This window comes from Rugamonas violacea (assembly GCF_016461825.1).
Classification (GTDB): domain Bacteria; phylum Pseudomonadota; class Gammaproteobacteria; order Burkholderiales; family Burkholderiaceae_D; genus Rugamonas.
The window spans coordinates 90,925-178,309 of sequence record NZ_JAEMNU010000123.1 but is presented as its reverse complement, the minus strand read 5'-3'; the positions used below and the strand labels follow the sequence as shown (position 1 = coordinate 178,309).

At 65.3% G+C, this 87,385-nt stretch carries 75 protein-coding genes, 2 tRNA genes and 1 pseudogene; 44 read left to right on the top strand and 34 right to left on the bottom strand.

Going from position 1 to position 87,385, the window contains the following annotated elements; genetic code table 11:
• Positions 1–121: 121 nt before the first annotated feature.
• The 8 genes from H7U20_RS23030 to H7U20_RS22995 all read right to left on the bottom strand — a co-directional run bounded on the left by H7U20_RS23030 (position 122) and on the right by H7U20_RS22995 (position 8,770).
• Entirely contained in the window at positions 122–1,084 is a 963-nt protein-coding gene (locus tag H7U20_RS23030) for a LysR substrate-binding domain-containing protein (RefSeq protein WP_199761464.1), read from the bottom strand.
• A gap of 37 nt (positions 1,085–1,121) precedes the next feature.
• Complete coding sequence (locus H7U20_RS23025) at positions 1,122–1,478, bottom strand: GIY-YIG nuclease family protein (RefSeq protein ID WP_199761463.1); 357 nt, start codon at positions 1,476–1,478, stop codon at positions 1,122–1,124.
• The gene (locus H7U20_RS23020; protein ID WP_199761462.1) at positions 1,475–2,845 is read right to left on the bottom strand and encodes an MFS transporter; all 1,371 of its coding nucleotides are present in this window, start codon (positions 2,843–2,845) and stop codon (positions 1,475–1,477) included. The genes H7U20_RS23025 and H7U20_RS23020 overlap by 4 nt, the downstream gene beginning before the upstream one ends.
• A gap of 9 nt (positions 2,846–2,854) precedes the next feature.
• Positions 2,855–3,328: a MarR family winged helix-turn-helix transcriptional regulator gene (locus tag H7U20_RS23015; protein WP_199761461.1), complete on the bottom strand. Its 474-nt coding sequence runs from the start codon at positions 3,326–3,328 to the stop codon at positions 2,855–2,857.
• 289 nt (positions 3,329–3,617) lie between these two features.
• Entirely contained in the window at positions 3,618–4,358 is a 741-nt protein-coding gene (locus tag H7U20_RS23010; RefSeq protein WP_199761460.1) for a siderophore-interacting protein, read from the bottom strand.
• Positions 4,355–5,992: a DHA2 family efflux MFS transporter permease subunit gene (locus H7U20_RS23005; protein ID WP_199761459.1), complete on the bottom strand. Its 1,638-nt coding sequence runs from the start codon at positions 5,990–5,992 to the stop codon at positions 4,355–4,357. The genes H7U20_RS23010 and H7U20_RS23005 overlap by 4 nt, the downstream gene beginning before the upstream one ends.
• The gene (locus tag H7U20_RS23000) at positions 5,992–7,230 is read right to left on the bottom strand and encodes an HlyD family efflux transporter periplasmic adaptor subunit (protein ID WP_199761458.1); all 1,239 of its coding nucleotides are present in this window, start codon (positions 7,228–7,230) and stop codon (positions 5,992–5,994) included. The genes H7U20_RS23005 and H7U20_RS23000 overlap by 1 nt, the downstream gene beginning before the upstream one ends.
• Positions 7,231–7,234: 4 nt before the next feature.
• Entirely contained in the window at positions 7,235–8,770 is a 1,536-nt protein-coding gene (locus H7U20_RS22995; protein ID WP_199761457.1) for an efflux transporter outer membrane subunit, read from the bottom strand.
• A gap of 162 nt (positions 8,771–8,932) precedes the next feature.
• On the opposite strand from H7U20_RS22995, the gene H7U20_RS22990 reads away from it, so the two are divergent.
• On the top strand, positions 8,933–9,829 hold the full coding sequence (locus H7U20_RS22990) for a LysR family transcriptional regulator (protein ID WP_199761456.1): 897 nt from the start codon (positions 8,933–8,935) through the stop codon (positions 9,827–9,829).
• A 212-nt stretch (positions 9,830–10,041) separates the two neighbouring features.
• Positions 10,042–10,683, top strand: coding sequence for a uridine kinase (gene udk / locus H7U20_RS22985; protein ID WP_199761455.1), 642 nt, complete (start codon positions 10,042–10,044; stop codon positions 10,681–10,683).
• 177 nt (positions 10,684–10,860) lie between these two features.
• On the opposite strand, the gene H7U20_RS22980 is transcribed toward udk, so the two are convergent.
• Positions 10,861–12,273 carry a DEAD/DEAH box helicase gene (locus H7U20_RS22980; RefSeq protein ID WP_199761454.1) on the bottom strand — a complete coding sequence of 471 codons (1,413 nt, stop codon included), beginning with the start codon at positions 12,271–12,273 and terminating at the stop codon, positions 10,861–10,863.
• A 408-nt stretch (positions 12,274–12,681) separates the two neighbouring features.
• Here H7U20_RS22980 and H7U20_RS22975 point away from each other — a divergent pair, with 408 nt between their 5' ends.
• Positions 12,682–15,687: a VIT domain-containing protein gene (locus H7U20_RS22975; RefSeq protein ID WP_233411001.1), complete on the top strand. Its 3,006-nt coding sequence runs from the start codon at positions 12,682–12,684 to the stop codon at positions 15,685–15,687.
• 80 nt (positions 15,688–15,767) lie between these two features.
• Positions 15,768–16,760, top strand: coding sequence for an AraC family transcriptional regulator (locus H7U20_RS22970; protein WP_199761453.1), 993 nt, complete (start codon positions 15,768–15,770; stop codon positions 16,758–16,760).
• Positions 16,761–16,823: 63 nt separating this feature from the next.
• Here the strand turns inward: H7U20_RS22970 and H7U20_RS22965 are convergent, their stop codons facing one another.
• From H7U20_RS22965 to H7U20_RS22940, 6 genes are all read right to left on the bottom strand, one after another.
• The gene (locus H7U20_RS22965; RefSeq protein ID WP_199761452.1) at positions 16,824–18,674 is read right to left on the bottom strand and encodes a hypothetical protein; all 1,851 of its coding nucleotides are present in this window, start codon (positions 18,672–18,674) and stop codon (positions 16,824–16,826) included.
• Between the two features lie 111 nt (positions 18,675–18,785).
• Positions 18,786–19,793 (bottom strand): hypothetical protein, encoded by a 1,008-nt coding sequence (locus H7U20_RS22960; protein ID WP_199761451.1) that lies wholly within the window; start codon positions 19,791–19,793, stop codon positions 18,786–18,788.
• Positions 19,790–20,413, bottom strand: a complete 624-nt coding sequence (locus tag H7U20_RS22955) for a sigma-70 family RNA polymerase sigma factor (protein ID WP_199761450.1) — start codon at positions 20,411–20,413, stop codon at positions 19,790–19,792. The genes H7U20_RS22960 and H7U20_RS22955 overlap by 4 nt, the downstream gene beginning before the upstream one ends.
• A 661-nt stretch (positions 20,414–21,074) precedes the next feature.
• On the bottom strand, positions 21,075–21,512 hold the full coding sequence (locus H7U20_RS22950) for a hypothetical protein (protein ID WP_199761449.1): 438 nt from the start codon (positions 21,510–21,512) through the stop codon (positions 21,075–21,077).
• 50 nt (positions 21,513–21,562) lie between these two features.
• Complete coding sequence (fabI, locus tag H7U20_RS22945; protein ID WP_199761448.1) at positions 21,563–22,354, bottom strand: enoyl-ACP reductase FabI; 792 nt, start codon at positions 22,352–22,354, stop codon at positions 21,563–21,565.
• An 83-nt stretch (positions 22,355–22,437) separates the two neighbouring features.
• Complete coding sequence (locus H7U20_RS22940; RefSeq protein ID WP_199761447.1) at positions 22,438–23,820, bottom strand: transglycosylase SLT domain-containing protein; 1,383 nt, start codon at positions 23,818–23,820, stop codon at positions 22,438–22,440.
• 346 nt (positions 23,821–24,166) lie between these two features.
• Between H7U20_RS22940 and H7U20_RS22935 the strand changes: the two genes are divergently transcribed.
• Positions 24,167–24,724, top strand: coding sequence for a DUF1415 domain-containing protein (locus H7U20_RS22935; protein WP_199761446.1), 558 nt, complete (start codon positions 24,167–24,169; stop codon positions 24,722–24,724).
• A 1-nt stretch (position 24,725) separates the two neighbouring features.
• Positions 24,726–24,914 (top strand): DUF1289 domain-containing protein, encoded by a 189-nt coding sequence (locus H7U20_RS22930; RefSeq protein ID WP_099417235.1) that lies wholly within the window; start codon positions 24,726–24,728, stop codon positions 24,912–24,914.
• Between the two features lie 149 nt (positions 24,915–25,063).
• Here H7U20_RS22930 and H7U20_RS22925 read toward each other — a convergent pair whose 3' ends face one another.
• Positions 25,064–25,570 carry a DUF1993 domain-containing protein gene (locus H7U20_RS22925; RefSeq protein WP_199761445.1) on the bottom strand — a complete coding sequence of 169 codons (507 nt, stop codon included), beginning with the start codon at positions 25,568–25,570 and terminating at the stop codon, positions 25,064–25,066.
• A gap of 247 nt (positions 25,571–25,817) precedes the next feature.
• Between H7U20_RS22925 and H7U20_RS22920 the strand changes: the two genes are divergently transcribed.
• On the top strand, positions 25,818–28,952 hold the full coding sequence (locus H7U20_RS22920; RefSeq protein ID WP_199761444.1) for an EAL domain-containing protein: 3,135 nt from the start codon (positions 25,818–25,820) through the stop codon (positions 28,950–28,952).
• 22 nt (positions 28,953–28,974) lie between these two features.
• Complete coding sequence (locus H7U20_RS22915) at positions 28,975–31,251, top strand: xanthine dehydrogenase family protein molybdopterin-binding subunit (RefSeq protein ID WP_199761443.1); 2,277 nt, start codon at positions 28,975–28,977, stop codon at positions 31,249–31,251.
• 86 nt (positions 31,252–31,337) lie between these two features.
• Here the strand turns inward: H7U20_RS22915 and H7U20_RS22910 are convergent, their stop codons facing one another.
• Complete coding sequence (locus tag H7U20_RS22910; RefSeq protein WP_199761442.1) at positions 31,338–31,766, bottom strand: thioredoxin family protein; 429 nt, start codon at positions 31,764–31,766, stop codon at positions 31,338–31,340.
• Positions 31,767–32,049: 283 nt separating this feature from the next.
• Here H7U20_RS22910 and tsaB point away from each other — a divergent pair, with 283 nt between their 5' ends.
• The 4 genes from tsaB to H7U20_RS22890 are packed head-to-tail and all read left to right on the top strand — an operon-like array spanning position 32,050 to position 35,351.
• Positions 32,050–32,769, top strand: a complete 720-nt coding sequence (gene tsaB / locus H7U20_RS22905) for a tRNA (adenosine(37)-N6)-threonylcarbamoyltransferase complex dimerization subunit type 1 TsaB (RefSeq protein WP_199761441.1) — start codon at positions 32,050–32,052, stop codon at positions 32,767–32,769.
• Entirely contained in the window at positions 32,766–33,236 is a 471-nt protein-coding gene (gene rimI / locus H7U20_RS22900) for a ribosomal protein S18-alanine N-acetyltransferase (protein ID WP_199761440.1), read from the top strand. Before tsaB ends, rimI begins: the two co-directional genes overlap by 4 nt.
• Positions 33,233–34,399 (top strand): uracil-DNA glycosylase, encoded by a 1,167-nt coding sequence (locus H7U20_RS22895; protein WP_233411000.1) that lies wholly within the window; start codon positions 33,233–33,235, stop codon positions 34,397–34,399. The genes rimI and H7U20_RS22895 overlap by 4 nt, the downstream gene beginning before the upstream one ends.
• The gene (locus H7U20_RS22890) at positions 34,383–35,351 is read left to right on the top strand and encodes a DUF1853 family protein (protein WP_199761439.1); all 969 of its coding nucleotides are present in this window, start codon (positions 34,383–34,385) and stop codon (positions 35,349–35,351) included. Before H7U20_RS22895 ends, H7U20_RS22890 begins: the two co-directional genes overlap by 17 nt.
• Positions 35,352–35,431: 80 nt before the next feature.
• Here H7U20_RS22890 and lplT read toward each other — a convergent pair whose 3' ends face one another.
• Positions 35,432–36,694 (bottom strand): lysophospholipid transporter LplT, encoded by a 1,263-nt coding sequence (gene lplT / locus H7U20_RS22885; RefSeq protein WP_199761438.1) that lies wholly within the window; start codon positions 36,692–36,694, stop codon positions 35,432–35,434.
• An 84-nt stretch (positions 36,695–36,778) separates the two neighbouring features.
• Positions 36,779–37,936, bottom strand: coding sequence for a hypothetical protein (locus H7U20_RS22880; protein ID WP_199761437.1), 1,158 nt, complete (start codon positions 37,934–37,936; stop codon positions 36,779–36,781).
• A gap of 183 nt (positions 37,937–38,119) precedes the next feature.
• Between H7U20_RS22880 and alr the strand changes: the two genes are divergently transcribed.
• From alr to H7U20_RS22855, 5 genes are all read left to right on the top strand, one after another.
• A complete protein-coding gene (gene alr / locus H7U20_RS22875) occupies positions 38,120–39,208 on the top strand; it encodes an alanine racemase (RefSeq protein ID WP_199761436.1) in 1,089 nt (362 codons plus the stop codon).
• Positions 39,209–39,215: 7 nt separating this feature from the next.
• Positions 39,216–40,595 (top strand): DNA repair protein RadA, encoded by a 1,380-nt coding sequence (gene radA / locus H7U20_RS22870; protein ID WP_199761435.1) that lies wholly within the window; start codon positions 39,216–39,218, stop codon positions 40,593–40,595.
• A 184-nt stretch (positions 40,596–40,779) separates the two neighbouring features.
• Positions 40,780–41,094, top strand: a complete 315-nt coding sequence (locus H7U20_RS22865) for a PilZ domain-containing protein (protein ID WP_370593223.1) — start codon at positions 40,780–40,782, stop codon at positions 41,092–41,094.
• A 209-nt stretch (positions 41,095–41,303) separates the two neighbouring features.
• Positions 41,304–42,656, top strand: coding sequence for a flagellar filament capping protein FliD (gene fliD, locus H7U20_RS22860; RefSeq protein ID WP_199761433.1), 1,353 nt, complete (start codon positions 41,304–41,306; stop codon positions 42,654–42,656).
• Between the two features lie 166 nt (positions 42,657–42,822).
• Positions 42,823–43,962 carry a polyamine ABC transporter substrate-binding protein gene (locus tag H7U20_RS22855; protein WP_233410999.1) on the top strand — a complete coding sequence of 380 codons (1,140 nt, stop codon included), beginning with the start codon at positions 42,823–42,825 and terminating at the stop codon, positions 43,960–43,962.
• A 314-nt stretch (positions 43,963–44,276) separates the two neighbouring features.
• Here the strand turns inward: H7U20_RS22855 and sixA are convergent, their stop codons facing one another.
• A complete protein-coding gene (gene sixA / locus H7U20_RS22850; protein ID WP_199761432.1) occupies positions 44,277–44,744 on the bottom strand; it encodes a phosphohistidine phosphatase SixA in 468 nt (155 codons plus the stop codon).
• Between the two features lie 59 nt (positions 44,745–44,803).
• Positions 44,804–46,900, bottom strand: a complete 2,097-nt coding sequence (ppk1, locus tag H7U20_RS22845; protein WP_199761431.1) for a polyphosphate kinase 1 — start codon at positions 46,898–46,900, stop codon at positions 44,804–44,806.
• Between the two features lie 272 nt (positions 46,901–47,172).
• Here ppk1 and pstS point away from each other — a divergent pair, with 272 nt between their 5' ends.
• From pstS to phoR, 7 genes are all read left to right on the top strand, one after another.
• Entirely contained in the window at positions 47,173–48,216 is a 1,044-nt protein-coding gene (gene pstS / locus H7U20_RS22840; RefSeq protein WP_199761430.1) for a phosphate ABC transporter substrate-binding protein PstS, read from the top strand.
• Positions 48,217–48,366: 150 nt separating this feature from the next.
• Positions 48,367–49,335 (top strand): phosphate ABC transporter permease subunit PstC, encoded by a 969-nt coding sequence (gene pstC, locus H7U20_RS22835; protein WP_370593236.1) that lies wholly within the window; start codon positions 48,367–48,369, stop codon positions 49,333–49,335.
• Positions 49,335–50,234 carry a phosphate ABC transporter permease PstA gene (gene pstA, locus H7U20_RS22830; protein WP_199761428.1) on the top strand — a complete coding sequence of 300 codons (900 nt, stop codon included), beginning with the start codon at positions 49,335–49,337 and terminating at the stop codon, positions 50,232–50,234. The genes pstC and pstA overlap by 1 nt, the downstream gene beginning before the upstream one ends.
• Before the next feature lie 34 nt (positions 50,235–50,268).
• Positions 50,269–51,069 (top strand): phosphate ABC transporter ATP-binding protein PstB, encoded by an 801-nt coding sequence (gene pstB, locus H7U20_RS22825; RefSeq protein ID WP_199761427.1) that lies wholly within the window; start codon positions 50,269–50,271, stop codon positions 51,067–51,069.
• Between the two features lie 43 nt (positions 51,070–51,112).
• Positions 51,113–51,817 carry a phosphate signaling complex protein PhoU gene (gene phoU / locus H7U20_RS22820; protein WP_199761426.1) on the top strand — a complete coding sequence of 235 codons (705 nt, stop codon included), beginning with the start codon at positions 51,113–51,115 and terminating at the stop codon, positions 51,815–51,817.
• A gap of 5 nt (positions 51,818–51,822) precedes the next feature.
• Positions 51,823–52,512 carry a response regulator gene (locus H7U20_RS22815; protein ID WP_199761425.1) on the top strand — a complete coding sequence of 230 codons (690 nt, stop codon included), beginning with the start codon at positions 51,823–51,825 and terminating at the stop codon, positions 52,510–52,512.
• A 54-nt stretch (positions 52,513–52,566) separates the two neighbouring features.
• Positions 52,567–53,880: a phosphate regulon sensor histidine kinase PhoR gene (gene phoR, locus H7U20_RS22810; RefSeq protein ID WP_199761424.1), complete on the top strand. Its 1,314-nt coding sequence runs from the start codon at positions 52,567–52,569 to the stop codon at positions 53,878–53,880.
• A gap of 774 nt (positions 53,881–54,654) precedes the next feature.
• On the opposite strand, the gene H7U20_RS30980 is transcribed toward phoR, so the two are convergent.
• From H7U20_RS30980 to H7U20_RS22785, 5 genes are all read right to left on the bottom strand, one after another.
• A complete protein-coding gene (locus H7U20_RS30980) occupies positions 54,655–54,798 on the bottom strand; it encodes an IS4/Tn5 family transposase DNA-binding protein (RefSeq protein WP_199761423.1) in 144 nt (47 codons plus the stop codon).
• Positions 54,799–54,943: 145 nt separating this feature from the next.
• Positions 54,944–55,129: an RHS repeat-associated core domain-containing protein gene (locus H7U20_RS22800; RefSeq protein WP_370593235.1), complete on the bottom strand. Its 186-nt coding sequence runs from the start codon at positions 55,127–55,129 to the stop codon at positions 54,944–54,946.
• Positions 55,130–55,175: 46 nt separating this feature from the next.
• Positions 55,176–55,685, bottom strand: coding sequence for a hypothetical protein (locus tag H7U20_RS22795; RefSeq protein WP_199761608.1), 510 nt, complete (start codon positions 55,683–55,685; stop codon positions 55,176–55,178).
• The gene (locus tag H7U20_RS22790; RefSeq protein WP_199761421.1) at positions 55,682–57,958 is read right to left on the bottom strand and encodes an RHS repeat domain-containing protein; all 2,277 of its coding nucleotides are present in this window, start codon (positions 57,956–57,958) and stop codon (positions 55,682–55,684) included. The genes H7U20_RS22795 and H7U20_RS22790 overlap by 4 nt, the downstream gene beginning before the upstream one ends.
• On the bottom strand, positions 57,955–59,805 hold the full coding sequence (locus H7U20_RS22785) for a DUF6531 domain-containing protein (RefSeq protein WP_199761420.1): 1,851 nt from the start codon (positions 59,803–59,805) through the stop codon (positions 57,955–57,957). Before H7U20_RS22785 ends, H7U20_RS22790 begins: the two co-directional genes overlap by 4 nt.
• A 604-nt stretch (positions 59,806–60,409) precedes the next feature.
• Here H7U20_RS22785 and H7U20_RS22780 point away from each other — a divergent pair.
• From H7U20_RS22780 to H7U20_RS22750, 7 genes and pseudogenes are all read left to right on the top strand, one after another.
• A pseudogene (locus H7U20_RS22780) lies at positions 60,410–60,601 on the top strand (ATP-binding protein); the annotation flags it as partial.
• A 190-nt stretch (positions 60,602–60,791) separates the two neighbouring features.
• Entirely contained in the window at positions 60,792–61,706 is a 915-nt protein-coding gene (locus H7U20_RS22775; protein WP_199761419.1) for a patatin-like phospholipase family protein, read from the top strand.
• Between the two features lie 71 nt (positions 61,707–61,777).
• Complete coding sequence (locus tag H7U20_RS22770) at positions 61,778–62,182, top strand: GlcG/HbpS family heme-binding protein (RefSeq protein ID WP_093388572.1); 405 nt, start codon at positions 61,778–61,780, stop codon at positions 62,180–62,182.
• Positions 62,183–62,456: 274 nt separating this feature from the next.
• The gene (gene carA, locus H7U20_RS22765; RefSeq protein ID WP_199761418.1) at positions 62,457–63,620 is read left to right on the top strand and encodes a glutamine-hydrolyzing carbamoyl-phosphate synthase small subunit; all 1,164 of its coding nucleotides are present in this window, start codon (positions 62,457–62,459) and stop codon (positions 63,618–63,620) included.
• 1 nt (position 63,621) lies between these two features.
• Positions 63,622–66,852, top strand: coding sequence for a carbamoyl-phosphate synthase large subunit (gene carB, locus H7U20_RS22760; RefSeq protein ID WP_199761417.1), 3,231 nt, complete (start codon positions 63,622–63,624; stop codon positions 66,850–66,852).
• 99 nt (positions 66,853–66,951) lie between these two features.
• Complete coding sequence (gene greA / locus H7U20_RS22755) at positions 66,952–67,428, top strand: transcription elongation factor GreA (protein ID WP_199761416.1); 477 nt, start codon at positions 66,952–66,954, stop codon at positions 67,426–67,428.
• Positions 67,428–67,871, top strand: a complete 444-nt coding sequence (locus H7U20_RS22750) for a DUF4149 domain-containing protein (protein ID WP_199761415.1) — start codon at positions 67,428–67,430, stop codon at positions 67,869–67,871. Before greA ends, H7U20_RS22750 begins: the two co-directional genes overlap by 1 nt.
• Positions 67,872–67,974: 103 nt before the next feature.
• Here the strand turns inward: H7U20_RS22750 and H7U20_RS22745 are convergent, their stop codons facing one another.
• Entirely contained in the window at positions 67,975–68,448 is a 474-nt protein-coding gene (locus H7U20_RS22745; protein WP_199761414.1) for a YhbY family RNA-binding protein, read from the bottom strand.
• Between the two features lie 42 nt (positions 68,449–68,490).
• Between H7U20_RS22745 and H7U20_RS22740 the strand changes: the two genes are divergently transcribed.
• The 6 genes from H7U20_RS22740 (at position 68,491) to H7U20_RS22715 (ending at position 73,927) form a co-directional block, all read left to right on the top strand.
• Positions 68,491–69,186: an RlmE family RNA methyltransferase gene (locus H7U20_RS22740; protein ID WP_199761413.1), complete on the top strand. Its 696-nt coding sequence runs from the start codon at positions 68,491–68,493 to the stop codon at positions 69,184–69,186.
• A 214-nt stretch (positions 69,187–69,400) separates the two neighbouring features.
• Positions 69,401–71,281, top strand: coding sequence for an ATP-dependent zinc metalloprotease FtsH (gene ftsH / locus H7U20_RS22735; RefSeq protein ID WP_199761412.1), 1,881 nt, complete (start codon positions 69,401–69,403; stop codon positions 71,279–71,281).
• Between the two features lie 101 nt (positions 71,282–71,382).
• The gene (gene folP, locus H7U20_RS22730; protein ID WP_199761411.1) at positions 71,383–72,222 is read left to right on the top strand and encodes a dihydropteroate synthase; all 840 of its coding nucleotides are present in this window, start codon (positions 71,383–71,385) and stop codon (positions 72,220–72,222) included.
• A 62-nt stretch (positions 72,223–72,284) separates the two neighbouring features.
• Complete coding sequence (gene glmM / locus H7U20_RS22725; RefSeq protein ID WP_199761410.1) at positions 72,285–73,634, top strand: phosphoglucosamine mutase; 1,350 nt, start codon at positions 72,285–72,287, stop codon at positions 73,632–73,634.
• Between the two features lie 63 nt (positions 73,635–73,697).
• Positions 73,698–73,774: transfer RNA gene (locus H7U20_RS22720), tRNA-Pro, on the top strand.
• 76 nt (positions 73,775–73,850) lie between these two features.
• A tRNA-Arg gene (locus H7U20_RS22715) sits at positions 73,851–73,927 on the top strand.
• 77 nt (positions 73,928–74,004) lie between these two features.
• Here H7U20_RS22715 and H7U20_RS30975 read toward each other — a convergent pair.
• Both H7U20_RS30975 and H7U20_RS22705 read right to left on the bottom strand, forming a co-directional pair.
• Positions 74,005–74,109, bottom strand: a complete 105-nt coding sequence (locus H7U20_RS30975; RefSeq protein ID WP_370593234.1) for a PEP-CTERM sorting domain-containing protein — start codon at positions 74,107–74,109, stop codon at positions 74,005–74,007.
• Positions 74,110–74,164: 55 nt separating this feature from the next.
• Complete coding sequence (locus tag H7U20_RS22705) at positions 74,165–74,860, bottom strand: ice-binding family protein (protein WP_199761409.1); 696 nt, start codon at positions 74,858–74,860, stop codon at positions 74,165–74,167.
• Between the two features lie 260 nt (positions 74,861–75,120).
• On the opposite strand from H7U20_RS22705, the gene H7U20_RS22700 reads away from it, so the two are divergent.
• Positions 75,121–75,303 carry a hypothetical protein gene (locus H7U20_RS22700; RefSeq protein ID WP_199761408.1) on the top strand — a complete coding sequence of 61 codons (183 nt, stop codon included), beginning with the start codon at positions 75,121–75,123 and terminating at the stop codon, positions 75,301–75,303.
• A 272-nt stretch (positions 75,304–75,575) separates the two neighbouring features.
• Here the strand turns inward: H7U20_RS22700 and H7U20_RS22695 are convergent, their stop codons facing one another.
• The 5 genes from H7U20_RS22695 to H7U20_RS22675 form a co-directional block, all read right to left on the bottom strand.
• Entirely contained in the window at positions 75,576–75,965 is a 390-nt protein-coding gene (locus H7U20_RS22695) for a DUF2946 domain-containing protein (protein ID WP_199761407.1), read from the bottom strand.
• 63 nt (positions 75,966–76,028) lie between these two features.
• The gene (locus H7U20_RS22690) at positions 76,029–79,184 is read right to left on the bottom strand and encodes an efflux RND transporter permease subunit (RefSeq protein ID WP_199761406.1); all 3,156 of its coding nucleotides are present in this window, start codon (positions 79,182–79,184) and stop codon (positions 76,029–76,031) included.
• Entirely contained in the window at positions 79,181–80,467 is a 1,287-nt protein-coding gene (locus tag H7U20_RS22685) for an efflux RND transporter periplasmic adaptor subunit (protein ID WP_199761405.1), read from the bottom strand. The genes H7U20_RS22690 and H7U20_RS22685 overlap by 4 nt, the downstream gene beginning before the upstream one ends.
• Positions 80,464–81,780 (bottom strand): TolC family protein, encoded by a 1,317-nt coding sequence (locus H7U20_RS22680; RefSeq protein WP_199761404.1) that lies wholly within the window; start codon positions 81,778–81,780, stop codon positions 80,464–80,466. The genes H7U20_RS22685 and H7U20_RS22680 overlap by 4 nt, the downstream gene beginning before the upstream one ends.
• Before the next feature lie 70 nt (positions 81,781–81,850).
• Positions 81,851–82,231 carry a hypothetical protein gene (locus tag H7U20_RS22675; RefSeq protein WP_199761403.1) on the bottom strand — a complete coding sequence of 127 codons (381 nt, stop codon included), beginning with the start codon at positions 82,229–82,231 and terminating at the stop codon, positions 81,851–81,853.
• 520 nt (positions 82,232–82,751) lie between these two features.
• Here H7U20_RS22675 and H7U20_RS22670 point away from each other — a divergent pair.
• The 6 genes from H7U20_RS22670 to copC all read left to right on the top strand — a co-directional run bounded on the left by H7U20_RS22670 (position 82,752) and on the right by copC (position 87,217).
• Positions 82,752–83,183, top strand: coding sequence for a hypothetical protein (locus tag H7U20_RS22670; protein ID WP_199761402.1), 432 nt, complete (start codon positions 82,752–82,754; stop codon positions 83,181–83,183).
• Between the two features lie 79 nt (positions 83,184–83,262).
• Positions 83,263–83,688, top strand: coding sequence for a hypothetical protein (locus tag H7U20_RS22665; RefSeq protein WP_199761401.1), 426 nt, complete (start codon positions 83,263–83,265; stop codon positions 83,686–83,688).
• A gap of 1 nt (position 83,689) precedes the next feature.
• Positions 83,690–85,090: a TolC family protein gene (locus tag H7U20_RS22660; RefSeq protein ID WP_233410995.1), complete on the top strand. Its 1,401-nt coding sequence runs from the start codon at positions 83,690–83,692 to the stop codon at positions 85,088–85,090.
• Positions 85,087–86,478 (top strand): multicopper oxidase family protein, encoded by a 1,392-nt coding sequence (locus H7U20_RS22655; RefSeq protein WP_199761400.1) that lies wholly within the window; start codon positions 85,087–85,089, stop codon positions 86,476–86,478. The genes H7U20_RS22660 and H7U20_RS22655 overlap by 4 nt, the downstream gene beginning before the upstream one ends.
• 30 nt (positions 86,479–86,508) lie before the next feature.
• The gene (locus H7U20_RS22650; RefSeq protein WP_199761399.1) at positions 86,509–86,829 is read left to right on the top strand and encodes a copper-binding protein; all 321 of its coding nucleotides are present in this window, start codon (positions 86,509–86,511) and stop codon (positions 86,827–86,829) included.
• A gap of 22 nt (positions 86,830–86,851) precedes the next feature.
• Positions 86,852–87,217: a copper homeostasis periplasmic binding protein CopC gene (copC, locus tag H7U20_RS22645; RefSeq protein WP_199761398.1), complete on the top strand. Its 366-nt coding sequence runs from the start codon at positions 86,852–86,854 to the stop codon at positions 87,215–87,217.
• Positions 87,218–87,385 lie beyond the last annotated feature (168 nt).

Genomic DNA, 87,385 nt, shown 5'->3' with positions numbered 1-87,385 from the left:
GGCGGGGCGGATATTGGTGTCGTGAAGTTTTGGGGCTGGCGGCTACAAACCACCCAAAGGCGGAGAGCCGGGGTCGGACCCGCCGGGTCCGACCCCAGATGTCGCCTGTGGGTTTCATCAATCAGCGCTCGGAGACGGCCACGCGGCGCTTGCGGTTGGCGTTTTTCTGCTCGTGTTCGAGGAACTCCCACAAGCGTTCGACGATGGCCTTGCCGCGCCGCTGCGGCGACGGGCGCTCGCGGTAGAGGCGGATGTCCATCTCGATCTCCCAGTCCGGCACACCGCCGTCGGCGCGCGCCAGTTGTTTTTGTTTCAGCTCGCGGGTCACCGCCGACTCGGGCAGGAAGGCGATGCCGCGTCCTTCCAGCGCCATCATCTTCAAACCCTCGGCCATGTCGGTTTCGTATTGCGGGTCGAGGTGCAGCTGCTGTTTGGTGTCGGCCAAAATCAGGTCGACCATGCGGCCCAGGTAGGCGTTATTCGTGTACGACAAAAACGGCAGCGGGTCCTTGGCGCTGCCCGGCAGGGTGAACTCGGGCACCTTGTTCTTGTCGCAGCGGGCGTAGGCGCGCAGCGACTCGCGGCCCATCACCAGCATGTCGTAGCGGCCCGGGTCGAGCTGCACCGGCTGGCGCGGGTGGTGGTAGCACAGCAGCAGGTCGCAACCGCCTTCGACCAGTTGCAGCACGGCGTCGTGCACGTTGAGCGCCATCAGGCGGCTGCTGATGGGGGCGAAGTCGTGCTCCAGCGCGGTGAGCCATTTCGGCACGAAGGTCAGCGACAGCGTGTGCGGCACCGCCAGGTCGATGCTGGTCTGCGCCGCCGCGCGCTTGGAGCGCAGCATGTCGCGCGCGCCGTTGATCTGCGCCAGCATCTCCAGCGCCTGTTCGTAGAACACCACGCCGGCCGGGGTCAGGCGGGTCGGGTAGGAGGTGCGGTCGATCAGGTCGGTGCCGAGCCAGTTCTCCAGCGACTGGATGCGGCGCGAAAAGGCCGGCTGCGTGACGTGGCGCAGCGCCGCCGAGCGGCTAAAGTTGTTGGTCTCGACCAGCGAGATGAAGTCTTCCAGCCATTTCGTTTCCATCGCTTGCAGTGTCCCGAGTGTGTGTGCGGCCTAGATTTTACAGGTAGGAGTTGGCCGCGCCACGCGCGCAGCCTTGCAGATGGCGCGCCAGCAGCGCCGCCAGCTCGGCGTCGGCGTCGACGGCCGGGTCGGACGAGGGCTCCAGCGTCGCCACCACGGCGCAGTCGAAGGCGGCCGCGCCGTCGCGCCGCCAGTCGGCTTGCAGGGCGGCGTAGCGGTGCTGGCCAAAACCGAGTTGAAAGCGATGGCGGTTCAACAGGCCTGCCGGATTGCGGCTGGCCTCGATCAAGGCCCTGCCGCTGGCGATGTGGCGGATGACCACGATGCCGGCTGGTGGCGGGCTGAGTTTGTAGGCGGTTTTCAGTTCCGCCTTGCGCGCATTAGCTTGCTTCATGTTGGCTCCGTGCTGTTAGTGTAAGCGATGCGGCGCATCGGCGTGGCGATTGCCGCCGTCAAGGCGAACAGCAGCAACAGGGCGCCGCCGCCGGCGAACAACTGGGTCAGGCTGATCGACTGCAGCAGCCAGCCGGTGGCCGCCGCCGACAAGGGCGCCAGTCCCATGAAGATGAACATGAAGATGCTCATGGCGCGGCCCATCATCTCTCGCGGCACGCGGCGCTGGATCCAGCTGAACACGGCGATCTGCATGAAGCCGGACAGCACGCCGATCAGCAGCAACAGCAAGGCGCCTTGCCAAGTGGCTTGGATGGCGCCGAGCGGTATCAGCAGGGCGCCGGCGAGCGCGTCGACCAGCAGGATGGTGGCGCCGAAACTGGCCAGGCGCAGGCGCGCGCCGCCCACCGCCGCGATGGCCATGCCGATCAACATGCCGCTGCCGTTGGCGCCCATCAGCAGGCCGAAGGCGCTGGCGCCGTGCAGTTCTTGGTCGGCCAGCACCGGCAGCGCCACTTGCAGCGAGCCGCCGATGAACAAGGCCACCACGCCCCAGTAGGTGAAGCAGGTGCGCAGCGCGTGGTCGCGCCAGACCATCAACAGGCCGGCGCCGACGGCGCGCAGCACCGCCGGCTGGTTTGCCGCCGGCGCCGCTGGCGGCATGCGCACCTGCGACAGGGTCCAGGCCGACAGCAGGAAGCTGAGGCAGTCGATGCCGAAGGCCAGCGCGATGCCGTGGGCGTTGGCGATCATGCCGTTGCTGTTGGTGCCGTTGCTTCCGGTGCCGCCGTCGCCGCCCAGCGCGATCAGGGCGGCGGCCAGCAGCGGGCCGGCCAGCATGGAGATCTGGCGCAGTCCCATCATGATGCCGTTGGCCATATCCAGATGTTCGGGGGCGATGGCACGCGGCAGGATGGAGGTGCCGGCCGGGATGCTGAAGGCTTGCGCCAGACCGATCGCCAGGGCCAGCGCATACAGCACCGACAGCGTCATCTGCGGGCCGACCAGCAGCGTGAACGACAGCGTGTCGCTGAGCGCGATGGTGTGCGGCGTTTGCGGGGTGAGCACCAGCGCCGTCAGCAAGGCGAGCAGCACGGCGTTGGCGTACTTGCTGAGCATGAGCACGCGCTTGGGCGAGTGGCGGTCGACCAGGGCGCCGCCGATGAGGATGAAGATCGCGCGCGGCACGCTCATCATCGCCACCACCAGGCCCAGCGCCAGCGGGTCGCCGGTCAGCTTGAGCACCAGCCAGGGCAGGGCGATCAGGGTTAGTTGGTCGCCGAGCAGGGAGACGACGCTGCCGCGCATCAGCCAGCGGAAGTTGGGGTTGCGCGTCAGGGCGGCGCGCTGGGCTTTGGTGTCCGTCATGGCGGTCCCTTACGTGGTGGTGAAGTGCACGCCGGCCACCTGGCCGAGCGCGGCGCCGAGCGCGTCCAACTGGTTGGCCGGACAGTTGCGCAGCAGTTCGGCGCAGGTCTGCTGCGCCGTCAGCAGCGCGTTGTTGAGCATGGTCTGGCCGGTCGGCGTGATGGCGGCGAAGCCGACGCGGGCGTCGCGCGGGTCGGTCTCGCGGCTGATCAGCCCGATCTTCTCCAGCGGCAGCAGGGTGCGCGTGACGCCGGAAGCGGTCAGGCCCTGGCGTTCGGCCAGGTCGACGCGGCGCAGCCGGCCGCCGGGCGCGCGGTTCAGGTAGAGCAGCAGCATGAAGTCGCTGAAGCTGATGCCGTGGTGGCCGCCCAGCGTGGCGTCGAGCCGGCGCAGCATGACGGCTTGGGCGCGCGCCAGGCGCAGGGTGAAGTCGAGCGCCGCGCCGATGGCGGGCAGGTCGGTGTTGGTGTTGTGGTCGCTCATGGTGGGTTCCTTCTAGCGGTGTGACGATGACATTACTTGAGTTTTATTTGAGTAATGCTTGAGTGCTCAAGTATATCGCAACTAAAGATCCGCGCAAGCGGTTTTTTGCCAGGCACGGAATGGCTGGGTGGGGCCGGCGGCAAAAGGCGGCTAGGGCCGGCGGCAAAAAGCCGGCTAGACCCAGCGGCAAAAGCCAGGGTCAGACCCGCTGGGTCTGACCCTAGGTTCTGCCTTTGGGGGCAAGCGAGTCGCCAGCAAACGTGCGTGTTGATGGCGGCTCGCCATGGCCTCATTCCTCGTCGCGCTCGCGGTGGTCGGCGTCGCCGAGCTTCCAGTAGCCGGCGCTGGTGAGGAAGGCGCGCGGCAAACCGCGCTCGATCAGCAGGTGCTGGCGCACTGCGCGCACCATCGCCGACTCGCCGGCCAGCCAGACGCGCACGCTGTCGGCGTCGATCCGGCTGGCGCGCACGGCCGCCAGCAGCTGGCCGCTGGTGCCGGCCGGCGCGGCACCGGAATACAGCCAGGTGCCGCGGTGCCGGGCCGCGCCGTGCAGCTCCTGCCGTTCGCGCGGACCGGCCACTTCCAGCAGCACGTCGGCGCTGGCCTGCGGCGGCAGCGCCTGCACGATGCTGGCGATGGCGGGTAGGGCGGTGGCGTCGCCGATCAACAGGTGGTTGCCGGCATGCGGGTCGATGACGTAGCCGGCGCGCGGCCCGGCCAGGCTCAGCACATCGCCGAGGCGGGCGTTGAGCACCCAGTGGCCGGCCGGACCTTCGTCGCCATGCATCACGAAGTCGAGGTCGAGCTGGCCGGCGGCCTGGTCGAAGGCGCGCACGGTGTAGGCGCGGCCGATTGGGCGAACGCCGTCCGGCGCGGGAAAGAAGGTCTTCATCCACTGGCCGGGCAGCTCAATGCGCAGCGCGCGCAAGGCGTGGCTGGCAACGGAGATGCGGCGCATGGCGGGACTCAGGTCGCGGATCTGCACCACCTCGGCCAGATAGGTGGTGCGGGGCGGTTTTGTGGTGTTCATGGTTTGGCTCCGGTGGTGACGGGGACGCTGACGGTGACGGGGGCGGGCGCCTTGGCCGGCGCGCGGGCGAGCCAGACGATGAGCAAGGCGACGGCGAAGGCGAGGGCGGACAGGACGAAGAAATCGTTCAGCGACAGCATGCGGGCCTGGATCTCGCGCTGGCGCGAGACCACGGCCCAGGCCTGCTCGGGCGAGAAGCCGGCGCCGGTCAAGCGGCCGACCACGGCGACGCTCTGCTGGCCCCAGCCGCTGAGCGTGTCGGCCAGATGGCTTTGGTGGAAGCGCGCGCGGTGCTCCCAGAAGGTGCCGGCCAGCGACGCCACCAGACTGCCGGACATCATGCGGATCGCCGTTTGCAGGCCGGAGGCGGCGGCGATCTTCTCCGGCGCCAGGCCGGCCAGCGACAGGCTGACCAGCGGCGTGAGGAAGAAACCGATGCCGATGCCCTGCGCCAGGCAGCTGAGGGCGATGATGTCGGCGCCGACCGCCGTGGTCATCGTCGAGCGCCACAGCGCCACGGCGATCCAGGCGAGGAAGGCGACGCTGGCGAAGCGGCGCGCGTCGGTCTTGCGCACCCACTGGCCGAGGAAGGGCGCCAGCGCGATGCCGAACAGACCCATCGGCGAGGTGACCAGGCCGGCCCAGGTGGAGCTGTAGCCCATGTCGGTCTGCAGCCATAGCGGCGTGAGCACCAGCGCGGCGAAGTAGAAGCCGAAGCCCAGCGCGACGGCGGCCGTGCCGACGGCGAAATTGCGCTGCTTGAACAGGCGCAGGTCGATGATCGGGTGGGGCGTGCGCAGCTCCCACGCGATCAGCGCGACGAAGCCGAGCAGCGCCACCGCCGCCGAAGCGCAGATGACGTTGGAGGCGAACCAGTCCAGCGTGCGGCCTCGGTCCAGCGTCAACTGCAGGCTGCCGATGGCCAGCGCGAGTAGCGTCAATCCGGGCAGGTCGATGGGCAGCTTGAGCGTCGGCGTGTCGCGGCCGCGCAGCAGCGTGGAGGTGCTCAGCACGACGAACAGGCCGACCGGCGCGTTGACCAAAAAAATCCACGGCCAAGTAAACGTGTCGGTGAGCCAGCCGCCCAGCAGCGGCCCGGCCACCGGTCCGGCCATGTTGGTCATGGCCCACATGGCGACGGCCAGCGCCTGCTTCTCCTTGGGGAAGACGGCGACCAGCAGCGCTTGGCTGAGCGGCACGATGGGGCCGGCCACGGCGCCTTGCAGGATGCGGCAGGCGAGCAGCGATTCGAACGAGGTGGCCAACCCGCACAGCACCGAGGCGATGGTGAAGGCGGTGATCGCGGCGAGGAACAGGCGCACCTGGCCGAAGCGGCGCGACAGCCAGCCGGTGAGCGGGATGCAGATCGCGTTGGCGATGGCGAAGGAGGTGATGATCCATTCGCCCTCGTCAGAGCTGATGCCCAGGTTGCCGGCGATGGTGGGCACGGAGACGTTGGCGATGGTGATGTCGACCACCGCCATGAACGAGGCCAGGCCGAGCGACAGCGTGGCCAGCGTGCGGGTGCCGCCTTCGAGCGGCAGGATGGGCTGCTTGGCTGGCGCCGTGGCGGCACTGGCCGGCTTCGTTGCGCCAGGCCCGCCGCCAGTCGCGGTGCTATTCGTCGCGCTCATTATTGTGCTCCGCCGCCGGCGCCGGCCGCGCCGCGAGTGCCGTTGCGGACTGTGGCTGCGGCCGCAGCGATGCTGCTGGAGTTGGCGACGCTGCCGTCGATCAGCTGGCGCACGTGGACGTCGGCGGCCGCGCTTTGTGCCGCGTACAACGCGCTGGCATCGTCCACCTTGGCGGCGCGCGCGGTGGCGCCAACGGCGGGGCAGTTGCTGGTGTCGATGCTGACGCGGGTCGACATGCCGATGCGCAGTGGATGGCTGAGCAGTTCGGCGCGCTCCAGGCGGATGCGCACCGGCACCCGCTGCACCACCTTGATCCAGTTGCCGGTGGCGTTCTGCGCCGGCAGCAGGGCGAAGGCGGCGCCAGTGCCGGCCTCGATGTCCTCGACGTGGCCGTGGTAGACCACCGATTTGCCGTAGACGTCGGCGGTGACGGTGGCCGCCTGCTGCGGGCAGACGCCCTTTAACTGCACCTCCTTGAAGTTGGCATCGACCCACAGGCGGTCGAGCGGCACGATGGACATCAACCGTTCGCCCGGCTGCACGCGGCGGCCCAGCTGCACGCTGCGCTGCGCCACCATACCGGCCACCGGCGCCTGCACGCTGCCGCGCAGCAGGGCCAGCTGGGCCGCGCGCACGCGCTGCGCCGCCGCGTCGACGGCCGGATGGGCGCTGACGCTGGCGCCGCTGATCTGGGTCAGCGCCTGTGCCGCCATCTGCCGGGCCGCTTGCAGCGCGGCCTTGGCGCTGCGCACGGCGTCGGCGGCGTGGCGCACTTCCTCGGCGGTGACGGCGCCGGAGGCGGCGATGGTCTTGCGCGTGGCGAGGTCGGCCTGGGCGCGGTCCAGCTCGGCCTGGCGCGCTTCGATGTCGGCGCGGTAGCGCTGCGCGCCGGCGTTGAAGCCGCGCACGCTGCGCAGCGCTTGTGCCAGTTGGGCTTCGGCCGCCGCCAGTTCGATGCGGGCGTCGGCCGGGTCGATCTCGACCAGCGGCGCGCCGGCGGCGACACGGTCGCTATTGTCGGCCAGGACGCGGCTGACCATGCCGTGCACCTGCGCGGTCAGTTGCACCACCTGGCCGCCGACATAGGCGTCGTCGGTGCTGCGGATTGGGTCGTCGGAGAATATCCACCAGGCGCCGACGGCGAGTACCGCGACACAAGCGGTGGCGCCAAGCCCTGTGACGATGTGGCGTGGCCGCTTGGTGGCGGGGATGTTTGGATTGTTTTCGGTGTTGTTCATGGTGTTAGCGATGTGAGGTGGGGATGGACGGGACGACGGCGGCAACGGCGGCAACGGCGGCGGCTGTGGTGGCAATGGCGGTGGCGGGGCGCCAAGTGCCGCCGAGGGCGCGGATCAGGTCGAGCTGGGCCAGTGCGGTGCGCGTCGCCGCTTCCAGTGCGCGGCGCTCGGCGCCGAGCAGCGCCAGTTGGGCGGCATTGACGTCGAGCGCGCCGGCCATGCCGCCGTGTGCGCGTTGCTGTTGCAGGGTGGCGGCCTGGCGCCAGTCCTGCGTGGTTTGCCGTGTCAGCTCATCGCGCAGGCGTGCGCCGCGTAGTGCGACGACGCCGTCGGCCACCTGCTGTAGTGCCGTCATGACGGTCTGGTGATAGCTGGCGACGGCGGCATCGTAGTCGGCGCTGCGTTGCTTGAGCTGGCCGCGTCGCGCGCCGCCGTCGAACAGTGGCAGGCTCAATGCCGGGCCGACACCGGCGGCCACGCTGCCGGGGCGCATCAGCTGTCCAAGGTCGAAGGCGCGCAGGCCGGCGAAGGCCGCGATGTCGATGTCGGGATAGAAGGCGGCGCGGGCCACGACAATGTCCTGCTGCGCCGCCTCGACGATGGCGCGCTGGAACTGCACGTCCTGGCGCCGCGCCAGCAGCGAGGCGGGCAGGGTGGAGGGCGGCAGCGGATCGGCCAGTTGCAGCAGGGCCGGCGCCGTCAGCGTGTCGCCGAAGGCCGGACTTTGGCCCAGCAGCGCGGCAATCTGGTGGCGCCGGCGCGGTAGTTCGGTGTCGATGGCGACCAGCTCGCTGCGGGTTTGCGTCAGCGCGTCGCGTGCCGCCACCACGTCAAGCTCGGTGGCCAGGCCGGCGCGTACGCGGCTCGCCAGCAAGGCGATGGTTTGCCGGCGCCGGTTCAGCGCCGCCTCGGCCAGGGCGCGCAGCTTGTGGCTGTTGTCGAGATGAAGGTAGGCCCCGACGATGGCGGTTTGTAGCAGCAAGCTGGCGTCGGACGCCTGGGCCAGCGCCGCTTGCTGGCGCGCCTGTGCCGACGCGGTTGCCGCCTTGCGCTTGCCCCAAAAGTCGAAGCGGTAGCGCGCGTCGGCCAATAGCGCGCCCTCGCTGCCGCTCTTGCCGGCGTACCGGGACGAATAGCTGTAGTGGTCGGGGAAGTGTTCCAGCGCCGCGCTGGCGTTGGCATTGATCTGCACCGCGTCGGCGGCGCCGATGGTATCCACGGCGGCCTGGGCGCGGCGGATGCGCGCCTCGGCCAGGGCGATGTCGGGCGCCTGTTCGGCCAGCGCGCCGAGCAGGCGCTCCAGCTGCGGATCGCCATAGCTGCGCCACCAGTCGGCGGCGGCGAGGGCGGCAGGGGCGGGATGGCCGGCCGCTGTAGTGTTGGCCTGAGTGGTGATGCTCTGGCCGGCCTGGATGGTGTCGAGTTGGAGCGGCGTGGCCTGCGGATGGATGTCTTTGCCGGTCTGGCAGCCGGCCACCGCCAACAAACAGCAGCCGGCCAGCAGGCCGGCGGGGAGACGGGATCGTCTGTGTTGCAACATGGCGCTTCCTTATCAAGATGGAAGTCGCCAGCTTAGGTGGCTCGATGATGTTTGAAAATGATCGTCGTGGTAACAATGACTTTCATCTGGTGAAACTGACTTCCGTGTTAAGGTGGGCCGAAATTTGACTCGGCGGCTTCCTCAAGGGGCCGCATCCCGACCATGCAAACACTGGATTTGAACCTGTTGATCGCCCTCGACGCGCTGCTCACCGAGGGCAGCGTGACCGGCGCCGCCGAACGCATGAACCAGAGCGTGCCGACCATGAGCCGCACGCTGGCGCGCATCCGTCTGGTGGTGGGCGATCCGATCTTCGTGCGCGCCGGCCGGGTGATGGCGCCGACCGCGCGCGCCGAACAGCTGCGCGACGGCACCCGCACGCTGGTGGCGCAGGCGCAGGCGCTGTTGCAGCAGGGCGGAGAGTTTGATTTTCATACGCTGGAGCGCAGCTTCACCATCCGCGCCGACGACGGTTTTGTCAGTAGCTTCGGCCCGGTGCTGTTGCGCGCCTTGATGAAGGCCGCGCCGCGCGTGCAGATCCGTTTCCGCTCGCAGGGTTTGCAGGACGTGGAGGCGCTGCGCGCCGGGTTGATCGATCTGGACATCGGCGTCATCAACGACATCGGCCCGGAGATCGTCCGGCAGACCTTGTTCAAGGACCGCTTCATCGCCGCGTTCCGCCTTGGCCACGCGCTGGAGCAGGCGCCGGAGATGACGCCGCAGCTGTTCGCCGACTGCGGCCATGTCACGGTGTCGCGCCGTGGCCGCACCAGCGGGCCGCTCGACGAGGCACTGGCGGAGCTGGGTCTGAGCCGGCGCGTGGCGGCGGTGGCGCCGACCTTTGCCGAGGCGCTGGCCATCGCGCGCGAGACCGATCTGGTGGCCACCGTGGCCGAGCGCCTGACGCAGACCGCGCGCCACGGCATGCGCAGCCGTGATCTACCCGTGGAGACGCCATTGGTCACCATCTCGCAGGCCTGGCATCCGCGCTACAACGCCGACCCCGGCCACCGCGCCTTGCGCGCGCTGCTCAAGCAGTCCTGCGAGCAGGCCTATTGAGGCGCGCCACGGTGAACTGAATATGAGCAGTCGAGAAGACTGTCCCACCCAGTTCGTTGACGAGGCCGGGGTTCGGGTCGATTTCTTTCGGGAAGCAGAATACGTGACAGCGAGCGTTGGCGGCGTTACTGCATCCTGCCGGCATGGCGAACTCGCCCTGATCGGATCAGCCGGTTCCTGTCGGTTCGGTCGCGGTTCCGGTATCATTCGGCATGAATAAGATTTCTTTCCAACCGTTTGTCATTGGTGTCGCTGGCGGAAGCGGCAGTGGCAAGTCCACGGTGTCCCAGCAAGTGCTAGCGTCGTTTGGCGCTGATATGGTCTCGGTGGTGATGCAGGACGACTACTACTGCGACCAATCCCATCTCACCCCTGAAGTCCGCCGCAAGCAGAATTACGATCATCCGCAGGCTTTCGACTGGCCATTGCTGGTGCGGCACGTCCAGGCCTTGCGCAATGGCGAGGCGATCGAGATGCCCGAATACGACTTCACGCTCGACAACCGCTCCAACCGGACCATTGCGGTCAAGCCGGCCCCGGTTATCGTGATCGAAGGCTTGTTTGCCTTGTATGACGCGGACCTGCGCAAAATGATGTCGCTGAAGATCTTTGTCGACACCGCCTCCGACGTTCGCTTCATCCGCCGTATGCAAAGAGATATTACCGAGCGCGGCCGTTCGGTGGAAAGCGTCGTCGGCCAGTATCTGGAAACAGTACGCCCGATGCACCAGCAATTCATCGAGCCGACCAAGCGCAACGCCGATGTCATTATTCCGCATGGCGCAAATGGCCCGGCCGTCGATGTGATCACCACCAAGATTGCGAGCGTTATCGGCCAGTTGAAGCGGCCCTGACTTCATCGCCTGGAACTCCCCCGGCATCGGCCGCGGTTGCGCCAAGCGCCCATGCCCGGACCAGGTTCGCGGCAGTCACCAAACAACAAATCCAAGCGCAATAAAAAAAGCCACTTCCGAATTCGGAAGTGGCTTTTTTGCTGGCCAGGTACTACTGGATGCTAGTCGCCGTGGCGATTAACGATCGCCGTAGCTGCTGCGACGGGCGCCGCCGTCGGCTGGACGGGCGCTGCTGCCCTTGTAGCCGCCGGTGCTGCCGCCGTCTTTGCGCGGTGCGCCCGGCTTGCTGAAGGTGCGCTGGCCTGGCTTGGCCGCAGGGCTGCGGTTGTCGCCTGGTTTCCAGCCGCCCGGACGCGAGGTCGAGCGGGTGGCCGAGGCGGTCTTCTTAGGCTCGAAGCCCTCGACGACGTTGACCGGGATCAGCTGTTTGGTGAAGCGCTCGATGCGCTTGACGTTCATGCCTTCGGCGTGGTTCACCAGCGAGATCGCCAGACCGTTGCGGCCAGCGCGGCCGGTACGGCCGATGCGGTGGACGTAGTCTTCCGGGAACTTCGGCAGGTCGTAGTTGAACACGTGGGTGATGGTTGGAACGTCGATACCGCGGGCGGCAACGTCGGTGGCAACCAGTACCTTCACCTGGCCGCGGCGCATGCCGTCCAGGGTGCGGTTGCGCGCGCCCTGGTGCATGTCGCCGTGCAGCGCGGCGGCCGAGAAACCGGCGATGTTCAGACGGTCGGCGATGGTGTCGGCGTCACGCTTGGTGGCGGTGAAGACCACGGCCTGGTCCAGCGTTTCGTCGCGCAGCAGATGGTCCAGCAGGCGATTCTTGTGCGACAGGTCGTCGACGAAGTGGACGCGCTGCGAGATGTTCTCGTGCTTGTTGGCGGCGCTGACCACTTGGATCACTTGCGGGTTCTTGGTGATGCGACGGGCCATGTTGCCGACCACGCCATCCAGGGTCGCCGAGAACAGCATGGTCTGGCGGTTGTCCGGGGTCGCAGCGACGATTTTTTCGATGTCGTCGATGAAGCCCATGTCGAGCATGCGGTCGGCTTCGTCGAGCACCAGGATTTCCAGTTGCGAGAAATCGATCTTGCCCGACTCCATATGGTCGATCAGACGGCCGGGGGTCGCCACCAGAATCTCAGGATTCTTGGCCAGCAGTTGCATCTGTTTAGGGTAAGGCATGCCGCCCAGGATCGAGACGGCCTTCAGGCGACGCAGGTTGACGGCGTACTTGTCGGTGTTCGAGGTGACTTGCAGGGCCAGTTCGCGGGTCGGGGTCAACACCAGCATTTTTGGCTGGGCGGCTTTGAAACGTGGACGCTCGCCGCGCGCACGGGCGGCTTGCATTTCTTGGTTCGCGGTTTTGCCGGCGGCGCTTTGTTCGCCTTCCAGCGACAAGCGGTGCAACGACGGCAGCATGAACGCGGCGGTCTTGCCGGAGCCGGTTTGCGAGGATACCAACAAGTCCTTGCCTTCGATGGCGGCAGGAATCGCTTGCTCTTGAACCGGGGTAGGCGCGGTGTAGCCGGCGTCGGTCAGGGCTTTGATAATGGACGTGTTGAGACCTAATGCTTCAAATGTCATTCTTTTCTTTCGTAAAAATCAGCGTTCGTGCAAAAGCAGAACGCAAAATAGCAACGCCAACCAAAACGAAATGACTCAATCAAAATCGAAAGAAATTTCGGCACAAAAGCTTTGCGCCGGGACGGTGTCAGGTGCGACACACAAGGCGGGAGGGCTTTAGAAGCGTCATCCGAGGGATGCGCTAGGGCTTGCGAAGCTGCTAATTATTATGGGTGGCTGCAAGTGTTGCAGCGCACAAACGACACTATACCGTATTTCTACTGTTTTTGCACGCATTAATGAGTTTGCGCATATGAGCGCGCCCTATGAAACAGCAAGTTGTATCTATTTGTAAGTTTGCGACCCCGTGTCGTCGTGTCGTCCGTTTCACACCCCATGCCGGGATGTTCCGGGAACACGGAGGGGACTATGTTGCAGCAAATGTTGAGACGAGTGATGGGGGCCGTGCTGGCGCTGTGCTGCGCGGTTGGCGGCGGCGCTGTCGCCGCCGCGCCGAACGGCGTGCCGCCGCTCATGGCGACGCTGGGCGGCGAGCGGGCGTTGCGGCTGCAAAGCCTGGACATCGACGGCAGTGTCAGCGGCGGCATGGCGCTGACCAGGGTGCGTATGGTGTTCTTCAATCCGAACCAGCGCGCGTTGGAGGGGCGGCTGCAGTTCCCGCTGCTGCCGGGCCAGCAGATCACCGCCTTCGCGCTCGACGTCGAGGGGCAGTTGCGGCCGGCCGTGCCGGTGGAGAAGGCCAAGGGGCGGCAGATCGTCGAGCAGCTGGAGCGGCGCCGCGTCGATCCGGCGCTGCTGGAGCAAACCCAGGGCAACAACTTCCAGCTGCGCGTGTATCCGATCGCCGCGCAGGGCACCCGCACGGTCGAATTGACGTATGCCGAGCCGCTGGAACGCGAGGGCGCCAACTGGGCCTATCGCCTGCCGCTGGCGTATGGCGAGGTGGCGCGCGGCTTGAATTTGCGGCTGCAGTTGAACGGCGTCGACGCCGCGCCGCAGGCCAGCGGCACCTTGGCCGAGCTGGCCTTCACGCGCCGCGCCGGCGGTTACGAGGCGCAGATCGTCAAGGAGCACGTCAGCCTGGACGGCACGCTCAAGCTGCTGCTGCCGGCCAGCGCCGAGCCGCGCAGTTTCGTCCAGCAGTTCGACGGCGCCACCTACTTCATGGCCGAGGTGCCGCTGCCGGCGGCGGCGTCGCGCGCCGCGCGCGTGCTGCCGAAGGTGGTCGGCCTGCTGTGGGACAGCTCCGGCTCCGGCGCCAACCGCGCGCATGCCGCCGAACTGGTCGAGCTGGAGCCTTACTTCAAGGCGCTTGGCAATGGCGAGGTGCGGCTGACCCGTCTGCGCGATCGCGCCGAGGCGGGCGTCAGCTACAAGGTCGTCAACGGCAACTGGGACGCGCTGCGCAAGGCGTTGCAGGACACCGTGTACGACGGCGCCAGCGCACTGGCCGACTGGCGCGCGCAGGCCGACGTTGGCGAATACCTCTTGGTCAGCGACGGGCTGCTGAACTACGGCGGCCAGCGCTTTCCCGAGCTGAAGGCGGGGCAGCGTTTGTATGCGCTCAACTCCGCGCTGAGCGCCGACAGCGGGCGTTTGGCCGCATTGGCCGAACGCACCGGCGGGCGCCTGGTGCAGATCCGTGCCGACCTGCCCGGCGCCGCGGCGCAAGCCTTGCTGAGCGAGGGCGTGCAACTGCGGGCGATCCGTGCCAGCGGTGCCGCTGAGGTGTTGAGCGCGCCGGTCGACGCGGTGGACGGCCAGCCGGCTCTGCTGCGCCTGGCCGGCAAGCTGACCAGTCCGACGGCGCAGCTGCAACTGACGCTACTACAGCAGGGGCGGCCGGTCGAGCTGAGCGTCGATCTGTCCGCCGCCGCGCCACAGCATGCGCTGGCGGCGCAGCTGTGGGCCGGCTACAAGCTGCACCAGCTGGAGGCCGACTACGAGCTGCACCGCGCGGCGATCCGCCGCCTGGGCACGCAGTTCGGCATGCCGACGCGCGAGACCTCGCTGCTGGTGCTCGACACGCTGGACGATTACGTGCGCTACGACGTCACGCCGCCGGCGCAGTATCTGGCCGCGTTCGAATCGCTCAAGGGTCTGCGGCGCGGCGATCTGGCGCAGCGCCGCGGCAAGCAGTTGGACCGGGTGGTGCGCGCCTTCGAGCAGAAGGCCGCCTGGTGGGACAAGTCCTATTCGAAGGATTTTCTCTACCGCCTGCCAGCGAAAGGCGGCGTGGTTGACGAGCAGGCCGAGGACAGGCCGCCTCCGCCGGTCCGTCCGTCGCCGGTCCGTCCGCTGCCGGCACCGGCACCGACGCTGGTGCCGTCGTGGGAGCGCGAGAAGGTCTTGGTGAGCGGCAGCCGCAGCACGCCAGCCAATGCGGCATATGGCGCTCCGGCTCCGGCCCCGGCTCCGCCGGAGGCGGTGGTGGCGACGGCGACCAACTTCCTGCGCCGCACAGAGTCGGAACCGGCCAAGCCGGGCGCCACCGAGATCGGCGTGTCGCTGCAAAAATGGCGCGCCGACGCGCCCTACATCGCCCGCCTGCAAGCGGCCAGCAGCGACCGCCTGTACGCCATCTACCTCGACGAGCGGCCTTCCTACACCAACAGCAGCGCCTTCTTCCTCGACGTGGCCGACCTGCTGTTCGAGCGCGGCCAGCGCGAGCTGGCGCTGCGTGTGCTGTCCAATCTGGCCGAGATGGACCTGGAGAACCGTCACGTCTTGCGCATCCTCGGCTATCGCCTGATGCAGGCCGGCGCGGCGGAGTTGGCGATCGGCGTGTTCGAGAAGGTGCGCGAACTGGCCGAGGAGGAGCCGCAGTCCTTCCGCGACCTGGGCCTGGCCCACGCCGCCGCCGGCCACGCCCAGCAGGCCGTCGACCAGCTGTACGAGGTGGTGCTGCGGCCGTGGGACCAGCGCTTCGCCGAGATCGAGCTGATCGCGCTGGCCGAGATGAACGCCATCATCGCCAACGCGCCGCGCAAGGCGGCGCTCGACACCAGCCGCATCGATCCGCGCCTGTTGAAGAACATGCCCTTGGACCTGCGCGCGGTGCTGAGCTGGGACGCCGACAACAGCGACATGGACCTGTGGGTGACCGACCCGAACGGCGAGCGCTGTTTCTACGGCAACCGCTTCAGCTACCAGGGCGGTCGCATGTCGCTCGACTTCACCGGTGGCTACGGACCGGAGGAGTTTTCGCTGCGCCACGCCAAGCCGGGCAAGTACAGAATCGAAGCGAATTTCTTCGGCAGCCGGCAGCAGCTGGTGGCCGCCGCCACCACCTTGCAGCTGCGCCTGAGCAGCGGCTTTGGTAGCGCCGCCGTGCAGGACAAGCTGATCACCTTGCGCCTGAAGGGGCGCGGCGAGACCGTGTTGGTGGGCGAATTCGAGGTCAAGCCGAAGTAGGCGGGGACGGTGCGGCGCGGGCGCGGAGTGACGATATCGGCACAATCGCTACCACGCCGCCCGTGGCATAATCGGCAACCATGACATCGAACCAACCACCATTCCACGGCGACGCGCCGTTGCAGCGGGTCGCCCGCGCCGAATATGCGCTGCGCATGAACCGGGTGCTCGACTACATCGACACCCATCTCGACACGCCGCTGGAGCTGAGCCAGCTGGCCGACGTCGCCAACTTCTCGCGCTTCCATTTCCACCGCATCTTCGCCGGCTGGATGGGCGAGACGCTGGGCGACTACGCGCGCCGGCGCCGCCTGGAGGTGGCGGCGCAGCGGCTCTCCTGCGGCAGCGGCGCATCGGTGCTGGCGACGGCGCTGGCCTGCGGCTTCGGTTCCGGCGAAGCCTTCGCGCGTGCTTTCAAACTCAAGTTCGGCTGCACGCCGACGGCCTGGCGCGCCGGCACGCCCGAGCGCCAAACGATGCAGTTGGCAGCGCTGCGCGCGCGGCAGAGCAATCTGGATCAGGCCGACAGCAAGCACGATCAGGCGGGCCAGGGCGCGCCCGGCGACTATGGAGTCTCTTCCCAACCCCATAGAAAGAACGACATGCAAGTACGTGTAATCGATTTGCCGCAAGTGCGGATTGCCTTCCACCGCCACATCGGTCCCTACGGCGCGCCGGCGAGCGAATTTTGGCGCGACAAGATGGCGCCTTGGATCCAATCGAACGGTTTGGAAGGGCGCTTGTGCTTCGGCGTCGGCCACGACGATCCCAGCGTCACGAGTGCGGACAAGTGCCGCTACGACGCCTGCGTCGCCGTGCCGGATGATTTTCGCGGCAATGGCATGGTCAGCGTCGGCACCCTGCCGGGCGGGCGCTACGCGGTGGCGCAATTCAAGGGCCGCCCGGCCAGCATTGGCGAGGCGTGGATGACGCTGATGCGCGAGTGGTTGCCGTCGAGTGGACTGCAGTGCGACGAGCGGCCTTGCTTTGAGCAGTTCGCGCCGGCCAGCGCGCTCGATCCGCTGACCGGTGAGTTCAGCTGCGAGCTGTGCATTCCGGTGCGCGCGCTCTAAACTTTAGCCAGCTTGAGTCAATTATGCCGCCCCCGCCGAGATTGGTTCGGCGGGGGCTATTCGCTATTGCGTGATCGCTTGCAGCTGGCCGCCGCCATTGATGATTTGGCGTAGCGCGTCGGCTTCGCGTGCGTATGCCGCCGCCTTCTGTTCCAGCTCGGCGGTTTTTTGCGTGAGCAGCGCGGCGTGCCGCTCCAGCGCCTTCAGACGCAACGTCTCCAGGTCCAATCCCAACTGGCGCACGCCGGTGCGCAGCAATGCGATTTCGTCGGGACGGTATTGTTGGCCGCCGGCCTTGGCGCCGCTGAGCACCAGGCCGGTCAGCTCGCCGCGCACCATCATCGGCAGGGCCAGTTCGCCCGGCACGGCGTGGCGGCGCTCGCTCAGGTCCACCGAGGCGGCGCCGTGGCGCATGTCGATCACCACGTCGTCATCCTGGTCCAGCGTGGCGGGCGCGCCGGGCAGCGTCGAATGGGCCAGCGTAAAACTCTGGCGCGCGTCGAGCAGGTAGACGGCGGCGCCGTCGGCGCCGGCGAACTGCTCGACCGCCCGCACGAACTTGTTTTGCAGCGCGGCCGCGTCGGCGATGTGCGCCGCCTTGTCGAGGAAGTGGCGCAGCTTCTCGGCCGCCTCATACCAGTGATGGAAGAAGGTGTGGTCGACCTTGTGGCGCACCCAATGCTGGATGCGGTGGAAGGACAGGATGATGGCCAGCGCCACGCCGGCGTCGAAGATGACGTTCTTCTCGCGGCCCTCGAAATGCAGCAGCTTGTCGACCGCCCATTCGGTGAAGCTGAAGACGATCAGCAGCATGGTGCTGATGATGGTGAACACCAGCGCGCGGTTGACGGCGAAGCCGAAGTCGAACAGGCGGTGGCGCAGCAGCGCGTAGGCCAGGCCGCAGTAGGCCAGCATGATGGCGACGATCTGGCAGGCCAGATACAGCTCGCCGCTGAGCGGGTCGCCCAGCGTGCCATTGAGGTTGGCGATGAAGTGGACGGCGTAGACCACGCCCATGCAGACGCCGATCCAGGCCAGGCGCTGGCGGGTGGCGCCCTGGCTGGCGCGCCAGGAGAACCACAAGGCGGTCAGCGAAAACACCACCGACAGGTTGACCATGGTTTCGCCCCACAGGTCGACCCGGGTGTGCTCGCGCAGCGACCAGGGCAGCAGGTGCAGCGCCTGCGCCGTCACGTAGCTGGAGAACAGCAGGAAGGCGGCGGCCTGGATGTAGAACAGGCGCCGCACCCAGGCCAGGCGGAAGTGCGGCCGCTCGGTCGGAAATGTCAGCGTGAAGTAGATGAAGGCGATGTTGGCGACCAGGTAGCCGGCCGGTTTGACCAGCATGTTCAGCCAGGTCTGGATGGCGCCGCCGGGCAGTTGGCCGTAGACCGACTCGAAGCTGTTGGCCAGCAGTGCCAGCGCGAAGGCGCGCATGGCGCCGTCGTCGGCGCGGCGCCAGCCGGTCAGCACGGCGATCAGCAGCGACAGGTAGATGATCGCCCAGTTCGACAGCATGATGGTCTTCACCATCAGCGGCGAGCCGCCGCCCGCCGGGTTGGCGATGGGGCGCACCTCGATGTGCCGGCTGCCTTGCGCCGAGTACAGGGTCATGGCGATGGTCTCGTCCGTGCCCAACTGGCGCGAGCGGTCGCCGGCATGCTCGAAGACCAGGCGGTCGCCGACCTTGGCGCCGGCCTGGGCCAACGGCGAGGCGGCCTGCAACTTGATGATGGGATTGCGGTAGTCGCGGTCGGACGGCCCCAGCTCGGCCAGCAGATCGCCCGCCATTGCCGGCGACATGGCGCGCTCCCAATACAGACCGGCCCAAATCTCGAGCGTGAAGCAGCTCAACGCCAACAGCACCAGCAAGGTTTTCCACTGGACGATGGAGAGAAAATTTTTGTTCTTCATAGGGCGCGCAGGGCTGAAAATTCGACCCTGCATGTTGCCACGTTGGCATTGTCAGGGCAATATTATTTCCCTGTGCTAACTATGTTTTCCCTGTTTTTTGGCGCCGGCGCGTTATTCCTGCAACACTTTGATCCGGGCATGCAGCGTTTCGGGCACCGGATAGTCCGGGTAGGCCAGGCGGAATTTCGTCCACTCGGTCAACGCGTCCTGACGCAGGCCGGCCTTCAGCATCTCGTCGATGACGTTGAGCCAGGCCTGTGCCCGCGCCGCGTCGGCCGGTTTGGCGTCGACTGCCGGGCCGGTTGGCGCCGACATGATGCGTGAGCCGGTGACAGTCACGTTGACGGCGTTGGTGCCGGCAGGCGCCCCGTAACCGGCGACGGGCGCGGCGGGCGGCGCTGGCGCTGGTGCTGGCGCCGGTGCGCGCAGATAGCCGGACGGCGCGCTGGTGGCGCGGGCGTAGACGGATTGTTCGACCATGGCGGGGTTTTTCATTGCCCCGGCCGGTGTCGTTGCCGACGGCATGCTGTCGCGCGCCAAGGGCGGCGGTGGCTCGGCTGGCGCGGCCTGGGGTGCAGCGTGAATGCTCGCTGCGCCGTCGCCAGGCGATTTGGCGCTGCCGGCTGCTGCATTGGCAACCGGGATCGCGGGGCGCGAGACGGCAGCGCGAGGGGCCGGCGCAGGGGCTGGAGCTGGAGCTGGAGCTGGAGCTGGAACCGTGGTGGTAACGGCGGCGGCAGGAGCGGGCGCCGGCGCGGCCATTATGGCGCTCGATTCGGCCGTGGCCGTGGCCGCTGCCGTGGTGCTTGGTCGCGGCGGCGCGATACGTTCGAACTCGGGTTGCTGCTGCCATTGCAGCATCAGCGAGATGGCGCCGATCGCGCTGGCGGCGGTGGCCAGCGGCATGCGCCAGCGCGCCAGCCGGCTCACGCCCGGTAGCGGACGCAATTCGGGGGGCGCCAAGTCAGCCCGCACGGCGGCCAGGATGGCGGCGTCCAGCGCGGCCGGCGCCTGCGGCTGGGGCAGGGCGGACAGCTGCCGCGCCAGCGCGCCGCCGCCGTGCAGGAAGGCCTCGAACTCGTCGTCGTCGTCGATGTGGTCTTTGCCCTTGCTTGTCATGCCTGCTCCCCTTGTGCGGCCAGTTCGGTCGACAATTGTTCACGTAATTTTCGCATGGCGTAGCGCAGCCGGCTCTTCACCGTCTCCAGTGGTGCGTCGACCAGCGCGGCGATCTCCTCCAGGCTCATGCCGCTGAACTGCTGCAGCACCAGCGCCTCCTTCTGCTCGACCGGCAGGGTGTCGATGGCGGCGTGCAGGCCGGCCTCGCGTTGGCGCGCCTCGACGGCCCGCTCCTGGCTGCTGTGGCGCGCGTCGGCGTGGCAGGCTGCGGCGTGGGCGTGATCGGCAAGCTGGTCGAACAGCGGCGCGCCATCGTGGCCGGCACCCAGCTCGCTGGCCAGCAGGGCCTGCGGCTGGCGCTGCAGGTCGATCAGGCGGTTGCGGGCGATTTGGTACAGATAGGTGCGGAAGCTGGCCTGCGGCTGGTAGCGGGCGCGCGCCTGATGCAGGCTGATCCAGCTGTCCTGGGCGATCTCGTCGACCCAGTCGCGGCGCGGCGAGCGCCACGCCAGGAAGCGATACAGGCCGCCGCAGTGGCGTCGGTACAGCTCCTGGAAGGCGGCCAGGTCGCCGTCGCGGTAGCGCAGCATCAGGGTCTCGTCGGTCGGCTCGGTCAACATGCCGGCAAGTGTAGTGGCAATGGCGGGGCGGCGCAATGCGTTGCCTTCGACGGCATCAAACCGGCGGGCCGACGTTGAACCGGGCCTCCAATTCAGCCCTGGTATGTCTTTTATTTTTTCGGTGACGTCGGCGTCTTTTTTCTTGTCGACGCTATCGCCCGATTGGGCTGACTGGGTAATCACATTCGAGCCGCATTGCACTGATAGCTGCTCCTCCCTGATTTCGGTCGGAATGTTCTTGTCGGAGGCGCGCGCGCCCCGTTGATCGATATTGGTGGCGCTCGAGTGGTAGTTGCGGTCGCCACCCTTGCGATTGTCCGTATGGTGGGTGATGCTGTCGCCGCCGGTGGCGTTGATCGATAAGCCCGTTGCGTTGCTCGTGTTGGACGTGCTCGTCACGGTGGTGGGCTGGTTGATCTCGATGCCCGGCGCGGCCGGCCCGGTGCAGTCCGCCGGTAGCTTGTCGGTGGCGGCATGGACGTATGTGGCGGAATACAGGCTAAGGACAATACCGGGCAGGGCGGTTTTACGAAACTTACCCTTGTGACTTCATTTGCGAGCAGGGCGCGTCGAGCCGACGCGTAGGACATAGCCGCTCGTGACGGCGTGGGGACCGGCGTTCATCTAGGCCGACGGGCAATAGCCGCCTGGCGGTCGTCCTTTATGGCTTGGCTGGTGGCGCCACCGGCGGCGTGGCGACCGGTGCCGGCTGGGCATAGATCACGATGGGCGCCTGCGGTGCCGATGGAGCGACAGGCGCCGCCTTTGGCACTGCATTGTTGAGGACGAAGGTCATGATGGTGATGCCTGCAACGCCGAGGCCCGAGACCGTGCCGACTATCCATTTGATCATTGTCGAGGTCTGCTCGTGCAGGTCGGTTCGAACCTCCGCAATGTCCGCCTTGGTGGCTGTTTGATCCAGGCGCACCTCTATCTTTGCCAGGCGCTCCCTGGCGTCCGAGGCGAACTCTTCGAGTTTTGATAGCCTGGCTTCCATACTCCCATCATAGGGCGGCTTCCCGCCGGGCGCAATGCCGCCTCCGCCAGAGTGGCTCGGTTCAATTTGCGCGGGCGCCGACTTCTTTGGATCAATTGTCATATTTCGACCATTGGTAAAGGAATGCCAGCAAGCCGGCGCCGCCTCCGGACTCAGGAGTAGTCTTCCGCGTTCAGTCCCATGACATGGGAGAAGCCGCCGTCGACGTAGGTGATCTCGCCGGTGATGCCGGAGGCCAGGTCGGACAGCATGAAGGCGGCGGTGTTGCCGACCTCCTCGATGGTGACGTTGCGGCGCAGCGGCGCGTGCGCGGCGGCGAAGCCGAGCAGTTTGCCGAAGTCCTTGATGCCGGAGGCGGCCAGGGTCTTGATCGGGCCGGCCGAAATGCCGTTGGCGCGCACGCCAAGCTTGCCCAGGTTCTCGGCCAGGTAGCGCACCGAGGCTTCCAGCGAGGCCTTGGCCAGGCCCATGGTGTTGTAGTAGGGGATGGCGCGCACCGCGCCCAGGTAGGACAGGGTCAGCAGCGACGAGCCTTCCTTGAGCAGCGGCAGCGCCGCCTTGGCCATGGCCGGGAAGCTGTAGGCCGAGATGTCGTGGGCGATGCGGAAGTTTTCGCGGGTCAGGCCGTCGAGGAACTCGCCGGCGATCGCTTCGCGCGGGGCGAAGCCGATGGCGTGCACCAGGCCGTCGAGCCGATCCCAGTGGCCGGCCAGGTCGCTGAACAGGGCTGCGATCTGCTCGTCGCTGGCGACGTCGCAGTCGAACACCAGCTCGCTGCCGAACTCCTTGGCGAACTCGGTGATGCGTTCCTTGAAGCGCTCGCCGACATAGGTGAAGGCCAGTTCGGCGCCCTCGCGGCGGCAGGCGGTGGCGATGCCGTAGGCGATCGAACGGTTCGACAGCAGGCCGGTGATGAGGATTTTTTTGCCTTGTAGGAAAGCCATGATGCCTCCGGTGGTTGCCGCCGCCAAGCGCGGCGCGCCCTGGCACGACCTGGTCGCCCGGCGTGTTGCCCCGGGCGGCCGGATCAGTCGTCGTTGCGGTGGCCCTTGCGGCCGGCGGTATGGCGCGGCACGCGCGCCTTGACCAGCTTGACCGGGGCCTCGTCGGCCGCCTTGCCGCCCTTGGCGGCCTTGTAGCCGCTGGCGCGCTTGCCGCCACGGTCGGCCACGTAGTTGACGGTGGCGTTGTCGGCCACTTCGGACGTGATGTCGACGTTGAGCGATGACGAGATCTTCGGCACCAGGATGGTCGAGCCGGCCACCAGCATGGACTTCTGCGGGATGTTGTTGGCTTGGCGGATCACCTCCGGCGTGGTGTGGAACTTCGAGGCCAGGGTCTCGATGCGTTCGCGCGCGCCGGTGATCTTGTGGGTGGTCCAGGTCGACAGGGCGCGGCCCCACTGGGCCAGGTTCAGGTGGAATTTCTCGGCGTTCTCCTGCGGCAGCAGGATCTTGGTCTTTTCGCCGCCGGTGATGACGGGGCGGTTGAACTGCGGATTGAGCGCCTTGAATTCGTCGACCGACAGCTCGGCCAGCTGGGCGGCGATGGTCAGGTCGATGTCGCTGGTCTTGTCGACGGCGGTGAAGTAGGGCTGGTTGTCGATCAGCGGCAGCGACAGGCCGAACTGGCCCGGGTTGGCGATGATGTTCTTCACCGCCTGCAGCTTGGGCACGTAGTTGCGCGTCTCGGCCGGCATCAGCTCGGCCAGGCTTTCGAAGTCGGTCGGCTTGCCCAGCGCCTGGTTGCGCTTGATGGCGCGCTGCACCGAGCCTTCGCCCCAGTTGTAGGCGGCCAGGGCCAGCTGCCAGTCGCCGAACATGTCGTACAGGCGCTGCAGATAGGTCAGCGCGGCGTCGGTCGAGGCGACGATGCCGCGCCGCTCGTCCTTGAAGACGTTCTGTTTCAGGTTGAAGTCGCGTCCCGTGCCGGGCACGAACTGCCACATGCCGGCCGCGTTGGCGCTCGACAGGGCTTGCGGGTTGAAGGCCGATTCGATGAAGGGCAGCAGCGCCAGTTCGGTCGGCATGCCGCGTTTTTCCAGCTCGTTGACGACGTGGAACAGGTAGCGCGAGGCGCGCGCGGTGGTGCGGGCGATGTAGTCGGGCCGGGTGCTGTACCAGGTGACGTGCTTGGCGACCAGGGAGTTGTCCAGGTCGGGGATGGCGTAGCCGGTGCGGATGCGGCCCCAGACGTCGGTCTCGCGCGGCGCTTCTTCGCTCAGCGCGGGGCGGGCGGCGCGCTCGGCGCGGGCGGCGGCGGAATCGGCGGTGTTGAGGAGGTTGCCGCTGCGCGCCGGGAGCGACAGCAGCGCGCCGCTCGTGACGGCGTCTGCGGCGTGGCCGGCGACGGGCGCCAGGGCGATCAGCAGGGCGGCCAGGGCGGCGGAAGTGTTAGAGCTTGATTGCATAGTTTTCCATTGTTGTCGACTGAATCACATCGAGCGGACCATGAATAAACGTGGAGTGTACGAAGGTCGACTAGTTGAGTCAAGGAATATGTCAGTTCGATGACCGGGCCGCGGATTAATTCTTTTTGGCAATAGTTTCGAGAAAATACAGTGAAGTTGCCGGCAGAATAGCTGAACATGCTGCGATTGCCCGGCGCGCGGCGCGGCGCCCCGGCATGTCCGCAGCTTGGTCCGCCTGCCGCCGTGCGGCAAGCGGCGCGGCCATAAAGTATGAGATGGCGCAAAGAGTGCGTACAATTTGGCCTGTCGAGCGCAACATCGCTTCAAATCTACAAGGAACATCAATATGAGTACCCCCGTTGCGGACCACGCCGCCATCATCGCCGCGACCGCCAGCTGGCTGGAGAAGGCCGTCATCGGCCTGAACCTGTGCCCCTTCGCCAAGGCCGTCCACGTCAAGAAGCAGATCCGCTATGTCGTCAGCGATGCCAGCACCCCGGAGGCGCTGCTCAGCACCCTGATGGACGAGCTGCAGCGCCTGTCCGACACCTCGCCCGAGGCGGTCGACACGACACTCCTGATCCACCCCCACGTGCTGGCCGACTTCGAGGACTACAACGAGTTCCTCGACGTCGCCGACGCCGCGCTGGAGGACATGGACCTGGTCGGCGAGCTGCAGGTGGCCAGCTTCCATCCGCAGTACCAGTTCGCCGAGACGCACGTCAACGACATCGAGAACTACACCAACCGCTCGCCCTACCCGACGCTGCACCTGCTGCGCGAGGAGAGCGTCGAGCGCGCGGTCGAGGCCTTCCCCGAGGCGGGCGACATCTTCGAGAAGAACATCGCGACGCTGCGCAAGCTGGGTCACGACGGTTGGGACAAGTTGATGGCGGAGCAGTGAGATGACGGCATTACCACCACGGCCGGACACGCCCTGCGTGGCCGTCTGCTCGACCACCTTCGACGAGATCTGCCGGGGCTGCGGCCGCAGCGTGATCGAGGTGGCGCACTGGGTGTCGATGACGGCCGAGGCGAAGGAACTGGTGTGGCAGCGCATCCTGGCGCAGGGCTACCCGCGCCGCAATAGCTGAGGCTTGGCGGTCGAGGCGCCGGCGGCGTTCAAACCACCCAAAGGCAAGGAGCCGGGGTCGGACTCCCCGCCTTGACGCGCCGGGTCCGACCCCGGTTTCGCGCCGGGGGTGAAACAACTCGCCGCCGGCGCGCGTCGATCAATAGTCGATCAATACGTGCCGATGAAGTTTTTCTTGCCGATGTCCAGGCCGTTGTGGCGCAGGATGTCGTAGGCGGTGGTGGCGTGGAAGAAGAAGTGCGGCAGGGCGTAGTGGAACAGATAGGTCTGGCCGGTGAAGTGCTTGGTCTTCTCGCCGCTGCCGGTGGTGATGGCGCGCGTTTCGCTGCCCTCGATCTGCGCCTGCGGCAGCGCTTCGATGAAGGCCAGCGTCTTGACGATGCGCGCCTTCAGTTCGGCGAAGCTCTGTTCGCTGTCGTCGTAGGCCGGCACTTCGGCGCCGGCCAGGCGGGCGGCGCAGCCCTTGGCGAAGTCGCAGGCGATCTGGATCTGGCGGGTGAAGGGCAGCATGTCGGGGAACAGGCGGAACTGCAGCAGCGCGTTCGGCTCGATCTTCTTCTCGGTGGCGTGGGCTTCGGCCTTGTCGAGGATGACCAGCAGACTGTTCAGGATTTGTTTGAAGACCGGGATGGAGGCGGAGTAAATGGATAGGGTCATGGCGGGTTCCTCGTGTAAAGAGAGGCGATGATAGCAAGCTTGCGCGCTTTTTGCTTGGCGCGTGGCGGCGCGGGCCGCTAGTTGGTGACTTTTGCCCCTTTTTCCGTGCATAATTCCACCCAGGGAAAAGTTTGCCAGGCCAGCCAGCCGTGCCGCGCCGCCGGCGCGCCGGCCGTGCCAGTGTAATCACTTAACGAAGCTCGATGATGCAAACTTACAAACAGGCTGCCGCAGTGCTGCTGGGCGCATGACCGGCGCGTCCATCTACCAACGTCTACGCTCCAGGCTGGGCGCGCTGTACGGCCTATCGATCTACGGCGCCCTGCTGCTGGTGGTGTTCGGCGGCCTGGTGATCCCCGCCATCATCGGCAGCTATTTACTGATCGGCGTGCACGAGCAGCAGTCGGCCAAGACGGCGCTCAACGAGTCCTTGCAGCGCAACGCCGACATCCTGGCGCTGGGCATGCAGGAGTCGCTGTGGAACATGAACGCCGAGTCGGCCCATTCGCTGGTCGAGTCGGTGATGCGCGACCGCTCGGTGGTGCAGGTGCAGGTGGTCGGCCAGGCCGACACCCAGTTCATGCACGTGCACTCGCCGCAGCGGCCGATCGGCAACGTCTACCGCGCCGAGCGCGAGATCCTGGTGCGCGGCGAACGCATCGGCCGCATCATGGTCGAGATGGACGACGCCCGCAGCCAACAGGAGCTGCGCGAGAAGCAGCTGTCCTACGTCTTCGTGCTGGCGGCCCAGCTGACCGTGTCGCTGCTGCTGATCGTGCTGTTCCTGAACACCCGCCTGCTCAAGCCGTTGCGCAAGCTGATGCGCTTCTCCGACCGCCTGTCGCACGGCGACTTCGAGACCCGCCTCGACCTGGCCGGCAGCGACGAGCTGGGCCGCCTGGCCGGCCAGCTCGAGCAGATGCGCGTCGCCATCAAGCACCTGTTCGAGGACATCGGCCAGCGCGAGGAGCGCTTCCGCACCATCGTCACCCAAGTGCCGGGCGCGGTGTTCCGCTTCCGCCCGGACGGCCCGATCGATTTCATCAGCGACGCCATCGAGCACATCGCCGGCTTTTCGGCGGCCCAGTTCATGCGCGGCACCTCGCACTCCTGGGCCAAGCTGATCTGCCCGGAGGACCGCAAGCGCCAGCGCCACTGCGTCAGCCAGGCGGTGCGCGACGGCCAGCCCTACGCCATCGAATACCGCATCGTCGACGCCAGCGGCACCGAACGCTGGGTGTCGGAGAACGGCCAGCCGCAGCCGCACGAGGCGGGCGGGCCGGCGCCTTGGATCGACGGCATCATCGCCGACATCAGCGAGCGCAAACACAACGAGATGCGCATCGCCGCCCTGCTGGCCGAGCAGAGCGCCATTCTCGACAACGTGATGTTCGGCGTGATGTTCGTGCGCAAGCGCCACATCGTTTCGGTCAACCGGCGCTGCGAGGAGCTGTTCGGCTACCCGCCGGGCAGCATGGTCGGCGCCTCGACGGCGATCGTCTTCCCCAACACCTTCGACTACGAGGCGGCCGGCGCGCGGCAGTACCCGACGCTGGCCTCGGGCGAGTACTTCAGCGAAGAGCGCCACTACCGGCGCCAGGACGGCACGCTGTTCTGGTGCCTGGTGAGCGGCTGCGCCATCGACCAGAGCCGCGCCGACGAGGGCAGCATCTGGGTCTACGCCGACGTCACGGCGCGCAAGGAGGCCGAGGAGAAGCTGCTGCTGTCGGCCACCGTCATCGAGCACATCGCCGACGGCGTGGTGGTGCTCGACGCGGCCGGCACCATCGTCGCGGTCAACCCGGCGTTCAGCCAGATCACCGGCTACGCCGAGCAGGAGGCGATCGGCAAGGACCGCACGCTGACCCGCTCGGGCCGCCACGACGAGGCCTTCTACGAGCAGATGTGGAACGAGCAGATGACCAGCGGTTTCTGGCGCGGCGAGATCTGGAACCAGCGCAAGAACGGCGAGCTGTACCTGGAGTGGCTGACCGTTTCGGCGGTGCGCGACCATCGCGGCATCGCCACCCACTACGTCGGCGTGTTCAGCGACATCACCAAGGCCAAGGAGTCGCAGGAGAAGCTCGACCACCTGGCCCACCACGACCCGCTGACGGCGCTGCCCAACCGCCTGCTGTTCCACGACCGCCTGCAGCACGCGCTGCAGCGCGCCGTGCGCGACGACGAGCAGCTGGCGCTGCTGTTCATCGACCTGGACCGCTTCAAGAACGTCAACGACACGCTGGGCCACCACATCGGCGACGAGCTGCTGCAGCAGGTCGCCAAGGCGCTGTCGGGCAAGCTGCGCGAGGGCGACACCCTGGCCCGGCTGGGCGGCGACGAGTTCATCGTGTTGCTGGAGGACGTGGGGGGGCAGTACAAGGCCAGCCTGGTGGCCGAGAAGCTGGTGGCGATGTTCGAGCAGCCCTTCATGGTGGCCGGCCACGAGCTGTTCGTCACCTGCAGCGTGGGCATCAGCCTGTTCCCGGACGACGCCGTCGACTTGAATATGTTGATCCGCAACGCCGACGTGGCGATGTACCAGGCCAAGGCGCGCGGCCGCAACGGCTACAGCTTCTACGCGCCGTCGATGACGGGCGAGGGCGTCGAGCGGCTGCGCCTGGAGACCTTCCTGCGCCGCTCGATCGAGAAGGACGAGGTGTTCCTCAACTACCAGCCGCAGGTGGAGATCGACACCGGCCGCTTGATCGGCGTCGAGGCGCTGGTGCGCTGGAACCACCCGGAACTGGGGCCGGTGCCGCCGGTGCGCTTCATCCCGCTGGCCGAGGACACCGGCTTCATCAACCAGCTCGGCAAGTGGGTGCTGTTCGAGGCCTGCCGCCAGATGGTGCGCTGGCAGGCCGACGGCCTGTACGTGCCGAAGATCGCCGTCAACCTGTCGGCCAAGCAGTTCGAGCGCGGCAGCATCGTCAACATGGTCTCGGCGATCCTGCGCGAGACCGGGCTGGAGCCGGAGCGGTTGCAGCTGGAGGTGACCGAGTCGGTCATCATGAACACCGGCGACGCGCTGGTCTTCATCAACGACCTGCACTCGATCGGTGTCGGCCTGGCGATCGACGACTTCGGCACCGGCTACTCCTCGCTGGCCTACCTGAAGCAGCTGCCGGTGCAGACGCTGAAGATCGACCGCTCCTTCATCAAGGACATCTCGACCGACCCCAACGACGAGGCCATCGCCATCGCCATCATCCAGCTCGGCAAGAGCATGAACCTGTCGGTGATCGCCGAGGGGGTCGAGACCGAGGAGCAGGCCGCCTTCCTGCTGCGCCACGGCTGCTACCTGGCGCAGGGCTACTTCTATAGCCGTCCGGTGCTGGCGCAAGACCTGCTGACGCGCTGGCGCCCGAAACCCTCCATCTAACACCACCGCCACGAAAGCCACCATGCTCAAACCGACCAGACTGTCGCGCCGCCGTTTCATCTTCAGCGGCGTCGCCGCCGCCGGCGCGCTGGTGGTGGGCTGGGGCCTGCTGCCGCCGCGCCAGCGGGTGCGCGCCACGCAGCCGCTGCCGCTGACCGACGGCGCGGTGGCGCTGAACGGCTGGGTCGCCATCGGTGTCGACGGCAGCGTCATGGTGGCCATGCCGCGCAGCGAGATGGGGCAGGGCGTGCACACGGCGCTGCCGATGCTGGTGGCCGAGGAGCTCGACGTGCCGCTGTCGGCGGTGCGCCTGTTGCAGGCGCCGCTCGACAGCATCTACGGCAACGTCGCCATGCTGCGCGACGGCCTGCCCTTCCACCCGGACGAGCAGGGCAATCTGAAAGCGGTGGCGCAATGGACCGTCGGCAAGGTGGCGCGCGAGCTGGGCCTGCAGATCACCGGCGGCTCGTCCAGCGTGAAGGACGCCTGGGGACCGATGCGCGAGGCCGGCGCCACGGCGCGCGCCTTGCTGCTGGCCGCCGCCGCGCACGAGTGGAAAGTGGCGGCGACGGAGTGCCGCACCGAGGCCGGCTTCGTGCTGCACGCCAGCGGCAAGCGCCTGGCCTACGGCGCGCTGGCGGCCCGCGCCGCCTTGAGCGAGCCGGGCGAGGTGCGCCTGAAGCAGCCGCGCGATTTCAAGTTGATCGGCACGCCGGCGCCACGGCGCGACAGCGCCGCCAAGGTCGACGGCAGCGCCGGCTTCGGCATCGACGCCCGTCCGCCCGGCTTGCTGTACGCCGCCGTGCGCATGGCGCCGGTGCTCGGCGCCAGCGTCGCCGGCATCGACGCGCAGGCGGTCAAGGGCATGGCCGGCGTGTCGCGGGTGGTCGATTTTTCGGCCGCGCTGTCGCCGCTGGGCGGCGCGCGGGCCGGCGCCGCCGTGGTGGCGGCCAGTTACTGGCAGGCCAAACAGGCCGCGCTGGCGCTGCCCATCAGCTGGAACGAGGGCGCCCACGCCAAGCTGTCGAGCGAGCAGATATTCCGCGAGTTCGCCGCCAAGCTCGATAGCGAGGCCGGCTACGCCTACCACCAGGCCGGCGAGGTCGGCGCCATCGCGGCGGGCGTGGGCGGCGTGGCCAAGGTGGTCAGCGCCGAGTACCGCGCGCCCTATCTGGCGCACGCGGCGATGGAGCCGGTCAACTGCACGGCGCAGGTCAAGGACGGCAAGGTGTGGCTGTGGGCGGCGACGCAGTCGCCCAGCCTGGCGGTCAAGGCGGCGGCCAAGGTGGCCGGCGTGGCGGCGGCCGACGTGGTGCTGGAAGTGACCTTGCTGGGCGGCGGTTTCGGCCGCCGGCTCGACGTCGACATGGTGGCGCAGGCGGTGGCGGTGGCCATGCAGTGCGGCGGCGCGCCGGTGCAAGTGATCTGGAGCCGCGAGGACGACATCGGCCACGACGTCTACCGGCCGGCCGCGCTGGCGCGCTTCACGGCGGGGCTGGACGCCGGCGGCAAGGTGCTGGCCTATGACAACCACTCGGCCAGCGGATCGGTGTCGCATCAGTTCTTCAAGCGTAACCTGGGCCTGCCGCCGGGCGGGCCGGACAAGACCACCGCCGAGGGCGAGTTCGACATGCAGTACGAGTTCGCCAACCAGCGCATCCGCCATGTGATCGTCGACAGCCCGGTGCCGCTGGGTTACTGGCGTTCGGTCGGCCATTCGCACAACGCCTTCTTCAAGGAGAGCTTTGTCGACGAGCTGGCCCACGCCGCCGGGCAGGACGGCGTGGCCTTCCGCCGCGCGCTGCTGGCGCGCCATCCGCGCCACTTGGCCGTGCTGGACGCGGCGGTGGCGCGCGCCGGCGCGGCGCCGGCCGGCCGCGCCCACGGCGTGGCGCTGCACCAGTCGTTCGGCACCATCGTCGCGCAGGTGGCCGAGGTGTCGGTCGAAGGGAAGGAGATCCGCGTGCACCGGGTGGTCTGCGCGCTCGACTGCGGCATCGCCGTCAATCCCAACATCATCGCCCAGCAGGCCGAGTCGGCCGTGGTGTTCGGTTTGTCGGCGGCGCTGTTCGGCGCGGTGACGATCAAGGACGGCAAGGTCGAGCAGAGCAATTTCCACGATTACCCGGTGCTGCGCATGGGGCAGGCGCCGGAGGTGGAGACCATCATCATGGCCAGCGCCGAGCCGCCAGAGGGGATGGGCGAGCCGGCCACGCCGCCGATCGCGCCGGCGGTGGCCAACGCCGTTTTCAAGCTGACCGGGCAGCGTTTGCGCAGCCTGCCGTTGACGCTGGGCTGAGTCGGCGGCCCGTCATCGCAAACCACCCAAAGGCGAAGGGCCGGGGTCGGACCCGCCGGGTCCGACCCCAGGTTCACGCCCATGGGTCACTCCAACGCCGCGCCGAGCAGTGCGCGCAGATTGCAGTCGCGCTGCCAGTTGCGCCGCTCCTCGCTGCCGGCGGCCAGCGCCGCCAGCTCTTCATCGCTTTGCTCGGCCTGGGCCTGCACCAGGCGGTGCGCCAGGTGCGGGTCGGGCAGCATGGTGCCGAAGAAGGCGACCACGTCGTGGCGCTGGATCAGCAGGGTGGGGAAGTTGTCGACGTCGAGATCGCCGACCACGTCGGCGTGGTCCTCGATGTCTATCCACAGGAAGAACTTGTCGGGGTGGCGCGCCGCCACCTCCTCGAACTGGGCGCGATAGCTGGCGCAGGTGCCGCACCAGGCGGCGCACAGGCAGGCGACGATCCAGCGCTCGCCGGCCAGGGCCGCCGCCACGTCGTCGCGGTTGTCGTTGTTCAGGGTCACACTATGCATGGTAAGTCAAAGCCTAACGGGCGCCGGGCGCCGATCGCGCAATTCTACACGCCGGGGCCGCTCGCCAAAATATTGATGCGCCACGAGTTGCCGGGATGCCTGTAAAACCCAACGGCGCGACCTGGGGTCGGACCCCGAGGGGTCCGACCCCGGCTTTCGCCCGTGGGTTTTGCAAGCGTCCCCGGCGCGTGCGAGCCGAAATCTACGCCGCCGCGCCGGCTCCGCCGCCAAATCGCCGGCGTCCGGACCTGCCCCGGCCCGGCGCGCCGGGTTAAAATACGGGATGCCTATTATTCTCGCCATTGAAACCTCCTCCGAACTCGCCTCCTGCGCCCTGCTGCGGGACGACGTCGTCCACTCCCGCGAGTCGTCGGGCGTGCGCACCCATTCGCAAGCCATCCTGCCGATGATCCAGGAACTGCTGGCCGAGGCCGGCATCGCCCTGGCCGACTGTGCCGCCATCGCCTACGGCTCCGGCCCCGGCTCGTTCACCGGCGTGCGCACCGCCTGCGGCATCGCCCAGGGCCTGGCCTTCGGCGCCAATTTGCCGGTGGTGCCGGTGGTGACCCTGGACGCGATGGCACTGGCTTGTCATCAGCAATTCGCCGCCACGGAAATTCTGACCGTGCTCGACGCCCGCATGGGCGAGGTCTACTGGGCGCAGTACCGCTATGCCGACGGCCTGCACGCGGTGCTGGCGCCGGCCTTGTCGGCGCCCGAGGCCGTGGCGCCGCAGGGCTGCCCTAAGGCCTGCGGCAACGGCCTGTCGGCCTACGCCGAAGCCTTCGCCGGCAAGGACTTCGCCGCCGCCGCGCAGCCGCAGGTGATGCCGCACGCCGTGCAGATCGCCCAGCTGGCGCGCATCGCGCTGGCCGCCGGCGCCACGCTGACGGCGGCCGAGGCGCAGCCGCTCTACCTGCGCAACAAGATCGCCTACACCAGCGCCGAGCGGCGCGACATCAATGCGGAGAAGGCTGCAAAGGCGGCCGGGGCGCAGGCATGATGCAGCAGTGGGATCTGGCCCGGCTCCAATACGAGCCCATGGGCGAGGCCGACATCGACCAGGTGCTGGCGCTGGAGGAGTCGGTTTATCCGCATCCCTGGAGCCGCGCCAACTTCATCGACTCGCTGGCCAGCGGCTACCAGGCTTGGTTGCTGCGCGACCCGGCCGGCGAACTGTTGGGCTATTTCCTGGTGATGGCCATCGTCGACGAGGCGCATCTGCTCAACGTGGCCGTGGCGGCGAACCGCCAGGGCCAGGGCCTGGGCCGCCTGCTGCTGAACCAGGCCTGCGCCTGCGCGCGCGGGCTGGGCATGGAGTCGATGCTGCTGGAGGTCAGGCCGACCAACACGCGCGCGCTGGCGATCTACCAGCGTTACGGATTTATTCAGATCGGCCGGCGCAAGGCGTACTACCCGGCCGCCAATCAGCAACGCGAGGACGCGATCGTTATGCGGTTCGTATTATGAGTCAGATCACAGGCCGCAGCGCGGTGTTCCTGCAAGAGATGGGCATCGGCCAGCAATGGTCGCGCCGCCATGTGGCGCCGGTCGAGGCGATGCCTGAGCCGGCCGACGGGCCGGCCGCGCCGGTGCTTGAAGACGAGGCGCCGGCGATGCAGTCGGCCGCCTCGTTCGCGGCCGCCGTCATGGCCGCCGTGGCCGATGACGACGTGCCCGCCGCCACTGCCGCCGCCATCGCGGCCGCGTCGGCGCCGCCACTCGCCCAGCGGCGCGCGCCTATCGCCGCCGCGGTATCGACAGCGGCCGAGTCGCCGGCCGTCGCGCCTGTGCTGGCCTCTGAGGTAGCCGAGCTGCACGACGATGCGGCGGAACCTGCCGCCGCAGCCGCAGCCGCAGCCGTAGCCGTAGCCGCAGCCGTAGCCACACCCGCGTCTGCATCCGCATCGGCACCCACGCCCGCACCCGTAGCCGTGCCGTCACCCCTTGCCGAGAGTGATCTGGACGCCGCCGCAGCGACCATCCCGGCGGCCACCGACGACGTCGACTCGACCGCCTGGTTCGACGACGCGCCCACGCCGGCCCGTGCCACGCCGATCGCCGACGAGGCCATCGCCGCGCTGGACTGGGCCGGCTTGAAGCAGGCCATCGCCGGCTGCACGCGCTGCGACCTGTGCGCCACCCGCCGCGGCACGGTGCCGGGCCGGGGCGAGGGCAGCGTCGGCTGGATCGCCATCGGCGCCGCGCCGAGTCGCCTGGACGAAAAGGAAAACCGCGCCATCACCGGCGACGGCGGCCAGCTGCTGGCCAACATGCTGAAGGCGATCGCGCTGGCGCCGGACAGCGACGTCCACGTGACCAATCTGGTCAAGTGCCGCCCGTCCGCCGCCGACGGCGCCGACCGCATGCCGACGCCGGACGAAGTGGCGGCTTGTCGTCCCTTCCTCGAACGCGAGTTGGTCCTGAGCGGCGCCACTATGCTGCTGACCCTGGGCCAGGCCGCCGCCAGGGGCCTGTTGGGCGCCGCCGCGCGCGGCAAGGTGCTGCGCCACGGCGCGCTGCCGGTGGTGGCGACCTATCACCCGGAAGACCTGCTGCGCCGGCCGGAAGACAAGGCCAAGGCCTGGGCCGACCTGTGTCTGGCCAAGGCCGCCCATGCCGGCGCGGACTGAGGGCGACGCCAGCTTCCAGGCGCTGTTCGAGCGCCGCTGGAGCCGGCTGACCCGGCCGCACGTGCGGGCGCTGGCCTGGCTGCTCGACGCGCCCGACCTGCTCGACGCCGCCGCGCCGCCGTGGCAGGGCCGCATCGCCAGCCTCGGCCCGCTGGCCGCCGCCAGCATCGACTGGCTGCACGCGCTAGAACGCGATCCGGCGCCGTTGGACGAGGCGCTCGGCACGCGCTTCTATTCCCGCCTCGGCCTGTACGCCGAAAAGCTGATGGCCTTCTACTTCGCCCAGCACGGCAGCTTGGTGGCGCACGGCTTGCAGGTGCGCGCCAGCCGCAACGACACCGTCGGCGAGTTCGACTTCCTGCTGCGCGACGGCGCACGGCTGCTGCACTGGGAGTTCGCCACCAAATTCTATCTGCTCGACGAGCAGCCCGACAACGCGGGCTTCAACTGCCTGATCGGCCCCAACCTGGCCGACACGCTGGGCGCCAAGATGCGCAAGATCCTCGACAAGCAGTTGGCGCTGGCGCGGCATCCGGCGGCGCAGCCGCTGCTGCCGCAGCCGGTCGATCTGGCGCAGGCACTGGTCAAGGGCTGGTTGTTTTATCCGCCGGGACGCACGCCGGCGCTGGCCGGCATCGGCGCGCCGCACTGCCACGGTTTCTGGAGCGCGCTGGCGCGCTTCGAGGCGGCCGACGACGAGCGCTTCATCGTCCTGCCGCGTCTGCAATGGCTGGCGCCGTGGAAGGGCGCGGGCGACACGCCCGTGCTCAATCCGTGGCAATTGCGCCAGGCCTTGACGCTGCAGATGGAGACGCTGGCCGCGCCGGTGATGGTGGCGGCGGTGGTGGAGCGGGGCGGCTGGCTGGTCGAGCGGCGCCGTGGCTTCGTGGTGCCGGACGACTGGCAGGCGCAGGCCGCCGCGCGGCGCACGGCCGGCTTGCTGCCGGCCTGATTCAGGTCCGGGTCCAGTTTAAATTCAAGTTTGATTCAAACCACCGCCGGCGCGCGGCCGCCGGCTGGCCATTCCAAAACCTAGTGTTTCAGTTCGCCGATCAGGGCCAGGGAATCGTGTTCCTTCTGGTTGGCGGCGTGCTTGCGCATGATGAAGAACATGGTGCCGGCGACGAACAGGCCGAACAGGATGATGATGACGTCCAGGTCCAGATGCAGGCGCAGCATCAGCGAGTAGGCCGCCAGCATGGTCAGGATCGACAGGTTCTCGTTGAAGTTCTGCACGGCGATCGAGTGGCCGGCGCTCATCAGCACGTGGCCGCGGTGCTGTAGCAGCGCGTTCATCGGCACGACGAAGAAGCCCGACAGCACGCCGACCAGGATCAACAGCGGATAGGCCAGGTAGATCGAATGCACCATGGTCATGCTCATGACGATGATGCCCATGCCGATGCCCAGCGGGATCACGGTCAGCGACTTGCGCAGCGTGATGAAGCAGGCCGACAGCACGGCGCCCAGCGCCACGCCGATCGCCACCACGCCGACCAGGCTGGTCGCCTTGTCGTAGGGCAGGTGCAGCGAGCGCTTGGCCCATTCCAGCACGATCAGTTGCAAGGTGGCGGCGGCGCCCCAGAACAGCGTGGTGACGGCCAGCGAGATTTGGCCCAGCTTGTCCTTCCACAGCAGCGAGTAGCAATTGGCGAAGTCGGTGATCAGCTTGATCGGGTTGCGTTCCTGGTGGGCGTAGACGCAGCCGGTTTCCGGGATGCGCAGGTTGAAGACGGCGGCCAGCACGTAGATGCCGACCACCACGCACAGGGCCGCCTCGGTCGGCGTGTTGATGCCGGTGTCGAGCATGGGCACGTCGATGCCGAGCAGGAAGGCCGAGGTGCGGCCGCTGACCAGCAGGCCGCCCATCACGGTGCCGAAGATGATCGAAGTGACGGTCAGTCCCTCGACCCAGCCGTTGGCGGCGACCAGTTTCTCACCCGGCAGCAGTTCGGTCAGGATGCCGTACTTGGCCGGCGAGTAGACCGCCGCGCCGAAGCCGACGACGGCGTAGGCGGCCAGCGGATGGACCTGGAAGAAGATCAGCGCGCAACCGAAAATTTTGATCAGGTTGGCAATGAACATGACCCGGCCCTTGGGCAGGGCGTCGGCGAAGGCGCCGACAAAAGCGGCCAACAGCACGTAAAAGAGGACAAAGGAGAGTTTCAGCAGCGGCGTGATCCAGCCCGGCGACTTCATGTTGATCAATAGGTCGATCGCGACAAAAAGCAGCGCGTTATCCGCCAATGACGAAAAGAACTGCGCTGCCATGATGGTATAGAAACCACGATTCATACTGGGATGCCTGAAAACATATCTGGCTTGCTTTATACCATAAATGCAGAGGGACACGAAATCGCCCCGATGGCCGAAGCCGGCCTAATCAGTCCACGGGTAGAGATCGCCGATCTGCGCTTCTGTCAATTGCCGGGTGCAGTCGGCGCAGGCCGGCTTGGCGCCGTCTTTCTTGCTGTAGGCGAGAGAAAAGCAGGGCCTGAGTCCGCTGGATTTGACCTTCATGTCGTCGATCATTTTCATCAGGGCATCCGGCTCCGCGCAGGCAATACCGCCGTATCCGGTTGCCTGACTCTTGATCTTGGACATGCTGGTGCTCAGCGCGTCGCGCGCCTCCCGCTTCCTGCCCGCCTTGGCAATTCCCTGGTTGGTGCCGGAATACTTGACGTTGCCGTTGGAATCTAATAACACGCAATTGGTTTCCGCGCCGATGGTCGCCGCCTCCAAAATTTGCAATGCTTTGGCAGCATAGGCGAACAGTTTTACATCACGTTTGGACTGCCGCTCATTACTGCTGAGCAAGGGTTTGTCCTCGACGGTTTGCCAGCCGGAGCCATCGTCTTCTACATGGTGGAGGCGCAAGTCAGGGGTGTTGTCGCTGTGTGCTCCCAGGTAATAAGCAGTCTCGACTGCCTCCCGGTAACCTGCCGGAAAGGTGCCGCCCAGTTTGCGCTTGACGTCACTAAGATATTGATTGCGCTGAGACATGCCGCGCTGTTTTCCGGCCGCTTGCGCCGCCGCCTCCAATTGCTGCAGCCGGGCGTCGGTCGCAACGATCGTGATCGACGGCGGGCGTGTCGGCTTCTTCTTTACTGCCGAGGTTGGATGGGTGTTGCGCTGCTGCTGCTGCTGCTGTTTCTTGCCCTGTGGTGTGGCAGTCGTGCTGCCCGGGTTGCCGGTCGTGCCGGCGAAGCGGCTCCACAAAAAATAGCCGGCCGTCAGGACGGTCGCGCCGACGGCGGCGACGCCGAGCATTTCCAGGCTTCGCTGGATGGTCTGGCGGGCCGGCCCCGGCAACGCCGCCCTGGGCAGCAAAGCCGGCGTCGGCGCCGGCGGCCCCGCCGGCCTGTTGCCTGGCGGCGTAGCCAGGCGTGCCTGCAAGGGCGCCGGCAAGCCGGCGGGCGGCCCCGTTCTGGCGCCGGCCTTGCTGGCTGTCAACGGTGTGAATGGCGCAGGCACGGCGGGCTGGCGCGGCGTGGCAGGGGTGAAGCGAGCTGGTGCGACTGGCTTGGACTGCTTCATGGATCAGCCTCGATATTTATCTTATTGACAAGCTATGCTAGTCCAATTGCCGAAGCATGTAAATTGCCATGCCCGGCCAGATCGCCGCGCCGCCGGTGGTCCCGTCGGCGCGCGCAAATTGGACCGTGCGGATCAGCCCGCGTCCGGTAAAATACGGCCTTCCTCCATCCGCTCCAACTTCCTATGCCACGGCCGATAGTCGCAACGATCCATCTCGAATCCATGAAACACAATCTGGCCCGCGCCAAGGCGTGCGCGCCGCAGGCCAAGGCCTGGGGCGTGCTCAAGGCCAACGGTTACGGCCACGGGCTGGAACGCGCCATGCGCGGCTTGGCCGCCGCCGACGGCCTGGCGCTGATCGAGTTCGACAACGCGGTGCGCCTGCGCGAACTGGGTTGGAGCAAGCCCATCCTGCTGCTCGAAGGTTGCTTCGACGCCGACGACGTGCGCACCATGGCGCAGTACGACTTCAACTGCACCGTCCACTGCGACGAGCAGATCGCCTGGCTGGAAGCGGCGGAGATCAAAAACACCATCCATCTGCACTTGAAGATGAACACCGGCATGAACCGCCTCGGCTTCAAGCCGCAGGCCTTCGCCGCCGCCCACGCCCGCCTGCGCGCGCTGCCCTGGGTCGGCGAGATCACCTTGATGACCCATTTCGCCAACGCCGACGACGCCGGCCACCCGGTGCTGACGTTGAACGAGCAGATCCGCCGTTTCAAGCTCGGCGCGGCCGGCCTGCCCGGTCCGTTCAGCCTGCCCAACTCGGCCGGCACGCTGCATCTGGTCGAATTGTCCGACCTGCTGGCCAGCGACTGGATTCGTCCCGGCATCATGCTGTACGGCGGCACGCCGGGCGGCAAGAGCGCGGCCGAGTTCGGCCTGCGCCCGACCATGACGCTGAGCAGCGAGATCATCGGCGTGCAGGACATCGTCGCCGGCGAGGCGGTCGGCTACGGCAGCCGCTTCCTGGCCGACCGGCCGATGCGCATCGGCGTCGTCGCCTGCGGCTATGCCGACGGCTATCCGCGCCACGCCCCGCTGGGCACGCCGGTGCTGGTCGACGGCGTGCGCACCCGCCTGGTCGGCCGCGTCTCGATGGACATGCTGACCGTCGACCTGAGCGAGCTGCCCGACGCGCGCGTCGGCAGCAGGGTGGTGTTGTGGGGCGAGGGCATGCCGATCGACGAGGTGGCCGAGGCCGCCGGCACCATCGGCTACGAGCTGATGTGCGCGCTGGCGCCGCGCGTGCCGGTGGTCGAGGGCTGAGGCGGCGATGGCGACCAAGGCGAAAACCAATTACACCTGCAGCGACTGCGGCGCCACCAGCAACAAGTGGACCGGCCAGTGCGCCGCCTGCCAGCAGTGGAACACCATGCTGGAGACGGTGGTCGAGAGCGCGGGGCAGAACCGCTATTCGAATCCGCAGCACATGGCGCTGGCGCAGACCGCGCCGGTGCTGTCGCTGGCCGACATCGACGCGGTCGACGTGCCGCGCTTCGGCACCGGCATCGAGGAGTTCGACCGGGTGCTCGGCGGCGGCCTGGTGGCCGGCGGCGTGGTGCTGATCGGCGGCGACCCCGGCATCGGCAAGTCGACCCTGCTGCTGCAGGCGCTGGCCAACCTCTCGCATCACAAGAGCGTGCTGTATGTCAGCGGCGAGGAGTCCGGCGCGCAGATCGCGCTGCGCGCCAAGCGCCTGCTGATCGACGCCAAGGACTTGAAGTTGCAGGCGGAGATACAACTGGAGAAGATCCTCGGCACCTTGGCCGAGCTGAAACCGCAGGTGGCGGTGATCGACTCGATCCAGACCGTGTATTCGGACGCGCTCAGTTCGGCGCCCGGCTCGGTGGCCCAGGTGCGCGAGTGCGCCGCCCAGCTGACCCGGGTGGCCAAGCAGACCGGCATCACCATCATCCTGGTCGGCCACGTCACCAAGGAGGGCGCGCTGGCCGGCCCGCGCGTGCTGGAGCACATCGTCGACACCGTGCTGTATTTCGAGGGCGACAGCCATTCCAGCTTCCGCCTGGTGCGCGCCATCAAGAACCGTTTCGGCGCCGTCAACGAGCTGGGCGTGTTCGCCATGACCGAGAAGGGCTTGAAGGGGGTGTCCAATCCGTCGGCGCTGTTCCTCTCGCAGCACGACAGCCAGGTGCCCGGCTCCTGCGTGATGGTGACCCAGGAGGGCACCCGGCCGCTGCTGGTGGAGATCCAGGCGCTGGTCGACACCAGCCACCTGCCCAACGCGCGCCGCCTGTCGGTCGGCCTGGAGCAGAACCGCCTGGCCATGCTGCTGGCGGTGCTGCACCGCCACGCCGGCATCGCCGCCTTCGACCAGGATGTCTTCATCAACGCCGTCGGCGGCGTCAAGATCACCGAGCCGGCGGCCGATTTGGCCGTGCTGCTGGCGATCAACTCGTCGATGCGCAACAAGGCTTTGCCGAGCGGCTTCGTGGTGTTCGGCGAGGTCGGCCTGGCCGGCGAGATCCGTCCGGCGCCGCGCGGCCAGGAGCGCCTGCGCGAGGCGGCCAAGCTGGGCTTCAAGCTGGCCATGATCCCCAAGGCCAACGCGCCGAAGACGCCGATCGAGGGCATGACCATCATCGCCGTCGAGCGCATCGACGATGCCTTCAATAAGCTGCGCGAACACCAGTGATGCGGTGATAGAATCTGCGGCGATGTTTTGGCGATGCGCATCAAGGCGCATTGCGCGGTAAAATCGTAGAGTAACCGGGCAGCTGCGATACGCCGCGTCCGGACGGTTTGGTGTGCGCTGTGTTGTATCCCAATAGAGCGCAGGATTCTTTCATTTTGCTACCGTATCGGATTGAAAATTGTTAGTGGATCACAGATCAGCGGCGCGTAAGATCATGCGCTCCAAGGCCGTCGTGGTGATGGACGGCGCGCCGCCGGCGCAGGGGCGCACGCTCGACATCGGCGCCAGCGGCATGTCGATCACCTTCGACAGCAAGCTGGCGGTCGGCCAGATGGGCCAGGTGATGTTCGAGCTTTTCCTCGACGGCAAGGCGCAGATCATGACTTGTCGCTCGAAAGTGAGTTATTGCATCTTCAGCGGCGACCATTTCAAGATCGGCTACCAGTTCTCGAACCTGGACCAGCCGACCCTGGCGTCGATCACCAAGTTCCTCCGCTGACTGCGCCGCCCGCCCCGTCGAGCTGCCGGCGGCGCGGGGCAGGGCGGTAAAAGACCCTTTGTTCGGCGTTTTAAAATTTCGGCAATCGTGGATAATAGGCAACTTGAAGAGCCGAGGCCGGCGTCCGCGCCGACTCCCTGTCACGCCCGGCTCGTGACAATACCGCGCCGCCGCGATCCGGCCGCGCCACCGAATTGGACGCGCACATCATGGTTACTTCTTCCGCCCTCTCCGCCGGCAACTACGCCGGCACCGCCGCCACCGCCGATGTCTACGCCCGGGTCGAGCGGACCATGGCTACGCAGAACAGCGGCGTCGCCAAACTCAACACCACTTTGACGCGCGACCAGGCCAAGCTGTCCGGTCTGGGCCAGTTGCAGAGCGCGCTGGCGAGCTTCAAGAACGTCGCCGCCGGCCTGGCCGGCAACGGCCTGAACACCAGCGCCACCAGCAGCACCAAGGGCGTGTTGACGGCCAGCGTGAGCGGCGGCGCCAAGGCCGGCACTTATGCCGTCGACGTCAAGCAGCTGGCGCAGGGCCAACTGCTGACCAGCGACATGCTGGTCAACAGCGCGGGCAAGATCGGCACCGGCGCGCCGGCCACCGTCAAAATCGAGTTCGGCAACGCCGACGAGAAGAGTTTCACCCCGGTGGGCGCCGGCAAGAGCATCACCATCGACAGCAAGAACAACACCCTCGACGGCATCGCCGCCGCCTTCCGCGAGGCCGGCGTCGACGCCAAGGTGGTCAAGAGCGGCAACGGCTACGCGCTGTCGATCGCCGGCCAGAGCGGCGCCGAGCACAGCATGCGCATCAGCGTCAGCGGCGACGCCGCCGTCAAGGACCTGCTGGCCTACAACCCGGCCGGCACGAAAAACATGAAGGAGGGCGCAGTCGCCCAGGACGCCTTGCTGAGCGTGAACGGCAAGGAGATCAAGAGCGCCAGCAACACGCTGGACAAGGCCATCGAGGGCGCCACGCTGACCCTGGGCGCGAAGGGCAAGACCGACGTGCTGATCGCCCAGGACCCGGCGCAGATCGGCAAGAACGTGCGCGCCTTCGTCGCCGCCTACAACGAACTGAACGACAAGCTGCAGGCGCTGCAGAAGGGCGACTTGAAGTCCGACCGGGCCTTGGGCCAGGCCAGCGGCCAGCTGTCGCAGCTGCTCAAGACGGGCGGTAACGGCGTTTCGGTGGCGGCCTTGAACAATGCCGGCGTCACGCTGGAGGCCAACGGCAGCCTGAAGCTGGACGAGAAGAAACTCACCAGCGCGCTGGCGGCCGACGCCGGCACGGTGGGCAAGTTGTTCAGCAACGACGGCAAGGGCATCGCCGACCAGCTGGCCAGCAAGATCACTGCGCTGACCGGCAACGACAGCACCATCCGCAAAGAGGCGCTGTCGATCGGCAAGGAGATCACCAGCCTGAACAGCAAGAAGGCGCAGATGACCAAGGCGCTGACGGCGCAGGCCAACGCCCTGGTGGCGATGTATACCCAGCAGGCGCAAACCGGCGCGGCCGGCGGCGGCGCGCCCACCTCCTTGTTCGACATGCTGGCCTGAGTCGCCGCGCCCGGCAGCGGCCGGCGCGCCGGGCCGGTTCGGCGCGGCGCGGGCCGGGCCTTGCACCGGCCGCGCCAGTCCGCCTGCGCTCGGCGCTTGCCAAGCTGGCTACAATGTCCGATCATCACGCCTTGTGTAGAATTTCCATTCTTCGGGAGGCGGGACCATGGCGGACAAGCGTATCAACAAGCGGGTGGCGGCACATCTGGCGGCGGCTGCCGCGCTGGCCGTTGCGGCGGCCCTGACGGCCGGCACGGCAGTGGCCCAGGCGCAGGAGGAGAAGGTCCTCAACATCTACAACTGGTCGGACTACATCGCCGACGACACGGTCAAGAATTTCGAAAAAGAGACCGGCATCAAGGTCCGTTATGATCTGTTCGACAACAACGAGATCCTCAACTCCAAGCTGGTCGCCGGCAAGTCGGGCTACGACGTCGTCGTGCCGACGGCGCCATGGGCGCGTTTGCAGATCGACGCCAAGCTGCTGCGCAAGCTGGACAAGTCGAAACTGAGCAACCTGGCCAACCTCGACCCGTCGATCCAGGCCAAGCTGGCCAAGATCGATCCGAACAACGACTACCTGGTCGACTGGCTGTGGGGTTACACCACGGTCGGCATCAACGTCGCCAAGGTCAAGGCCGCGCTGGGCGATTTGCCGATGCCGGACAACGCCTGGGACCTGATCTTCAATCCGAAATATGCCGCCAAGCTGAAGTCCTGCGGCGTCTCCTTCCTCGATTCGCCGTCCGAGGTGCTGCCGGCCGCGCTGATGTACCTGGGCAAGCCGGCCTACTCGAAAAGCGCCGCCGACTACACCGAGGCGGGCAAGCTGCTGCAGACCGTGCGTCCGTACATTACCTTGTTCAGCTCGTCCGGCTACATCAACGACATGGCCAACGGCGCCGTCTGCGTGGCGATGGGTTGGTCGGGCGACATCAACATCGCCCGCCAGCGCGCCATCGACGCCAAGAACGGCAACGTGATCGAGGTGCTGCTGCCGAAGACGGCCGCCGCGCTGATGTTCGACACCATGGCCATCCCGGCCGACGCGCCGCACCCGAACAACGCCCACCTGTGGATCAACTACATCCTGCGGCCGCAGGTGCACGCCAGCTTGAGCAACAAGGTGTTCTACGCCAACCCCAACACGGCCAGCGTCAAGTTCGTGCGCAAGGATATCGCCGAGAACAAGAAGGTCTTCCTGTCCGACGCCGACAAGCAGCGCATGGCCGCGCCGGAGGCGGTGCCGGCCGACATCCGCCGTTCGATCACCCGCATCTACACCAAGTTCAAGACGGGCGTGTAGGCCGCTTGCGCTTGCCATAAAAACCAAAAAGGCGGCGGTGCCGACATCCCGCGGGATGCCGCCACTGCCGCCTTGGCTTCCAGGCGAAGCCGATGGCTATTCGTGATAGCGGTCGATTAGTTTGGTATTACTCCCACGCAGCTCTTCGACGAGCTCATAAATAACCAGCGCGATCATGCCGCCGAAAATGCCGATGGTGAGCAGGGTGAACATAATGATATCAGTCGCCTTGCGACGGCCGCTCCCTAGAGTTGGTACAGTTTCACTCTAGCAGATGGTTACCGCTTTGCAAGCTCAACCCAGTTCAGACCGTCCTATTTGACGACCAGGTCGGCGGCCATTACCGCCTTTAGGTACAGGCTGCCCGGGTCGCCCGGGTCGCGCTGGGCGAACCACCAGGCGCTGGCTTTGCGGATGTCCCAGTCGAGCTCCTCGCCGGTCATCAACAGCGCCGCCGCCTGGCCCAGGGTCGGCTGGTGGCCGATCACCAGCACCGATTCCTTGGCGCCCGGCCAGTTGGCGGCGCGCAGGATGTCCTCCGGATCGGCGCCCGGCGCCAGGTCCGGGTGGATCTTGAATTTGCGGCCCAGCGGCTCGGCCGTCTGCAAGGTGCGCAGCGCCGGGCTGACCAGCACCCGGCAGCTGTCGGGCAGTTGCGAGGCCAGCCACTGACCCATGCGGCGCGCCTGCTTCTGGCCTTTGACGGTCAGCGCGCGCTCCAGGTCGGTCTGGCCGGCCGCCGCGTCCTCGGCCTCGGCGTGACGCCACAAGATGAGATCCATGCTTTTCTCCTGTTATCGTATGCGACGCGGCAAAAGATGATCTGCTGGATGGCGCACTCTCAGTCGCCGCTCTCGTTGCTGGGCGTGCCCAGCGCTTGCATCAGGTAGTGCTGGGCGCTGAAGGCGGCCTGCTTGGCGCGCGGCTTGCGCCGCTGGTATTGGCCGTCCGCTTCCAGCTCCCAGGAGTTGTTGTTGTCCTTCAAATAAGGGTTCAGGCCCTCGGCGATGACGCGCCGTTTCAGCGTGCGGTCCAGCACCGGGAAGGCCACCTCGATGCGGCGGAACAGGTTGCGGCTCATCCAGTCGGCGCTGGCCAGCATGACGTCGTGCGCCAAATCGTTGCGGAAATAATAAATCCGGCTGTGTTCGAGGAAGCGGCCGATGATCGAGCGCACCCGGATGTTGTCCGACAGGCCGGGCACGCCGGGGCGCAGGGTGCAGGCGCCGCGCACGATCAGGTCGATCTTGACGCCGTCCTTCGACGCCGCGTACAGCGCGCGGATCACCGACTCGTCGACCAGTGCATTTATTTTAACAATAATCCGTCCGGGCCGGCCGGCGCGGGCGATGCGCGCCTCGTTGCGGATCGCCTTGATGATCTCGTTCTGCAGCGCGAACGGCGCCAGCCACAGGTGTTCCAACTTGTGCGGCTTGGTCAGGCTGGTCAGGTGGATGAACACCTCGTTGACCTCGATCGCCAGGCCGGGGTGGCAGGTCAGCAGGCCGAAGTCGGTGTACAGCTTGGTGGTGGTCGGGTGGTAGTTGCCGGTGCCGAGGTGGGCGTAGAAGCGCAGCTCGCCTTCCTCGCGGCGGATCACCAGGGCCAGCTTGGCGTGGGTCTTCAGGCCGACCACGCCATACACCACCTGGGCGCCGGCCTGTTCCAGCCGGTCGGCCCAGTTGATGTTGGCCTCTTCGTCGAAGCGCGCCTTCAGCTCGACGATGACGGTGACCTCCTTGCCCTGGCGCGCCGCCGTGATCAGCGAGTCCATCAGGTCCGAGTTCATGCCGGTGCGGTAGATGGTCTGCTTGATCGCCACCACCGCCGGGTCGTGCGCGGCGCTGCGGATGAAGTCGATCACCGTCTGGAACGACTGGTAGGGGTGGTGCAGCAAGATATCCTGCTTCTTCAGCGCGCCGAAGATGTCCTGGCCCGGGTTCTTCGGCGCGAAGCCGGGGAAGAAGGGTTCGAAGCGCAGGCTGGGCTGGTTGACATGGTCGATCAGCTCGGTCAGGCGCACCAGGTTGACCGGGCCGTTGACGGCGTACAGCCGGCTCTGGTCGAGGCCGAACTGGTCGAGCAGGAACTGCGACAGCTCCGGCGGGCAGTTCTTGGCCACCTCCAGCCGCACCGAGGTGCCGAACTGGCGGCCCTGCAGCTCGCCTTTGAGGGCCTGGCGCAGGTTTTTGACCTCGTCCTCGTCGACCCACAGGTCGCTGTCGCGGGTGACGCGGAACTGCGAGTAGGCCAGCACCTCGCGGCCGGCGAACAGGTCGGATATATGCGCGTGGATGATCGACGACAGCAGGCAGAACGAGACGCCGCCGCTCTTCGACAAGTGGTCGGGCAGGCGGATCACCCGCGGCAGCACGCGCGGCGCCTTGACGATGGCGATCGCCGTGCCGCGGCCGAAGGCGTCCTTGCCGGACAGGGCGACGATGAAGTTCAGACTCTTGTTGACGACCTGCGGGAAGGGGTGGGCCGGGTCGAGGCCGATCGGCGTCAGCAGCGGGCGCACCTCGCGCTCGAAGTATTCCTTGACCCAGGCGCGCTGGGCGTCGTTGCGTTCGTTGTGGCGCACCAGATGGACGCCCTTGGCCTGCAATTGGGGCAGCACTTCCTGGTTGAGGATTTCGTATTGATGCGCCACCAGGTCGTGGCACTCGTTGCTGATGCGGCTCAGCGTGGCCACCAGGGCCGGGTGCTCGGACAAGGCGCCGTCGACGCTGGCGGCGGCCAACAGGCTGGCCACGCGCACTTCGAAGAATTCGTCGAGGTTGCTGCTGGCGATGCATAGGTAGCGTAGACGTTCGAGCAGGGGCAGGGCTTTGTCCTCGGCCTGCGCGAGCACGCGCCGGTTGAACATTAGTTGGGACAGTTCCCGGTCGAGAAAGATGCTGTTTTTGGTCACGTCCACACGCAGATCAGGCTTCATGGTGTATTTAATCACTTTAACGGATAGCTAATTCTAGCCTGAATACACAAGACATATTGATAGTGTCGTAGTGTAGATGTCAAATATGACAAGTTCGTGACATAGTCTGTCATAAATGCCCGAAACGAGGGGGCAATTATGACAAGCGTAGAATGGGAAACGGGCTAAAACGCTGTTTTCGACAAATCTCGACGATGTCATAAACCTGTCATATTTGGCCGGTAGACTGCGCAGCATCCCAACCCCGGATAATCAAATCAAAAGGACTTGATATGCGTATGAAACAGTTGTTCTCTTCCCTGGTAGTTGGCGCAGCCGCCGTGATGGCATTCTCGTCCGCCACCGCAGCCGACATGACCGGCGCTGGCGCTACCTTCCCATACCCGATCTACGCCAAATGGGCGGAGTCGTATAAAGCCGCAACCGGCAACGGCCTGAACTATCAGTCCGTTGGCTCCGGCGCCGGCATCAAACAAATCAAAGCCAAAACCGTCGACTTCGGCGCCTCCGACATGCCGCTCAAAGCGGAAGAGCTGGACGCCGAGGGCCTGATGCAGTTCCCCGCCATCATGGGCGGCGTGGTCACCGTGGTCAACCTGGACGGCATCACCCCGGGCCAGCTGAAACTGACCGGCCCGGTCATCGCCGACATCTACCTGGGCAAGATCACCCAGTGGAACGCGCCCGAGATCGCCGCGCTGAACGCCGGCGTCAAGCTGCCGGCCGCCGAAATCACCGTGGTGCACCGCGCCGACGGTTCGGGCACCTCCTTCCTGTTCACCGACTACCTGTCGAAAACCAGCCCCGACTTCAAAACCAAGATCGGCGCCGGTTCCGCCGTCAAGTGGGCGGTGGGCGTGGGCGGCAAGGGCAACGAAGGCGTCGCCGCCAACGTGCAGCGCATCAAGGGTTCGATCGGCTACGTCGAGTGGGCCTTCGCCAAGAAAAACAAAATGCAACACACCCAGCTGAAAAACAAGGACGGCAACTTCCTGCAACCTGACGACGACTTCTTCAAGGCCGCCGCCGCCAGCGCCGAGTGGACCAAGACCCCGGGCTTCGGCGTGGTGCTGACCGACCAGGCCGGCAAGAACTCCTGGCCGATCACCGGCGTGTCCTTCATCCTGATGCACAAAGCCCAGGCCGACGCCGCCAAAGGCAAGGAAGTGCTGAAGTTCTTCGACTGGGCCTTCAAAAACGGTGGCGCCTCCGCCGTCGAACTGGACTACGTGCCGCTGCCGGCCACCGTCGTCAAGCTGGTGCAGGACTCCTGGAAAGCCAACCTGAAAGACGCTTCGGGCAAGGCCATCTACTAATCCGGATTTCCCCTTCGGCCGGCCCCGGGCCGGCCGAGGGGGTTAGCCTGCTCTTCTCGTCCGGGAGGAGCAGGCTAGCTGACATCCAAGAGACAACATAATATGAGCGCAGACATCACTTCCCCGCCGTTTTCCCTGTCCGAGTCCACCATGAGCGAAGCCGACCACGCCGTCATGCACAACACCATGCGCAAGCAGCGGATCCAGGACTTCATCTTCCACAAGGTGACGATGAGCTTCGCGCTGTCGGTGCTGCTGGTGCTGATCGGCATCATCGCGCTGCTGGTCAAGGGCGCCTGGCCCGCCTTCCACGAGTTCGGCCCGGCCTTCATCACCACCGTCGAATGGGACCCGGTCAACGACAAGTATGGCGCCCTGATCGCCATCGTCGGCACCCTGGCCACCTCCGGCATCGCCTTGCTGATCGCCTTCCCGGTCAGCTTCGGCATCGCCCTGTTCCTCACCGAGATCTGCCCGACCTGGTTGCGCCGCCCGATGGGCACCGCCGTCGAGCTGCTGGCCGGCGTGCCGTCGATCATCTACGGCATGTGGGGCCTGTTCGTCTTCGCGCCCTTGTTCGCCGACTACGTCCAGCCGCTGCTGAAGAACACCATCGGCCACCTGCCCGTCGTCGGCCAGCTGTTCAACGGCCCGACCATGGGCATCGGCATCCTCACCGCCGGCCTGATCCTGGCGGTGATGATCATCCCCTTCATCTCCTCGGTGATGCGCGACGTGTTCGAGATCGTGCCGGCCGTGCTGAAGGAATCGGCCTACGGCCTCGGTTGCACCAAGTGGGAAGTGGTGCGCAAGATCGTGCTGCCGTACACCAAGACCGGCGTGGTCGGCGGCGTCATGCTGGGCCTCGGCCGCGCGCTGGGCGAGACCATGGCGGTGACCTTCGTCATCGGCAACGCCAACAAGCTGTCGTGGTCGCTGTTCGCCGCCGGCAACAGCATCGCCTCGACCCTGGCCAACGAGTTCGCCGAGGCCGAGTCGACCCTGCACGTCTCCTCGTTGTTCGCGCTGGCGCTGATCCTGTTCATCATCACCTTTATCGTTTTGTCGGCCGCCAAGATCATGCTGGCCGGCATGTCCCGCAAGGAAGGCGTCAAATAATGAGCCAAGCTAACGTCACCCCCATCGACGCATCGGTCCAGTTCAACCCGCAGTTGAACCCGGTCTACCGCAAGCGCCTGTTCGTCCACCGCGTCGGCATCGCGCTGTCGGTGGCCGCCATGTCGCTCGGCCTGATCTTCCTGGTGTGGATCCTGGCCACCTTGTTGTTCAAGGGCTTCGGCGCGCTCAGCGTGGCGATGTTCACGCAGACCACGCCGGCCCCCGGCAGCGAGGGCGGCGGTCTGCTCAACGCCATCGTCGGCAGCCTGATGCTGGTCGGCCTGGCCACCCTGATCAGCACGCCGATCGGCATCCTGTCGGGCATCTACCTGGCCGAGTACGGCGAGGAGAACAAGATCGCCCACCTGACCCGCTTCGTCACCGACATCATGCTGTCGGCGCCGTCGATCGTCATCGGCCTGTTCGTGTATGCCATCTACGTCGCCAACGTCAAGCACTTCTCCGGTTACGCCGGCACCATGGCGCTGGCCCTGATCGCCGTGCCGGTGGTGGTGCGCACCACCGACAACATGCTGCGCCTGGTGCCCAACAGCCTGCTCGAAGCCGCCTTCGCCCTCGGCGCGCCGCGCTGGAAGGTGGCCCTGCTGGTGCGCCTGCGCGCCGTCAAGGCCGGCGTGGTGACCGGCGTGCTGCTGGCGCTGGCGCGCATCTCCGGCGAGACCGCGCCGCTGCTGTTCACCGCCTTGAACAACCAGTTCTTCAGCGCCGACATGAACCGGCCGCTGGCCAACCTGCCGGTGGTGATCTACCAGTACGCCATGAGCCCTTACGACAACTGGCGCGAGCTGGCCTGGGGCGGCGCGCTGTTGGTGACCTTTAGCGTGCTGGCGCTGAACATCCTGTCGCGCACCCTGTTCAGCCAAAAAATCCCGAATTGAACGATACTGAACGACTCTGATAAAGCGATCAATAATGAATACGCAACTGACCCCTGAGAACACCGCCGCCATGACCGCCAAGCGCAAGACCATCGAAATTTCGGGTTTGAACTTCTTCTACGGCAAAACCCAGAGCCTGACCAACGTCAACCTGGACATCCACGAGAAGCAGGTGACGGCCTTCATCGGCCCCTCCGGCTGCGGCAAGTCGACCCTGCTGCGCACCCTCAACCGCATGTACGACCTGTATCCCGGCCAGCGCGCCGAGGGCCAGATCGTGTATCGCGGCCGCAACATCCTCGACGCCGGCCAGGACGTCAACATGCTGCGCGCCAAGGTCGGCATGGTGTTCCAGAAGCCGACGCCGTTCCCGATGTCGGTCTACGACAACATCGCCTTCGGCGTGCGCCTGTACGAGGACCTGTCGAAGGGCGAGATGGACGAGCGCGTCGAATGGGCGCTGAAGAAGGCCGCGCTGTGGGGCGAGGTCAAGGACAAGTTGAGCAAGAGCGGCCTGAGCCTGTCGGGCGGCCAGCAGCAACGCCTGTGCATCGCCCGCGGCGTCGCCGTCAAGCCGGACGTGCTGCTGCTCGACGAGCCGACCTCGGCGCTGGACCCGATCTCGACCTCGAAGGTGGAAGAGCTGATCAGCGAGCTCAAGCAGGACTACACCATCGCCATCGTCACCCACAATATGCAGCAGGCCGCCCGTTGCTCCGACTACACCGCCTATATGTACCTGGGCGAGCTGGTCGAGTTCGGCGAGACCGACCAGATCTTCATGAATCCGGCGCGCAAGGAAACCCAGGATTACATCACTGGCCGTTTCGGCTGATCGCCATCCCAACAAACTAGAACGCATCAAACGGAGAGACAGCATGTTAGGCGAGCATTCATCCAAGCAGTACGACAACGAATTAGAAGCAATCCGCTCCAAGGTATTGCTGATGGGCGGCATCGTCGAGACCCAGTTCCTCGACGCCATGACCTGCTTCCGCATCGGCAACCCGGAGCGCGCCGACCGCGTCATGCGCGAGGACGACACCGTCAACCAGCTCGAAGTGTCGCTCGACGACGCCTGCAGCCACCTGATCGTGCGCCGCCAGCCGGCCGCCAACGACCTGCGCACCATCATGGCGACGATCAAGGTCATCACCGACCTCGAACGCATCGGCGACGAGGCCACCAAGATCGCCCGCGTCGCCAAGAGCCTGCACGGCCGCGGCACGGTCACCGTCAACCATTACGAGATGGTGCGCGGCATCGCCAACAGCGCCAGCGACATGCTGCACGACGCCCTCGACGCCTTCGCCCGCAACGACGGCAGCCAGGCGCTGCAGTTGATCGCCCAGGACGCCGTGATCGACCACGAGTTCCGTTCCATCATGCGCAATCTGATCACCTTCATGATGGAAGATCCGCGTACAATCTCGGCCGCGCTGGACACCTTGTGGGTGGCCAAGGCGATCGAGCGCATCGGCGACCACGCCAAGAACATCGCCGAGTACGTGATCTATGTGGTCGAGGGCAAGGACATCCGCCACAGCAAGACCGCGCTCCTGCCGGACGAGCTTTCGAAATAAGAGTTATGGCATCTGATAAAACCACGGTATTAATAGTTGAAGACGAACCGGCGATCGTCGAACTGGTCACTTTTTCGCTGCGCGAGGCCGGCTGGAACTGCTGCGCCGTCGCCAGCGTGGCCGAGGCCTGGGAGTTCATCCAGACCCGCACGCCGCAACTGATCCTGCTCGACTGGATGCTGCCCGACCAGACCGGTCTGCGCCTGCTGGCGCGCATCCGCTCCGACCGCCAGTTCGGCACCATCCCGGTCATCATGTTGACCGCCAAGAGCATGGAGGAGGACAAGCTGGCCGGCCTCAACAGCGGCGCCGACGACTACGTCACCAAGCCGTTCTCGCCGCGCGAGTTGTTGGCCCGCGCCAAGGCGCTGCTGCGCCGCAAGAGCCCGGAGCACGCCCAGGCCACCATGCGCGCCGGCAACGTCATGCTCGATCCGGTCAGTTGCACCGTCTCGATGGACCAGCAGAAGATCGACATCGGCCACGCCGAGTACAAGCTGCTGAAGTTCCTGCTGGCCCACCCGGAGCGGGTGTTCTCGCGCAGCCAGTTGCTCGACAAGGTGTGGGGCGACCACGTGGTGATCGAGGAGCGCACCGTCGACGTCCACGTGCTGCGCCTGCGCAAGGCGCTGAAGGAGGCCGAGCACCTGATCAAGACCGTGCGCAGCGTCGGCTACATGTTGTCGGAAAAATAAGCGACAATCACTGCTTCGACCATCACCGCCACAATTCTTGCGCCACTTTCAATTATGAATCCTAAACTGCTGTTCTGGGTGCCCGCCGCGCTACGCATGGGCATCATCCTGGCCGGCGTGGGCGTGCTCGGTTTCCTCTTCGGCGCCATGCCGGCGCTGATCGTCGCCTGCATCGCCATGGCCCTGCTGGTGTTCGTCCAGCTCGGCTATCTGTACCAGCTCAGCGACTGGCTCGACCATCCGCACAGCGCCAAGCTGCCCGACGGCTGGGGCGCCTGGACCAACATCTTCTCGCGCCTGTACCGCCTGCGCCGCGACGACGAGAAGAACCAGGCCGAGCTGACCGAGTGGCTGGCCCGTTTCCGCCAGGCCATGCACCTGCTGCCCGACGGCGTGGTCATCATGGACGACGTGCTGTTCCTCGAATGGTGCAATCCGGCCGCCGAGCAACACCTGGGCCTGACCCACGAGCGCGACAAGGGCATGCGCGTGACCAACCTGGTGCGCAGCCCGGATTTCATGGACTACATCATCCTCGGCCGCTACGAGCAGCCGCTGACCTTGAGCTTCCGCGAGCGCAAGCTGATCGTCCACATCATTCCCTTCGAGAACCGGCGGCAGATCCTGGTGACCCACGACGCCACCGAGACCGAGCGCACCGAGATGATGCGCCGCGACTTCATCGCCAACGCCTCGCACGAGCTGCGCACGCCGTTGACGGTGATCGTCGGCTTCCTCGAGATCGCCGCCTCCGAGCAGCTCGACCAGGCCACCCGCATGGCCCACCTGAAGTTGATGACGGAGCAGGGCCACCGCATGCAGCACCTGATCGAGGACATGCTGACCCTGTCGCGGCTGGAGTCGGTCGATTATCCGATGCGGCCCGAACGGGTCGACGTGCTCAAGCTGATGGGCCAGATCCAGCGCGACGCCCGCGCCCTGTCGGCCGGCAAGCACGAGATCGGCATGGACGTCGACGGCCCCGACATCCTGGGCAGTTACGACGAGCTGTACAGCGCCTTCGGCAACCTGGCCTCGAACGCGGTGCGCTACACGCCGGCCGGCGGCACCATCCACCTCGAGTGGAAAGAGGGGCCGGCCGGGGCCAGGTTCAGCGTGGTCGACACCGGCATCGGCATCAGTCCCGAGCACATCTCGCGGCTGACCGAGCGTTTCTACCGGGTCGACAAGAGCCGTTCGCGCGAGACCCAGGGCACCGGCCTGGGCCTGGCGATCGTCAAGCACGTGCTGCTGCGCCACGGCGGCACCTTGCAGATCAAGTCGGAGGCCGGCAAGGGCAGCAGCTTCATCGTCTGCATGCCGAAGGCGGCCATCGCGCCGCGCCAACCCGAGTTGCTGCTGAATTAGATTGTCGCCCTGGCGGCTCAATGTTAGCCGAGCCCCGCAAGCGAAGGGGGCTGAACAAACCATTAGCCTCCTCGTCGGGACGCCCAGCGGGTTGGCTTTTTTGTCGGCCGTGGCCGCATGCGGGAACCGTGCTACGTCCCCGATTTTCCCAAATCAAATAGCTTATTCGTCGAAATACTTTTCGCCACTCGGCCAGTAGACCTTCCGGGTCTTCGGCAATCCCTTATCGAAAATTCCTCTTTCGATTGAACAGCCTGGAGCGCCAACTTCTCGAAAGCTGAATCACTGTAATAAATCGTCAACATGGTTTGCCATGTCTTCGTAATTTTTTTATCACATACGGGATGAACATATGCCACTGTAGGTAACCTAGCATGAAATATGCTACCCATACGAGAACTAGAGAAACATACGAGATCTTGTAGGTAACTGAGAAGCCTTCATCTAACGCCCAGAGCACAAATGAAACCAGGAGTCCCGCAGGGAAAGAGATTATACTCATAAGCCACGTTAGAACATCAAAAATACCGTTGTCACGTATTTTGTAAAAATATTCAAGTGTTACATAGAGGATGAAGAGGGCCGTACTAATCCATGTAATTTTAAGAATTTTCATGACCATTGGCATGTTCCTTACTTGATTTTGCACTGCTTCTTGCAGAGGCTATTTGCAGCATCATCGTACTCTTGGCAGTCAGTACCGATGGGTATGCCATACTTGGGGCGTGGCTTGCTCCATTCATCCATTCATCCATCAAACATTTTTCAAAGCAGTCAGCCATTGCACGACTTGGGGATGCTGGCCGACGGTTTGTCGGAAAAACGCGCCATGATCTTCCTGGCGCGACTGTCAAGGCGGCTGTCCCCGAGGTCCATGTCAGCAAACTCCACGTCCGTCCAGTGCGTCGATTCGGTCATTATTGCGCCAGCCAAAAAACCAAGAGTAAACCTGAAAATTCAACCGTTTACAACTACTTTCGTAAGTGCTTGAATGTAGACGGACTTATCGCCCGCTCCATTGTCGGTCAGGCAAGATTCGCCAGCTGTCGAGATGTGTATAAACCTATGGATCAGGCCATCCGGCAGGACGGGGGAAGCTGATGCGCGGACCGCCAGGAACATTGCACCTTGCTGTGTCACCAGAGGCAACACAATCTAACCCATTGGGATCAAATTGACTTATCGGGTTGCCGCCGACGTAGCCGTAGGTGTTGGCGCCTCCGCCGAGCCCGATCGGATCACTCTGCACGTATCTGCCCGTCTGCGGATCATAATCCTTATAGTAGTTGTAATGTCTACCGAACCCGTGCGCGACGTTGGCTAACAATATCACGCAGTCGCCCAAGTAACCACCACTGCACCGCTCCAGCAATCAGACAGAATGCCCACGCACACGCCAATCGCATCATCACACTGTTCTTCATATAAGGTTCGGCCCAGTTCAGCACCACAGGGAAACTCAATGACGAAGGAAAAACCATAATAATGGCGGCGTAAGTAAATATCAACTCGCCCGCCTTGGCCTGCTCTTCTCCAAGACTTGAAAAAATTAGAGCTACCCCGAGCACAAGTGTCGTGCCAACTAGCCAGTTCTTTAGCGCGATATGTCGATTTTCCTTTGCTAGAAATGGTCCAACTAGAATACATATCAGCGAAATAACGGAAATTGGAAGTATAGATAGCATAAATGCGCCAAATGATCGATCACCAATCAAGTCAAACATCAGTGCTGCAAATAGAATTAGCAAATAAAGGGCTAATACACCATAGTCACCGCCCCGTACTCGGTGGATTAGCGTAGTCATTTATGGGCCTTGCAGGTACTTTGACACTGCGCAAGAGTGTCCTTTGCCCAATCTTGGCAGTTCTGTCCATTATTAGTTAGGCCGCTTAACATCAACGCATATAGCGGTCGTGAGGAAGCGAACTTTCCCATTAAGCATTTTTCGATGCATTCATTATCATCTTCCGCTTTCTTGCATTCGGCACCAGACTCCGCCGTACCGTCCCCCTTACTCGGTGTTCCTGGGCTCCATGGTCCACCTGTGCGGTCCTGTCCGCCGGTGATAATTGAACCATCTGGACGAATGATCCCGATGAACTGGTGAAACAGTGGATTTGAATCTGGCGAATAGGCAAACCGCCCCAGAGCACCTAGTGCATGTAACGGCTGGGTGCACATATATGTAGCTAAACCCATTGGATCTGACTTTACAATAGGTGCCGCATCGGCATAAGTGTATGTGTTGATGCCGCCCTTTAATCCAATCGGATCAGATTGCATATACCGCCCCGTCTGCGGATCGTAATCCCTGAAGTAGTTGTAATGAAGATTTGTTTCTTTGTCATACAGCTGCCCGGGGAAGCGCAGGTTATAGGTAAAGAAACCCTGTCCGGAAGGGTTTTCATTCGGCTGCTGCAAGCCGAACGGGTCCGCGCTTTCCCAGCGCCAGACAATCTTGCCGTCCACCGCGCGGGCTATCACTCGCGGCGTATTGATCTGGTCTGTGTAGATGTAATACACGCCGACCTCGCCGGACGCGCTTGGCCGCAGCGTCGCAACCGGCTGGTCGCCAAGATAGATCGTCTCCTGTATCAGCACGCCCCCCGCGCCATATTCGCCGATCAAATGGCCATCCTCGTCATACGCGTAGTAGTTCACGCCGGTGGACACCAAGGCCCCGGTCTTGCTCACGCGCTGCCCCATGCCGTTGTAGAGATAGCTGGTCGTGCCACTGCCATTGGTCGCGCTGCGCATCCGGCCCGCGTCGTTGTAGGCAAACTGCGTCGTGCCATCGCTGGTCATATTGCCTGCGGCGTTATAGCCGTAGACTTTTGCGGGAGAGGGGCCGGCGGCGGCGCTCAAACGGTTGCTGCCAGGATCTACAGTGTTCGTGTAGCTCGCCGCCCCGAAGGTGGCGCGGATGCGGTTTCCGCTCGCGTCGTATGCAAATGCCTGGCTTGTGCCGGTGGCGAGGAAGCCCGTTAGGCGATCCAAGCCGTCATAGGAGTACGTCTGGTCAAAGGGTGAGGCGCCGGCGCCGCCGTGGTGGAAAATGCGCGCCAGCCGGCCTGCGTCGTCGTAGGACAAGGAACGGGTCAAACCGGGATCGGCTGCCGCCCCGGCACTGGCAATGCCACCCAACGACAAACTACTTAGCCGTCCGTCCAAATCGAATGCACGCTGGTATGGTTTGACCACACCTCCGCCCCAGTTCCAAGAGACAGCGGCACCAAAGGGCGCGTACTCGATTTGACTCAACAACGGCGTGCTGACTGGATTGAGGTCGACGCGATTATTCACCGCAAGCGTGATGCCCGTCACTTGCCCCAGCGCGTCGTAGTCATACAGAACCATATTCCCGCTGGGGTAGGTGACTTGGGTTGTTTTCCCGGTCGCGCCACCGCTCGTGCCGTATTGGTACATCATCCCCAAAGTCAAGCCGGACGGGGCTATGCTTTGATGTTTTCGATTCACGCGCCCAAGGCCCGTATACGAATAGAAACTTCTACCCACCCCGTCCGTCATGGTACTGAGATGGCCGGTGGACGGCGATGCTTTAACAACGCCGTCGTAGCTGAAGCTGACGGCCGGATCGCTGGGATAGGCAATTTGCGTGACGCGATTGATTGCATCGTAAGTGTAGGTCGTGGTCACTCCGCGCGCGTCGGTGACGGTGGCGACATTTCCCGCGAGGTCAAACGTCCTGCTCGTCCGGCCACTGTCGGGACTGATCAATACGCTTTGATTGCCCAAGCCATCGTTTGTATAGGCGGTTCGCAAATTGCGCGGATCAATCACAGTCAACAACTGATCTCGCCCGTCATAACCATAGGTGATCGCTGGCTGGGCAACGCCGGCGGCAGGCATCGGCAGCAGAATCCGAGTCTGACGGCCGAGCGCGTCGTATGTCGATTCCTTGACCTGACCAAGCGCCGAGCTGGTCTTTGTCAAATTGCCATTTGCGTCGTATTGGTAGCTACTGACAACTTGTTGCTCCGCGTGAGCAGCGCCACGCTGGGCAAGCAGGACGAAGGCAAGGCGGGACGCGCCATGCCAAAAAGTGTGGCCGCTCATGGCTGAACTCCCGTAACTTGTTGCAGACGGTTCAACGCGTCAAAGACACGTGTGACCTTGCGCACTAGAACACCGCTCGCATCCTTCGTCTGCTCGACGGTTCGATTACCCATGCCGTCAAGCAGATACTCGATCTTGTTTCCGGCGTCGTCGGTCAGTTCCGTAAGCCGGTGGGCAGGGTCATAGGCATAGAAGAGATGGGAGTTATCCGGCATCGTTACTTGAATCAATTGCCCCGCAGGATCGTAGGCGTAGCGAGTGGTTTCGGTAAACGGGGCGGCTATAGCTTGGCGCGATATCAACCAGCCACGCGCGTTGTAGGCGAGGTCGGTGACGGCTCCGGCGGCATCAACGATGCGGCCGGCTCGTCCATTTTGGTCGTGCGCCGACATCCGCGTGATGTGGCCGACGGCATTCACCGACTGGATCAAATTGCCATGTTCGTCATAGGAAAGCTGGGTAGTCTGACCGCGCGGATCGGTACTGCTCAGCATTTGGCCGAGAGCGTTATAGGTATAGGTCAAATTGCGGGCTGGGCCGACAGCCGTGGCGGCAAATGCTTGCGTTCCCGATTGGTCACTTGTGGCCTGTTCCGTTTTTGTCAGGCGGTTGCCATTGACGTCGTAGGTGAATGACGTCAGACGCAACGGTTCAGCAATTTTCATAGGAAGCCGGAACGTTCCATGCCAGCGCGTGCTGGTCAAACGTGCAAGGGCGGTGCCGGAAGCCTCCAACCTGCTTAGTTCCAGGTTGCGTACCAGATCGTATGTGAAGATTGTTTTATTGCCGGAAAAATCAGTGGAGGTAGCGATGTTGCCGTTGCTGTCATAGCTCATTAAATGGGATGCCGCCGCACAGCCGGACCCGGCCGGCTGGCTGATCTCGCTCACCTTCAAGGCGCCAAGCACGGTAGTGAATTCGTAATCGCGCGCCGTGTTTAGCGCGTCGACGACCGAGGTTTTCCCTGCGGAATAGGTCAATTGGAATCGATCGGCACCCCCGGCGTGCTCTGTGCCGATGCCACGGCCCGTCGCATCGTAGGCATAGCTCGCGTAGCGTCCCTCTTTTTCATCCAGCACGCCAGTCAGCGCATTTGGCAAAGCAGCACCGGAGGTGAAATTAGGCTCGCCGTAGAGATAGCTTCGAACCGGCTTCTGCGAGGTGGTCTCAGGATAGGTGATGCTCACAAGGCGTTTGGCCGCATCGTATGCAAATTGATAGGCATCGCCAGCAGGGGATGTCATCGAGTTCATGCTTCGGCTGGCATTCCAGGTGAAATTCAACTGCCGCCCAAACGAGTCGGCAACTCGAATCAATAAATTCGGTGCGGGTGCAACGGCAATGTCCGTTGCGGCAGTGCTGTAGGACAGCGTCTGGGTGACGCCGCTACGTGCCTTGATCTGAACAAGCTGGCCAGCCGCGTCATAGGTCTCTGTCGAGTCGTCCGCAGCCTGAAGTACCTGCCATCCCAGCAAGCCGCCGACGGCGTCAAGCCGACGGGTAAGCACATCAAGCATATCAGCGTCGGGACGCCAATTCCCCGCTGACAAACGATAGAAGAGAATACGCCCGTCATGCCGGTATAGCGCAACCGTGGTCGCATCGATGGGAACGATCCGGCGATCAAAATTGGACCGCCAGAGCATTCCCAAGGAACCATTGGCGGCCGCCGCAGGCGAGCTATTGTAGTATCGGACAAAGGACAAGGGAAAGCCGCCCGTGCCTTCATAGTCCCGTTCGATGAGTGATTTGTTCCCAGTGCCGCTGTCAATTGGATTGCCTATCGTTCTTTGGCAAGAATTAATGTCTTTAGGAATAATTCCGCAATACCGATAAATTCGATCCAATTTAGATGTGCAGTAATATGTGTTAAGACTTACACTGGCGCCGACTGCAATATATGGACACGTCTCGGTTCCTGGAACGGCTCTTGATTCTTGATAGAGAGGAAAACACACTTCGTCACCCGATTCAGCGACTGCGGTGGTGCACGTGAGCCAAGCCGCCAACAATAGAGGACTACGGGAGGCCATTTTTCGGAATCGGAACCAAATTGATTTGATTGATAATGATGCCGAGATGGAGCAAGCTTGAGAATAAGTATACATAACAACTATTTCCTAAGAAATCTATCATGACCCCAATATGGGAATAATTCCAATCGCAAGAATTTTCGCGTAAAAAATCGAAAGAGGAACCAAATCAAAAAAACATTTCGAGGTAGAGATGAATTAAAAAAATCCAAGCATGAGTTCGTTTTCGTCAATGTAGGGCATTGAGATATGCGAGGATGTCGAATAAAGCAAATATCTTCTACCTTTCATTTTTAATTCCCGCAAGACACAATTAAAAAAAGAAAGGACTTTCAGTCGTAACTGGAAAAATTTATTTATCTGAGAATATGTGGACGGCCATTCAACATGACTTCGATGGGTGGGTTCGAGCGGCGGCTTTCGCGTCGACAAGAGCCGCTCGCGCGAAACCCAGGGCACCGGCCTGGGCCTGGCGATCGTCAAGCACGTGCTGCTGCGCCACGGCGGCACCTTGCAGATCAAGTCGGAGGCCGGCAAGGGCAGCAGCTTCATCGTCTGCATGCCGAAGGCGGCCATCGCGCAGCGCCAACCCGAGTTGCTGCTGAATTAAGCCCGCTTCGAATCGGCGCAAACCCGTCGTTCTCGCGCAAGCGGGAACCCATGCCGCGCCAAACTGCGCGCGGCATATGGCTTGCCGCCTGCGCGGCGGTGCGCCGATGCGCTACGACGGCTATTTGAGGTGGCGGCTGCGTCACTTACGTTACAATCTGCTGCGCCAATACAGCAGACCAGAACACCACATGCATCCAAGACGTACCGCCCTCATCGCTCTCGCCACCCTGGCCGCGCTGGCCCTCAGCGCCTGCAAGACCGTTCCCACCGTGCCGGAGGCGCCGCCCCAGGTGGCCGCGCCGGCGCCGCCGCGCAAGATCAAGATCGGCCTGGCGCTGGGCGGCGGCGCCGCGCGCGGCTTCGCCCACATCGGCGTCATCAAGGCGCTCGAATCGCAGGGCATCTATCCGGACATCGTGGTCGGCACCAGCGCCGGCAGCGTGGTCGGCGCCCTCTACGCGGCCGGCAACACCGGCTTCCAGCTGCAAAAGATCGCCTTCGACATGGACGAGGCCGCCATTTCCGACTGGGCGCTGCCGCTGTTCGGCAAGAGTTCCGGCGTGCTCAAGGGCGAGGCCCTGCAAAGCTATGTCAACAAGGCGGTCAACAACGCGCCGCTGGAAAAGCTCAAGCTGCCCTTCGGCGCGGTGGCCTCGGACCTGAGGAGCGGCCAGCCGATCCTTTTCCAGCGCGGCAACACCGGCATGGCCGTGCGCGCCTCCTCGGCCGTGCCGGGCGTGTTCCAGCCGGTCGTCATCGGCGGCCGCAGCTATGTCGACGGCGGCCTGGTGGCGCCGGTGCCGGTGCGCTTCGCCCGCGACATGGGGGCCGACTTCGTCATCGCCGTCAACATCTCGACCCAGGCCGACGTGCAGGCCACGGTCAGCTCGCTCGACGTCATCATGCAAACCTTCAGCATCATGGGCCAGCGCATCAACCAGTTCGAGCTGAAGGACGCCGACGTGGTGATCCTGCCGGCGCTGGGCAAGATGGCCGGCAACGACTTCAACGGCCGCAACCAGGCCATCCTGGCCGGCGAGCAGGCCGCCTTCGCGGTGATGCCGCAATTGAAGGCCAGGCTGGAAGCCAAGCGCAAGCCCTAGGCGCCGGTCCGGCGCAACAAACAATCGCAGTAAAAGTCGTACAATTCGGCTTCTTTTTTGAGGGAAATGACATGCAAACCAAACCAGTATTGACGCTCGCGGACGTCAAAAAAATCGCCGCCGCCGCCGAAGCGGAAGCCGTGGCCAACAATTGGGCCGTGGTGATCGCCATCGTCGACGACGGCGGCCACCTGCTGTGGCTGCAACGCCAGGACGGCGCCGCGCCGCTGTCGGCCCACATCGCCCCGGCCAAGGCCAAGACCGCCGCGCTGGGTCGCCGCGAGTCGCGCATCTATGAAGAGATGATCAACGGCGGCCGCGTCTCCTTCCTCAGCGCGCCCGAGATCGAAGGCATGCTCGAAGGCGGCGTGCCCATCGTCGTCGACGGCCATTACGTCGGCGCGGTCGGCGTGTCCGGCGTCAAATCGGCGGAAGACGCGCAGATCGCCAAGGCCGGCATCGCCGCGCTGAACTAAATTTCGGTGGGCGGGGCGCGCGCCGCGCTCTTTGTCCAACTGGCAAAAAATGCCGCCCCGGCCCGCCGGGCGGCATTTTTTATGTGCCGCCGGGCATTGCCAAACAGGGGAGATTTGGTTATAATTCAAAGGTTTAGCCAATCACACACATACCGTAGCGACTACCACACATCCCTTCATTCACATGACCAAAAAATCCTGAGCGCAACGGCTCGGGATGCATGGCGGTCGGCTTGACGTGGCGCAGCTACGGTAACTTTATCAGGAGTTGCCCTTGCCGCCATTTTTTTCTGGCCCTTCCGTTCCAGCCATCCTCGCGCTCGCTGACGGAACCATCTTCAAAGGTTTTTCCATCGGTGCCGCCGGCCACACCACCGGCGAGGTGGTGTTCAACACCTCCATGACCGGTTACCAGGAAATCCTTACCGACCCGAGCTATTGCCGCCAGATCGTCACGCTGACGTATCCGCACATCGGCAACACCGGCATCAATGCCGAGGACGTCGAGTCCTCGAAGGTCCACGCCGCCGGCCTGATCATCCGTGATCTGCCCTTGATGGCCTCGAATTTCCGCTCCACCCAGTCGCTGGCCGACTACCTGAAGGCCGAGAACATCGTCGCCATCGCCGGTATCGACACGCGCAAGCTGACCCGCATCCTGCGCGAAAAAGGTGCGCAGGGCGGCGCCATCCTGGTCGGCACCCAGGGCAACGAGCCGTCCGTCGCCCAGGCGCTGGAACTGGCCCGTTCCTTCCCCGGCCTGGCCGGCATGGACCTGGCCAAGGTGGTCTCGACCAAGACCGCCTACGAGTGGAGCGAGTCCGAATGGGCGCTGGGCGAGGGCTATGGCAAACAAGCCGAGCCCAAGTTCCACGTGGTCGCCTTCGACTTCGGCGTCAAGCGCAACATCCTGCGCATGCTGGCCCAGCGCGGCTGCAAAGTGACGGTGCTGCCGGCCCAGTCGTCGGCCGCCGACGCGCTGGCGCTGAACCCGGACGGCGTCTTCCTGTCGAACGGCCCCGGCGATCCGGAACCTTGCGACTACGCCATCGCGGCGACCAAGGAGCTGATCGAGAAGGGCATTCCCGTCTTCGGCATCTGCCTGGGTCACCAGATCATGGCGCTGGCCTCCGGCGCGAAAACCTTGAAAATGAAGTTCGGCCACCACGGCGCCAACCACCCGGTGCAGGACCTGGACAGCAAGAAAGTGATGATCACCTCGCAGAACCACGGTTTCGCCGTGGACGCCGCGACCCTGCCGGCCAACTGCCGCGTCACCCACAGCTCCTTGTTCGACGGTTCCCTGCAGGGCTTCGCCCGCACCGACAGGCCGGCGTTCTGCTTCCAGGGCCACCCTGAAGCCTCGCCCGGCCCGACTGACGTCGCTTACCTGTTTGACCGCTTCATCGGCCTGATGGAAGCTACGGAGAAAAAATAAGATGCCAAAACGTACAGACCTTAAAAGTATTTTGATTATTGGTGCTGGCCCGATCATTATCGGCCAGGCCTGCGAGTTCGACTATTCCGGCGCCCAGGCTTGCAAAGCCCTGCGCGAAGAGGGTTATAAAGTCATCCTGGTCAACAGCAATCCGGCGACCATCATGACCGACCCGGAAATGGCCGACGTCACCTACATCGAGCCGATCACCTGGCAGGTGGTGGAACGCATCATCGCCAAGGAACGCCCGGACGCGATCCTGCCGACCATGGGCGGCCAGACCGCGCTGAACTGCGCGCTCGACCTGTTCAACAACGGCGTGCTGGAAAAGTACAAGGTCGAACTGATCGGCGCCTCGCCGGAAGCGATCGACAAGGCCGAGGACCGCTCCAAGTTCAAGGACGCGATGACCAAGATCGGCCTGGGTTCGGCCAAGTCGGGCGTCGCCCACACGATGGACGAGTCGTGGGCGGTGCAACGCACGCTGGGCTTCCCGGTCATCATCCGTCCGTCGTTCACCATGGGCGGCACCGGCGGCGGCATCGCCTACAACGAGGAAGAGTTCGAGACCATCTGCAAACGCGGCCTGGAAGCCTCGCCGACCTCGGAACTGCTGATCGAAGAATCGCTGATCGGCTGGAAAGAGTACGAGATGGAAGTGGTGCGCGACAAGGCGGACAACTGCATCATCATCTGCTCGATCGAAAACCTGGACCCGATGGGCGTGCACACCGGCGACTCGATCACCGTGGCGCCGGCGCAAACGCTGACCGACAAGGAATACCAGATCATGCGCAACGCCTCGCTGGCGGTGCTGCGCGAGATCGGCGTCGACACCGGCGGCTCGAACGTGCAGTTCTCGATCAATCCCGAAGACGGCCGCATGATCGTCATCGAGATGAATCCGCGCGTCTCGCGTTCGTCGGCGCTGGCCTCGAAGGCGACCGGCTTCCCGATCGCCAAGGTGGCGGCCAAGCTGGCCGTCGGCTTCACGCTCGACGAGCTGCGCAACGAGATCACCGGCGGCGCGACCCCGGCCTCGTTCGAACCGTCGATCGATTACGTGGTCACCAAGATCCCCCGTTTCACGTTCGAGAAATTCCCCACCGCCGACCATCATCTGACCACCCAGATGAAATCGGTGGGCGAGGTGATGGCGATCGGCCGCACCTTCCAGGAATCGTTCCAGAAGGCCCTGCGCGGCCTGGAGGTCGGCGTCGACGGCCTGAACGAGAAGACCAAGGACCGCGAGAAGATCGAAGAGGAACTGGGCGAGCCCGGTCCCGAGCGCATCTGGTACGTGGGCGACGCCTTCGCCCAGGGCTTCACGCTGGAAGAAGTGCATGCGCTGACCCATATCGATCCGTGGTTCCTGATCCAGATCAAAGAGATCGTCGACCTGGAACTGTGGCTGGACACGCAGAAGCTGGAACAGCTGGACAAGACCACGCTGTACAAGCTCAAGCAAAAAGGCTTCTCGGACCGCCGTCTGGGCTTCCTGCTGCAAACCACCGACACCGCCGTGCGCCTGCAACGCCACGCCATGAACATCCGTCCGGTGTACAAGCGGGTCGACACCTGCGCCGCCGAGTTCTCGACCGACACCGCCTACATGTACTCGACCTACGACGAGGAATGCGAGTCGAATCCTAGCGACAAGAAAAAGATCATGGTGCTGGGCGGTGGCCCGAACCGTATCGGCCAGGGTATCGAGTTCGACTACTGCTGCGTCCACGCCGCGCTGGCGATGCGCGAGGACGGTTACGAGACCATCATGGTCAACTGCAACCCGGAGACCGTGTCGACCGATTACGACACCTCGGACCGCCTGTACTTCGAATCGCTGACCCTGGAGGACGTGCTGGAAATCGTCGCCATCGAAAAACCGGTCGGCGTCATCGTCCAATACGGTGGCCAGACCCCGCTGAAGCTGGCGCTGGACCTGGAAGCGAACGGCGTGCCGATCATCGGCACCTCGCCGGACATGATCGACGCCGCCGAGGACCGCGAGCGTTTCCAGCAACTGCTGCACAAGCTGGACCTGCGCCAACCGCCCAACCGCACCGCCCGCACCGAAGAGGACGCGCTGCGTCTGGCGCAGGAAATCGGTTACCCGCTGGTGGTGCGTCCATCCTACGTGCTGGGCGGCCGGGCGATGGAAATCGTCCACGAGCAACGCGACCTGGAGCGCTACATGCGCGAAGCGGTCAAGGTCTCGCACGATTCGCCGGTGCTGCTGGACCGCTTCCTGAACGACGCCATCGAGTGTGACGTCGACTGCATCTCCGACGGCGAAACCACCTTCATCGGCGGCGTCATGGAGCACATCGAACAAGCCGGCGTCCACTCGGGCGACTCGGCCTGCTCGCTGCCGCCGTACTCGCTGTCGCAGGAGACCATCGACGAGCTGAAGCGCCAAACCGCGCTGATGGCCAAGGGCCTGAACGTGATCGGCCTGATGAACGTCCAGTTCGCCATCCAGAAGCAGGAGATCGACGGCGCGATGAAGGACGTCGTCTTCGTGCTGGAAGTCAACCCGCGCGCCTCGCGCACCGTGCCTTTCGTCTCGAAAGCCACCGGTTTGCAACTGGCCAAGATCGCCGCTCGTTGCATGGTCGGCCAGACCCTGGCCTCGCAGGGCATCACCACGGAAGTGGTGCCGCCTTACTTCAGCGTCAAGGAAGCGGTGTTCCCGTTCGTCAAGTTCCCCGGCGTCGACACCATCCTCGGCCCGGAAATGAAATCGACCGGCGAAGTCATGGGCGTCGGCATCACCTTCGGCGAAGCCTTCGTCAAGTCGCAGCTGGGCGCCGGCGTGAAGTTGCCGAAGTCGGGCAAGGTCTTCCTCAGCGTCAAGGCGTCGGACAAGCCGCGCGCCGTGCAGGTGGCGCGCGACCTGGTGCAGGCCGGCTTCACGCTGGTGGCGACCAAGGGCACCGCCGCGGTGATCTCCGCCGCCGGCATCCCGGTCACCCCGGTCAACAAGATGGTCGAAGGCCGTCCGCACGTGGTCGACATGATCAAGAACCACGAAATCGTGCTGGTGATCAACACCGTGGAAGAAAAACGCAGCGCCATCACCGACTCGCGGGCCATCCGCACCTCGTCGCTGGCGGCCCGCGTGACCACCTACACGACCATCGCCGGCGCCGAAGCGGCGGTCGAGGGTATCCGTCATTTGGACGAGTTGCGTGTGTATGATTTACAAGGTCTGCATAAAACCTTACACTAAGCTTCTTTGCAGTACCCCTTAACCACAGAGCTCGCGCTGTAGGATGGCGCGGCCTCTGTGGTTTTCCGTTGTAACAACACAGTAAATAGCAGATAAAACATGACTTCAGTCCCACTTACCAAGTTCGGCGCGGAACTCTTGAAAGTAGAGTTGCATCAGTTGAAGACCAAGGAGCGTCGCAGCGTCATTGACGCGATCGCTGAAGCGCGTTCGCATGGCGACCTGTCCGAGAACGCCGAGTACGATGCCGCCAAGGAACGCCAGGCCTTCGTCGAAGGCCGCATCGCCGAACTGGAAGGCAAGCTGAGTGCCGCCCAGATCATCGATCCGACCACCCTGGACGCGGAAGGCCGCGTGGTGTTCGCTTCGACCGTCGATCTGGAAGACCTGGACTCGGGCACCAAGGTGACCTACCAGATCGTCGGCCTGGATGAGGCCGACCTGAAACTGAGCAAGGTGTCGGTGACGTCGCCGATCGCCCGCGCGTTGATCGGCAAGTCGGCCGGCGACGTGGTCGAGGTGCAAGCGCCGTCCGGCCCGCGCGAATACGAGATTCTGGAAGTGCGCTACATCTGATGCTGCTCGCCCGCGCCCGGCTGCTGCTGGCCACCTTGTGGGCCGGCAGCCTGTGGACGGTCGGCTATCTGGCCGCGCCCACGCTGTTCGCCACCCTGAGCGACCGCGTGCTGGCCGGCACGATCGCCGCCAGCCTGTTCCGCGTCGAGGCGCTGCTGTCGCTGGCCTGCGGCGCGGCGTTGTTGTTGCTGTTGTGGCTGGGGAAAGATTTCTCGGCCGCGCGGCGGCGCACCCTGTTGCTGATTGTCCTGGCGATGCTGGCCTGCACGCTGGCCTCGCATTTCGGCTTGCAGCCGCTGATGGCGGAATTGCGCGCGGCGGCGGGACCGGCCGGGGTGATGGAATCGGCCGCCAAGGGCCGCTTCGGCATGTTGCACGGCATCTCCAGCTGCATCTTCCTGGTACAGAGCCTGCTGGCGGGATGGTTGGTAATTAAGCAATAAATAACATCGAGACGTAAAAAAGGGCCGGATCCTCAGATCCGACCCCTGCATGGCGATTCCCGGCGACACCGCGTGGTGTCGCCAAAAAACAAGCACCGCGGGCTTACTTGCTGCCCAGGGCGCTTTTCTTGGCCGAGGCCTGGCGCGGCTTGGCACGGCGGATGTTGCCGCCGGCGGTGACCCGCTCATTACCCTTGATCATGACCTTGGTCACCGATGGCCGCTTGGTGCCGCTCGGGCTAGGCTTGACGATGGTGACTTCGCGCATACCCTTGCCGGAGCGGGTCTTGCTCTCTTTCACCACTTCTTTTTTCGGACGGTACAGAACCAGCAGTTTGCCAATATGTTGTACCGGTGCTGCATCCAGTTGCGTGCAAATCGTGTCGTACATCGCGACGCGTGCCTCGCGGTCGTCGCCAAACACACGGACTTTGATCAGTCCGTGCGAGTCGAGACCGAGGTCGATTTCCTTGATGACGGCAGGTGTCAAGCCCGCTTCGCCAATGATGACGATAGGCTTCAGCGCGTGTGCTTCAGCGCGCAAGGCGCTGCGCTCAACGGGTGTAAGTTTTAGCATAATAATTTTTAGTGTTTCCCTTAAAAGCAGTATTCTACGCGAATGGCAAAGAACAAATTAAACAAAAACTGGTTACACGACCACATTAACGATCCTTACGTGAAGTTGGCGCAGAAAGAGGGCTACCGCGCCCGGGCCGCGTTCAAGCTGAAGGAAATCGATGAGGACGAGAAACTGATCAAACCGGGCCAGGTCGTCGTCGACCTTGGCTGCACCCCCGGCAGCTGGGGGCAGTACGCCCGGCGCAAGATGGCCGGCAAGGAGGGCGGCGGCATCAACGGCATCCTGATCGGCCTGGACATGTTGCCGATGGAACCGATCGCCGACTTCCACTTCATCCAGGGCGATTTCCGCGAGGCGCGCATCCTGCGTCAACTGGAAGTGGCGCTGGCCGGCCGCAAGGTCGACGTGGTGCTGTCGGACATGGCGCCCAACCTGTCGGGCATCGCCACGGCCGATTCGGCGCGCATGGAGCATCTGATCGACCTGGCCGTCGAGTTTTCCCAGCTGCACCTGAAACCCTCGGGCGCGCTGCTGGTGAAATGCTTCAACGGCATGGGCTACAGCCAGATCGTCGAGAAGTTCCGCGCCGAGTTCAAGATCGTCGTGCAGAAGAAACCCAAGGCGAGTCGCGACAAATCGTCGGAAATCTTCCTGCTTGGGCGGGGCCTCAAGCATCCGATCGAAAATAAGCTGCAAAATAGCCCGGCGGACGACGATTCCGCCCTTGATATCTAGGGCAACAGCCGCACATCCATGCAGGGAAGGGCGGTTGGCCGCCATCTTGCTTCAGGCAAGATGGATAAAACGGCAAAATACCGCCTTTTCCGCTGCGCGCCGTGCTAATTTTGGCCGCGCGCAAGGGTGGGCTTCTGGCACCGCCTGCTTATTGCGAGTAAAATCGGGTTTCTAGCTATCGGTACAAGATGCGCCCCGCATCCAAGGAGTTTTCGTGAATAACATGTTTTCCAAATCTGCCATTTGGGTAGTCGTTGCCCTGCTTTTATTCATGCTGTTCAAGCAATTTGACAGCCATGGCATTGCGGGCGGCACCAAGGCCATCGCTTATTCCGACTTGTTGGATGAGGTCAAGGCCAAGCGCGTCAAGGAAGTGCTGATCGAGGGCGGCAACATCACCGCCACCCGCATCGACGACAGCAAGGTGCGCACCACCGCCACCTTCCTCGATCGCGGCCTGATCGGCGACCTGCGCGACAGCGGCGTGCGTTTCGACGTCAAACCGCCGGAGGAGCCGTCGTTCCTGCAACAAGTCTTCGTTTCCTGGTTCCCGATGCTGTTGCTGATCGGCGTGTGGATCTTCTTCATGCGTCAGATGCAGGGCGGCGGCAAGGGCGGTGCTTTCTCCTTCGGCAAGTCGAAGGCGCGCATGATGGACGAGACCAACAACACCGTCACCTTCGCCGACGTCGCCGGTTGCGACGAGGCCAAGGAGGAAGTCAACGAAGTGGTCGACTTCCTCAAAGACCCCACCAAATTCCAAAAGCTGGGCGGACGTATTCCGCGCGGCGTGCTGATGGTCGGCCCACCGGGCACCGGTAAGACGCTGCTGGCGCGCGCCATCGCCGGCGAGGCCAAGGTGCCGTTCTTCTCGATCTCCGGTTCCGACTTCGTCGAGATGTTCGTCGGCGTCGGCGCCTCCCGCGTGCGCGACATGTTCGAGAACGCCAAGAAGCATTCCCCTTGCATCATCTTCATCGACGAGATCGACGCCGTCGGCCGCCACCGTGGCGCCGGCATGGGCGGCGGCAACGACGAACGCGAACAGACCTTGAACCAGTTGCTGGTCGAGATGGACGGTTTCGAGGCGAACTCCGGCGTGATCGTCGTCGCCGCCACCAACCGCGCCGACGTGCTCGACAAGGCGCTGCTGCGTCCGGGCCGCTTCGACCGCCAGGTCTCCGTCGGCCTGCCGGACATCCGCGGCCGCGAACAGATCCTCAACGTGCACATGCGCAAAGTGCCGATCGGCACCGACGTCAAGGCCGACATCCTGGCCCGCGGCACCCCCGGCTTCTCCGGCGCCGACCTGGCCAACCTGGTCAACGAGGCCGCCCTGTTCGCCGCCCGCCGCAGCAAGCGCCTGGTCGACATGATCGACTTCGAGGACGCCAAGGACAAGATCTTCATGGGTCCCGAGCGCAAGTCGATGATCATCCGCGAGGAAGAACGCCGCAACACCGCCTACCACGAGTCCGGCCACGCCGTCGTCGCCAAGCTGCTGCCGAAGGCCGATCCGGTGCACAAAGTCACCATCATGCCGCGCGGTTGGGCCCTGGGCCTGACCTGGCAGTTGCCGGAACACGACAATCTGTCCGGCTACAAGGACAAGATGCTGGAAGAGATCTCCATCCTGTTCGGCGGCCGCATCGCCGAGGAAATCTTCGTCGGCCAGATGTCGACCGGCGCCTCGAACGACTTCTCGCGCGCCACCAAGCTGGCCCGCTCGATGGTGACCCGCTTCGGCATGTCCGACAGCATGGGCGTGATGGTCTACGAGGACAGCCAGAACGACGGCTTCTTCGGCGGCGCGTCGAAAACGATTTCCGAGGCGACCCAGCAAAAGGTCGACGCCGAGATCCGCAACATGCTCGACACCCAGTACGCGCTGTCGCGCAAGCTGCTCGAAGAGAACCGCGACAAGGTCGAAATGATGACCAAGGCGCTGATGGAATGGGAAACCATCGATGCCGACCAGATCAACGACATCATGGCCGGCCAGGAGCCGCGTCCGCCCAAGGCCGGCGTGGTCATCCGCAAGCATCCGAGCGACGGCGGCCCGGGCGTGACGCCCAGCGTGACGGCCCCGGCCTGATCGTTCCGCCCGCTAGCATGGCGCAGTGAAGGGCGAGGAGAGATCCTCGCCCTTTTTCATTGGGCGTCCGCCTTTTATTTCCATACTTCAAGTTACGTTTAATGCCAGCACAATTCCAGTTCGGCCGCTTCAATTTCCCCTTGGCGGGCGAGGGCGCCCGCGCCCGCGTCATGGGCATCCTCAACGTCACGCCCGACTCCTTCTCCGACGGCGGCCAACACCAGTCGCTCGAGTTCGCCATCTCCCACGCCGAGCAGATGCTGCTCGAGGGCGTCGACATCATCGACGTCGGCGGCGAATCGAGCCGGCCCGGCGCGCCGCCGTTGCCGCTGGAGCGGGAACTGGCGCGCGTGATGCCGGTGCTGTACGCGCTGCGCGACTGTGGCAAGCCGATCTCGGTCGACACCTATAAGCCGCAGGTGATGCGCGAGGCGGTCATCGCCGGCGTCGACATGGTCAACGACATCAACGCCTTCCGCGCGCCCGGCGCCATCGAGGCGGTGCGCGACAGCGACTGCGCGTTGTGCATCATGCACATGCAAAGCGCGCCGCAAACCATGCAACTGCAGCCGGCCTACGCCGACGTGGTGGCCGAGGTGCTGGCCTTCCTGCGCCAGCGGGTCGCGGCGCTGACGGCCGCCGGCATCGAGCGGCGCCGCCTGTGCATCGATCCCGGTTTTGGTTTTGGCAAGACCGTGGAGCATAATTACGCCTTGCTCAAGGCCGGCCGCCAACTGGTCGAGGAACTCGGCCTGCCGCTGTTGGCCGGCCTGTCGCGCAAGTCGATGATCGGCGCGGTGACCGGCAAGCCGGTCGAGCAGCGCCTGGCCGGCAGCCTGGCCGGCGCCTTGGCTGCGGTAGCGCATGGCGCCGCCATCGTGCGGGTGCATGATGTGGCGGAGACGGTCGACGCGCTCAAGGTCTGGCGCGCGGCCCACTAATTCAAGCGCTAGTCGGTTCATTTCACAGTCAACTTCAGTCATTTTTTCTAGAGAGTTTAAACATGGCACGTAAATATTTTGGTACCGATGGTGTGCGCGGCCTGGTCGGCGTGGCGCCGATCACGCCCGACTTCGTGATGCGTTTGGGCTACGCCGCCGGCAAGGTGCTGGCCAAGGTGCGCGCCGGCGCGGCCCGCCCGACGGTGCTGATCGGCAAGGACACGCGCATCTCCGGCTACATGCTGGAGGCGGCGCTGGAGGCCGGCTTCTCCGCCGCCGGCGTTGACGTGATGCTGGCCGGCCCGATGCCGACCCCGGCCATCGCCTACCTGACGCGGGCGCTGCGCCTGTCGGCCGGCGTGGTGATCTCCGCCTCGCACAACCCCTTCCAGGACAACGGCATCAAGTTCTTCTCCGACCAGGGCACCAAGCTGCCCGACGCCGTCGAGCTGGAGATCGAAGCGGCGCTGGAGCAGCCGATGGACTGCGTGCCGTCGGAAAAACTGGGCCGCGCCAAGCGCCTGGACGACGCCCAGGGCCGCTACATCGAATTTTGCAAGAGCAGCTTCCCCAACGAGCTCGACCTGCGCGGCCTGAAGATCGTCGTCGACTGCGCCCACGGCGCCGCCTACAACATCGCGCCCCACGTGTTCCATGAACTGGGCGCCGAGGTCATCGCCATCGGCAACAAGCCGGACGGCTTCAACATCAACGCCGGCTTCGGCGCCACCGCGCCGGCCGCCATGTCGGCCGCCGTGCTGGCCCACGGCGCCGACCTCGGCATCGCCCTCGACGGCGACGCCGACCGCCTGATCATGTGCGACGCCAACGGCCGCCTGTACAACGGCGACGAGCTGCTGTACGTGATGGTGATGGACCGCCTGGCCACCGGCCCGGTGCCCGGCGCCGTCGGCACCCTGATGACCAATATGGCGCTGGAAGTGGCCTTCAAGGAGCGCAACATCGGCTTCGCCCGCGCCAAGGTGGGCGACCGCTACGTGCTCGAAGTGATGCAGGAGCGCGGTTGGATCTTGGGCGGCGAGGGCTCCGGCCATCTGCTGTGCCTGGACAAGCACACCACCGGCGACGGCATCGTCTCGTCCTTGCAGGTGTTGTCGGCGCTCAAGCGCAGCGGCCAGTCGCTCGAGCAGTGCGCCGCCGAGCTGGTGCTGTTCCCGCAGACCCTGATCAATGTGCGCGTCGCGCCCGGTTTCGACTGGACCAAGAACGCCGCCATGGTCAGCGAGAAGGAGCAGGTCGAGCGCGAGCTGGGCGACAGCGGCCGCGTGCTGATCCGTGCCTCCGGCACGGAACCTTTGATCCGCGTGATGGTCGAAGCCCGCAACGCCGCCGACGCCGAGTCGATGGCGCGCCGCATCGCCGACAAGGTCGAGGTCCCGCTCGCCGCATAGTAATTAGTACATTTGTGGTGGGAACCTTGACGAAAGTCGCCACGGCGGCTATGATGTTGTCTTCGGAGTGTGGCGCAGCCCGGTAGCGCACCTGGTTTGGGACCAGGGGGTCCAAGGTTCGAATCCTTGTACTCCGACCAAGAACTTTTAAAACGGGTTGTCTCTGACAACCCGTTTTTCATTTCCGCGACACATTCGTGCCGCGACATTTTCTCGCTGCCCATAGCTCAGTTGGATAGAGCATCAGCCTTCTAAGCTGAGGGTCACAGGTTCGATTCCTGTTGGGCAGGCCAATAAAATCAAGGACTTAGAGTTGATCTAGAGTCCTTTTTTACGCCTGGATTTTTCCTGCAGGCACCCGCCAATATCCTTAAGTCGAGGCCCCGTGCCGAAGGTGGGACAGGCGGCGCCGGGCCTTGAACCCTGCCGCGCCCAAGCCCGCCAACAACATCGCCGCCGACGTCGGCTCCGGCACCGCCGACACGCCGCTATATCCTTTGCTGCCGAAGTCCGATATACCAGTTGTGTCGTTAAACGCGCCGCAATCGTTCGAAAGGGTATTGGTATCGAGCGTCAAGGCCCCCCGCCAAGGCGATGGCCCGCCCGCAGAGAATTCTTGAGGCCGTTGTCAGCGTAATGCTCTGGTCCGCCAGAAGATTGCCGGCAAATAAAGTAGCCGTGCCCAGCGTGGCCGAACTGCCGACTTGCCAGAAGACACCGCTGCCGCTGCTTCCGTTGATGACATTGACCATGGCATTGCTGGCCGTGGTCAGCGTGCTGGCAATTTGGAAAATGAACAGCGCATGCGGGTCGTTCATGGCGTCCAACGTCAATGTCCCGGTCAGCTGGGCGGAGGAATCGAAGCGGTAGACGCCGGGTGTCAAGGCGGCGCCCAATGTGCCGAGATCCTGGCCGGACAGGTTGCCAGTGACGGCTTCGGCAGCCAGCGCATTGTAGGCATTGCGCGCGTCGACTTGCGCCAGGTTGGCCGTCGCATCGCCTATGTGCGCTGTGCCGATCAGCATGATGCTGCCGATGCCAGTGATGGCCGAACCGGGCCATACACCAAGGTCACCCAAGATTGTCGTTGGCCCCGTATTGGTCAAGGTCGACGCACTAAGCGCCGCATATGTCTGAGCACTACCCAACGATGGCGCGCTCGAAGCGTGTGCGAAACCGCTGGCTAGCCCTATCAGCAGCGGAACTGTCATTTTCATCGTGTTCATTTTTTATTCTTCTTTCTTGAACTTACCCACGGTTGTGGCACTGAGTTGAAAAGAGGGATATTCCACTGACGACGGATATTTCCAATCGCTGATTTAGGGTAGCATGCTGAAATTCGCTCAGCGCGATTGTGGTGATTTATAGATTGCTTACGCTACAGCATGTCTGGCGCGAATGGTTGCCTGAACAGAAAGCAGTGACGGGGTTCGCCGCCGGCCGCCGGTGGCACAAATGCCGCTCCTAGCCGGGGCAAAAATTGCTTTTGCCTCGCACGCAAATTACCGTCGGCGTCGGCGACGCCATAGAACACTCCGCCGGTCTCGCCGCGCACGCCGAACCAGGTTTGATGGCGCTTGCCGTCGGCGCCGAGGCCAGCGAGGGGCCGTGGTGGGCCACCTTGAAGTCGCCTTTGAAGCTGGCGCCGGCGTCGTCGGACACGGCGTAATAAATCGCCGCGCCACGGTAGGACTTCTTGCGCGCCTTGGCCAGCTCGATGTCGCGTTTGTCGATCCAGGCGATGTAGACGCGGCCGGCGCGGTCGACGATTGATCCCGGTTCTCTGCCTTTGGGTGGTTTTGTAGCTGCCGGCGTCTCAACTGAACGGCATTCGGGCAATGCGGCGGCGTTACGCCGGCCGGCACCGGCGACGGTCGGGGCAGCGGGAGCCGCGCACCGGCCAGCCGATGGCCTAACGGTGTGGCGACGATCAGGCAGCGATCAGCTGAGGGCGGGCGGGGCGCGCGATTGCGCGTTGGCCCGGATGAACAGCGGGCCGGGGGATTGGTAGAACAGCGTCGGCTGCAAGGCTGGCGCGCCGGCGGGCGCCAGTGTCAGCGGGATGCTGGGCGGCAGGGTGCTGGCGTTGGCATGGCTGTAGCAATACTGGCAGTGCTCGCCGTGCATGCCCTTGTCGGCGGGCGCGGCGGGATCGGCAGCGTTACTGCTGGCGGCGGCGGACGTGCCGCCGCCGCTGGAGCAAATGTCCGCCATCATGGTGGCCGACGCCGACGGCAGCAAATGCGTCATCGCCGGGACAAGCGCCGCCGCAAGGAGTGCAAAGCATGCAATCCAGGCGGCAAACAGGCGCGTGACTCGGTCGATTTTCATGTCACCATTTTACCGACGTGCCTTGCAGCAATCCCAGCCGCCTTTGGAACTAGTCACTTTGGATCAGGCCGCCGCGCGGGGCGTTGGCGGCCGGCGCAGGCGGCGCTGTTGCAGCAGGCGCCAGGCGGCGGGGATGACGAACAGCGACAGCAACGGCGCCGTCACCATGCCGCCGACCATGGGCGCGGCGATGCGCTGCATCACCTCCGAGCCGGCGCCGCCGCCGAACATGATCGGCAGCAGGCCGGCCAGGATCACCGCCACCGTCATGGCCTTGGGCCGCACGCGCAGCACGGCGCCTTCGCGGATCGCCTCCAGGATCAGCTCCTGCGTCAGCGGCCGGCCGGCATCCAGCCGGCTTTGCAGCGCGTTGCGCAGATAGACCAGCATCACCACGCCGAATTCCGCCGCCAGCCCGGCCAGGGCGATGAAGCCGACCGCCGTCGCCACCGACACGGCGTGGCCCAGCGCCCAGATGAACCAGAAGCCGCCGATCAGCGCGAACGGCACCGTCAGCATCAGCAGCGCCGCCTCGGCCGTGGAGCGGAAGGCGAAGTAGAGCAGCACGAAGATCAGCGCCAGCGTCAGCGGCACCACGGTCTTCAGCTTGGCCGAGGCGCGCTCCAGATACTCGAACTGGCCCGACCAGCCGATCGAATAGGCCGGCGGCAGCGCGACCCGCTGCGCCACCCGCGCCTGCATGGCGCGCACCACGCCGAGCAGGTCGGCGCCGCGCACGTCGACATAGACCCAGCCGGACAGGCGCGCGTTCTCGCTGCGTATCATCGGCGGGCCGTCGCCGACGGCGAGGGTGGCGACGTCGCCGAGGCGCAGCTGCGCGCCTTTCTCCGTCACCAGCGGCAGCTCGCGCAGCGCCTGCAGCGAGTTGCGGTAGTCCTGCGGATAGCGCACGTTGATCGGGAAGCGCTGGCGGCCGTCGATCACCTCGCCGACGTTGGCGCCGCCGATGGCGGCCGACACCACCGACTGCACGTCGGCCACCGCCAGGCCGTAGCGCGCGGCGCGGGCGCGGTCGATGCTGATGTCGATGTAGCGCCCGCCGCCGAGCCGTTCGGCCAGCGCCGAGCTGACCCCGGGCAGGTCGCGCACGGCGGCCTCGATCTGCGTGGCGATTGCGTCGATCTGCTTCAAATCGGCGCCGGAGACCTTGATGCCGACCGGCGTCTTGATGCCGGTCGAGAGCATGTCGATGCGGTTGCGGATCGGCGGCACCCACACATTGGACAGGCCGGGCACCTTGACCACGCGGTCCAGTTCCTCGACCAGCCTGGCCGGCGTCATGCCGGCGCGCCATTGCCCGCGCGGCTTGAACTGGATGGTGGTCTCGAACATCTCCATCGGCGCCGGATCGGTGGCCGACTCGGCGCGGCCGGCTTTGCCGAACACCGTGGCCACCTCGGGCACGGTTTTGATCAGTCGGTCGGTCTGCTGCAGCAGCTCGCCGGCCTTGGCGGCGGACAGGCCGGGCAGCGCCGACGGCATGTACAGCAGGTCGCCCTCGTCGAGCGGCGGCAGGAATTCGCCGCCCAGGCGGGCGATGGGGATGGCGGTCAGCGCCAGCGCGGCGACGGCGATGGCGATGGTCGCCAGCGGGTGCCTCAGGCTGGCGTCGAGCAGTGGCCGGTAGGCGCGCATCAGCACCCGGTTGAGCGGATTGGCCGCCTCGCTGGGGATGCGGCCGCGAATCAGGTAGCCCATCAACACGGGAATCAGCGTGATGGCCAACGCGGCGGCGGCGGCCAGGGTGTAGGTCTTGGTGTAGGCCAGCGGCGCGAACAGCTTGCCTTCCTGCGCCTCCAGGCCGAACACGGGGATGAAGGACAGCGTGACGATCAGCAGCGAGAAGAACAGCGCCGGCCCGACTTCGATCGAAGCCTCGGTGATGATGTCCCAGCGCTGCCCGGCGTCGATGCCCTGTCCGGGATGGGCGTGGCCCCAGGCCTCCAGGTGCTTGTGGGCGTTCTCGATCAGCACCAGCGCCGCGTCGGTGGCGGCGCCGACGGCGATGGCGATGCCGCCCAGCGACATGATGTTGGCGTTGACGCCCTGGTAGCGCATGACGATGAAGGCGGTCAGCACGGCCAGGGGCAGCGTGACGATGGCCACCAGCGCGCTGCGCAGGTGGAACAGGAACAGCGCGCAGACCAGCGCGACGACGACGAACTCCTCGACCAGCTTGTCGCTCAGGTTGGCGACGGAGGCCTTGATCAGCGTCGAGCGGTCGTAGGTGGCCACCACCTCGACGCCCTTGGGCAGCGAGGCCTTCAGCGTTTCCAGCTTGCGTTTGACGGCGGCGATGGTGTCGAGCGCGTTTTTACCGGAGCGCATAATCACCACGCCGCCGGCCACCTCGCCCTGGCCATTGAGTTCGGCTATGCCGCGGCGCATCTCGGGGCCGAGGCGGATCGTGGCGACGTCGCGCAGCAGCACCGGCGTGCCGGTCTCGCTGGCGGACAGCGGGATCGTGGCGAAGTCCTCCAGCGTGCGCAGATAGCCGCGTGCGCGCACCATGTACTCGGTCTCGGCCAGTTCGAGCACCGAGCCGCCGCTCTCCTGGTTGGCCTTGCCGAGCGCCGCCAGCACCCTGGCTTGCGACATGCCGAAGGCGCGCAGCTTGTTCGGGTCGAGCACGATCTGGTACTGCTTGACCATGCCGCCGATGCTGGCCACTTCGGCCACGTCCGGCACGGTCTTCAGTTCGAACTTGAGGAACCAGTCGTTCAGGGCGCGCAGCTGGCCCAGGTCGTGTCGACCGCTGCGGTCGACCAGCGCGTATTCGTAGATCCAGCCGACGCCGGTGCCGTCCGGACCCAACTCGGCGCGCACGCCGGCGGGCAGGCGGCCCTGCACCTGGTTCAGGTATTCGGTGACGCGGGCACGCGCCCAATACAGGTCGGTGGCGTCGTCGAACAGCACGTAGACGAAGGCGTCGCCGAAGAAGGAGTAGCCGCGCACCGTCTTCGCGCCGGGCACGGAGAGCAGGGCGGTGGTGAGCGGATAGGTGACCTGGTCCTCCACCAACTGCGGCGCCTGGCCGGGATATTGGGCGCGGATGATGACCTGGGTGTCGGACAGGTCGGGCAGCGCGTCGAGCGAGGTCTTTTGCAGCGACAGCAGGCCCCAGCCGGTGAGGATGGCCGCCGCGATCAGCACCCAGACGCGGTTGGCGATGGCGGCGCGGATGACACGGGCGATCATCGCTTGGCTCCGTGCGCGGCATGCTCCGCATGCTCCGCGGGGACGTCGAACTTGGGCAGGATGCTCTTCAGATTCGCTTCCGAATCGATCAGGAACTGACCGGAGGCGACCACCTTCTGCCCCTCCTCAAGCCCGCTGACAATCTCGATGTCGTCGCCACGCTCGCGGCCCAGGCCGACCGTGACGGGGCGGATGCCGTTGCCCTCGCCGGCCACCAGCACCACCGAACGTTTGCCCGAGCTGAGCACCGCCTCGGCCGGCACCAGCAGGCGCGACACCGTCTGCCGGCCCTCCAGCCGCACCTGCATCAGCATGCCGGGCGTGAGCGAGCCGTCGCGGTTGTCGAGTTCCAGCCGCGCCTGGGCGGTGCGCGTGGCCGTGCCGACGCCGGGCAGCATCTCGCGCACATGGCCCGTGTAGCTGCGCTGCGGCGCACCGGCGACGCTGGCCGTGACGGTCATGCCGACGCGCGCGGCGCCGAGTAGCGCCTCCGGCACCTCGGCCAGCAGCCAGACCGTGTTGAGGCCGGAGATCTTGGCGATGGTGGCGCCGGGGCTGACCATGGCGCCGTCGCGCACGCCCAGTTCCGTGATGACGCCGTCGGCCGGTGCGCTCAGCGTCAACCGGGTCTGCGCCTTGCCGCTGCGCTCGGCCTCGCTCAGCAGCGCGTCCGGGATGGAGAGGACGCGCATGCGCTGCCGCGCCGCCGCCATGAGCGCCGTGTCGCCAGCGCGTTTGAGGGCCAGATACTCTTCCTGCGGCGCGATCCAGTCCGGCACGAACAACGTGGCGATGGGCTGGCCGCGCTTGACCCGTTGCAGCGGCGCGCGCGCGTGCAGGCGCTCGACGTAGCCGGTGACGCGGCTTTGCACCACCTCGGCCCGGCTCTCGTCGAACTGCGTCGTGCCGACCAACTCCAGCGTGTCGCGGACGTCGGCGCGGCGCACCGTGGCCATGCGGATGCCCAGGTTCTGCCGCAGCGCCGGGCTGACCTGGACGCCGCTGCCGGTGCCGGCGTCGTCGGCGTAGACGGGCACCAGCTCCATGTCCATGAAGGGGCTCTGGCCGGGCTTGTCGAATTTTTGACCGGGCACCATCGGGTCGTGCCAGTACAGCACCTTGCGGGCTGGCGACGCTTGCGTATCGGCGCCGGCTGGCGCGGTGCCTGGCGAGGTGTTTGGCATATCGGCGTGCTGGCGCGCGCCGGCCCAGTAGCCGCCGTAGACCAGTCCCGCCGCGAGCAGGGCCAGGACGATGTGTTTTGGAGTTGGGGCGTGTTTCATTGTGCGGTCCTCGGCTGGTTCGCCATGTCGTGTGGGATCACGTGGAGCTCCAGCCTGGCCCAGGTGAGGGCGCACTGTTTGTCCAGTTCGTTGATTTGAAGCTGCTTTTCCAGCAGCGTGCGGCGCGCCTTGAAGACGGCCGACAGCGTGCCGGCACCGCCACGGTAGGCGGCCACGCTCAGCTCCACTTGCTGCTGCGCGGCCGGCAGCAGCGTGGCGTTCAACTGCGCGGTGCGCTCGCGCAGGCTGTCCAGCTCCAGCGACATTTGCTCGATCTGGCTGCGCATCTCCAGCAGCGTGTCCTCGTATTGCAGGCGGGCCTTGGTGCCGAGCGCCGACTTCTCGGCGACATCGCGGTCCTGGCGCTGGCCACGGTTGACTGTCAGCGGGATGCTGACACCGAAGGACAGCATGTTGCCGTACTGGCTGCCGCGCTGGTTGAACACGGCCTCAAAGCTCCAATCGGGATGGCGTTCGCGCAGCGCCACGGCGGTGTCGGCGTCGGCCAAGTCGATGGCGCGGCGGGCGTTGAGCACGCCGGCGTGGTAATGCTCCAGATCGGCCGTTGGAATTGTCGGCAGATGCGCGCTCATCGCCGGCGGCGCGTCGGCGACCGCGTCAAACGGCGTGCGCACCCAGCGCGCCAGGGCGATGCGCGCGCTGGCCACTTCCTGCGCGGCGCGGCGGCTGTCGTCCCGGCCCTGCGCCAGCTCCATTTGCGCTTGCAGCACCTCCGCCGCCGTGGCCTTGGCGCCGCGATGGGCCGCCTGCGCGGCGGCCACGTCGTCGGCCATGGCTTGCTCCAACTGGCCGTAGAGCCGGCTGGCGCGCTGCGCGTACAGCAGCGTCAGCCACGCTTTGCCGGCCTCCTCGCGCACCTTGCCGACGTTCTCCAGGTAGGCGCCTTCCTCCATGGCGACGGCGCGTTTGGCGCGCTCCTGCCTGGCCTGCCGCTTGTCCGCCGAGACCCATTGCTGCTCGATGCCCAAGCGGCGCATGGTCATGGAGTCGGCGGTGGCGCTGAATTTGTCCTGGCCGCTGAGCGGCAGGTTGTCGATGCCCAGCTTGAGCATCGGGTCGGGTAGTTGATTCGCCCGGGCGGCGGCCATGCCGCTAGCCTCGATGGCGGCTTGCGCCGCCCGGTTGCTGGACGAGGCTTGCGTGGCCAGCTGCAAGGCTTGCTCCAGCGTGAGTGGGACGGTTTGCGCGCCGGCGAATGTGGCGGCGAGCGACAGGGCGGCGGCGAGCGCCAGGCGCAGGCCGCGCTCGCGACGAGGTGTCGCGGCCGGCTGCGATGGTGATATTGAAAACATGATTTTCCCTTGCTGATGGACGGACACCGCCAGCGGCTACAGCCGGGCGGCACGGGCAATCGGGGGAGGGTCAGATTCTCAGGCGCAGGGTTTGTAGATAGGGCGGGTCGCTGCCGTCGGCCGGCGCGGCTTCGGCCCATGGCGCGTCGATCACCGCAGGCACCAGCGGCTGAAAGGCGGGAATGATGAAGGCGAAGGAGACCGGCGCCAGCGTCGGCGCGGCGGCCAGATGGTCGGGCGTGGCCTTGGCGCCGGCCTTGAATTCGGCGCACTGCACGGGCTTCTCCAAGTCCATGCCGGCGCAGGGCATGCTGTCCATTAGGCGCACCTGGGGCTGGCCGGCGCTGAGCTGTGGGCAGACATAGGCGGCCATCGCCATCCCGGCGTTCAGGACCGTCAGGGCCAGGAACAGGGCAAGCAGGCGAAACAGGGATGGGAAGGCGCGGCGCATGATCGTATTGTAGTCAAGAGTCCAGGGTGCTGGCCACCTGCTTTGGCTTAGCAGTGGCTTAAGGGCACTTCGAAAAACCGTCATTCCGCATCGGCGGACCGCCGCGCAGGCGGGAACCCATGCTGCGCTAGACAAGATGCGACGTATAGGTTCCCGCTTACGCGAGAACGACGGGTTTTTAGAGGTGCTTTAAGGGCACTTCGAAAAACCACCAAATTGTCGTTCCGCATCGGCGGACCGCCGCGTAGGCGGGAACCCATGCTGAGCCAATGGACATGCGGGGTATAGATTCCCGCCTGCGCGGCGGTCCGCCGATGCGGAATGACGGTTTTTAGAGGTGCTTTTAAGCCGGGAACTTTGCCTGAGAATGGTTCTCGCTGCAAAGGACAGAATGAATTTTCTTGATGCAGCTTATGTTTGGCGCGAGGACATAGGCGTTTGTTCAGGTTTGCCGACATTGGGCTTGACCTTCCTCCCGTGGGAAGGTCTATAGTCGATCATCTTGTCATGCGCCGCGCCTTTGCGCTACTATTTGCCACTTATGCAAACTTTTGTCCGTTACCTGCTGTGGATGTTGATCGCCGCGCTGCCGTTGCAGGGCACGGCCGCCGCATTCATGTCCGGCGGTGGCATGGCTAGCAGCGCTGGCGCCGCGCGCGCCACGACGACAATGGTCGAGGCCGCGATGCCGGTGGTCGAAGCCAGTATGGCCGACGAGCTCTTCGCCATGCATGCCGAGCACTGCGGCACATCGACGCCGGAGCATGGCAAGGCCACGCACGGCAAGTGCAGCAGCTGCGCCAGTTGCTGCGTGGGCGCCTGCGCGCCGCCGCAGGCCGTCGTGGTTTTTCTCTCCCTTCCCTTGGCGCGCTGCGCGGTGCTGGTCGCCGAGCCGGCGATGACCGCCTTCATTCCCGCCACGCTTGAGCGACCCCCACGTTTGATTTCCTGAGGATTGCTGTCGTCGCGAACTTCGCTTCGCGCCGCCTGAATTATTGATTCGGGTGCCAGTGTCATTTCCAAGGAAAATCATGAAACGTTTACGCTCACTACTGCTTGCGGTAGCCGCAGTGCCGTTGCTTGCCGCCGCGCAATCGGCCCGGCTCGACGCGACCGCGACCGCGCCGTCCGCCGGCGCGCCGGCTGCGATGTTGTACCAATCCGCCTTCGCCGGCTATCTGCCGGCGCCCCAGTCCGACGTCACGCCCGACAAACTCTGGCTACAGGCCAATCGCGAGCTGGCTGGCGCTGGTGGCCACGCCGGCCACGGCATGATGTCGATGCAAGCGGACAAGGCCCCGGCCGCTGACAGGGCGACGCCCCAGCAAGCTCAGCCGGCTCAGCAAACTCAGCAAACTCAGCAAACTCAGCAAACTCAGCAGGGTCACTCGGCGGCGCCGCCGCCGGCTGCGGCCGACCCGCATCAAGGCCACCACATGCACATGAAAGGTCAATAAGATGACGCGTTTCCCTTTACGACCCGGCGTATCGATGCTGGGACGGGCGGCGGCGGGCTTGTCCGTCGCCTTGCTGGCCGGTTGCGCCAGCCTGTCGCCGGACGGCGGGCTGGACGAGGTCTCGCGCCTGACCAGCGAGCGGATCGGCCAGCCGGCCAGTTTGCGCAAGGACGCCGCCGACGGCAAGACGGCCGAGGCCGACGCCCAAGTGCGGGCGCTGCTGGCCCAGCCGCTGAGCGCCGACGCGGCGGTGCGCGTCGCCCTGCTGAACAGTCCGGCGTTGAAATCGTCGCTGGCCGCGTTGGGCGTGTCCGAGGCCGAGATGGTGCAGGCCGGCCGCATGCGCAATCCCAGCCTGAGTTTCGGCCGCATCCACGGCGGCGGTGAAAGCGAGATCGACCGTGGCGTGATGTTCGACCTGGCCGGCCTGCTGACCCTGCCGATGCGCAGCCGCATCGAGCGGGGCCGTTTCGAGCAGGCCAAGCTGGCCGCCGCCGCCCAGGCGGTGCAATTGGCGGCCGAGACGCGGCGCGCCTACTTCATGGCCGTGGCCGCCGTCCAGTCGGCGCGCTTCGCCGAGCAGGTGCGCGGCGCGGCCGAAGCCTCGGCCGAGCTGGCCGAGCGGATGAGCAAGGTCGGCAACTGGAGCAAGCTGGACCAGGCCCGCGAGCGCGCCTTCTACGCCGACGCCGTCACCCAGCTGGCGCGCGCCCGCCACGAGGCGGTGGCCTGCCGCGAGCAACTGGTGCGCCTGCTCGGCCTGCGCGAGCAAGGCTTCAGCCTGCCCGAGCGCCTGCCCGACCTGCCGGCCGCGCCGCGCGAGATCAATCAGGCCGAGGCGCAGGCGCTGGAGCAGCGGCTCGACGTGCTGGCCGCCCGGCGCGACACCGAGGCCACCGCCAGCGCGCTGGGCCTGAACCGGACCACCCGCTTCATCAACGTGCTCGACGCCGGCTACGTCAACAAGAGCAGCAGCGGCAAGCCGCGCGAGAACGGCTACGAGGTGTCGCTGGAGCTGCCGCTGTTCGACTGGGGCGGCGCCCGCGTGGCGCGCGCCGAGGCGCTCTACATGCAGTCGCTGCACCGCACCGCCGACGTCGCGCTGCGCGCCCGCTCGGAGGTGCGCGAAGCCTACTCCGGCTACCGCAGCGCCTACGACATCGCGCGCCACTACCGCGACGAGGTGGTGCCGCTGCGCCGCAAGATCTCCGACGAGGTGTTGCTGCGCTACAACGGCATGCTGGCCAGCGTGTTCGAGCTGCTGGCCGACTCGCGCGAACAGCTCGCCAGCGTCAACGGCGCGATCGAAAGCCAGCGCGATTTTTGGATCGCCGAGACCCGCCTGCAATCCGCCGTCAACGGCAGCGGCGCCGGCAACAACGAAGCAAGGACCAATCAATGATTTCACGTAGAAACTTCTTCAAGGGCGCCGGCGTAGCCGCCGTCGGCGCCGCCGCCATCAGCAAGGCCGGCGCGGCCGGCCTGCCCGAGGCGCCGATGATGAACAACGCCAACACCCATGTGCCACCGTTGCCGCCCAACGGCCGCCCGTTCAACCCGGTGGTGACCTTGAACGGCTGGTCCTTGCCCTGGCGCATGAACAACGGCGTCAAGGAATTCCACCTGGTGGCCGAGGCCGTGGTGCGCGAACTGGCGCCCGGCATGAAGGCCAATCTGTGGGGCTACAACGGCCAATCGCCGGGGCCGACCATCGAGGTGGTGGAGGGCGACCGGGTGCGTATCTTCGTCACCAACAAGCTGCCCGAGCACACCAGCGTGCACTGGCACGGCCAGCGCCTGCCCAACGGCATGGATGGCGTGACCGGCCTGACCCAGCCCGGCATCGCGCCGGGCAAGACCTTCGTCTACGAATTCGTCGCGCAGCGGCCCGGCACCTTCATGTACCACCCGCACGCCGACGAGATGTTGCAGATGGCTATGGGCATGATGGGTTTCTGGGTCACGCATCCGAAGGACCCGGCGCTGCACGCGGTCGACCGCGATTTCGTGTTCCTGCTCAACGCCTACGACGTCGAGCCGGGCAGCTACACGCCGAAGGCCAACACCATGCTCGACTTCAACCTGTGGACCTTCAACAGCCGCGTCTTCCCCGGCATCGACTCGCTGCCGGTGCGGCAGGGCGACAAGGTGCGCATCCGCGTCGGCAACCTGACGATGACCAACCACCCGATCCACTTGCACGGCCACGAGTTCATGGTCACCGGCACCGACGGCGGCTGGACGCCGCCGGCCTCGCGTTGGCCGGAGGTGACCACCGACGTGGCGGTGGGGCAGATGCGGGCGATCGAGTTCGTCGCCGACGCGCCGGGCGACTGGGCCTTCCATTGCCACAAGTCGCACCACACGATGAACGCCATGGGCCACAACGTGCCGACCATGATCGGGGTCGACCATCGCGGCGTGGCCGAGAAGATCAACAAGATCGTGCCGGACTACATGGTGATGGGCGACAAGGGCGGTTCCATGGGCGGCATGGACATGCCGCTGCCGGAAAACACGCTGCCGATGATGTCGGGCGAGGGACCGTTCGGCGGCGTCGAGATGGGTGGCATGTTCACCGTGCTGAAGGTGCGCAAGGAGCAGAAGCGGGGCGACTACAGCGATCCCGGCTGGTACCAGCATCCGGCCGGCACGCAGGCCTACGAGTGGACCGGCGCCTTGCCGGAAGCCAAGCGTAGCGCCAGCGCCGGCGGCCAGTCGATGCCGGTGAAGAACCGGCCCGAGGTTGAGGTGACGGTGCGCAAGCCATCCGGCCATAGCGGCCATTGATGAACCAAATTTAAGTCGATAGGAAAAATGATGAAAAATACGCATGCACTGATATTCGCCGCGCTGGTCGGCATGGGTTACGTTGCCGCGCCGCTGGCCCAGGCGCAGCAGGCTGCCGTGGCGCGGGACGCGCTGAGCGACGGCGAAATCAAGAAGGTGGACAAGGAGGCCGGCAAGCTGACCATCAAGCACGGCGAGCTGAAGAACTTGGAGATGCCGGGCATGACGATGAATTTCCGCGTCAGCGATCCGGCCATGCTGGACAAGGTCAAGGCCGGCGACAAGGTGCGCTTCAAGGCCGAGCGGGTGGGCGGCGCGCTGGCGGTCAGCGCGCTGGAAGTGGTCCGCTAGTCGGCGCCCGGGAGACGATGTGATGAAAACACTACATGCAATGGTGGTCGCCGCCACGCTGGCGGCGGGCGCGCTGTTCAGCTCGCAGGCCCTGGCCCACGCCAGTTTGAAGGTGTCCGAACCGCCGGCCGGCGCCACCGTGGCGGCGCCGAAAGAGATCGCGCTGACCTTCAACGAGAAGGTCGAGGCGGCCTTCAGCGGCATCACGCTGGCCGACGGCGGCGGCAAGCCAGTCGCCGTCGGCAAGGCGCAGGTGGATGGCGCCAATCCCGCCATCCTGCGCCTGGGCTTGCCGCTGCTGGCGCCCGGCGCCTACACGGTGAGCTGGGCGGCGGCCGGTCGCGACGGCCATCGCCGCAAGGGCGAGTTCACGTTCACGGTGAAATAGGTGGACCCGGTCGCGCTGTTGCAGCTCGGCTCGGCGTTGCTACTCAATCTCGGCTTCGCCTGGCTGGTCGGCTCGGCGTTTGTGCGCTGGTGTCGCGGGCCGGACTTGGCGGACTTGGCGCTCTTGCGTCGTTTGGACATGGCCGCCGCCACGCTGGGGCTGTGCGCC

Bases quoted from the DNA above. Each gene is read 5' to 3' on its own strand.
- H7U20_RS23030 (WP_199761464.1), bottom strand. From the start codon at position 1,084: ATGGAAACGAAATGGCTGGAAGACTTCATCTCGCTGGTCGAGACCAAC.
- H7U20_RS23025 (WP_199761463.1), bottom strand. From the start codon at position 1,478: ATGAAGCAAGCTAATGCGCGCAAGGCGGAACTGAAAACCGCCTACAAA.
- H7U20_RS23020 (WP_199761462.1), bottom strand. From the start codon at position 2,845: ATGACGGACACCAAAGCCCAGCGCGCCGCCCTGACGCGCAACCCCAAC.
- H7U20_RS23015 (WP_199761461.1), bottom strand. From the start codon at position 3,328: ATGAGCGACCACAACACCAACACCGACCTGCCCGCCATCGGCGCGGCG.
- H7U20_RS23010 (WP_199761460.1), bottom strand. From the start codon at position 4,358: ATGAACACCACAAAACCGCCCCGCACCACCTATCTGGCCGAGGTGGTG.
- H7U20_RS23005 (WP_199761459.1), bottom strand. From the start codon at position 5,992: ATGAGCGCGACGAATAGCACCGCGACTGGCGGCGGGCCTGGCGCAACG.
- H7U20_RS23000 (WP_199761458.1), bottom strand. From the start codon at position 7,230: ATGAACAACACCGAAAACAATCCAAACATCCCCGCCACCAAGCGGCCA.
- H7U20_RS22995 (WP_199761457.1), bottom strand. From the start codon at position 8,770: ATGTTGCAACACAGACGATCCCGTCTCCCCGCCGGCCTGCTGGCCGGC.
- H7U20_RS22990 (WP_199761456.1), top strand. From the start codon at position 8,933: ATGCAAACACTGGATTTGAACCTGTTGATCGCCCTCGACGCGCTGCTC.
- udk (WP_199761455.1), top strand. From the start codon at position 10,042: ATGAATAAGATTTCTTTCCAACCGTTTGTCATTGGTGTCGCTGGCGGA.
- H7U20_RS22980 (WP_199761454.1), bottom strand. From the start codon at position 12,273: ATGACATTTGAAGCATTAGGTCTCAACACGTCCATTATCAAAGCCCTG.
- H7U20_RS22975 (WP_233411001.1), top strand. From the start codon at position 12,682: ATGTTGCAGCAAATGTTGAGACGAGTGATGGGGGCCGTGCTGGCGCTG.
- H7U20_RS22970 (WP_199761453.1), top strand. From the start codon at position 15,768: ATGACATCGAACCAACCACCATTCCACGGCGACGCGCCGTTGCAGCGG.
- H7U20_RS22965 (WP_199761452.1), bottom strand. From the start codon at position 18,674: ATGAAGAACAAAAATTTTCTCTCCATCGTCCAGTGGAAAACCTTGCTG.
- H7U20_RS22960 (WP_199761451.1), bottom strand. From the start codon at position 19,793: ATGACAAGCAAGGGCAAAGACCACATCGACGACGACGACGAGTTCGAG.
- H7U20_RS22955 (WP_199761450.1), bottom strand. From the start codon at position 20,413: ATGTTGACCGAGCCGACCGACGAGACCCTGATGCTGCGCTACCGCGAC.
- H7U20_RS22950 (WP_199761449.1), bottom strand. From the start codon at position 21,512: ATGACAATTGATCCAAAGAAGTCGGCGCCCGCGCAAATTGAACCGAGC.
- fabI (WP_199761448.1), bottom strand. From the start codon at position 22,354: ATGGCTTTCCTACAAGGCAAAAAAATCCTCATCACCGGCCTGCTGTCG.
- H7U20_RS22940 (WP_199761447.1), bottom strand. From the start codon at position 23,820: ATGCAATCAAGCTCTAACACTTCCGCCGCCCTGGCCGCCCTGCTGATC.
- H7U20_RS22935 (WP_199761446.1), top strand. From the start codon at position 24,167: ATGAGTACCCCCGTTGCGGACCACGCCGCCATCATCGCCGCGACCGCC.
- H7U20_RS22930 (WP_099417235.1), top strand. From the start codon at position 24,726: ATGACGGCATTACCACCACGGCCGGACACGCCCTGCGTGGCCGTCTGC.
- H7U20_RS22925 (WP_199761445.1), bottom strand. From the start codon at position 25,570: ATGACCCTATCCATTTACTCCGCCTCCATCCCGGTCTTCAAACAAATC.
- H7U20_RS22920 (WP_199761444.1), top strand. From the start codon at position 25,818: ATGACCGGCGCGTCCATCTACCAACGTCTACGCTCCAGGCTGGGCGCG.
- H7U20_RS22915 (WP_199761443.1), top strand. From the start codon at position 28,975: ATGCTCAAACCGACCAGACTGTCGCGCCGCCGTTTCATCTTCAGCGGC.
- H7U20_RS22910 (WP_199761442.1), bottom strand. From the start codon at position 31,766: ATGCATAGTGTGACCCTGAACAACGACAACCGCGACGACGTGGCGGCG.
- tsaB (WP_199761441.1), top strand. From the start codon at position 32,050: ATGCCTATTATTCTCGCCATTGAAACCTCCTCCGAACTCGCCTCCTGC.
- rimI (WP_199761440.1), top strand. From the start codon at position 32,766: ATGATGCAGCAGTGGGATCTGGCCCGGCTCCAATACGAGCCCATGGGC.
- H7U20_RS22895 (WP_233411000.1), top strand. From the start codon at position 33,233: ATGAGTCAGATCACAGGCCGCAGCGCGGTGTTCCTGCAAGAGATGGGC.
- H7U20_RS22890 (WP_199761439.1), top strand. From the start codon at position 34,383: ATGCCGGCGCGGACTGAGGGCGACGCCAGCTTCCAGGCGCTGTTCGAG.
- lplT (WP_199761438.1), bottom strand. From the start codon at position 36,694: ATGAATCGTGGTTTCTATACCATCATGGCAGCGCAGTTCTTTTCGTCA.
- H7U20_RS22880 (WP_199761437.1), bottom strand. From the start codon at position 37,936: ATGAAGCAGTCCAAGCCAGTCGCACCAGCTCGCTTCACCCCTGCCACG.
- alr (WP_199761436.1), top strand. From the start codon at position 38,120: ATGCCACGGCCGATAGTCGCAACGATCCATCTCGAATCCATGAAACAC.
- radA (WP_199761435.1), top strand. From the start codon at position 39,216: ATGGCGACCAAGGCGAAAACCAATTACACCTGCAGCGACTGCGGCGCC.
- fliD (WP_199761433.1), top strand. From the start codon at position 41,304: ATGGTTACTTCTTCCGCCCTCTCCGCCGGCAACTACGCCGGCACCGCC.
- H7U20_RS22855 (WP_233410999.1), top strand. From the start codon at position 42,823: ATGGCGGACAAGCGTATCAACAAGCGGGTGGCGGCACATCTGGCGGCG.
- sixA (WP_199761432.1), bottom strand. From the start codon at position 44,744: ATGGATCTCATCTTGTGGCGTCACGCCGAGGCCGAGGACGCGGCGGCC.
- ppk1 (WP_199761431.1), bottom strand. From the start codon at position 46,900: ATGAAGCCTGATCTGCGTGTGGACGTGACCAAAAACAGCATCTTTCTC.
- pstS (WP_199761430.1), top strand. From the start codon at position 47,173: ATGCGTATGAAACAGTTGTTCTCTTCCCTGGTAGTTGGCGCAGCCGCC.
- pstC (WP_370593236.1), top strand. From the start codon at position 48,367: ATGAGCGAAGCCGACCACGCCGTCATGCACAACACCATGCGCAAGCAG.
- pstA (WP_199761428.1), top strand. From the start codon at position 49,335: ATGAGCCAAGCTAACGTCACCCCCATCGACGCATCGGTCCAGTTCAAC.
- pstB (WP_199761427.1), top strand. From the start codon at position 50,269: ATGAATACGCAACTGACCCCTGAGAACACCGCCGCCATGACCGCCAAG.
- phoU (WP_199761426.1), top strand. From the start codon at position 51,113: ATGTTAGGCGAGCATTCATCCAAGCAGTACGACAACGAATTAGAAGCA.
- H7U20_RS22815 (WP_199761425.1), top strand. From the start codon at position 51,823: ATGGCATCTGATAAAACCACGGTATTAATAGTTGAAGACGAACCGGCG.
- phoR (WP_199761424.1), top strand. From the start codon at position 52,567: ATGAATCCTAAACTGCTGTTCTGGGTGCCCGCCGCGCTACGCATGGGC.
- H7U20_RS30980 (WP_199761423.1), bottom strand. From the start codon at position 54,798: ATGACCGAATCGACGCACTGGACGGACGTGGAGTTTGCTGACATGGAC.
- H7U20_RS22795 (WP_199761608.1), bottom strand. From the start codon at position 55,685: ATGACTACGCTAATCCACCGAGTACGGGGCGGTGACTATGGTGTATTA.
- H7U20_RS22790 (WP_199761421.1), bottom strand. From the start codon at position 57,958: ATGAGCGGCCACACTTTTTGGCATGGCGCGTCCCGCCTTGCCTTCGTC.
- H7U20_RS22775 (WP_199761419.1), top strand. From the start codon at position 60,792: ATGCATCCAAGACGTACCGCCCTCATCGCTCTCGCCACCCTGGCCGCG.
- H7U20_RS22770 (WP_093388572.1), top strand. From the start codon at position 61,778: ATGCAAACCAAACCAGTATTGACGCTCGCGGACGTCAAAAAAATCGCC.
- carB (WP_199761417.1), top strand. From the start codon at position 63,622: ATGCCAAAACGTACAGACCTTAAAAGTATTTTGATTATTGGTGCTGGC.
- greA (WP_199761416.1), top strand. From the start codon at position 66,952: ATGACTTCAGTCCCACTTACCAAGTTCGGCGCGGAACTCTTGAAAGTA.
- H7U20_RS22750 (WP_199761415.1), top strand. From the start codon at position 67,428: ATGCTGCTCGCCCGCGCCCGGCTGCTGCTGGCCACCTTGTGGGCCGGC.
- H7U20_RS22745 (WP_199761414.1), bottom strand. From the start codon at position 68,448: ATGCTAAAACTTACACCCGTTGAGCGCAGCGCCTTGCGCGCTGAAGCA.
- H7U20_RS22740 (WP_199761413.1), top strand. From the start codon at position 68,491: ATGGCAAAGAACAAATTAAACAAAAACTGGTTACACGACCACATTAAC.
- folP (WP_199761411.1), top strand. From the start codon at position 71,383: ATGCCAGCACAATTCCAGTTCGGCCGCTTCAATTTCCCCTTGGCGGGC.
- glmM (WP_199761410.1), top strand. From the start codon at position 72,285: ATGGCACGTAAATATTTTGGTACCGATGGTGTGCGCGGCCTGGTCGGC.
- H7U20_RS22705 (WP_199761409.1), bottom strand. From the start codon at position 74,860: ATGAACACGATGAAAATGACAGTTCCGCTGCTGATAGGGCTAGCCAGC.
- H7U20_RS22695 (WP_199761407.1), bottom strand. From the start codon at position 75,965: ATGAAAATCGACCGAGTCACGCGCCTGTTTGCCGCCTGGATTGCATGC.
- H7U20_RS22690 (WP_199761406.1), bottom strand. From the start codon at position 79,184: ATGATCGCCCGTGTCATCCGCGCCGCCATCGCCAACCGCGTCTGGGTG.
- H7U20_RS22685 (WP_199761405.1), bottom strand. From the start codon at position 80,467: ATGAAACACGCCCCAACTCCAAAACACATCGTCCTGGCCCTGCTCGCG.
- H7U20_RS22680 (WP_199761404.1), bottom strand. From the start codon at position 81,780: ATGTTTTCAATATCACCATCGCAGCCGGCCGCGACACCTCGTCGCGAG.
- H7U20_RS22675 (WP_199761403.1), bottom strand. From the start codon at position 82,231: ATGCGCCGCGCCTTCCCATCCCTGTTTCGCCTGCTTGCCCTGTTCCTG.
- H7U20_RS22665 (WP_199761401.1), top strand. From the start codon at position 83,263: ATGAAACGTTTACGCTCACTACTGCTTGCGGTAGCCGCAGTGCCGTTG.
- H7U20_RS22660 (WP_233410995.1), top strand. From the start codon at position 83,690: ATGACGCGTTTCCCTTTACGACCCGGCGTATCGATGCTGGGACGGGCG.
- H7U20_RS22655 (WP_199761400.1), top strand. From the start codon at position 85,087: ATGATTTCACGTAGAAACTTCTTCAAGGGCGCCGGCGTAGCCGCCGTC.
- H7U20_RS22650 (WP_199761399.1), top strand. From the start codon at position 86,509: ATGAAAAATACGCATGCACTGATATTCGCCGCGCTGGTCGGCATGGGT.
- copC (WP_199761398.1), top strand. From the start codon at position 86,852: ATGAAAACACTACATGCAATGGTGGTCGCCGCCACGCTGGCGGCGGGC.